Here is a 114,190-nt window from a genome sequence, read left to right on the forward strand (position 1 = left end):
CAGCGACGCCGACGTGGTGGAGTTCCTGCGCCGCGCGGGGCTCCCGGACGCGTGGGAGTTCCTGGACGATCCGCGCTGGGTGGAATGGCAGGACGGCCGGCCCCACGCATACGACACCACCCCTCCCGGTCACGGGGATCACGGTGAGGTGATCGGGTGACCGGAAGGGGTGGTGTCGTGTGCGTGCGTCGTAGATGTGTGCGGAAAAACGATCAGCCGGATCCGACAAAGAGCACGAGCAGCAGCCAGACGACCGGAGCCGTCGGGAGCAGGGAGTCCAGCCGGTCCATGATGCCGCCGTGGCCCGGCAGCAAGGTGCCCATGTCCTTGATGCCGAGGTCCCGCTTGATCATGGACTCGCCGAGGTCACCGAGCGTGGCGCTGGCCGCGACCGCGAGGCCGAGGATCAGACCCTGCCACCAGGTGCCGTCGTCGATCAGGAACTGCATGCACAGCGCACCCGCCACCATCGCGAAGCTGACCGCTCCGAGCAGACCTTCACGGGTCTTTCCGGGGCTGATCCGCGGCGCCAGCTTGTGCTTGCCGAAGCGCCAGCCGACGGCGTACGCGCCCGTGTCGCTGACGACCGTCAGGAGCAGGAAGGTCAGAACGCGGCGCGGACCGTCGTCGGCCGTGAGCATCATGGCCACGAAGGTCGCCAGGAACGGCACGTAGAAGGCCGCGAAGACCCCCGCCGTGACGTCCTTGAGGTAACCCTCGGGCGGTTCCGTCATCCGCCAGACCAGGACGGCCAGCGCGGTGAGTGCCATGGCCACCCAGGCGCCCTCGGCCCCGCGCACGTATCCGGCGACGACCATGGCGGCCCCGCCGAGCGCGAGCGGCACGAGAGGCGCCTTGATGCCCTTGCGCTCCTCCAGCCGTGAGGTGAGCTCCCAGAGCCCCACCACCACGGCGACCGCTATCACTCCCACGAAGACGGCCTTGACGACGAACAACGACGCGACGATCACCGCACCCAGCCCGACGCCCACTCCTATGGCCGCGCCCAAGTCGCGTCCCGCACTCTTCTTCTGAGGTGCGGGGGCGGGCTCGGGGGCGGCGCTGGGCATGGGCTCCTGCGGGATCTGCGGGTTGTGCGACGGATCCCCGTAGGGCGCCGTCGGCGGTGTGTCGTTGCGGACCGAGGGGCCGCTCGGCCGAGCGGCCCCCCTGTCGTCATCCTGGTCTCCGCCATGTCCGGGTACGTCGGGCGCGGTGGGCATGGGCCGAGTGTGCTGCGCGTCATGCGCATCGTACGTGGGACCCGCCGGGGCTGCCCCCTGGACAGGCCCCTGCTCGGACGGCCCCCAGTACCCGGCTTGTGGCGGCGCCCCCCAGGAAGAGTCGTTCATCAGACCTCGAGCAGCTCCGCTTCCTTGTGCTTCAGGAGCTCGTCCACCTGGGCGACGTACTTCGCCGTGGTGTCGTCGAGCTCCTTCTCCGCGCGGCGGACCTCGTCCTCGCCGGACTCCTTGTCCTTGACGAGCTTGTCGAGAGCGTCCTTGGCCTTGCGGCGCACGGCGCGGATCGAGACCTTGGCGTCCTCGCCCTTGGTCCGCGCGACCTTGATGTAGTCCTTGCGACGCTCTTCCGTCAGCTCGGGGAACGTCACCCGGATGATGTTGCCGTCGTTGCTGGGGTTGACGCCCAGGTCGGAGTCGCGAATCGCCTGCTCGATGTTGCGCAGCGCGCTCTTGTCGAACGGGGTCACCACGGCCATGCGCGGCTCCGGAACGGAGAACGAGGCCAGCTGGTTGATCGGCGTCAGCGCGCCGTAGTAGTCGGCCACGATCTTGTTGAACATCGCCGGGTGCGCACGGCCGGTGCGGATCGCGGCGAAGTCCTCCTTGGCGACCACGACGGCCTTCTCCATCTTCTCCTCGGCCTCGAGGAGGGTCTCTTCGATCACCACTTGCTCCTGCGTGTCTTGAGTGGCCCGGCAGCTGTTTCCTCGTCGGGGTTCGGCGGCCGGCTGCGTCGCGTCTTATTCCTGCACGGTTCCGGACCGGCAGGACATTGTCCATCCCCCGGTCGGGGTCCGTCCTGGACCGGGAGTCGTACCCCGTCCAAGCGTTCCCCGTCAGGCTCGGCCGCTCTGGTCGCCCACGAGTGTGCCGATCTTCTCACCCTTGACGGCCCGCGCGATATTGCCCTCCGCCAGGAGCTCGAAGACCAGGATCGGCAGCTTGTTGTCCCGGCACAGCGTGATGGCGGTCATGTCGGCGACCTTGAGGTCCCGGGTGATGACCTCGCCGTAGCTGAGCGAGTCGAACTTGACCGCCTCGGGGTTGGTCTTCGGATCGGAGTCGTAGACACCGTCCACGCCGTTCTTGCCCATGAGGAGCGCCTCGGCGTCGATCTCCAGGGCCCGCTGGGCGGCAGTGGTGTCGGTGGAGAAGTACGGCATACCCATACCGGCGCCGAAGATGACCACACGGCCCTTCTCCAGGTGCCGTACGCCACGCAGCGGGATGTACGGCTCCGCGACCTGGCCCATGGTGATGGCGGTCTGGACACGGCTGTCGATGCCTTCCTTCTCCAGGAAGTCCTGGAGGGCGAGGCAGTTCATGACCGTGCCGAGCATGCCCATGTAGTCGGAGCGCGCCCGGTCCATGCCGCGCTGCTGGAGTTCGGCCCCGCGGAAGAAGTTGCCGCCGCCGATGACGACGGCGATCTGGGCACCGTCGCGCACGACGGCCGCGATCTCGCGGGCGATCTTGTGCACCACGTCGGGGTCGACGCCCAGTCCGCCGCCGCCGGCGAACGCCTCGCCGGAAAGCTTCAGCAGAAAGCGGCCCGCGCCTTTGCCGTCGTCGCTCTTCTCGCCCTTGTCGGCCTGGGTGGTGGTCATGGAGATCTCCTCATGGTGCACATACGAAGAAGGCCATTGCCGGTGGGGTGTTGTTCGCAACCCATACTCGGCAATGGCCTCCTCGTCAGATCTGCTGTCGTCCGGCACACACGCGTGGGTGCCGGCGCACGCGGACGACTGCTGTCGACCCTATAGGGGTCGAGCGTCGATCGCGGTACGGACTCAGATGCCGACCTTGATGCGCGAGAAGCGCTTCAGGGTGACACCGGCCTCGTCCAGAACCTTCTGGACGGACTTCTTGTTGTCGAGCGCGTACGGCTGACCGAGGAGGGTGGCCTCCTTGAAGAAGCCGTTGACGCGACCCTCGACGATCTTCGGGAGGGCGGCCTCGGGCTTGCCCTCGGCGCGGGTGGTCTCCTCGGCGACGCGACGCTCGGTCTCGACGACCTCGGCCGGAACGTCCTCACGGGAGAGGTACTTCGGCGCGAAGGCGGCGATGTGCTGCGCGATGCCCTTGGCGAGGTCGGCGTCGGCCTTGTCCAGCTCGACCAGAACACCGATCTGCGGGGGCAGGTCGGGCATGGTGCGGTGCATGTACGCGGCCACGAAGGCGCCGGAGAACTGGGCGAAGCGGTCCAGGACGATCTTCTCGCCCAGGTTGGCGTTGGCCTCGTCGACGAACGCCTGAACCGTCTTGCCGGGCTCGATCTCGGAGCCGAGGAGCGCCTCGATGTCGGCCGGCGACGTCTTGACGACGTGCTGGGCGATCTCGTTGGCGACGGCCTGGAACTTCTCGCCCTTGGCGACGAAGTCCGTCTCGCACTTCAGCTCGACCAGGACACCGGAGGTGTTGTCGTCAGCGATGATGGAGACCACGGCGCCGTTCTCGGCGGAGCGGCCCTCGCGCTTGGCGACGCCCTTCTGGCCCTTGATCCGCAGCGCCTCGACGGCCTTGTCGACGTTGCCGTCGGCCCCGTCCAGCGCCTTCTTGCAGTCCATCATGCCGGCGCCGGTGAGCTCACGGAGCTTCTTGACGTCGGCGGCGGTGTAGTTCGCCATGATTCCTGGAATCTCTCTCGAAGTCTGAAGATCTACGGGACGAACGGCGGGGGCTTTGTGGGCCCCCGCCGTTCACAAACCCGAAGGGGTGAGGGGTCAGGCCTGCTCGGCGTCCGCGGCGGGGGCCTCGGCGGCGGGCGCCTCGGCAACCTCGACCTCGGCCTCAGCCTCGGCCTCGGCGGCCGGAACCTCGGCCTGCTCGGCGTCGGCGACCTTCTCCGTCTCGGCGGAGGTCTGGACCTCGGCGTCGTCGGCCTTCTTCTCGCCCTCGAGCAGGTCGCGCTCCCACGCGGCGAGCGGCTCGCCCGCAGCCTTGTCACCCGCGGCCTTACCGGCGCCCGAGCGGGAGATGAGGCCCTCGGCGACGGCGTCGGCGATCACGCGGGTGAGCAGGGTGACGGAGCGGATCGCGTCGTCGTTGCCCGGGATCTTGTAGTCGACCTCGTCGGGGTCACAGTTGGTGTCGAGGATGGCGACGACCGGGATGTTGAGCTTCCGGGCCTCGCCGACCGCGATGTGCTCCTTCTTGGTGTCCACGATCCAGACGGCGCTGGGCACCTTCTGCATCTCGCGGATACCACCGAGGGTCTTCTCCAGCTTGGCCTTCTCGCGCGAGAGCACGAGAAGCTCCTTCTTGGTGAGACCCGAGGCCGCGACGTCCTCGAAGTCGATCTGCTCGAGCTCCTTGAGGCGCTGCAGACGCTTGTAGACGGTGGAGAAGTTGGTGAGCATGCCGCCCAGCCAGCGCTGGTTGACGTAGGGCATGCCGACGCGGGTGGCCTGCTCGGCGATGGCCTCCTGCGCCTGCTTCTTCGTGCCGACGAACATGACCGTGCCGCCGTGGGCGACGGTCTCCTTGACGAACTCGTAGGCGCGGTCGATGTACGACAGCGACTGGAGCAGGTCGATGATGTAGATGCCGTTGCGCTCCGTGAAGATGAAGCGCTTCATCTTCGGGTTCCAACGACGGGTCTGGTGACCGAAGTGGACGCCGCTTTCCAGCAGCTCCCGCATCGTGACGACGGCCATGGCCGTTCTCCTCGGTTTTCTCGGTTGTACCGCGTGTGCCGGACGGCTCACGCGCCTGACGCCCGCGGTGCGCCTTGCCACAAAGGACCGAGAGGCGCTGACACCGATCTGTGATGACCAGGTGCCGGGGCGTGCGAAGTCGACTCGGTGACCCGAATCGCCATCAGAAGTGTACGGGACCCGAGAGGGGGCAGGTGACGCCGCTGTCCACAACCGGCCGGTACTCCACAGATCCCGGCCATGATCCGCTCGATGCGGGACGGTTCCCGCATGCGAGTGAACCGAAGTACGCGTCCCTGGCCGGCACTCCTCCTGGGCCTGACAGTGACCGTCCTGGGCGCACCGGTCCCGGTGGCGCTGGCCCACGGGACCGGCCCCGCGCCACCGGCCCCCGGGTCACCGGCCCCGGTCGCCCCGCCGACGGCCGACCCCTCCGTACCGGCGCTCGCCCGTGTCTGGCCCGTGGGTGTCCGGCCGTTCGTCGTACGAGGCTGGGAACCGCCGGCGACGGTCTACTCACGGGGTCATCGAGGTGTCGACCTCGCGGCCGCCCCCGGCGCCCCGGTGCGGGCCGTCGCACCCGGCCGGGTGTCCTTCGCGGGCCGGGTCGCGGGCCGCGGGGTCGTCTCGGTGGAGCTGTCGGGCACGGGGGCGCCCCCGCTGCGGACGACATACGGTCCGGTGCGGGCATCGGTGCACAAGGGCGAAGAGGTCCTCGCGGGCGAGGTTCTGGGCACCCTGGAAGCGGCGGACGCGCACTGCGGGCCTACGGCGTGTCTGCACTGGGGGCTGCTCAGGGGCACGACCTACCTGAACCCGCTGTCCCTGCTGCCCCCATGGCTCCTGAACACGGGCCCGTCCCGCCTGCTACCGCTCAACGGCACGGACACCCGACCCTGACCAGCCACAAGCCGACGAGGCACGGCCGCGGACCAGAAGCCGAGGATCCCGCGGGCACGGGCGAAAGGCGAGGAACCCGCGGGCACGGACCGAAAGGCGAGGGACTCGCAGGCACGGGGGAAAAGGCGAGGAACCTGCGGGCACAGGGCAAATGGCGAAGGGGACGGGCCGCGGACCATGAACCGGGAGGCACGCGTCCCCGGCCGACGGCGGAGCCGCCCACACCGGGGACCAAGAGCCGAGGAAGTCGTTGCCGCGGACCAGAAACCGAGAGGCCGCGCCACAGGCCGGCAGCCGAGCGGCCCGCGCCACGAGCCGGGAGCCGACGGCCCCTGCCAACGGCCACCGGGGCTCAGCCTCGGACGCCTCTCAGGGCCATCGACACGGCCGCCTCGGTGATCGCGGAGGGGTCCTCGGCGGCGCCCAGTTCGATGCGCCGCACCGCGGCGTCGACCACGCCCTGCAGGAGCATCGCGGCCAGCCGCGGCTCGGCGTGCCCCATCTCGGCGAGAGCCTCACCGATCATCGTGACCAGCCCGCCGTGCGCCGCCCGGATCTTTTCCCGGGCACCCGCGTCGAGTTCGCTGGCGGAGATGGCGACCACGGCCCGGTGCCGCCGGTCCCCGACCAGGGCCAGCTGACGGCGGACGTACGCCTCCACCGTCCCCTCGGGGCCGTCCGCCGCCGCCATCGCGGCCGAGACCTCGGCCGCCCAGACGGGAAAGTCGACCTCGCACAGTTCCTCGACGACGGCGGCCCTGGACCGGAAGTACTCGTACACGGAGGAACGCGCGAGCCCCGTGCGCTCGGCGAGGGCCGGGAAGGTCAGCGCCTCCGTACCGCCCTCGGACAACAGGGACCGCGCAGCGTCCAGCAGGGCGGCTCGCTGCATCGACCGGTGCTCGGCCACGGAGGCCGCTCGAATCCTTGGCACGTCAACCACTGTACGGACGCACCGCCGCCGACGGGAACCACTCCACCGAGCCGACCGCAGTGGCGTCCGCAGCAGTGCTCCCGGCGCCAGGACGGCGCGGCGGCACGGCGCGGCGCCACGGCACCGCCCGGCTCAGCGTCCGAAACTGGCCAGCTTGGCACGCAGCTGAAGCACCGACTTGGTGTGGATCTGGCTCACCCGGCTCTCGGTCACCCCGAGCACATTGCCGATCTCCGCGAGCGTGAGCCCTTCGTAGTAGTAGAGCGTGACCACGGTCTTCTCCCGGTCGGGCAACGTGTTGATCGCCCGTGCCAGAAGCCTGCGCAGCTCCCGGTCCTCGGCCACCTCGACCGGATTGTCGGCGGCGGTGTCCTCCAGCGTGTCCATCAGGCTCAGCCGGTCGCCGCCCTCGCCGCCGACGTGCAGCAGCTCCTCCAGAGCGACCACATTGGCCAGCGACAACTGGCTGAACACCGCGTGGAGTTCCTCCACACCGATGCCCATCTCGGCGGCCACCTCACCCTCCGAGGGGGTGCGCCGCAGCCGCGCCTCCAGCGTCGCGTAGGCGCGCTCCACGTTGCGCGCCTTCTGCCGCACCGACCGCGGGATCCAGTCCAGCGCCCGCAGTTCGTCGATCATCGCGCCGCGGATGCGGGTGATCGCGTACGTCTCGAACTTGATCTCCCGTTCGATGTCGAACTTCTCGATCGCGTCGATCAGCCCGAACACCCCCGACGAGACGAAGTCCGCCTGCTCCACATTGGCCGGCAGACCGACGCTGACCCGGCCCGCGACGTACTTCACCAGCGGTGAGTAGTGCAGGATCAGCTGCTCCCGCAGCCGCTCGTCACCGGTCGACTTGTACGACCGCCACAGCTCGTCGAGCGTCGAGGGCGCGGGCGGGCGCACGCTGCCGCCGTCGCGGGCGGCTGGCGGAATCGCCGTCCGGTCGGACCCGGAGGTGTGCTGGGGCATTCGTCGCCTTGTGCCGTTCTGCCGTGAACTGGGAGTGCCTGGGTGTCCTGTCGGCCTCATGCCGAGATCGCGTGCCTGCTTCGGATTCTTGTGAGCGTAGCGTGACTGAGCTGTCGCAGTGCGCGAAGAGCGGGCTGTCACCCGCACGCGAAAACTTTCGCCGGGGCGTCTCCCGGAGTCACGACGGTTGCCCTGTGTGACCGTCGAGGGGCGCCAACTGCAAGGAATCCCAGGCGTGTCGGCGTTCCCCCGGACGGCCGAACACGCTCGGTCAGCATCCCTCCCGATCACCTCGGACGGAGGCCATCGCCTGGCGTGTCAACTTCCAGCCGTCGCCGTGTCGTTCGACGAATCCAAGTGCTCGGAGTTCGTACAGTCTCCCGACCGCGTCGTCCGTGCTGGTCGCCGCTCTCCGGGCGATCTCCTCGGCCTCCGCCGGATCCCGCGCCGGCACAGCGTCCAGAACGCGTCCCACACCCGGTTGCAGCAGGTCGCGCGGCAGTACGGGCCCGCGCCGGTCCGGGGCCAGCTCGCCCATGTCACCGACCAGTTCGGCTACTTCCGCGGCGTCGGAGACCAGGACGGCTTCCCCGCGCAGCAGTTCGTGCACCCCGGCGGACAGTCCGCTGGTGGCGGGTCCCGGAACGCCCATCGTGAACCGGCCCAGCCGCTGTGCCGCACGGGCCGTGACGAGCGCTCCGCTGCGGTACGCCGCCTCGACGACCACGGTGCCCCTGGTGAGCGCCGCGATGACCCGGTTCCTGAGGATGAATCTGCTCGGCGTCGGGTGCTCTCCGGGCGGCAACTCCCCCACCACGAGACCCTGTTCCGCGATTCTGGTGATCAACTGGGTGTGTCCGCGCGGATAGGGCCGGTCGACACCGCAGGCGAGCACGGCGACGGTGGCGCCGCTCGCCCCGAGGGCGCCACGGTGCGCGGCACCGTCGATGCCGTAGGCGCCGCCGGACACCACCACCCAGCCCCGCTCCGCGAGCCCGGCGCCGAGGGTGGCGGCCATGTGCGCGCCGTACTCGGTGCAGGCCCGGGCACCGACGACGGCGACGGACCGCAGCGCCCACAACCGCAGGCCGACCCGCCCCCGCACCCACAGTCCGACGGGCCGGGCATCCCCCAGGTCGTCGAGCTGTGCGGGCCATTCGGATTCACCGGGACAGACGAACCGGACCCCGGCGTCCCGCGCGAGGGCGAGGTCCCGCTCCGGGTCGGCCCGCCCGGCCCTGGCCCTCAGGCCCGACCACCGCTTGTCGGTCATTCCCCGCGGCTGCCCCAGGTCCCCGTACAGCCACAGAACCGCCTCCCTGGCCCCGACTTCTCGAATCCAGCGCCCGCAGACCTCGTCGCCCGGTTCGACGACCCGGGAGAGCGTGACGCGGGCCCTGCGCTCGTCGTCCGTCATGCCGGCGAACCGATCGCCATCGGTACCCCGCGCGGGATTCCGGTGCGCAGCTGGAGAGCCAGGGCGACGTCCCCGGCGTCCGGCCTGTCGTGTCCCGAGAGGTCCGCGACCGTCCATGCGACACGCAGCACCCGGTCCAGCCCGCGGGCCGTCAGCAGCCCGCGCTCCAGGCCCCGCTCGGCCTCGTCCATCGCTCCCGCCCGGGCCTGCCAGCGACCGCGCAGCTCGCGTCCCGGCACCTCGCTGTTGGTGTGCCAGGGGGTTCCCGTCAGGCGCTCGGCGGCCCGCTCACGGGCGGCGAGCACCCGGTCCGCGACCGTCTTCGTCGACTCGCCCCGAGCGCCGCGCGCGGTGAGTTCGGCCCGGGTGACCGGCTCGACCTCCACCCGCAGATCGACCCGGTCGAGCAGCGGCCCCGAGAGCCTCGCCTGATAGCGGCGGATGACGGAGGGCGGGCACTCGCAGAAGTCGTTCGTCGTGCTGAAGCGTCCGCAGGGGCACGGATTGGCGGCCAGCACCATCAGAAACTTGGCGGGGAACCGTACGACACCGGCGCTGCGCGCGATCACCACGTGCCCCGCCTCCAGCGGCTGCCGCAGGGCGTCCAGCACGAAGCCGCTGAACTCGGGCGCTTCGTCGAGGAAGAGAACGCCCCGATGCGACAGGGACACCGCGCCGGGCCGTGCGAGGCCCTTGCCGCCGCCGACGAGCGATTGCATGGTCGCGGAATGGTGGGGTGCGCAGTACGGCGCGACGTCCACCATCGGTTTGCCCGGCGGCAGCAGGCCGGCGACGGAGTGGATCGCCGTCACCTCCAGGGATTCCTGCCGGGAGAGACGCGGCATGATCGACGGCATCCGCTCGGCCAGCATCGTCTTGCCCGCGCCGGGCGGTCCCTGGAGGAAGACGTGGTGGCCGCCGGCCGCCGCCACCTCCATCGCGGTGCGTGCCGACTGCTGGCCCACGACGTCGCCCAGGTCGTGGTCCCGGTCGTGTTCCGGCACGGCGATGCCGCACAGCCCGGTGGCCTCGCCCGTACCGGGCACGCGCAGGCCGGCCAGCAGCGGGTCCGGCCGGCCCTGCTCGTCCGGATCCTCCTCGGGCACCGGTTCGTCCGCCAGTACCGCGATCAGCTGGCGCAGGCTGCGCACCCCGAGCACCGAGACCCCCGGTACCAGTGCGGCCTCGGCCGCCGCGCACTCCGGCACCACCACCTGCTCGTATCCGGCGTCCGCGGCGGCGAGGACGGCCGGCAGGATGCCCCGGACCGGCCGCACCCTGCCGTCGAGCCCCAGCTCCCCGATCATCACGATGTCGGCGAGCACGCGGGGATCGATCCGCTCGGCGGCGCCGAGCACCGCGCAGGCCACGGCGAGATCGAAGCCCGAACCGCCCTTGGGCACGGAGGCCGGACTCAGCCCCACCGTCAGCTTCTTCTGCGGCCAGGACGCACCGGAATTGACCACCGCGGCCCTGACCCGGTCCCGGCTCTCCGTCAGGCTCTTGTCGGGGAGCCCCACCAGCGTGAAGGCCGCGATGCCCGGCTCCAGGTCCGCCTGGACCTCGACGACGACGCCCTCCACACCCACCAGGGCGACCGAACACGTACGCGCGAATCCCATCAGGCCACCCCCCGCGCGTGCTCGACCACGGGGGCGCCGCGTTCGGGGATCAGGACGCCGATCAGGTCGATGCGGACGCCGCCGGGTGGGGCTCCGCCGTGTTCCTGGAGCCAGCGTTCGGCCAGGCCGCGCAGTCGCAGGGCCTTCGCCGGTGTGACGGCCGCCATCGGATGCTGGAACGCGCCCGCCCTGCGGGTCTTGACCTCGCAGACGACCAGCGCGTCGCCGTCCCGGGCCACGATGTCGATCTCGCCGGTCCTGCCGCAGCGCCAGTTGCGTGCCAGGACGGTCATGCCGGTCCCGGTCAGCCGGCGTGCGGCCAGCTCCTCGCCGTACGCGCCCAGTGCGTTGCGTGCCTCGGATGTCTTCATGTCGGCACCACCTCCGGCACCAACACTGAGGCCGTGTCACCCAGCTATTGGATCTTGGTGGACGAGCGGGTGACTGTGGAAATCTCCGTCACCCGCACGAGCCATCACCGCGATCACCACCGTCATCGGCCGGCCGGGGAAGCGGGCGGCCCGGGTCTTCTGCCCCTCCCCCAGCCCTCATGCCTGAGCCCTGAGCCGCCCTCAATCTTTCAGCCCACGGTCCGGCCGCCCAGGAGCTCAGCCGCCCGGAGTTCAGCCGCCCGGCAGCTCCAGATCACTCTTGTTCAGTTCCTCGATATTCACGTCCTTGAATGTAAGGACGCGTACCTGTTTCACGAAGCGGGCGGGCCGGTACATGTCCCACACCCAGGCATCCGCCATGGACACCTCGAAAAACACCTCACCCTGGACCGAGTGCACCTGCATCTCGTAGTCGTTGGTGAGGTAGAAGCGCCGTTCGGTCTCGATCACATATTTGAACAGACCGACGACATCGCGGTACTCCCGATAGAGCTTCAGCTCCATCTCGGTCTCGTACTTCTCGAGGTCCTCGGCGCTCATGGCATGTTCCCCTTCAGCCGTGCGTCCCCCTATTGTGCGCCAGCCCCGAGAGCCCCTAGACGATTTGCGTGTCGAGGACCTCGGGCGTGGCCGGGGGACCCTCGTCGAGCACCCTGCGCAGCAGCCCGGCGAGCTTGGTCGGATACACCGTCTCATGTGCCTCGGTCAGTTCCTGGCACGTCCACCAGCGCGATCCGGCGACGCTGCGCCGCTCCAGGTCCGTCAGCCCCGTGGCCGCCGTGGCGGTCTGGGTCGTACGGGCCAGGAAGTACCACTCGTCCTGGTCCCAGCGCCGCCCCGCGAACGGGAACGAGCAGATCCGCCGCCACAGCACCGGGCCCAGTTCGACCTCTGTGATACCGGTCTCCTCCACGAGTTCCCGCAGGGCCGCCTGCTCCCGGGTCTCGTCGCCCTCCAGGCCGCCGCCCGGCGTGAACCACCAGTCGTCGGAGGGATCGTCCGGCTCGTGGCCGTGCAGCAGCAGTACGCGGTCCTGCGGGTCGAGCAGGACGACCCTGGCGACCTTGCGCAACCCGCCTGGGGACGGGCCCTCTTCCCGGTCCGCCGCCTCAGCGGGCACCGGCGGACTCCGTGCGCGCGCGGGAACGGCCCGCCAGCTTGGCGACGGGCCCGTACGCCCCGCCGCCCAGCACGAGCACAGCGCCGGCGATCACCAGGACGACCATCGTGGGGAGCGGTCCCGGCTGGGACAGACCGCCGAGCGCCTTGAAACCGGTGGGCCGTTCGAGCATCCCGTTCATCGGCCAGGCGATGGCGTCGACCCGGGCCGTCACGGCGCTGCGCGCCACGGTGCCGCTGGCCGCGTCCGTCAGATGTGCGGTGGAGTCGAGTGAGCCCTGCCGCTCGTCGCCGAGCAGGAACAGCCGTCCCTTCGGGACCTTCACGGTCGGGAAGTCGGTGATCTCGGCGAGGCTTCCCGGGGCCAGATACGGTTCGTCGATCTGCTTGCCGTTGACGGTCAGCTTGCCCTTGGTGCAGCAGGAGACGGTGTCCCCGCCGACGGCGACCACGCGCTTGACCACGGACGAGCCGGTGACCCAGGTCTTGTCCTTGAAGACGACGACGTCACCTCGGCGGACGTCGTTTCCGTCGACGCGCTGCGCCAGCACCCGGTCGCCCATTTTGATCGTCGGCGCCATCGAGCTCGTGGGGACGGTGTACGGCAGATAGACCACCGCCGCCCAGGCGAATCCGCCGAGGAACAGTGCCAGGCCCAGCGCGACAGCCAGCCCGGACAACCGCTGTCCGGTCCTGCTGCCCACTGGGGCCTTGCCTGCGCCGCCGCTGCGCGGGGCCGTACGTGTTGCGCTCTCGCCACCCATGGGCCCGCACCTTACCCGGGGGTACGGTCCGGGGTCAGCCCCCGTCCGGATCACGATCACCGGCACGAACCGGATCCGTGGGGCTCGTGCCGTCGCCCGCCGTCCGCGCCCCCGGTCCGCTGTCCGGCTTCGGCCGGAAACGAACGGGGCCGGCCGCCCCGGAGAATCCGGAGGGGCCGGCCCCGAAGGCCGAGAGGTGTCTCAGTCGTCCTCGGACGCCTTGCGCTTGCGTCGCACCAGCACGAGCGGTGCCGCGCCCAGAAGGGCCACGGTACCCGGCGAGGTGACCGCCGCGGCCGCCTGGTCGCTCAGACCGGGCTGGTCGAACGTGTCCGGGACCGGAAGGGTGCCCCACCGGTTGATGGGCCAGGCCTTGACGATGGCACGGCCGACGACATCGTTCACGGGCACCATGCCGTGGTGCTTGTCCGCCTGGTTGTAGCGCGAGTCCCGCGAGTTCTGGCGGTGGTCACCCATCACCCAGATCATGCCCTTGGGAACCTTGACCTTGAACTGGCCGCCGTCCTCGTCCTGGCTGCACGGGGTGTTCCCGGCGTACACGTACGACGACTCGTTCAGGGCCTTGCCGTTGACCATCAGCGGGCCGGTGTTCTTGCACTCGATCGTGTCGCCGCCGACACCGATGACCCGCTTGATGAGGTCCTTCTCCTCGGCGGACGGCATCAGGCCGATCCAGCTGAGGACCGTCTGCAGGGCGTTCGGGTTGGCCGTGGGCTCGCCCGCCAACCAGTTGTCCGGGTCGTGGAAGACGACGACCTCCCCGCGCTGCGGCTCGGAGCCGAACCACGGAGTCAGCTTGTCGACCAGAACGCGGTCACCCTGCTGGAGGGTGTTCTGCATCGAGTCCGAAGGGATCGAGAACGCCTGCACCAGGAAGGTCTTGATGATCAGCGCGAGTACCAGAGCGATGCCGATCAGGATCGGCAGCTCCTTCCAGAAGGAGCGCTGCTTGGTGGACTTCGGGTCCCGCTCGGCGCGCCCGGTCGAGTCGTCCCCGTCCTCGGAGCCGCTCCCGGAGTCCGAACCGTCCTCTACGGCAGGGGCAGCCGCATCCTCGGGCCGCTCCGGCTGCCCTTCGGGACCTTCGTGCCCAGAACGCGCGCCGACCGCCACATCCCCCACATCCACTCCTCACTCCGTGCCGCCGCCCGCGCCGTATTCGGCGCAGGCCCACCACTCCCATAACGAGCGGGAGTTCCGCAGGGCTCGGGAGCGGGATCAATCCATCTGGATCCGCAGAGGCCACCCTATGCGACAGAGATAGAGCGGAGGCCGACCCTCCAGGCGCGTCGGCCACCGTCGAGAACGTGTTCGGCTCCTGCAGCCGGGTCCAGTGGCCGATGGGCCACCCGATGACCATCGCCCGGCCCACGATCGACTTCTCGGAGACGGTACCGCTGAACTTGTCGGTGCGGTGGTAACGGGAGTCCGCGGAGTTGCCCCGGTGGTCGCCCAGCACGAACAGTCGGCCCGCGGGCACCTTCACCTCGAAGGCGAACTCCGACGGTTTGTCTCCGGCGTAGATGTACGGCTCGGTCAGGGGGGTGCCGTTCACGGTCACCCGCCCTTGCGCGTCGCAGCACTTGACGGTGTCCCCGCCGAGCCCGACGACCCGCTTGATGAGGTCCTTCTCGTTGTCGGACGGCAGCAGACCGATGAAGGTCAGCCCCTCCTTGAACTGCTTGACGACCACGGGGTCGTTCTTCTTCTGGGCGTCCTCGGCGGTGAGCCAGCCACCGGGGTCCTTGAAGACGACGACGTCACCGCGCTTGGGCTGGGAGCCGAACCAGGGGGTGAACTTGTCCACCAGGACGCGGTCGCCGATCTGGATCGTGTTCTCCATCGAGCCCGACGGGATCACGAAGGCCTGCACCAGGAACGTCTTGAGGACCAGGGCTATCAGCACGGCGACGCCGACGAGGAGGGGTATCTCCTTGACCGCCGAGCGCCGCCTGCGCCGCTTGATCTTGCGCGCGAGCTTGCGGCGCTCGACCCGGCTGGGCCGGGCGGCACCTCCGGAGGCGCGCCGGGCCCCGGTGGGCAGCAGGTTCTCGGCGGCGCTGGCGGAGACCCCGCGCGCCCGTCCACGGTTACCCATGAGCACCCCCGGCGGCAGGCACACCGGCGTAGGCGTCGGGACGCGTCAGACGGGTCCAGTGGCCCGCGGGCCAGGCGATCCAGTCGGCCCTGCCGATGACATCGCCGACGGGGACCATGCCACCGCCGGGCGAGCCCAGATGATCACGGGAGTCGCGGGAGCGGCTGCGGTGATCACCGAGGAGGAACAGGGACCGCTCGGGCACGACGAGGTCGAAGGGCACCTCGGACGGACTGTCGCCCCGATAGAGAAATGTCGACTCGTCGACCGACTGGCCGTTCACCTCGAGTCTCCCCTCCTTGTCGCAGCAGACCACGTGGTCTCCCCCTACCCCGACGACGCGTTTGACGTAGTCCGCGTTCCCGAAATAACCGGTGCCGTCGAACACGACGACATCGCCCCGCTGCGGCTCGGAACCGAAACGGTACGCCAACTTGTTTACGAGAACGCGGTCCCCGATCCTCAATCCGGACTCCATGGAGCCGCTGGGAATTTCGAACGGCTGCATCACGAAGCGGCTGACCAGCAGCAGAAATACCAGACAGATCAGCGCGGTCAGGGTGATCCGGCCCCCCGGGAGCCAGTCGGCGAGCCTGTCGACGAACGCAGAACGCGACCGGTCCTCCGGCCCCGCTGTGTCCGAGATCTCCTCGGAAGCGGAAGGGCGGGAGGAGCGGTCGCGCTCCACAGGCTGTGCTTCGGTGTCCATCGGGGCCAGATGCTATCCGGCCTCCCTGAGACACCTTCTTACCGGCTCGGTCGCCGACGGATCACCGCGGCGGCGCGGGCTCAGTTGTCGCGCTTCTCCTTGATCTTCGCGGCCTTGCCGCGCAGCTCACGGAGGTAGTACAGCTTGGCGCGACGGACGTCACCGCGGGTGACGAGCTCGATCTTCTCGACGATCGGGGTGTGCACCGGGAAGGTGCGCTCGACGCCGACGGAGAACGAGACCTTACGGACCGAGAAGGTCTCGCGGACACCGGCGCCCTGGCGGCGGATGACTACGCCCTTGAACTGCTGCACACGGGAGCGGTTGCCCTCGATGACGCGGACGTGGACGTTGACGGTGTCACCCGGGCGGAAGGCCGGGATGTCGGTGCGCAGCGACGCGCCGTCGACGGAGTCGAGCAGGTGAGACATTTTGTCTGCTTTCTTCGCTGATGCCACAGGTCATCAACGGGAGAGAGGTTCGAAGATGGTGCTGCCTCGTCGGGACGGGCGTCGTGTCCCCCTGTGGCAGGGGCGCACGCCGGACGACGTAGAGCAGCGGCCTATTCTTCCACGGCCTCCGGCCTGTGCCAAAATCGGCCGCCGGGATCCGGCTGCCAGCCCAGGATGGAGAGCATCTCGCGGTCCTTCTTGTCGAAGGCGGAGGCGTCGCAGCGCTCGATGAGGTCGGGCCGGTTCGCCGCGGTGCGGCGCAGTGCCTCGTCGCGGCGCCAGCGGGCGATCTTCCCGTGGTGGCCGCTGACCAGCACATCGGGGATCTCACGGCCGCGCCACTGCGGGGGCTTGGTGTAGACCGGGCCCTCCAGGAGGTTGGCCATGGCCCCGGGTGCGAAGGAGTCGTCCCGGTGGGACTCGGCGTTGCCGAGGACACCCGGCAGCAGCCGTGCCACGGCCTCGGTGACGACCAGGACGGCCGCCTCGCCGCCGGCGAGGACGTAGTCGCCGATGGACACCTCGTAGACGGGCATCCTCGTCGCGTACTCGTCGATGACACGGCGGTCGATGCCCTCGTAGCGCGCGGGCGCGAAGACCAGCCAGGGGCGCTCGGAGAGCTCGACGGCGAGCTGCTGGGTGAACGGGCGCCCGCTGGGGGTGGGGACGACGAGGACGGGCCCGTGGGCGCCGGTCTCGTAACCGTCCGCCAGGGCGGAGTCCAGGGCGTCGCCCCAGGGCTCGGTCTTCATGACCATGCCCGGGCCGCCGCCGTAGGGGGTGTCGTCGACCGTGTTGTGACGGTCGTACGTCCACTCCCGGAGATCGTGCACGTGCACGTTCAGCTGCCCGCGCGCGCGGGCCTTGCCGACGAGCGAGACGTTCAGGGGTTCCAGGTACTCGGGGAAGATCGTGACCACGTCGAGCCGCATCAGGCGTCGGCCCCCGCGGCGTCCTCGTCGCCCCCGGAGGAGCCGTTCTCGGCGTCCCTGGAGGAGACGACCTCCGCCTGGTCGTCGATCAGTCCGGGCGGCGGGTCGATGACGGCCCGCTGCTCCTCGAGGTCGATCTCGACGACGATCTCCTCCACGAACGGGATCAGCACCTCGGTCCCGTCCGGGCGCTCCACCACGAACAGGTCCTGCGAGGGCAGATGCGAGATCTCGGTGATCCGTCCGACCTCCTCGCCGTCCTTCGTGACCACGTCCAGGTCCATCAGCTGGTGGTCGTAGTACTCGTCCGGGTCCTCCGGCACCTCGTTCGGGTCGACCTCGGCGATCAGCAGGGTGTTGCGCAGCGCCTCGGCGGCGTTGCGGTCCCGTACGCCCGCGAAGCGCAGCAGAAGGCGGCCGCTGTGGACGCGGCCCGTCTCGATGGTCAATGGTCCGGTGGAGGCCGGATCGGTGAGCAGGACGGCACCGGGCCCGAGCCTGAGCTCCGGCTCGTCGGTGCGGACCTCCACGGTGACCTCGCCCTTGATGCCGTGGGCACGGCCGACGCGAGCGACTACCAGCTGCACTTGCTTGATCTCCTGTCGTGTGCCGACGGCAATGCTTCATGGACGACTGCGGATGCGCGGACGCCCGGGGTGCGTGGGCGTCCACGCGGTCCGGGGCCGCCTGCGAGGGTTCGCAGACGACTACGGGCCGGGGACGGCTCGTAAGCCCTCCCCGGCCCGAGCCGGTGCTGCCTGATACGTCAGCGGACGTGATCCACGTCGACGAGGTCGACGCGGACACCGCGGCCGCCGATGGCGCCCACGACGGTGCGCAGAGCGCGCGCGGTGCGGCCGTTGCGGCCGATCACCTTGCCGAGGTCGTCGGGGTGGACCCGGACCTCGAGAACGCGTCCGCGGCGCAGGTTGCGCGAGGCGACCTGCACATCGTCCGGGTTGTCGACGATGCCCTTCACGAGGTGCTCGAGAGCCTCCTCGAGCATGCTCAGGCCTCGGTCGACTCGGACTCGGCCGGAGCCTCGTCCTTCTTCTCAGCCTTCTTCTTCTGGGTGATGGCCTCACCCTTGCCCGTGTCGTCGCCACCGAGGGCGTCGAACAGCGGGCGCGCGGCCTTCGGCTCGGCCACGAGCAGCGGAGCCGGGGCCGGCAGGCCCTTGAACTTCTGCCAGTCGCCGGTCAGCTTCAGGATGGCGAGCACGGGCTCGGTCGGCTGCGCGCCGACACCCAGCCAGTACTGCGCACGGTCCGAGTCGACCTCGATGCGCGAAGGGTTCTGCACCGGGTGGTACAGACCGATCTCCTCGATGGCCCGGCCATCACGGCGGGTACGGGAGTCGGCGACGACGATGCGGTAGTGAGGCGAACGGATCTTGCCCAGACGCTTCAGCTTGATCTTGACTGCCACGGAAGTGGTGTCTCCTGGTCTTGACGGGGTTGGACACGACGAGATGGCCGCGTGGGGTTGCGGTACCCGAGTGCCCGATGGACGCGTCAGCCGGAGGAGAGAGGGGTCCTATGCGGCTGTCGAGTACAGCTGGCCATTCTGCCACATCCTGCGGTCCGCCCGGACCGAGGGTGTGCGGGCCCATGCCTGACGGGCACCCGGCGTTCCGGGTGCCCGTCAGGCATGGGCCGACGTGGATCGGCTGTCGGCGGGGTCGGCGAGATGCAGCCCGCGCGCACTCGTGCCTCCTGAATTCCCCCACTCCCCAAGGGCAGCGGGGGAAGGCACGACTGCTCACGGGCCGCGCGTACTCGTCCGGCACCCACGAGACGCCGGTGTCGCACGCGCCTCAGGCGACGGCAGCCCCGACCACCTCCGGAATCCGGAACGGTTTGCCGCATCCTCCGCACACGATCGGCGCCTGCGCCAGGACCGAAGGGACCACGCGCACATTGCGCCCGCAGTCGCAGACGGCCTTGACGCGGACGCCGCCCCCGGAGGAGCCGTGGCGGGCGGCGGGACCGCGGAACGAGCGGGCGGTGTCGGCGGACGTGGCGGCCGTGTGGGCCTTCAGCGCGCGCTGGAGCCGCTCGATGGTCGGGCGGTAGCGGCGCTTCGCCTCGGGGTTGAGCGTGACCAGCGAGAAGCCACTGCTTGGATGCGGCTCCTCGGGGTGGTCGAGGCCCAGCTCCTCGGCGATCGCGAGGAATCTGCGGTTGTGATACCGGCCGGCGCGCGAGGTGTCGCGGACACCGCGGGCGGCGGCGATGCCGTGGACTGCTTCGTGAAGCAGTCGTTCGAAGGAGAGCTCGTGTCCGCAGGCGGACGACGATTCTCCGATCAGGGACTCTGGCGCGGCAAGATCGGGCAGTTCGGGGTGGTGCCGCTGAATGTCGGCCCACGCCCCTGCCAGCTCTGCGGCGAGAACAGGTGGTGTCGTGCTCACGTAATGAGAACGAGCGGGGGTGCCTCTGTGTTCCTATTCCGGGGCATCCCAAATAATTTGCACGTACCCGTCAGTTGCCGCTGATGCGTCCTGACGAGGGCGGGTGCGCTGATCTGCGGAGAAGCATCACAGCTCATACCAAGGCGGTACGTAGTCACACGTACGCCCCGGCGCGTAGACGGTATCCGCACGCCGGGGCACCTGTGGTCGGCAGATGCGCAAGAGGTGTTTCGGCCGCCCTCGCGTCCCACTCAGTAAGCGCGCGCGACGACGGCGACGTTACCGGGTGTGTCGTCGGCGTCCGGCACCGACCCGTCCTCGGCGACCAGACACCGTACGGTCACCGCGTGCTCGGCGAGCCTGGCCTCGCCCTCTTCGCCGAGGTCGGCCCAGGGAATGCGCGCCCAGCCGCCCGCCTCGGCGGCCTCCACGGCCGCGCCGATCGTTGACACGTCCGAGGTACGGGACTCGCGGCGCTCGCGGGACTGCCTCAGGAGCAGCGCCTGGTCCTCTTCGAGAAGGGCGGGAAGCAGGGCCGCCAGTGCGTCGAGGGCCACGGGCTCCTTGCCTCCGGGAATGCGGCGGGCCAGCATCGCCGTGCCGTTCTCCAGGTCACGGGGGCCGACCTCGACCCGTACGGGGACACCCTTGAGCTCCCAGTCGACGGCACGGCGCCCGAACGGGGTGTCCGTACGGTCGTCGACCTGGACTCTTACACCCGCCGCCTTCAGCCGGTCGCCGATTTCGCGGACCTTGGCCAGAACCGCCTCATCCCCCTTGATCGCGAGGACGACGACCTGTACTGGGGCGAGCCTGGGCGGCACTCGCAACCCACTGTCATCACCGTGCGACATGATCAGGCCACCCACCATGCGGGTCGAGGACCCCCAGGAGGTCTGCCAGACGAGTTCCTGCTTCCCGTCCTTGGACAGGTACTGGGTATGGAACGCCTTCGCGAAGTTCTGCCCCAGCTCATGGCTGGTGCCCATCTGGAGCGCCTTGCCGTCGCCCATCATGCCTTCGAGCGTGAGGGTGTTGATGGCGCCCGCGAACCGCTCGCTCGCCGTCTTCCGGCCAAGGACGACATCGATACCGAGGACGTTGACCATGAAGTCGGCGTACACCTCCTTGTGGATGTGCGCCGCGTAGTCCCGGGCGTCCTCGTAGGTGGCGTGCGCGGTGTGGCCCTCCTGCCAGAGGAATTCGGTCGTACGGAGGAACACCCGCGGGCGCATCTCCCAACGGACCACGTTCGCCCACTGGTTGATCAGCAGCGGCAGATCGCGGTAGCTCTGCACCCACTTGGAGAAGGAGGCGTTGATGATCGTCTCGGAGGTGGGACGGACGACGACCGGCTCCTCCAGCTCCTTGCCGCCGCCGTGCGTGACGACCGCGAGCTCGGGGGCGAAGCCCTCGACGTGCTCCGCCTCCCGGGTCAGGTACGACTGCGGGATGAACAGCGGGAAGTACGCGTTCTGGGCACCCGCTTCCTTGATGCGGGCGTCCATCTCCTGCTGCATCCGCTCCCACAGCCCGTACCCGTACGGCCGGATGACCATGGTGCCGCGCACCGGACCGTTGTCCGCCAGCTCGGCCTTGTTGATCAAGTCCTGGTACCAGCGCGGGAAATCGTCCGCCTGGGGCGTGAGAACGGGTGCCTTTGCCATGCGGGTGATGGTACGGGCCCACGTTGCCGGTATGTGAATTCTCGCGCCCTTTGCGGCTGGGGCACAAACGGGCCCCCGCAACCCCTGGACGGCACGTCGAGGGCGGAGTTACCTGACATACGGGGGGAGTGCGGGCCTCGTGCGCGGGGGCGAAGGACGAGGGGGCCCGGCAGCAACTCTCGGCGGATTGGGGCACTTTCGATGACACCTACGCTCGTGCGGCAGCACCTTCCTCATGCGGGCCCATCGCCCCGCGCGGACCGGGGTGCACGCGCGCGTGACTGGGCCGAGATCCAGGAGCGGATGCTGGTGCCGCTCTACGAGGCCGTCTACGAGCGACTCGAAGTGGGCGGCGGGGCACGGCTGCTCGGGCTCGGCTGCGGGGCGGGGCTCGCCCTGCTGATGGCGGCCTCCCGCGGCGCCGCGGTCACGGGTGTCGACTCCTCGTCACCCGAACGGCTGGCCCTCGCACGGGAACGTCTGCTGCCACAGGCATGGGACACGCCGCCGCGCGCCGAGGCCCAGCTCGTGGCCGGCTCTCCCGGGGACGCGGCAGTCGCCGGGTCGCCGGCGTACAACCTGGTGACCGCCTTCGAGCCGATCGGGTGCGTGGCCGGCGACTCCGAAGGGCTCGGTTCGCTGCTCGCGGAGGCGTCACCGCTCACCGGCCGGGGCACTCCCGTGGTCCTGGTCGGCTGGGGACCACCGGAGCGGTGCAGCACCTCGGCCGTGCTGCGAGTCGCCACCAAGCTGGCCGATCCCCTGCGCGGTGCGGCGAGCTGGCGCGCCGCCTGCCGGGACGATCTGGAGGAAGTCGCCCAGCGGGCCGGGCTGCGGCCGGACGGCTCGGGGCGGGTGGCCTGCCCGTTCGGCTACGCCGACGTGGACAGCGCCGTGCGCGGGCTGCTCTCCACGGGGCTCTTCGACGCCGCGGTCGACGCCACCGACCAGGCGCAGGTCGACAAGGAAGTGGCCGAGGCGCTGCATCCTCATGTTCGGCGGGACGGGACCGTCTGGATGCCGAACGTGTTCCGGTATCTGATCGCCCGGACGGTCTGAGTCGGTCCGAGGGCGGTCTCAGGCCGGTCCGAAGTCGGTCCGAGGGGGTCTGAGGTAGGCCCGAAGTCGGTTTGAAGTCGGTCCGAGGGCGGTCTCAGGCCGGTCCGAAATCCGGTCTGAGGTCGGCCCGAGGGCGGTCTCAGGTCGGTCTGAGGTCGGTCCGAGGGCGGTCTGAGGCGGCCCTCAGGGCGGTCCGAGGACGGTCTGTCGAGGTCGATGGAGGTCTGCCGAGGTCGGTCCCGGGCGGTCACGCCTCCTTCGCCGCCCGCGGCACCCCGGCGATCCGGTACGCCTCCGCCTCCTCAAGCGTCTCGTTCGCGAGGAGCGCCTCCGCCAGGGCATCCAGTTGCCCTCTGTGCTCGCGGAGTTTCTGGCAGGCCTCGTCGTAGCACTCGTCGACGATGCGGCGCATCTCGTGGTCGATCGAGTCGAGGGTGCCCGGGGCCGCCGCGAGGCCGTAGGCCTGCTGGGCGTCGTTGGGCAGCGCGGACAGCCGGCCGACCCGGTCGCTCATGCCCCAGCGGGCCACCATGCCGCGGGCGAGGTTCGTGACCTGTTCCAGGTCGTTCTCCGAGCCCGTGGTGATGACGTCGTAGACGACGTGCTCGGCGGCCATGCCGCCGAGGGCGCCGATGATCCGGCCGCGCAGGTACTCCTCGGTGTACGCGTACCGGTCCGCGTCCGGCGTCGAGAGGGTGACACCGAGGGCGCGGCCGCGCGGGACGATGGTGATCTTGCGGACCGGGTCGGCACCGGGCCGCAGCATCCCGAGAAGGGCGTGGCCGCTCTCGTGGTACGCGGTGCGCCGGCGTTCCTCGTAAGGCATGACCAGCGAGCGTTCGGCGCCGAGCTGGACCTTTTCCAGCGCTTCGGAGAGGTCGCCCTGTGTCACCTCCTCCTGCTTGCGCTTCACGGCGAGGAGAGCCGCCTCGTTGGCAAGGTTGGCGAGGTCGGCGCCGGTCATGCCCGGGGTCGAACGGGCCACCTGGGTCAGGTCCACGCCGGGGGCGAGCGGGATGTCGCGGGTGTGGATCTCCAGGATCGCCTCGCGGCCGCCGCGGTCGGGGGGCGAGACGTTGACGACGCGGTCGAACCGGCCGGGGCGGGTGAGCGCCGGGTCCAGGATGTCCGCACGGTTGGTGGCGGCGATGACGATGACGCCCTCCGAGCCGGAGAAGCCGTCCATCTCGGTGAGGATCTGGTTCAGCGTCTGCTCGCGCTCGTCGTGGCCGCCCATCGCGGAGCCGCCCGACCGTGCCCGTCCGATGGTGTCGATCTCGTCGATGAAGATGATGGACGGGGCCACTTTGCGGGCCTCGGAGAACAGCTCGCGGACGCGCGAGGCGCCGACGCCCACGATCATCTCGATGAACTCGGAGGCGGAGGCCGAGAAGAACGGGACACCCGCCTCTCCCGCGACCGCCCGTGCGAGCAGGGTCTTTCCGGTGCCGGGCGCGCCCGCCAGCAGCACACCGCGCGGCATCTTCGCGCCCATCCTGCGGTACGCGTCGGGGTTCTTGAGGAAGTCCACGACGTCGTTGAGCTCACCGGCGACCTCGTCGATGCCGGCCACGTCCGCGAACGTCGTGCGCTTGCCGCCGGGCACGAGTTCGACCGGCTTGGGGGGCGTCTTGCGGCCGAGCATGCCGCCGGCGCCGCCCATGCCGGTGCCCATCCGCCGGGCGATGAAGATCCACAGGACGACGAGCAGGGCCATCGGGGCGAGCGAGATCAGCAGGTTGAAGAGGACGCTGCGCTCCTGGACCACCGGCGAGGCGGTCACCGTGACGTCGTGCTTCTCCAGGTTCTGCCAGAGTTTGTCGTCCGCGAAGACCGGGCGCTGGGTCTTGAACTTCGTGTATTTCCCGTCGCCCTCGGGGTTCTCCTGGGAGTTCTTGAGCTGCCCCTGGATCGCGTCGCCCTTGGAGTAGATCTTGGAGACGTTGCCGTCGCTCACCTGCCTGCTGAACTCCGTGTACGAGATCGTCGGCTCGTTGCCCTTGTTGTAGAAGGACAGCACCAGGTTGGCGATCAGGAACACGAGGAGCGCGGCCAGGGCCAGGCTCCACCAGCCGCCGGGCAGCTTCCGCCGGCCGCCCGACGGCGGGGTCGGCTCGGGCGGCGTGCCCTCGGTACGCCACGGCTTGTCAGGTTCCTTGCGCGGCGGCACGGGGTTGCTCATAACTGGACGTTACGACAGATGGTGGACACTGGCACCCGCGCTCTTGAACCCGGAGCCGCCGTTCATGCACCCGGCACCCGCCCTCATGCCACTGGGGGCGCCCCTCGTGGCGAGGGGCGCCCCCAGTGGGCGTCACGAAAGGCTCCCGTACGGGACGGGAGGTCAGCCCATGAACTTCTTGAACTCGTCCGGCAGCTCGAAGTCTTCCTGGGCGCCCTGCTGCGGGAGGCCGAAGGCGTTGCCGCCCTGTGCGCCGGCCTCGCGGCGAGCGGCCTCCTCTTCCTCCTGCTGCTTGCGCTTCATCGGGTTGCCGGAGCGCTGCTTGCCCTTGGCCTGCTTCTGCTTCTTCTTGGCTCGGCCGGGGCCGCCGCCCATGCCCGGCATCCCGGGCATGCCCGGCATCCCGCCGCCCTGGGCCATGCGGGACATCATCTTGCGGGCCTCGAAGAAGCGCTCGACCAGGCCCTTGACCGCGCTGACCTCGACGCCGGAGCCCTTGGCGATACGGGCACGGCGCGAGCCGTTGATGATCGTCGGCTCCTGGCGCTCGGCCGGAGTCATCGACTTGATGATGGCGGCCGTACGGTCGACGTCGCGCTCGTCGAGGTTGTTGATCTGGTCCTTGATCTGGCCCATGCCCGGGAGCATGCCGAGCAGCTTGCTGATGCTGCCCATCTTGCGGACCTGCTCCATCTGGGACAGGAAGTCGTCCAGGGTGAAGTCCTGGCCCTTCTTGGACGCCAGCTTGGAGGCCATCTTCTCGGCCTCTTCTTGGCTGAACGTCTTCTCCGCCTGCTCGATCAGGGTGAGGAGGTCACCCATGTCGAGGATGCGGGAGGCCATCCGGTCCGGGTGGAACGCGTCGAAGTCGTCGAGCTTCTCGCCGTTCGACGCGAACATGATCGGCTTGCCGGTGACCGAGGCGATCGACAGGGCCGCACCACCGCGGGCGTCACCGTCGAGCTTGGAGAGCACCACGCCGTCGAAGCCGACGCCGTCGCGGAACGACTCGGCCGTGTTGACCGCGTCCTGGCCGATCATCGCGTCGACGACGAAGAGGATCTCGTCGGGGCTGACGGCGTCGCGGATGTCCGCGGCCTGCTGCATCAGCTCCTGGTCGATACCGAGACGGCCGGCGGTGTCCACGATCACAATGTCGTGGACCTTGGTCTTCGCGAACTCCATCGAGTCCTTGGCGACCTTGACCGGGTCACCGACGCCATTGCCCGGCTCGGGGGCGTAGACGGCGACGCCCGCGCGCTCGGCGACCACGCTGAGCTGGTTCACCGCGTTCGGGCGCTGGAGGTCGGCGGCGACGAGGAGCGGGGAGTGGCCCTGGTCCTTGAGCCACTTGCCGAGCTTTCCGGCGAGCGTGGTCTTGCCCGCGCCCTGGAGACCCGCGAGCATGATCACGGTGGGCGGGTTCTTGGCGAACCGGAGGCGGCGGGTCTCGCCACCGAGGATCGTGACGAGCTCGTCGTTCACGATCTTCAGGACCTGCTGGGCGGGGTTGAGCGCCTTGGAGACCTCGCTCCCGAGCGCCCTCTCCTTGACGTTCTTGATGAACGTCCGGACGACGGGCAGGGCGACGTCGGCTTCGAGAAGCGCGATGCGGATTTCCCGGGCCGTGGCGTCGATGTCCGCCTCACTGAGGCGCCCCTTGCCGCGGAGGTTTTTGAACGTCGCGCTGAGGCGGTCGGAGAGGGTATCGAACACGGTGGCTTCGGTCCTCGGAGTCGGGGGCGTTTTGGGCTGCCCTCCAGGGTATCCGGCCCCGCAAGCGAATCGTCCCCGCCCGCTGCATTCAGCGTGCGGGGACGGAAACCCCGAGGGCCCGCAGCGGCGGGGAGCAGGCCCGGAAACTCTCCCGGATCGGCTTTCGGCGACCGGACCGCCCCCGCAGTGCGGGGATCACCTGTCCGCTCAACGCGCAAAACGACCGCGAGGTCACCCTCGCAGCGTCTCCTCCAGGGCGCGGGCCAGTGAGGCCGCCTCCGCCCCCGGCAGGGGCGCTCCCTTCGTTCCCGTCACGTAGAAGGCGTCCACGGCGTTCGCGCCGAGTGTGGAGACGTGCATGCTCCGCACCCGGACGTGCGCGTTCTCCAGGGCCCGCCCGATGCGGTGTAGCAGGCCCGGAGCGTCGTGGGCGCGGACCTCTATGACCGTGGCGTGGCGCGAGGCGGCCGGGGCGACCGTCACACGGGGCGGCGGCGCGACCGTGCCGCGGCGGCGCGGGTAGGCGGCGTCGCGTTCGGCGAGGCGCGCGGTGATGTCGAGGGAGCCGTCCAGGGCGCGTACGAGGTCGGCGCGCAGGCGGGCGGCCTGCGGCAGGGAGCCGTACTCCGCGGCGACCCGCCAGTTGAGCAGCAGGACCGAGCCCTCGACACCGTCGGGCAGGTCCAGGGCGCGCAGCTCGGCGGTGCGGACGGTCAGCCGGTGCATGGCGAGGACGCCGGCCACCGAGGGGAGCACGCCGGGCTGGTCCGGGACCGCGATGAGCAGTTCCACACCGAGCGGTTCCGGGTCGTCCGGGACGGTGGTGGGTTCGGCGTCGGTGTCGACCGGTTCCGTCTGTGCGCGCAGCGCCAGGACGGGCCCGCCGGTGCGGCACGCCTCGACCGCGAGGCGTTCCTGCTCGGCGGTCGGCGCGGCGGCCTCGGGCTCCTCCGGCGCGTCCCCGGCGAGGACGGCCGAGACCCGCTTGACCAGGTCGGCGACGAGGGAGCCGCGCCAGGAGGACCAGGCCGCGGGCCCGGTGGCCAGCGCGTCCGCCTCCGTGAGCGCGTGCAGCAGTTCCAGGGTGCCCTGCGATCCGACGGCCTCGGCGACCGAGCGGACGGTGGCCGGATCCTCCAGGTCACGCCGGGTCGCGGTGTCGACGAGCAGCAGATGGTGGCGTACGAGGGTGGCGAGCACCGCCACGTCCGTGCGGTCGAAGCCGATGCGGGCGGCCACGTCGCGGGCGATGATCTCGCCCGCCACGGAGTGGTCGCCGGGCCAGCCCTTGCCGATGTCGTGCAGGAGGGCGGAGACGAGCAGGAGGTCGGGGCGGCCGACGCGGCGGGTCAGTTCGGAGGCCCGGACGGCGGTCTCGATGAGGTGGCGGTCGACGGTCCAGATGTGGACGGCGTTGCGCTGCGGGCGGCAGCGCACCCGCTCCCAGTCGGGCAGCAGCCGGGTGATCAGCCCTTCCGCCTCCAGTGCCTCCCAGACCTCGATGGTCGGGCGGCCCGAGCCGAGGAGCGTGACGAGGTGTTGGCGCGCCTCGGCGGGCCAGGGCGCGGGAAGGGGACGCGCGACGGCGGCCATGCGCCGTACGGCGTGCAGGGACAGCGGGAGATCCGCCTGCGCGGCCGCGGCGGCCGCACGGAGCGGGAGCACGGGGTCGCGTTCGGGACGCGCGGTGCGGGCGAGCCCCACCTCGCCGTCCTGCTCGACCACGCCCTCGGCGAGGGGGGACCGCTCGGCGGCCGGCTTGCCGCCACCCAGCATGGCGCGCAGCCGCGGACGCACGGCACGCGACCGCAGTACGCGCCCGACCTCACGCCAGGTGACGTCACTGGCGTACGACACGACGCGCGCGGCTTCGTAGACCTGGCGCAGCAGCGTGTCGGCGTCCAGCAGACCGAGTTCGGCGGCGACCTGGTCCTGTTCCTGGAGCGCGAGACGGTCGGTGGCACGCCCGGTGGCGAGGTGCAGGGCGTCACGGACGTCCAGCAGTCTGCGGCGGGCGTCGGAGAGGCCTTCGCGGGGTGCGTCGGCGAGCCAGGACGCGGCGACGGCGCGCAGTGCGGTGGCGTCGCGCAGTCCGCCGCGGGCTTCCTTCAGGTCCGGTTCGAGGAGGTACTGGAGTTCGCCCTGGCGTTCGGCGCGCTCCGCGCACAGCTCCTGGAGTTCGGGCAGCCGCTTGGGCGCCTGGTTGCGCCAGTCGGCGAGGACGGCCGTACGCAATCCGGCGGTGAGACCGAGGTCACCCGCGATATGGCGGGCGTCGAGGAGGCCGAGCTGGACCTTGAGGTCGTCGGCGGCGGTCTTGCGGGCCTCGGCCGGCGTACGGACCGAGTGGTCGAGGTCGAGGCCCAGGTCCCAGACGGGGTACCAGATGCGGTCGGCGAGCGCGGCGACGGCTCCTGAGTCGGCGCCGTCGTGCAGGAGGAGCAGGTCCAGGTCGCTGCGGGGGGAGAGCTCACCGCGGCCGTAGCCGCCGACGGCGACGAGCGAGACTCCGCGCAGGCTCTCGGATCCGGCGGTGAACAGGCCGGTCAGCCAGTCGTCCGTCAGTTCGGCGAGGGCGGCACGGCGCGGCGGCCCGGACCGCGCCCCCTCTTGGAGGAGGCGCAGCCGGGCCGCCGCATAGCCGCTGGGTCCCGAGTCCTCTGCTTCCACTCGCGTGTCCGTACTCGTCACCCAGCGACTCCTGTCTTTCTTCTGGCGGGCCGGTCCCGTCAGAGCGCGTCCGGGCCGCGCTCGCCGGTCCGGACCCGTACGGCCGTATCGACCGGGATGGACCACACCTTGCCGTCACCGATCTTGCCGGTACGGGCCGCCTTCACGACGATGTCGATGAGCTGTTCGGCGTCGTCGTCCTCGACCAGCACCTCTATGCGGATCTTGGGGACGAGGTCGACGGTGTACTCGGCACCGCGGTAGACCTCGGTGTGTCCCCGCTGCCGACCGTAGCCGCTCGCTTCGGTGACCGTCAGTCCGTGAACCCCGAAGGCCTGCAGGGCCTCCTTGATCTCGTCGAGCCGGTGAGGCTTCACGACGGCGGTGATGAGCTTCATGCGTCCACCTTCTTGGCATCCGCGTCGGCCGGGGCGGGCGCGGCGGTCCGGGCGGTGCCGCCGCCGGCACCGCTGAAGTCGTATGCGGTCTCGGCGTGCTGGGCCTGGTCGATGCCGGAGATCTCCTCGTCCTCGGTGACCCGCATACCCATGGTCTTGTCGAGGATGAAGGCGAGGATCGCGGAGACGACCAGCGAGTAGCCGAGGACGGCGAAGACCGCGGCGCACTGCTTCCAGAACTGGGTCAGGCCGCCGCCGTAGAAGAGGCCCTGGGCCGCGGACTGGCCCTTGCCGCTGGCGAAGAAGCCGATGAGCAGGGAACCGATGACACCGCCGACCAGGTGAACACCGACGACGTCCAGGGAGTCGTCGTAGCCGAACCGGTACTTCAGGCCCACGGCCATGGCGCACAGGACACCGGCGATCGCGCCGACGGCGATCGCGCCGAGCGGGGAGACACAGCCACCGGACGGGGTGATGGCGACCAGACCGGCGACCGCGCCGGAGGCGGCGCCCAGCGTGGTGAACGCGCCGTGCCGGATCTTCTCGTAGATGAGCCAGGCCAGCATGGCGGCCGCCGTGGCGACCTGCGTGTTGACGAACATCAGCGCGCCGACGCCGTCGTCGTTGCCGAGCCACGAGCCGGCGTTGAATCCGAACCAGCCGAACCACAGCAGACCGGAGCCGAGCATCACCAGCGGAAGGCTGTGCGGGCGCATCGGGTCCTTCTTGAAGCCGACGCGCTTGCCGATGACCAGGATCACACCGAGCGCCGCGGCGCCCGCGTTGATGTGGACCGCCGTACCACCGGCGAAGTCGATCACGCCGAGGTCGAAGGCCCAGCCGCCGGTCCCCCACACCCAGTGGGCGACCGGGAAGTAGACGAGCGTGGCCCAGAGCGTGATGAACAGCGACCACGCCGTGAACTTCACGCGGTCCGCGAGCGCACCGCTTATCAGCGCGGGCGTGATGATCGCGAACATCATCTGGAAGACCATGAAGACGAACACCGGGATGGTGTAGCCGGGCCAGAGCTGCGTCAGGCCGATGTCGCTGAGGCCGACCCAGTCCGAGGTCCAGCCGATGAACGATCCCTTGTCGGTGCCGAAGGCGAGGGAGAAGCCGTACAGCACCCACAGGATGGTGACGATCCCCATGCTGATGAAACTCATCATCAGCATGTTGAGGGTGCTCTTGACGCGGACCATGCCTCCGTAGAAGAAGGCGAGTCCGGGCGTCATGATGAGCACCAGGGCGGAACAGATGAGCATGAACCCTGTGTTTGCAGCAGACAGCTTGGGTGCCTCTGCGGCAAGGGTGATGGCTGGTGCCATCGGCGTCTCCTCGTCGTTGGTACGGCCCCGTGCGGGCGAAGCCTGAGTGGTCGTGAGGGGTGGGCCGGTTATGCGCCATGAGATTGACGCAGCGCCGTTTCCGTGGAAGCCCCTCGATGTTTCGCACCAGTGACGAAGGCGCTCTGCGTGTTACGCATTCATGAACTGCCGGATTGTGGTCGAACCGATCGTTATCGTGACGCAACCTCCGACAGGGCGCTCGCGACCTGTCCGACGAGGACGGCCGCGACCGCCGTGTGAGGCATCCCCACGGTGACCAGCCACATCCGCGAGAGCCAGGCCGGCCGGGGCCGCATACAGCAGAACCGGCCACGGTCGGCCGTCCGATGACCTGGCATGGGGGAGCCGAGTCGGGCAGTTCGGGACGACCGGCCGCAGCCGGGGTACTGGGCAAGGCCGCTCGGGCGGCCCGGTGTCAGACCGCCTCGGCGGTCTCGGGCAGGTCAACGGCCAGCTGGTCGGTGAGGTCGATGACCTCGGCGAGGTCCCCGAAATCGCGGACCGCGGTGTCGACCGTCTTTCGGATACGAGTGTTGACGCGCTCCGAGCGCACCTTCTTGCCGATCCTCAGGGCTTCCTTGGCCAGGACCGCACTCCGCTCGGGCTCACGCTGCAGAAGGTGCACGGTGGCCATGCCGATGAGGTTGAGTGCGTACGAACGCTGGTGCTCGGAATCCTTGCCGAAGCGGTCGACCGCCTCCTGCATCAGGGGCTCGGCCATGGAGGCGTACGTGGGGCTGCGCCCGGCGACATAGGCGAGGTCGCGGTAGGAGTGCGAATTCTCGCCGTACAGCTCGGCCTTGGAGAAGAAGCGGATCCAGTCGGGGTCCGGGTCGTCCCACTCGTGCACGTCGGCGAAGGTGTCCTCGGCCATCCGGACGGCCCGCTTGCACTTTCCGGGCTGGCCCATGTTCGCGTAGGCGCGGGCCTCCATCGCATACAGCATCGACTGGGTGCGCGGGCTCGCGCAGTCGCGGCTGCCGTACTGCGCGAGATGGATCAGTTCCAGCGCGTCCTCGGGCCGCCCGAGGTGAATCATCTGGCGGCTCATGCTGGAGAGGATGTACGAGCCGAGCGGTTTGTCGCCCGCCTCCTTCGAGGCGTGCAGGGCGAGCACGAAGTACTTCTGCGCGGTGGGCTGGAGGCCCACGTCGTAGCTCATCCAGCCCGCCAGCTCGGCCAGTTCGGCGGCGACCTTGAACAGGCGCTTGCCGGTGGCGGCGGGCTGCGGCTCCTGGAGGAGGTCCGTCACCTCGTGCAACTGGCCGACGACCGCCTTGCGGCGCAGTCCGCCGCCGCACTGGGCGTCCCACTGACGGAACATCACGGTGGTGGACTCCAGGAGGTCCAGCTCCGGTTGGGAGAGCCGGCCGCCGCGGCGCGTCGAGGCCTGCGGCTCCGGCTCCTCGTACGACGCCATGGGTGTGGGGACGAGCCAGCGCTGCATGGGCTCGATGAGGGCCGGGCCCGCGGAGAGCGCCAGCGAGCTGCCGAGGAAGCCGCGCCGCGCCAACATCAGGTCGCTGCGCGAGTATTCACTGATCAGCGCGACGGTCTGGGGGCCCGTCCACGGCAGGTCGATGCCGGACACGGAGGGTGCCTGGTGGGCCGCGCGCAGACCGAGGTCCTCCACGGCGACGACACAGCCGAACCGCTCGGAGAACAGCTCCGACAGGATCCGCGGGATCGGCTCGCGCGGGTTCTCCCCGTCCAGCCAGCGGCGCACCCGCGAGGTGTCCGTCGAAATGTGGTTGGCCCCCAACTGGCGTGCCCTGCGGTTCACTTGACGAGCGAGCTCGCCCTTCGACCAGCCACTGCGCACAAACCACGAGCCGAGCAGCTCGTTGGGGCGCTTGTCAGCGTTCGTCCCGCCTCCGCCGTTGCCGCCCACTGGAACGCCCCCACTCCCCGAGACCACTTGTCGCCGCTCTGCGCCAAGCCCTATCAGAATGCCGGTAAATACGGCCGCGCGTCCGGCGGTTCTCACCCTTCGAACGGCAAACCGGCTTGCCCTTGGCATACCCACGAGTACAGGCAACCCCAGGACTCGTGCACACAAAGTAATCCTACGATCACGCGTCCAACCATGGCGATCCATGAAACGCCACCATTCGCCACCCCTTCGAATGAACTCCGCGCGCGCTGCTCGCGATTCACTTGACACGGAACGACCACGGGTGGACAGAGAGGTGCACTCCAGGGCGCACGGAACTGAGCGCACCACCCCGCACACCACAAGGCGCCGCCTGGATCGCGCGAAACCGGGCAGCCAGGAACAGAGGGTGACAATCCGGTTCCATCACGTAACCACCGGCGCATCGGACCCGTTGGAGGGGGCATGGGCTTCACGATCGGCAGTAGTCGGGCGATGCGCGACATCCGGACCGGCGCTCGTCGCCGCGGCCGCTCGTCGGAGGGCACCGCCGTCGCCGCGTTCACCGGACTGTGGGGATGGGACGTGGTCCCTGGTGCCCGAGCCGCCGCGGGGGCGTGCTCGTGCGGCAGGGCCGACTGCGCCGCGCCGGGTGCGCACCCCCTGGGCTTCGCACCGACGATCCCGGCCGGCGCGACACTGAACGAGGCGACCGGTATCTGGTCCGAGTTCCCGGGTGCCGCGGTGATGCTGCCGGTCGGCCGGGCGTTCGACGTGATCGAGGTGGCCGAGCCGGCCGGGCGCCGCGCGCTCGTCCGCCTGGAACGCATGGGCCTCCCCCTCGGCCCGGTCACGGCCACCGCGGACGGCCGCGCCCAGTTCTTCGTCTCCCCCGGTTCCGCCGCCGAGCTTCCCGAGCTCCTCTACCGGATGGGCTGGGACGACGCCTCTCTGGACCTGCACGGCCTGGGTCCGGGCACGTTCATCACCGCCCCGCCCTCCGACCGCGCGGGACTCGGCCCGGTCTGCTGGCTGCGCTCCCCCGCCCTCGACTCGGCCACGAAGCCACCCCCGGCCCGGCTGCTGCTCGGCACGCTCGCCTACGTGGCACACCGTTCGCGGGCCTGAATCACTCCACGGAGGACCAGCCGCCGCCTCGCCGCACGGCGGCCGACTCCGTCGACGGCGCCACCCGGACAGGACGAAGCGCCCGTCCCCCGACAGTGCTGTGGGGGCGGGCGCTTCTTCGGGCACCTACGCGTTCGCGCGGGTGGTCACTCTCCGATAAGGGCGTCAACGAACGCCTCCGGCTCGAACGGCGCCAGGTCGTCCGCGCCCTCGCCGAGCCCCACCAGCTTGACCGGGACGCCCAGCTCGCGCTGCACCGCGATGACGATGCCGCCCTTCGCCGTGCCGTCGAGCTTGGTCAGCACGATGCCGGTGATCTCCACGACCTCGGCGAACACGCGCGCCTGGACCAGACCGTTCTGGCCGGTGGTCGCGTCGAGGACCAGCAGCACCTCGTCGAGCGGCGCGTGCTTCTCGACGACGCGCTTGACCTTGCCGAGCTCGTCCATGAGACCGGTCTTGGTGTGGAGCCGGCCTGCGGTGTCGATGAGGACGACGTCGGCGCCCTCCGCAATGCCCTCCTTGACCGCGTCGAACGCGATCGAGGCGGGGTCGCCGCCCTCGGGGCCGCGGACGGTGCGGGCGCCCACGCGCTCGCCCCAGGTCTGGAGCTGGTCGGCCGCGGCGGCGCGGAAGGTGTCGGCCGCGCCCAGCACGACGTTCTTGCCGTCGGCGACGAGCACGCGCGCGAGCTTGCCGGTGGTGGTGGTCTTACCGGTGCCGTTCACGCCGACGACCATCACGATGCCCGGGGTGTCGAGGTTCGAGTCGGTCTTGACCTCGCGGTCGAATTCCGGGACGAGCAGCGTGAGCAGCTCCTCGCGCAGCAGGCCGCGCAGTTCGACCGGCGTCCGGGTGCCGAGCACCTTCACGCGCTCGCGCAGCCGCTCGACCAGCTCCTGGGTGGGCTGCACACCGACGTCGGCGACGAGCAGCGTGTCCTCGATCTCCTCCCAGGTCTCCTCGTCGAGGTGCTCGCGCGAGAGCAGCGTGAGCAGCCCCTTGCCGAGCGCGTTCTGCGAGCGGGAGAGCCGGGTGCGCAGGCGCACCAGACGGCCGGCGGTCGGTTCCGGGATCTCGATCGCGGGGACGGCCGGAGGTTCCTCGACGGCGACCGGCGCGGCGGCCGAGCCCTCGGGGAGATCCACCTCCTCTATCGTGCGGCGCGGTTCGTCGTGCGGCGCTTCGGCCTCGTCGCCGACGTGCGGTTCGGCCGGAGGCGCGGTGATGTCGGGGGCGGCGGGGGGCGGCGGGGGCAGCTGCTTCCGCTTGCGACTGCCGACGACGAGCCCACCGAGCGCGCCGATCACCACCACGGCGATGACTACAGCAAGGATGATGGTTTCCATAACAGCCCCAGTATCAGCCATCCCCCGCGCGGGAGGCTTTTCCCCCCACGCAGGGGAACTCTTGTAGTTTTGTACGAACACTTGGCGCTCCGGGGCGAACCCGGGCGCCCCCGCGCAGCTCCGGGAGCGCGCGGTACGCGCCGGTGGGCGCGGGCCACGAACGGCACCCCCTCCGAGCCCTTCGATCCGACCGGCGCTCCGGCCCGGCCCCGGCGTCCGCCGCTATGGCAACCTGACGCACCGTCAGCTACCGTCCCCCCTCCACACACGAAGGGGGGCCTCCCATGCCCGTAACGGTCGTGCGCTTCAACCTCGTCGAACCCGACGCCACCCCCGCCTCGCTCAGTGCCCGGTACCAGGCGGCCGTCGAGATGGCCACGTACGCCGACGACCGCGGGATCACCACGGTGCAGACCGAGGAGCACCACGGAGTCACCAACAACTGGCTGCCCTCGCCGTTCGCGTTCGCGGGCGCGGTCTTCGGGGCGACCCGGCGCCTCGCGGTCACCGTCTCGGCGGTCATCGGCCCGCTGCACGACCCGCTGCGTCTCGCCGAGGACATCGCCGTACTGGATCTGCTCAGCGGTGGTCGCCTGGTGACCGTGGCCGGCATCGGCTACCGGCCCGAGGAGTACGCGCTCTTCGACGTCGACTGGAAGCGGCGCGGTGAGCTCCAGGACGAGCTCCTGGAGACGGTGCTGAAGGCGTGGACCGGCGAGGAGTTCACCTATCGGGGCCGCACGGTACGGGTCACCCCGCGTCCGTTCTCGGATCCGCACCCCCTGCTGCTGGTGGGCGGTTCCTCCAGGGCGGCGGCCCAGCGCGCCGCCCGGCTCGGGCTGCCGTTCTTCCCGAGCGCGCACCTGCCCGAGCTGGAGGCCTACTACAAGGAGCGGCTCATCGAGTACGGCACCGAGGGCTGGACCATGATGCCCGGCGCCGAGACGCCACTGCTGCACATCGCCGAGGATCCGGACCGGGCCTGGGCCGCGTACGGCTCCCACTTCCTGCACGAGGCGCGGACGTACGCCTCCTGGCAGTCCGGCGACATCCGCTCGGCGGTGAAGTCGGCGGCCACGACGGTCGAGGAGCTGCGCGCCGAGGGCGTCTACCGCATCCTGACGCCCGACCAGTGCGTGGCGCAGGGCCTCGACAGTCTCGTGCTGCATCCGCTGTCCGGCGGGATGCCCGTGGACGAGGGCTGGCGCAGTCTGCAGCTGTTCTGCGAAGGCGTGCTGCCCCGGCTCGATTGACCTGACGGTCCGAGCCGGGGCGGCACGCCCTCTTCACGAGTACGAGGAGAGGGGCAGCGGGGACTTGGCCCTTCTCCCCGAGTTCCGGGGAGTCACCGGGGCTCGCGAGGGGCCGCCGGTGACGCGGGCTGCTAGCCCATCTCCTCCAGCGTCTTGCCCTTCGTCTCCTTGACGAACTTGAGCACGAAGGGGATGGAGAGCACGGCGAAGAACGTGTAGATCACATAGGTGCCGGACAGGTTCCAGTCGGCCAGCGACGGGAAGCTCGCGGTGATGGCCCAGTTGGCCATCCACTGCGCGGAGGCGGCGACACCGAGCGCGGCGGCGCGGATGTGGTTCGGGAACATCTCGCCCAGGAAGACCCAGACCACGACACCCCAGGAGAGGGCGAAGAAGAGGACGAAGACGTGGGCGGCGATCAGGGCGACCCAGCCCTGGGTGGCCGGCAGCTTGCCGTCGACCAGGTCGTAGGAGAAGGCCCAGGCCTCCGCGCCGAGACCGATGGCCATACCCACCGAGCCGATGAGGGCGAGCGGCTTACGGCCGATGCGGTCCACGAAGATCATGGCGATCACGGTGCCGATGATGTTGATGATCGACGTGGTGAACGAGTAGAAGAACGAGTCCGTCGGGTCGACGCCGACCGACTGCCACAGCGTCGCGGAGTAGTAGAACGCGATGTTGATGCCGACGAACTGCTGGAAGACCGAGAGGCCGATACCGACCCAGACGATCGGCTTGAAGAAGACGGTCCCGCCAAGCAGGTCCTTGAAGGTCGACTTGTGTTCGCGCTTCATGGCGTGCTCGATCTCGGCGACACGGGCGTCCAGATCGATCTTGTCGCCCTCGACCTCCTTGAGCACCTCACGGGCACGGTCCCTGCGGCCGACCTCGAGCAGGAAGCGCGGCGACTCGGGGATGGCGAAGGAGAGCAGACCGTAGAGGACGGCCGGGATGACCATGACGCCGAGCATGACCTGCCAGGCTTCCAGGCCCATGAGCTCGCCCCGCTGTTCGCCTCCGGCGGCGTTCAGGATCGCGTAGTTGACGAGCTGCGAGATGGCGATGCCGACGACGATCGCGGCCTGCTGGAACGAGCCGAGCCGTCCGCGGTACGCGGCCGGGGAGACCTCGGCGATGTAGGCGGGGCCGATGACGGAGGCCATGCCGATGGCGAAACCGCCCACGATGCGCCAGAAGGCGAGGTCCCACAGCGCGAAGGGCAGCGCCGAGCCGATGGCGCTGATGGTGAAGAGCGTCGCGGAGATCTGCATGCAGCGGATGCGGCCGATGCGGTCGGCCATGCGGCCGGCGGTCGCGGCGCCGATGGCGCAGCCGATCAGGGCGATGGCGATGACCTGGGCCAGGGCGGCGGAGCCGATGTCGTAGCGGCTCCGGATGGCCTCGACGGCGCCGTTGATCACGGCACTGTCGTAGCCGAACAGGAAGCCGCCCATGGCGGCCGCCGCCGCGATGAAGATGACATGCCCGAGATGTTCGGGGTGAGCCAACTTGGCTTCTGACTTAGGTGCCTGCGATGCGCTGGTCACGTAAAACTCCTCGGGCCACCGGCCTCGCTGCCGGGGGTGGGGGGCGAAACCCTTCGCTGGTGGTACCAGTGGCGCACATGTTCACGTGGGCCACCACCTGAAGGTAAAAGCAACGTCGGAGAGACTATGCCTTCAAGTTTCGAAGTCAAACTTGACTACTTGTGAAATTACGAGCCCGATGTGACGAAGTTGTATTCAAGACTTGAACATCGAGTGCCCGAATGGTCCACCACGGTCACCGTGCGCACCGGGTCGCGCCGTCATTCCGCCGTGTCGAATCAGTGGAATCCGCAGCGTGTCGGCTTGCCCGTGGCCGACCCCGCGGGCGATCGAGCCCGTCAGGCCCCCGGCTCGGGCGGTGTCCGCGAGGGCTGTTCCGGCGGACCGATCCTGAGCGCGGCGCCCGGCTGTGACGCGCGGAACACCGCGGGCGGCCCCAGGGGTACACCCGCGCGAACCCCCTCCGTGCCGTGTTCGCGTTGCCCGTGACGGCCCGAGCGGCGAGGATCCGGTCATGCCGCCCACGACGGTCGTCAACCTCAAGGGTCACCGCGACGATCCCGCGTACGCCGATGTGGTGTACGTCGGCCGCCCCATGCACCGGGGCGGCTGGCACCTGACCGGGTCCCCGCTGGCGAGTCCGTTCCGCCCGGGGCACGACGGCAGCCGGGAGGAGGTCGTCGAGATGTACCGCGCCTATCTGCTGGCGCGTCCGGAGCTGCTGGCCCGGCTGCCCGCCCTGCGCGGCCACCGGCTCGGCTGCTGGTGCGTCCCCGAGCGCTGCCACGCGGAGGTGCTCGCCGAACTCGCCGACGAGGGCGTCGGCGCGGACCTGCCGGAGCCGGACGGGCCGTAGACCCACGGCATCGGGTGGGTACGGGGTACGGGCACGGGCGCACGGGGCGTGCGGTGGGCGTCAACCGGCCCGGGCGCCGAGCGCACGGAGCGCGCGTGGGCGTCAGCCGGCACGGGCGCCGAGCGCACGGAGCAGGCATCGGGGCGTCAGCCGGCACGGACTCCGGGCGCACAGGGTGCGCGCCCGGGCGTCAGCGCAGTCGCTGGCTGATGACCTTCGAGACGCCGTCGCCCTGCATGGAGACGCCGTACAGGGCGTCGGCGACCTCCATCGTGCGCTTCTGGTGCGTGATCACGATCAGCTGGGAAGCCTCCTGCAGCTCCTGCATGATCCTGATCAGCCGCTGGAGGTTGGTGTCGTCAAGCGCCGCCTCGACCTCGTCCATCACATAGAACGGACTGGGGCGCGCCTTGAAGATCGACACGAGGAGCGCGACGGCGGTCAGCGACCGCTCGCCGCCGGAGAGCAGGCTGAGCCGCTTCACCTTCTTGCCCGGCGGTCTGGCCTCCACGTCGACACCCGTGGTGAGCATGTTGTCGGGGTCGGTCAGGATGAGCCGTCCGTCCCCGCCCGGGAACAGCCGGCTGAAGACGCCCTCGAACTCCCGGGCGGTGTCCCGGTATGCCTCGGTGAAGACCTGCTCGACGCGCTCGTCGACCTCCTTCACCACCTGGAGAAGATCGGCGCGTGTCTTCTTGAGGTCCTCCAGCTGCTCGCTGAGGAACTTGTGGCGCTCCTCCAGCGCGGCGAACTCCTCCAGGGCGAGCGGATTGACCTTGCCGAGCTGCTGGTACGCCCGTTCGGCCGACTTGAGCCGCTTCTCCTGCTCGGCACGGTGGAACTGCCGGGGCTGGTTGCGCGGGTGTTCCGGGTCCTCGGGCAGTTCCTCGCCCTCGGCGGGCAGCGACGGCGGTACGAGCTGATCGGGGCCGTAGTCCGCGACCAGTCCCGCCGGCTCGACGCCGAGTTCGTCCAGCGCCTTCGCCTCCAGCTGCTCTATGCGCATCCGCTTCTCCGCGCCGAGCACCTCGCCCCGGTGCACCGAGTCGGTGAGCTTGTCGAGCTCCGCCTTGAGGTCGCGGCCCTGGCTCCGCGCGGTCACGAGCTCCTGCTCGCGGCGGGCCTTGGCGCTGTCGGCGGCGGTGCGCTCCTCCTCCGCCCGGGCGAGCGAGACCTCGACGTGCGCGAGCAGCTGCCGCGCACCGGAGGCGACGGCCTCGGCGACGGCCGCCTCGTGGCGCAGCCGGGCACGGCGCTGCTCGGCACGCGCGCGTGCCTCGCGTTCGGCACGGGCGGCCCGGTCGAGCGAGTCGGCCCGTCCGGCCAGTCCCTTGACCCGCTCCTCGTGCGTACGCACCTGGAGCCGGGCCTCCATCTCCGTCTGCCGCGCGTTGGCGCCGTCGGCGGCGAGCCGGTCCCGTACCGAGGTGTCGGGTTCCTCCTCGACCGGCATCTCCTCGGCCACGGCGAGCCGTTCGGCCAGTTCCTCGGCCTCCTCAACGGCCCGGTCGAGCGCCTCCTGCGCGCGGGCTGCGGCCGCGGTGCTCCGCTCCGCCTCCCCCGCGGCGCCCCGCGCCTGCCCGGCCAGCCGTCCGAGCTGCTGCGCGACCGACGACTTCTCCCGCTCGGCGGCCCGCCGCCGCTCCCCCAGCTCCTCGACGAGCGCGGCCCGCTCCGTGCGCAGTTCGGTCGCCAGGCGCTGCGCCTCGGTCAACTCGTCGCAGCGGACGGCCAGTTCCTCGAGCTCGGCCGCAGCCTCGTCCACCGAGGCCTGCACTTCGAGCAGACTGGGCGCCCCGGCGGACCCGCCGTGCGCGAAGTGCGCCCCGAGCAGGTCGCCCTCGGCGGTCACCGCGGTGAGTGCGGGCCGCGCGTAGACCAGATCCTCGGCCTCTTCGAGGGTCCCGACGACGACGATCCCGCGCAGCAGCCGCCGTACGGCGGGCATCAGCTCGGCGGGACCCCGGACGAGATCGGCGGCGTACGGAGGCCTGTCGCTCCGCTCCCCGTGCAGGTCCTGGTCCTGGTCGCGGTCCTTGTCCTGGTCCCCGTCATGAAGGCGTACGTCCATGGAGGCGCCGTTCGCCGGTCCGGCGGCGGCGTGGGGTTCCTCGGGCGCTCCGGCGAGCAGCAGCGCAGCCCGTCCCGCGTCCTGCTTGCGCAGCAGACGGATGGCCTCGGCCGCCGAGGCGGGAGTGGTGACCGCGATGGCGTCCGCGGCCGCGCCGAACGCGGCGGCGAGCGGGACCTCGAAGCCGGGGGTGACCGACAGCAGTCCGGCGGCGGGACCCAGCACCCCGGTGAGCCGGTCCGTGGCACCGAGGAGGACTCCCGTGCCGTCCTTGCGCCGCAGGCCGAGGGCCAGCGCCTCGCGGCGGGCCTGGGTGGCGGCCCGCTTGCGTTCGGCCGAGGTGGCCGCCTCGCGGGCCGCGGTCAGCGCGGCCTCGGCGTCGGACAGGGCCCGCCTGGCCGCCTCGTGCTGTTCCGTGAGGTCGGCGTCGTCCGCGTCGAGGCCGTCGACCTCGGCCTTCAGCTGCTCGTACTCCTCCTGGGCCATGACCGCGCGCTCCTGGGCCTCGTCGCGGGCGGCGGCGAGGCGTTCGATCTCGGCCTGCGCGGAGGCGGCGCGTGAACGGGCGGCGTTGACCTGTCCATTGAGGCGGGCGAGGCCCTCGCGGCGGTCGGCGATGGCGCGGGCCACGTCCTTGAGACGGCGTTCCTCGACGGTGAGTTCGCGCTCCAGTTCGGCGCGGTGCGCGACGGTGTCCTCCAGGGCCCGCTCGGCCGCCTCCAGGGCCGCTTCGAGTTCGGCCTCCTGCTCACGGATCCGCGCGGCCTCGCGCTCCATGTCCTCGGGGTCGCGTCCGCGCCGTTCCTCGGCGGGCACCGAGGTGGCGCTCTTCACGCGCGCGTCGGCCAGCGAGATCGTGCCGCGCACCCGCTCGGCGAGCTGGGAGAGTTCGTACCAGGTCTGCTGTGCGCGCTGGAGGCGCGGCGTCAGCTGCCGTACCTCGTCCTCCAGCAGGGCCTCCCGCTGGAGCGCCTTCTTCAGCTCGGCCTCGGCTGTTTCCTTGCGCTGCTTGAGCGCTGCCTCGTCGGCGATCTCGGACTGGAGCGCCCCCCGCAGGCGCACGAGGTCGTCGGCGAGGAGGCGCAGCCGGGCGTCGCGCAGGTCGGCCTGGATGACGGCGGCGCGGCGTGCCACGGCGGCCTGCCTGCCGAGCGGCTTCAACTGGCGCCGCAGCTCGTCCGTGAGGTCCTGGACGCGCGCCATGTTCGCCTTCATGGCGTCCAGCTTCCGTAGCGCCTTCTCCTTGCGCTTGCGGTGCTTGAGGACGCCCGCCGCCTCCTCGATGAAGGCGCGGCGGCCCATCGGATCGGCGTGCAGGACGGAGTCGAGCTGGCCCTGTCCGACGATGACGTGCATCTCACGGCCGATGCCGGAGTCGGACAACAGCTCCTGGATGTCGAGCAGTCGGCAGGTGTCGCCGTTGATCTGGTACTCGCTGCCGCCGTTGCGGAACATGATCCGCGTGATGGTGACCTCGGCGTACTCGATGGGCAGGGCCCCGTCGGAGTTGTCGATGGTGAGGGAGACCTCGGCACGGCCGAGCGGCGGACGCCCGGTGGTGCCGGCGAAGATGACGTCCTCCATCTTGCCGCCGCGCAGCGACTTGGCCCCCTGCTCGCCCATGACCCAGCTGAGCGCGTCCACGACGTTGGACTTGCCCGAACCGTTGGGGCCCACGACACAGGTGATGCCCGGCTCGAACCGCAGCGTTGTCGCGGAGGCGAACGACTTGAACCCGCGCAGGGTCAGGGCCTTGAGGTGCACGCCGCTGGACTCTACCTTTCGGGCCGGTCTCACTCCATGAACGCGCGGTTTCGCCCATGAACGCGCAGGGCACACCAGACGTTAAAGAGGGGGAAGGGTGTTCGGGGGAAAGAAAGAAGGGACGCCTAAGGGCGTCCCTTGCAAATCTGACAACTTAGCGGTTGATTCGGGCTGCCCAACCACTGCTGTCGTGGTGCGGTGCAGTGGTCAGGTGAGCGCAGGCTCCGCCTGGGGTACGTCGATGCTCTCGAGAAGCGAATCGTGAGAAGCGGCAGCCGCGAGCGCGTCGTTCTCGGCCTGGATCCGTACAAGCTCGGATTCGAGGTCCTGGACGCGCTGCTGGAGCCGTCGCATCTCGGCAATGAGTCGCGGGTCGGAACCGCCGACGTAACCGAGAAGCGCCTTTGCCATGATGGATGGTCCTCCACACTGAGTGACCGACCGAAGCGGTGTGGGTCGTGAGGGAATCGCACCCGCGATGCTTGACACTGCTGATGTCGTGCTGCCGTTCCACATGCCAAACAGCTAAGGTGCGCGGGGCTTTCAGCGTCTCACCAAAAAGTTTGACGGTCAACACGATCACGCCCCGTATCGGCGGGCAACCCACTGTCGCGCGGCTTCTGAAACGGCGGCGCGGCGACTCCTGCGGGGCCCTCAGGGCGTCGAGATCATCGTTACCTCGGGAGCCTGCCACTTCGAGCCGTTCTTGGCAACCACCAGGCCGTTTCCGCTACTGACGGGTGCCGGTGGCATACGCCGTGACATCTTTTCGGGGCTTTCGAGGCCGTCATCGTCACCGGATGGCGAAGCCGTCGTAGATCCCCCGGGGCGTGTCCCAGATCTCAGTGACTCCGTCGACCCGGCCGGGCGTGTCGTCTCCCTGGAGCCAGTCGAGCAGACTCTGACAGCCGGCCCGGGAGCCCTCCGCGACGACCTGGACGCGTCCGTCGTCGAGATTGAGAGCAAAACCACTCAGCCCGCCGATCTCCAGCGCCTCGGCCCGCGTAAACCAGCGGAAACCCACACCTTGGACCCGTCCGCGCACCCAGACGACCAGCCGTACAACCTCGTTCATGGCTGCACGCTAACCGGACAATGTCTCGCGGAGCACATCCTCCCCTTGCGCCATGGGGTACCGTCCCGACCCAATGAGTCTCATTAGAAACTCACTCTTTCGGGTGAGGTTCGGGTGAGGATCGCTGACTCAAGATCGAGGAAGGCCCAAGAGATGGGACGCCACCGACGCTCCGACGCCGGCCGCGCCGCCACAGGGCGCGCCACCGGAGTCACAGATACGAGCGGTGCCCACACGGAAAGCTACGGCCCGGAGAACCTGTACGGCTACGCCGCCGTCGCCGATCTCCCGTCCGCGGCCTCCGCCCGCTCGCACCGCAAGAGGAAGGGCGCGACGCCGGTCCGTACGGGGCTGCTCGGCGTCTCCGCAGCCGTGGCCCTCGGCACCGTGGCCGTCGCGGCCGGTGTCCTGCCCGGCAGCGACAACTACGCGCTCGGCGGTGGCAGCAACAACTCCGACAGCGTTCAGGCCGCGAGCTCGCCGTCCAGCATCGACACCCAGCAGGGCGGCACCTCGGGCAGCGCGGACTCCCGCGACGACACGTCGACGAGCCGTGGCGCCAATCGCGCGACCACGCCCTCGACCGCCCCCTCGGCCCCCTCTTCTTCCGCCTCGTCGCCGGCGGCCGCTCCGACCACGGCGCAGCCGTCGACGGTGCCGACCGCCGAGCCCAGCGGGAAGACGAAGGCCCCCAAGGTCCCGAAGCCCTCCAAGACCGCCACCAAGGCGCCGGTCACCAAGGTCCCGGTGCACGTGTCCGCGGAGGCCGCTGCCGAGGCCGAGGTGATCAAGCTCGTCAACGACGAGCGGGCCAAGGTCGGCTGCAGCCCGGTGGCCGCTAACAGCGCCCTGTCGGACCTGGCCCAGACCTTCAGCGAGGACATGGCGGCGCGGGACTTCTTCGACCACACCGACCCGAGCGGGCTCACCCCCTGGGACCGTGCGGCGAAGACCGGGATCAGCAGCCTCGGCGGCGAGAACATAGCCCGCGGCCAGGCCGACGCGGCCGCCGTCATGGACGCCTGGATGAACAGCCCCGGCCACAAGGCCAACATCCTGAACTGCGACTTCAAGACCCTCGGCGTCGGAGTCCACTTCGCCACGGGCGGCCCTTGGTGGACGCAGGACTTCGGCTACTGAGGTAGCCGCGGATCACATGGCCGGCCCGCTCGGGGGGTCGGCCGTGGCAGTGTCTCCGGCTCGTTGTCCGGGCCGTGTCCGGGCCGTCGTCCGTCCTGACCGGTCCCGGCGCGCGACTCGAAGGGCGGCCCACTCCGGCGCTCCGTGCCCACCGCCGTTCCGTCCCCGGTGGCCAGGACGCCCAGCGCACAACGGCTAACCGGAAGTTAGTGCAACCCCCTGGGCGGCGCTGTGGCTGAGTATGCTGGTCGTATGGAATCGTCCGCGCAGATCACGGAGCGCGCCGGGAGTGACGAGGGCACCGTGTGCGCCGACGGCAAGGACCTCGCGTACAACGTGTTCGCCCGTGGTTGCCCGTCCCGGGGCACGCTGGAGCATGTCACCGGCCGCTGGGGCTCGCTCACGCTGGGAGCGCTGTACGACGGCACGTTCCGGTTCAACGAGCTGCGCCGCCGGGTCGACGGGGTCAGCGAGAAGATGCTCTCGCAGACCCTGCAGGCGCTGGAGCGCGACGGTCTGGTGCACCGCGACGCGCGTCCCACGAACCCGCCGCGCGTCGACTACACCCTCACGCCGCTGGGCCGCGAGGTCGCCGGGCGGCTGCTGACCCTCATCACGTTCGTCGAGGGCCGCATGGACGACGTCCTGGAGGCCCGCGGGCGCTACGACGAGACGCGCGCGGCCCGGCGCGAGGCGTAAGGGTCAGGCCGCAGGCGGAAGTCAGGCGCCGGGGCGGGGTGCCCGCTGGCAGCGCGGGCAGAAGTAGCTCGAGCGGTTCATCCAGGCCCGCCGGCGAATCGGCGTCCCGCAGCGGTGGCAGGGCTCCCCCTCGCGCCCGTACGCGTCGAGCGAGCGGTCGAAGTAGCCCGACTCGCCGTTGACGTTGACGTACAGGCTGTCGAAGCTGGTGCCGCCGACCGCGAGGGCGTCGTTCATGACGTCGCGGATGTGGCCGAGGAGTTCGGCGGTGCGCGGCCGGGTCATGGTCCCCGTCGGGCGTTCGTAGTGCAGCTTGGAGCGCCAGAGCGCCTCGTCCGCGTAGATGTTCCCGACGCCGCTGATCAGCGACTGGTCGAGCAGGGCGCGTTTGATCGTCGTACGGCGGGCCCGCAGCGCGGTGTGGAACGCGGCGTCGTCGAAGAGGGGGTCGAGCGGGTCGCGGGCGATGTGCGCGATGACGTCGGGAAGGCCGTCCGGAGTGTTCTCGTGCAGCGACAGCCCGCCGAACGTGCGCTGGTCGACGAAGCGCAGCTCGGTGCCCTGGGTGTCCTCGAAGCGGATGCGGATGCGCAGGTGCTTCTCCTCGGTGGCGTCCTCCGGCTGCACGAGGAGCTGGCCGCTCATACCGAGGTGCGCGAGCACGGAGTACGGCGAGTCGTCGAGCGGCAGCCACAGGTACTTGCCGCGGCGCATCGCCTCACCCACCCGGTGCCCGGCGAGTGCCTTCGCGAAGCCGTCGGGCCCCGCCAGATGCCGCCGCACGGCCCGCGGATGCCGTACGTCCACCGATTTCACGACCCGCCCGGTGACCCAGCGCTCCAACCCCCGCCGCACGACTTCGACTTCGGGCAGTTCGGGCACGGGACTCCTCCTGAGGGGCGGTCTGAGCGGTGATGCCGGAAGGGTACATCGCGCCCGACGGCGGCCGTCGACGAGCAGTCCGTCCCGGCCCAGCGGCACGCGGCCGCCGAGGAGTTGGGGCCGGCCGCGGCCCGCGGCCGGGGCCGTACAACGCGCGGACCCCGCCGCGGCGCGAGTGCGCTGCGACGGGGTCCGGTACTGCGGGTTACTACGGGTGCTGCGGGTACTTCAGTTGTGCTCGTACTGCCGGTACTTCAGTTGGATGAAGGATTCAGGCCGTGGCCGTGTCGGTGCTCGGCGTCGAGGAGGTGTCGGCGGTCTCCTCGACGTCCTGAGCCGCCTGCTGGGCGGCACGAGCCGCCTGTTCGGCGGCCTGGGCCGACTTCGCGCGTTCGTCCGCGGCGGAGTGGATGGCACGCCACGCGGACTCCGCGGCCTGCTGTTCCGCCTCCTTCTTGCTGCGGCCGGTGCCGGTGCCGTACGAGACGCCTCCGACGCGGGCGGCAGCAGTAAAGACCTTCTCGTGGTCCGGGCCGGTCTCCGAGACCAGGTACTCGGGAACTCCGAGCCCCTCGGTCGCCGTGAGCTCCTGGAGACTGGTCTTCCAGTCCAGGCCTGCACCCAGATTCGAGGACTTCTCGATCAGCGGGTCGAAGAGCCGGTGGACGAGTTCGCCCGCCGCTTCCAGACCCTGGTCGAGATAGACAGCGCCGATCACCGCTTCAAGGGTGTCGGCGAGGATGGACGCCTTGTCCCGGCCTCCCGTGCCTTCCTCGCCCCGGCCGAGCCGGATGAAGGAGCCGAGTTCGAGGCCGCGGCCCACTTCCGCCAGCGCACGAGAATTGACCACCGCGGCCCGCAACTTGGCCAGCTGGCCTTCGGGCAGGTCGGGGTGGGTGCGGTACAGCGTGTCCGTGACCACGAGGCCCAGTACGGAGTCCCCGAGGAACTCCAGACGCTCGTTGGTCGGCAGACCGCCGTTCTCGTACGCGTAGGAACGATGGGTCAGCGCACGCACCAGAAGGGCGGACTCGAGCTTGTAGCCGAGCCGCCCTTCCAGAAGCGTGTGGGACGAGGCTGTGTTGTCCGCCTTTTTCTTGGCGATTGGATCCGCCTTGGCGTCAGACATCAGACCTCTCACCAGCCGCTCAGACCTCGAGGACCTGGCGCTTGTTATAGGTGCCGCAAGCCGGGCACGCGATGTGCTGCAGCTTGGGCTCGTGGCAGCGCTCGCACGCAACCAGGGTGGGGACCGCAGCCTTCCACTGCGACCGGCGGTGGCGCGTGTTGCTGCGCGACATCTTCCGCTTCGGAACAGCCACGGCTACTTCTCCTGCTTCTCGTCGACGCCAGGTTCGGCGCCGCTCAACTCGTCCTTCTCGCCATCTTCGAGTGAACCGGCGAGTCCCTGCAGTGCCGCCCAACGGATGTCGACGGCTTCATGGTGGTGCTCCGGGTCGTCCGCGAGCCGCGCTCCACACTCGGAGCACAGGCCGGGGCAGTCGTCCTGGCACACCGGCTGCATCGGCAGTGCGAGCACCACCGCATCACGCAGCACGGGTTCGAGGTCGAACAGGCCGTCCTCGAGGAAGAGCGTGTCCTCGTCGTCCTCGGCGTCGTCGACCGGTTCCGCCTTGGGGCGGCCCCGGTCATCGGCGTCAGGGTACGAGAACATCTCCTGGAAATCCGCTGCGAGCACCTGCTCGAGCGGCTCCAGACACCTTACGCACTCCCCCTTGGCCGATGCACGGGCGGTGCCTGTGACAAGCACCCCTTCCATGACCGACTCGAGGCGGAGTCGGAGCTCCATCGGGGCACCTTCCGGCACTCCGATGACACCCTGGATCCCCAGATCCTTGGGAGCGTCGATCGTGCGGGTCAGGCGCTGGAGCGCGCCAGGACGCCGCCCCAGCTCGTGCGTATCGAACACGAGAGGATTGCGGTGGTCGAGGCGGGCGTTCAGAGCCATTCCTGCTTTCGATCTTCGAACTCAAGGGAACGCCACCCTTGGTGTCCCGCGGGCAGCGTGGATCGCGGACGTACACGCGACCGAAGAGCCAGGATACTGGACCTTTCGCTCTCGGCCCAATCCGGTGCGCGCCCCCGGCCTCGGCCGGCGGTGCGCGCCTCTCCTGACCCCGTGGTCAGTGGCCGCCGCGCCCCTGCTCGTACGCCCTCAGCTGCTCCGCGCTGATCATGCTGGTGTCGAAGAGGCTGGCCTCGTCGAGGGCGTGGTTCTGCTGGTCCATGGCATGGGCCTGCTGCTGGGCGTAGACCTGCTGCTGGTTCTGGTCGTACGCCTGCTGCTGGTCGTAGCCCTGCTGCTGGTAGGCGGCGTACGGGTCCGCCTGCTGGTAGCCGTACGCGTCCTGCTGCTGGGCGTACTGCTGCTGGTAGCCGTACGGGTCGGCCTGCTGCTGGTAGGCGTACGCCTCCTGCTGCTGCCCGTAGGACGGCTGGGCGGCCGGCTCCGGGGCCTGCGTCTGGGCGGGCTGGTCGGGCACGTCGGCGAGCTCCGCGAGGCCGGCCAGGTAGTCGGCGTCGCTGGTGTGCGCGCCGGGCGTTCCGTCGTCCCCGAAGTCGCTCAGATCGCCGAGGTCGTCGCTGGCGATCCGGCCGTGCAGCTTCTGCCGGCCGTGGCCGACGGCCTCCAGGGTCTTGGCGAGGACGGCCTCGAAGGCGCCGAGCTTGACGTCGACGTATTCGTCGGCGTTGCGGCGCAGGGTCTCCGGGTCGTAACTGCGCTCCGGGGCGTCCTCGTCCTCGTACCCCTGCTCGTCGACGCCCGGGCCGGTGCCGAGGAGCTTCTCGCGGCCGCGGCCGACGGAGCCGAGGGTCTTGGTGAGGACGACCTCGAAGTTGGCGAGCTTGGAGTCGACGTAGTCGTCGGCCTCGGCGCGGACCTCCTCGGCCTCCTGGCGGGCCTCTGCGAGGATGCGGTCCGCCTCGTTCTGCGAGCGGCGGGCGACCTCGGTGTCGGAGATCAGGGAGCCCCGCTCGGCGTGCGCGGTCTCGATGATCCGCTCGGCCTCCTGACGGGCCCGCTCGACCATCTCCTCGCGGCCGCCGATCAGCTCCTGCGCCTGGGCGAGGGAGCCGGGCAGTGCCTGGCGCACCTCTTCCAGCATCGACAGCAGGTCGGCGCGGTTGACCACGCACGAGGCCGACATGGGCATGGAACGGGCACTGCCGACCGCCGCGACGATCTCATCGAGCTTCTTCTGCACGTCCACCGTGTGCTCGCCACTCTCTACAGCTGTGATGGAGACGGACGGGTCGACTGTACGACCACTGCTGCCCCGCCCGACACCGGGTGACGGGCTGTCAGGCCCTCAGTCCTGGCCCAGCCGCTCCTTGAGCGCCGCGAGGACCACCGGCGGCACCAGATGGGAGATGTCGCCGCCCCAGTTCGCGACTTCCTTGACCAGTGAGGAGGAGAGGAAGCTGTAGGTGGGGCTGGTCGGGATGAACAGGGTCTCGACGCCCGAGAGGCCGTAGTTCATCTGGGCCATCTGGAGTTCGTAGTCGAAGTCGCTCACCGCGCGCAGGCCCTTGACGATGGCCGGGATGTCCCGCTGCTTGCAGTAGTCGACGAGGAGGCCGTGGTAGGCCTCGACCTGGACATTGCCGAACTCGGCCGTGACCTCGCGGATCAGCTCGATCCGCTCGTCGACCGTGAACAGGCCCTTCTTCGACTGATTGATCATCACCACGACGTGCACGACGTCGTACAGCGGGGAGGCGCGGGCGATGATGTCGAGGTGTCCATTGGTGATGGGGTCGAATGACCCCGGACAGACGGCGCGGCGCAACAGTGGTCCCTCGCTCTCCGGTCCGGTCATCGTGCGTCTTCGCACGTAGAGGCGGCGCGACCGTACCAAAACGTGCCCTCGCCGTAACGACGGGCCCTGACGGCGTCGAAACCGTCCGGCCATCCGAATTCGCCGCCTCTGGTGCTGCGCTCCACGGTGACGAGCGCATCCTCCGTGAGCCAGCCCCCGGCCCGGAGTGTGAGCAGAATCTCCCGAAGATCGTCGTCCGAGACGGCGTACGGAGGGTCGAGGAAGACCAGGTCGTACGGTGCTTCCGGCGTCGCCGTCCGGACGATCTGCTCCGCTTTGCCCGCTCTGACCTCGGCGCCCGGCAGACCGAGCGACTTCACGTTGTCGCGGATGACCTTGGCCGCGCGGGCGTCCGCCTCGACGAGCAGGGTGTGTCCGGCGCCGCGGCTGAGCGCCTCCAGGCCGACGGCGCCCGAGCCGGCGTACAGGTCGAGCACGCGCTCGCCCTCCAGCGGGCCGCCGAGCAGGGACTGCCAGGTGGAGAAGAGGCCCTCGCGCGCCCGGTCGGAGGTGGGGCGGGTGCCGGTGCCCGGCGGGACGGCCAGACGGCGTCCGCCGGCCCGGCCGGCGATCACGCGGGTCATGAGGGTCCTTTGCGCTGGGGGTGGGTCGGTTCCTCCCAGTCTCTCAGCCGTCGGCCGGCCGCCGCCGCTCAGCCCTTGTCCAGGTACTGCTCCCGTTCCTCGTCCAGCAGGGCGTCCAGGGCGGTGCGCAGGCCCGGGAGTCCCTGGAGATCCGGGTCGGCCGCGACGACCGAGGTCGCCTCCTCACGGGCCTCCGCGATGATCTCCTCGTCGTCGATGACGGCGAGCATGCGCAGGGAGGATCGGACGCCGGACTGGGCCTGGCCGAGGACGTCGCCCTCGCGGCGCTGTTCGAGGTCGATGCGGGAGAGCTCGAAGCCGTCCAGGGTCGAGGCCACCGCGTTCAGCCGCTGCCGGGCCGGGCTCGCCTCCGGCATCTCGGAGACCAGGAGGCAGAGCGCGGCGGCCGAGCCACGGCCGACGCGGCCGCGCAGCTGGTGGAGCTGGGAGACACCGAACCGGTCGGCGTCCATGATGACCATGGCGGTGGCGTTCGGGACGTTCACGCCGACCTCGATCACGGTCGTGGCGACCAGGACGTCCGTCTCGCCCGCGGCGAACCGGCGCATGACGGCGTCCTTGTCGTCGGGATGCATCCGGCCGTGCAGGACTTCGACCCTGAGTCCCTGGAGGGGGCCCTTGGCGAGCTGGGCGGCGACGTCGAGGACGGCCAGCGGCGGACGCTTCTCCGCCTCGTCCTCGGGGGACTTCTTCTTGCCGCTCTTCTTGGGGTCGTCCTCCTCGTCACCGATGCGGGGGCAGACGACGTACGCCTGATGGCCGTTCTCCACTTCCTCGCGCACGCGCTCCCACGCGCGCGTGAGGAAATGCGGCTTGTCCGCGGCCGGGACGACATGGCTGGCGATCGGGGAGCGCCCGGCGGGGAGCTGGTCGAGCACGGAGGTCTCCAGGTCGCCGAAGACCGTCATCGCGACCGTGCGCGGGATGGGCGTGGCGGTCATCACCAGGAGGTGCGGGGGCTGCTTGCCCTTGCCGCGCAGGGCGTCGCGCTGCTCGACGCCGAAGCGGTGCTGCTCGTCGACCACGACCAGGCCCAGGTCGTGGAACTGCACCTTGTCCTCGATCAGCGCGTGCGTGCCGATCACGATCCCGGCCTCGCCGGTGACCAGGTCGAGCAGCGCCTGCCGCCGGCCGGCGGCCCCCATGGAACCGGTGAGCAGCACGACCTTCGTGGAGTGCTCCGCCCCGCCGAGCATGCCGCCCTCGGCGAGCTCCCCCATCATCTCGGTGATCGACCGGTGGTGCTGCTGGGCGAGCACCTCGGTGGGCGCGAGCATCGCGGCCTGCCCACCCGCGTCGACCACGGCGAGCATGGCGCGCAGGGCCACCATCGTCTTTCCCGATCCGACCTCCCCCTGCAGCAGCCGGTGCATCGGGTGTTCGGTGGCGAGGCCGTCGAAGATCTCCTTGGAGACCTTCCGCTGGCCCTCGGTGAGGGTGAAGGGCAGTTTGGCGTCGAAGGCGGTCAGCAGGCCGTCGGGCCGGGGGGTGCGGGCGACGGCGGGGAGCTGGGCGTCGGCGTGGCGGCGGCGGGCCAGGGCGACCTGGAGGACGAAGGCCTCGTCCCACTTGAGGCGGGCGCGGGCGTCGTGGATGTCCGCCTTGGTGTGCGGGCGGTGGACCTTGAGGAGGGCCTCGGGGAGGGTGACAAGACCGCGGCCGTCCCGCAGCGAGTCCGGGAGGGGATCGACCGCTTCCTGCGCGCTCGGCAGCACCGTCTGGACGGATTTGGCGATCTTCCAGGACTCCAGCTTGGCGGTGGCCGGGTAGATCGGGATGAGGGCGCCCGCCCAGCTGTCGACGCTCTCCACGGCCTCGTCGCCCTCGCCGCGCAGCAGTTCGTACGCCGGATGGGCCAGCTGGAGGCGGCGGTTGAAGACGGAGACCTTGCCGGAGAACATCGCGCGGGTGCCCGGCAGCAGGTCCTTGTGGGGCTTGTGCACGCCGTGCCCGAAGAAGACCAGCTGGAGGCGGCCGCTGCCGTCCGTGATGGTCACTTCGAGGCGCTGGCCCTTGCCGCGGGGCGCCTTGGACGAGGCGAAGGTGGCCAGGCGCGCGTCGGCGACCTGGGCGACCACGGTCACGTGTTCGTCCAGCGGCAGGTCGGCGAGGTGGGTGAGCTGCCCGCGCTCCTCGTATCTGCGGGGGTAGTGGTGCAGCAGGTCGCCGACGGTGTGCAGGCCGAGGTGCTCGGCCATCACCTTCGCGGTGGCGGGACCGAGCGCCTTCTTCAATGGTTCTTCGAGCACGGGCACGAGATCCATTGCACACCACCGCACTGACATTGCCGTATACGTCCCGGAAATCCGCTGGTCAGACGGCTCGTTCCGGGCCTAGGATGACGCGCTCCGGCCCTCTTCGCGGTCACCGTCCCCCGGGACCGCCCGACCCCGCGCCGTCGCACGTCCCCCCACCCACCGGCGCAGCGACGATGGACTCCCAGACCTCACAGCCGTCCCAGGCCTCCCCGTCACCTCATACGTTCCAGGTCGACCTGCGCGGTCTGGTCGACCTCCTCTCCCATCATCTCTACTCCAGTCCCAAGGTCTATCTGCGCGAACTGCTGCAGAACGCCGTCGACGCGATCACCGCGCGGCGCGCCGAGCAGCCGGACGCCCCGGCCACGGTGCGGCTGTACGCCGAGGACGGCGCCCTGCGGGTGGAGGACTCCGGCATCGGGCTCACCGAGTCCGACGTGCACAGCCTGCTGGCGACCATCGGCCGCAGCTCCAAGCGGAACGACGGCCTGGAGTCGGCGCGTTCGGACTTCCTCGGCCAGTTCGGCATCGGGTTGCTGGCGTGTTTCGTCGTCGCCGAGCGCATCCGGGTGGTCAGCCGCAGCGCCCGGACGCCCGACGCGGCGCCCGTCGAGTGGACGGCGGCCGACGACGGCTCGTACACCGTGCGCACCCTGCCGCACGAGGCGCGCACCGAACCGGGCACCACCGTGCACCTGGTGGCGCGCGCCGGGGCCGGCGAGTGGCTGAGCGAGGAGCGGGTCCGCTCGCTGGCACGTGACTTCGGGGCGCTGCTGCCGTACGACGTGCGCGTCGGCGACGAGCCGATCGCGGACCTTCCCGCGCCCTGGGACCGGCCCTATCCGAGTCCCGCCGGCCGAAGGATCGCCCTGGCGCGGCACTGCCACGACCTGTTCGGGTTCACTCCGCTGGACTCGATCGACCTGGACGTGCCGCTCGCCGGGATCCGGGGCGTGGCCTACGTCCTGCCGTCGGCGGTCAGCCCCGCCCAGCGCGCGACCCACCGCGTGCACCTGAAGGGCATGCTGCTCACCGAGCGGGCCGAACAGCTGCTGCCCGACTGGGCGTTCTTCGTGCGCTGTGTCCTCGACACGGACAGTCTGCGGCCCACCGCGTCGCGCGAGTCGCTGTACGAGGACGAGACCCTGGCCGCCGTGCGGGAGGCGCTGGGCGAGCGCATCCGGTCCTGGCTGACCGGACTCGCGGCGGGCGATCCGGAGCGGCTGGCCGCGTTCTTGTCGGTGCACCACCTGGGTGTGAAGTCGCTGGCCCGGCACGACGCGGAGATGCTGCGCACGATGCTGCCGTGGCTGCCCTTCGAGACGACCGACGGACGGCTGTCCCTGGAGGAGGTCGCGCAGCGGCACCCGGTGGTGCACTTCACGCGGACCGTCGAGGAGTACCGGCAGGTCGCGCCGATCGCCTCCGCCCAGGGTGTCGGGGTCGTCAACGGCGGCTACACGTACGACAGCGAGTTGATCGAGGCGTTGCCTGCGGTGCGCCCCGGGACGGTCGTCTCGGAGCTGGACGCGGACACCGTGACGGCTCATCTGGACGCGGTGGACCCGGCCGAGGAGCTGGCCCTGTCTGCCTTCCTGGGGGTCGCGCGGGCCAGGCTCGACCCGCTGAACTGCGATGTCGTCCTGCGCGCCTTCCACCCCATGTCGGTGCCCGCCCTGCATCTGGACGACCGGGCGGCCCGCCACGAGCAGGCACGTGCGGAGGCCGAGGAGCAGGCCGACGATCTGTGGGCGGGCATTCTCGGCTCGCTGCGCGGCAGCACCCCCCGCGCGCGTCTGGTCCTCAATCACCTCAACCCGCTGATCCGCAAGATCAGTTCGCTCGGTGATCCGGACCTGATGGGCACCGCAACGGAGTCTCTCTACGGACAGGCCCTGCTGATGGCCCAGCGCCCGCTGCGGCCCGCGGACTCGGCGCTCCTCAACCGCGCCTTCATCGGCCTCCTGGAGTGGGCCACCCACCCCGACCCCGGAAAGGACGACCGCCGATGAACCCGGCCATGGACTTCGACACGCTGCGCCGGGCGATGGCGGACAACTACGAGCAGCCGGAGGGGCCGGGCCGCAACGCGCGCGCGGAGCAGCTGCTCGTGGAGGCGGAGAAGCTGAACATCCCGCTCGCCGTCATCGAGGCGCTCGGGCACCAGCTGAAGGTCTACAACTACAGCTCCGAGAAGGGGAAGATGTTCGTCCCCTTCGCTCGGCTGCTGCGCATGTGGGACGAGCGGCCCGAGGACTTCGACGAGTTCGAGATCCACTCCCTGCACTGGGTCTTCAAGTGGATGTCGGCGGGCATGCTCGACCAGCCGCACGTTCCGCTCGCCTCCATAGAGAAGTGGCTCGGCGAGATGGAGCACCGCTACCGTCTGGCCGGCCACTCCGAACGGGCCGTGCGCAGCGCCGAGTTCAGTGTCGCCGCCCACCTGGGCGATGTGGAGCGCGCCGAGCGCGCGTACGCCGCCTGGATGGCCGCGGACCGCGACTCCATGGCCGACTGCCACGGGTGCGAGCTGCACGGGCAGGGGTGGTGGCGGGCTGTGCGCGGCGCGGACCCGGAGGCGCTGGAGCTGTGGGCGCCGGTGCTGGAGGGCGAGTACACCTGCGCCCACGAGCCGCACACCGTCCTCGCGTCCTCCCTGCTGCCGCTGCTGCGCCTGGGGCGCGTCGACGAGGCGCGCGCCCATCATCTGCGCGGTTTCCGGCTGGTGCGGGCCATGGAGAGCATGCGGGGCGCGTACGCGGACCACGTGGAGTTCTGCGCGCTCACCGGCAACGAGGCCCGCGCCCTGGAACTGCTCGCGGAGCGCCCGGCCTACTTCACGGACTCCGGGGACCCGCGCAGCAAGCTCGACTTCATGGCCGTGGTGGCGCTCACCATGGACCGCCTGACCTCCCGCGGACTCGGCGGGCAGCCGGTTCCCGGGCCCGCGGGGCGCGGGTGGACGGCGGCGGAACTCGCCGTGCACGCGCGCGGGGAGGCGCTCGACCTGGCCGCGCGGTTCGACGCCCGCAACGGCACGTCGTACGTCAGCGAGCGCGCCCGTGCCCGCATGGATCAGCCGGCGCTCGTCGACCGGCTGCCGCTGGGCGTGCGCTCCGCGCGCCCGGCACGCACCGGCCACCACGTGCCGGCGACGGCCCCCGCTCCCGTGCCGCGGGCCGGGGCCGAGGCCGCCGAACCCGGCCTGGACGCGCTGCTCGCCGAGGCCCGGCGGCTCTCGGCGCTGCGCAACCCGGACGCGGTGGAGGCGTGGGCGGCGGTCTCGCGCGCCTCCGAGGGCCACGAGCTGCGGGTCCGCGACCGCGCGGAGATCGCCGATCACGCGGCGATGGGCCGCGGGCCGCAGGGCGCCGACCTCTTCCACCGGGCCGCCGAGCTGTACGCCGAGGCGGGCGACCCCGGCGAGGCGCTGGCGGCCCGTTCCCGCGCCGCGTACGTCCAGGCGCTGTCCGGCGGGGCGGCGGAGGCCCTGGACATCGTCGCGGAGCTGCGCGAGCAGGTGCTGGCCCTCTTCGCGGCGGGCGGGACGGAGGTGTCGCAGACGGCGTCCGTGCTGGTGGGGCGGGCGCGGACGCTGATGCATCGGGTGGACGAGCTGGAGGCCGGTCCGCAGGGCGGGCAGCCGCTCGCCGGCACCGACACCGAGGGCGATGTCATGGTCGCCGCCGAGGAGGCCGCGCGGGAGTTGCTGGCCCTCACGGAGCCGCACGCCGGGGAGGACGTGGCGCTGGCGTCACGGGCCGCCGAGGCGTACGCGATGCTCGGGGAGCTCGCGGCCCGCGCCGACGACGCCGAAGGAGCCGCCGAGTTCCTCTCGCGCGCCGTCGAGGGGTTCGTGGCGGCGGGGCTGCCGTGGTTCGCCGTCGAGTACGACTCCCGGCTCGCCGGAATCGCGATGCACCTCGGCGACACGGAGGCGGCGGAGCGGGCGACGCGCGCGGCGCTGGAACACGGAGATTCCCACCTGGAGCCGACCGGCCATGCCCAGCTGCATCTCCGGCTCGCCGAGATACTGGCCGCCACCGGGCAGTTCGGCCCAGCCTCTGAGCATGCCCTGGAGGCCGCGCACTGGGCCGACGAAGCGGGCGAGGCCGCCACGTTGGGGGCCTGGGCCCGCCACCAGCTCGGTGGTTTCCTGCTCCGCCGGGGCCGGTGGGCGGAGGCCGCCGAGATCCTGGAGTCGGCGCTGCCGGATCTGACCGGCGACATGCACGGAGACGGCGCGATCGTGCAGACGCGCTGGTGGCTCGGCGACTGCCTCACCGAGCTCGGTGAACACCGCGAGGCCGCCGAACACTGGCTGCGCGCCGCGGACATCGCCCGGCACTGGCCCGAACAGCGCGACCACGCGATGCTCGCGCATCTCGCCGCCGAGGCCCTCGGGCACGCCGGAATGACCGCCCAGGCGGATCAGGCGTACGCCCGTGCGGGCGACCTCTGGCGCGAGCTGGGCAACGTCCACGGGCTGGTCCGGGCGCTCCGGGCCCGCGCGTGGGGCGCGGCCCGGCTGGACGGGGGGCTCGACGGTGCGCGGGAGCTGATGGGAGCGGCGGTCCAGGAGTGCGAGTCGGCGCTGGAGAGCTGGGCGGCTGCCCCGGGCTCGCCGGAGACGGAGCACTCGGGCATGCCGGACGACTCAACCGAGGCCGGAGCCGGAGACGGGGGCGAGCCCGGGAGCGGCGGCGCGGACGGAACGGGAACCACCGCCGGGACCGGTGCCGGGGCCGGGGCCTGGGCCCGCCTCACAACAACCACGGACGGAACCGGGGCCCACCTCACGACCGAAACCACAGACGGAACCGGGGCCCATCTCACGGCCGGGACCATAGACGGGACCGGGGCCCACCTCACGACCGAGACCACAGACGGGACTGGGGCCCGCCTCGCGGCCGGGACCATAGACGGGACCGGGGCCCACCTCGCGACCGAGACCACAGACGGGACCGGGGCCCGCCTCGCGGCCGGGACCGAAACCGGACCCGCAGCCGGAGCAGGGCCCGAAACCGGAGCAGAAACCGATTCCGGAATCGCCTCCGGAATCGGCGATGGGGTCGAGGACGAGGAGGCACGGCGCCGTGTCGTCGCCGAACTCGGGCACACCCACCGTCAGTTCGGGGATCTGGTGGCCCGTTCCGTGCCGAACGACGCGGAGGAGGCTGCCACGCGGGACGCGTTCGAGGAGGCCCTCGGGCACATCACCCGGGCGATCCTCGTGTTCGCCTCCCTCGGGGACTCCCTTCTCGACGCCCGGACGGGCGCCGAACTGACGGCCGGCCGACTGGAGGCCGACCTGGGACGGCACGAGGCCGCCACGGCACGCGCGCGCGGGGTCCTTGCCGCGTGCACGCGGCTGGACGGGGACGTCGCCGAGGCCCGGCGGGCCGAGGCCGAGCAGATGCTCACGCTCATGGAAAAGGCCGGCAGGGCCTGATCGGTGCCGAGGCGCGGCGTCCCCGCGTCTCGGCATCAGCTCTCCACGCCTCGGTACCCGCTCTCCGTCCCTCGGCATCAGCTCTCCACGCCTCGGCACCGGCTCTCCGTCCCTCGGGATCAGGGGGCATGGCGCGGAGGTCCCAGCGCCCCGTCGAGATCGGCGTCGAGATCGCCGTCCAGATCCCGTCGCCGCCCGTCTCACGGTGGACCGGCAGCGTCGGAATCCGCGTCGTCGCCGCCCCGGATCGCCTCGGCCGCACGGCGCAGTTCGTCGAGCACCGTCCGTACGGCCCTGCGTGCCACGCGTTCGGGACGGTGGAGCACGTCGATGCGCCGTACGGCGTGGACCCCGCTGAGCGGTCTGAGGACCAGGGCGGGATGCCGGCGCGTGGTCCAGCGGGGCATCAGGGCGAGCCCGCCTCCCGCGGCGACGGTCTCCGCGACGACCGCGAATTCGTTGATGCGGTGGACGATGTCGAGCCGCCGGTTCGCGGCGGTCGCGATGGCGTCGATGGTCGCCATCAGCGGGAATCCGTCGTGCACGGTGATCCAGGGCTGATCGGCGACATCACGCGGGGTCAGACGCTCCTCGCGGGCCAGCGGGTGGTCGGCCGGCATGGCGACGTCGAGCGGTTCACGCAGCAGCGTGGTGGCGGTGACGGTGCGCGGCCAGGGCGGCGCGTGCGCGAGGTGATGAGCGAGTACGAGGTCGTAGTCCCGGGTCAGCCGGGGAAAGTGGTCCTGCGCCACGTCCTCGTCGGCGAGCGAGAGCCGCGGGGCCCGCGGGTCCCGGCCGCGCAGCAGGATCGGGAAGAACGTGGCGCCCGCGCTGTGGAAGCCGGCCACCGACACGTCTCCGGCCGGCTCGTCGACGAACTCGTCCACGGAGTGCCGCGCCCGGGCGAGGGCGCTCTCCACCTCGATCGCCGCGCCGGCCAGCGCCCGCCCCGCGTCGGTCAGCACCAGCCGGCGTCCGTCGCGTTCGGTGAGCGGGACGGGAATCGAGCGCTGCAGCAGGCGCAGGTGCTGCGAGATCGCCGAGGGGGTCATCAGCAGCGCCTCCGCCACGGCGGTGACACTCCCCAGCTCACCGAGTTCGCGCAAGATCCGCAGCTGCCGTTCGTTCACCCGCTCATTGTAGTGATGCTTAAAAGACGCTGAAGAACTTCGCCCTGGGCTTCAGAGTCGGTGTGGGGGAACGTGTGGGGCGTGTCCAGAGTCCGCAGCACCGACGCGGTGCTTCTCCTTGTCGCCGCCGTCTGGGGTTCCAGCTATCTGGCCGCCAAGACAGCCACTTCGGCGCTCCCCGTCCTGCTCGTCCTGTTCGCCCGGTACGGGATCTCGGCCGTCGCCTGCGTCGCCCTCGTCGCCGCCCGGCGCCGGACAGGGCGCTGCACGCGCGACGAGCTCCGCGTCGGGGCGGCGCTGGGGGTCACTCAGGCAGCGGTCCTGGTCCTGGAGACGTACGGGGTCGCGCACACCAGCGCGGCCAACGCGGGCCTGATCATCAGCCTCACCGTCGTCCTCACCCCGCTGCTGGACCGCACGTCCGGCGCGGCGGGGCTGCCGCTTCGCTACTTCGCCGCCACCGGTCTGTGTCTGCTGGCCGTCGGGCTCCTGGTGTCCGGCAGCGGTTTCCATTCACCCCGGAGCGGTGACCTGCTGATCCTCGCCGCCGCGCTGGTTCGCGCCGCCCACGTGGCGCTCGTGGGGCGGCTCACGGCCCGTCGCTCCGTACGGCCGCTGCATGTCACGGCCGTCCAGACGGTCGTCGGCTCCGCCCTGTTCGCGGTGCCCGTCGCCGGCACCCTGCCGACGCTGGGCAGGGTGGATGCCGCGGGCTGGACGCAGCTTCTCTATCTCGCGCTGTTCTGCAGCGTGTTCGCCTTCCTCGCCCAGACCTGGGCGGTGCAGCGCAGTTCCGCCAGCCGGGCCAGTCTGCTGCTGGGCACCGAGCCGGTCTGGGCCGTCGCGGTCGGCATCGGCCTGGGCGGCGAACACCTCACGGCCCTCACCGCCCTCGGTGCCGTGCTCATGGTCGCCGGAACCTACTGGGGGCAGTCCGTCGAACGCGCCCACCGGGCGGTCGTACCCGGGGAGCATCCCCGGCGGGACACGGTTCCCGCGAGCGTCTGAAGGCCACCACGGGCCGCGGGCCGCGGTCGCTACTCGACCCCGATCAGCAGCAGCGCGCCCTGGCGCCCGCCCCGGTACACCACGGTGTCCACCGCCAGGTACGACTCCCGTACCCGGGACTCCAGGTGGGCGGCGATGGTCTCGGGTGCCTCGTCGCCCAGGACGAGGGTGACCATCTCACCGCCCGCCGAGAGCATCCGGTCGAGGACGGTCTCCGCCGTGGTGGTGAGGTCGGCGCCGATGACGGCGACGTCGCCGTCGATGAGGCCGAGGACGTCCCCGGCCTGGCAGATGCCGGCCATGGTCCAGGACTGCCGCTCGGCGACGGTGACCTCGGCGTAGCGGGTGGCGCCGGCCGCTGAGGTCATCGCGACCACGTCCTCGTCGAAGCGGCGCTCCGGTTCGTGCACGGCCAGCGCCGCGATGCCCTGTACGGCGGAACGGGTCGGGATCAGCGCGACCCGGACGCCCTCCGCGCGGGCCTGTTCGGCGGCCGCCGCCGCGGTGTGCCGCAGGTCGGCGTCGTTGGGCAGCAGCACCACCTCGCGCGCGTGGGCCCTTCGTACGGCCTCCACGAGCTCCCCGCTGGCGGGCGGCTCCCCCGGCCGCGCCAGCACGGTGGTCGCCCCGGCCTCCGTGTAGAGCCCGGCCAGGCCCTCGCCGGGCACGACGGCCACGACGGCTCGCTGCGCCCGCTCCCGGGGCGGACGCCCGGCCCCGGCTCCGGTGTGCACGTCTCCGAGCCCGAAGTGGGTGATTCGGATACGGTACGGCCGCCCCGCCTCGACGCCCGCCTCGACGGCCGCGCCCGCGTCGTCCACATGCACATGGACGTTCCACAGGCCGTCGCCGCCGACCACGACGAGGGAGTCGCCGAGGCCGTCGAGCCGGTCCCGCAGTCGGTCCACGGCAGCGTCCTCGGCTTCGAGGAGGTAGATCACCTCGAAGGCGGGATGGCCGTCCTCCGCGGCCCCGTCCACGCAGGCGTCCACCGCGTCGGCCGGGTCGCCGTCCCGCACATCCGGTCCGTCGGCCCCGTGCCTGACCGGGCCTGGACGTCCACTCGCGCCCCCTCCGGTGGCTCCGGTGGCTCCGGGATGAGCGTCCCGGCTGTCGGCGGTTCCGGACGCCGGGATGTCGGCCGTACCGGCCCCGCCCGTGGCATCGGGAACGGTCTCCTCCCCCGGCCCGTGGAGGCCGGCGGACCCCGCGGGCGTCCTCGGCGCCTCCCCGGTGAACGTCTGCACCAGGGCCGCGAGCACCGCCACCAGTCCCCGCCCGCCCGCGTCGACCACACCGGCGCGCTCCAGGACGGCGAGCTGCCCGGTGGTCGCGGCGAGCGCGGCGCTCGCTCCCTCGTAGGCCGCGAGGGCGACCGTTCCGCAGTCCCCTTCGGCGCCGGAAACCGCGTCGGCGGCGGCCGAGGCGACAGTGAGGACCGTGCCCTCGACCGGGTGCGCGACGGCCTTGCGTGCGGAATCGGCGGCGTTCCGCAGGGCGAGGCCCATGCCCTGGCCGTCGGTGTGAGCGGTCTCACCGTCGGCGGCGAGCACCTGGGCCATGCCCCGCAGCAGCTGCGCGAGGATGGTTCCGGAGTTGCCGCGGGCCCCGATCAGCGCCCCGTGCGCCATCGCTCGCACGGCGTCGGCGAGGGAGACACCGCCCCCTCCGGCGGTCCCGGAACCTTCGACGGTCCCTGATCCTTCGGGGGGCCCGTTCCCTTCGGCGGTCCCGTTCCCTTCGGCGGCCTCATGCGGCGCCGGGGCGGCCATCGCCTCGTACCCCGCGAACACCGCCTCGACCGCGGCCGCCGCCGACTCCAAAGTCAGATACAGGTTCGTCCCGGTGTCGCCGTCCGCAACCGGGTAGACATTGATCGCGTCGATCTCCTCGCGCGCGCGGCCCAGGGCCTCCAGCGCGAGGCCGCACCAGGTGCGCACCGCGAGAGCATCGAATGTCTGCGGCACCTGCGGCACCTGCGCCTCCTTGAGCTGCTGGACGTGGGACGCAGCGTAGACCCAGAAAGGGTTACTGCCGGTAGAGGGCCCTGAGGAGGGCGGAGTGGCAACCGGCCGGTCATGGTAGTTTCGTTCTCCGGACGCAGTCGTTGTATGCTGCTCCAGTTGCCCGATCCGATCGGGCCATCCCCCTGGCACCGCCACTCAGATCCTAGATCTTGATTCTCGGCATGCCGGGATCAACCGTAAGTGCATCTGAAGTCTTTGGAGTGACCCGTGGCTGCCAACTGCGATGTCTGCGGCAAGGGGCCGGGCTTCGGCAATAACATCTCGTTTTCGCACCGCCGTACGCCGCGCCGTTGGAACCCCAACATCCAGCGCGTCCGTACCGTGGTGAGCGGGACGCCGAAGCGCGTGAACGCTTGCACCTCGTGCATCAAGGCCGGCAAGGTCACGCGCTGACAACCGCTAGCGCGCGGCCACTGCTGGTACGTCTGCACTGAGCCCGTCCACCTCACGGTGGGCGGGTTTTTTGCTGCCCTGATTCGTCCCTCACGAGCGCGGCCACCGTGCTCCTCCACGCGGGGCGGACGCGGTCCCGGCGGGCTTCGTCAAGAAACTCACCGAGAAGGTCGCGACCGGCATCGAGCTGCGGGACCGTCCGCGCCCGTGAGCGACGGGCCGACCCTTCGCGGACCGGGCCCCCACGGGCGCGGGCCCCGCTCCCCACGCGCGAGCCACCGGACGCGGACAACTCGGCCCCGGCCCGGCGGATTTCCGCCGCGATCCGCCCACCGGGCCGACGGGTGGCCCCGTCTCGCCTTCCGGACCCCGAAGTCCGCCCCCTGGACAGCATGTTGGGCGCCGGAGGCGCGCCCCGGCGCCGCGGCCTCAGGACTCGATGTCCCCGAAGTGGTCCCAGCCGCCCTTGCTCGTCCAGGGGGCGCCGTCCACGGTGACCTGGGGCAGGGCCGACGGGTTGAGGACCTCGCCGATCACCTTCCAGCGCGCGGGCAGCTTCACGTCCGGCGGGAAGGTCGCGACGATCGCGTGGTCCTCGCCGCCGGTGAGCACCCACTGGATGGGGTCGACGCCGACGGCCTGACCGATGTCGTTCATCTGGGAGGGGATGTCGATGTCCCCGGAGCGGACGTCGATGCGCACCTTGCTCGCCTCGGCGATGTGTCCGAGGTCGGCGATCAGGCCGTCGCTGACGTCCGTCATCGAGGTCGCGCCGAGTCCGGCGGCCGCCGGACCCGCGTGGTACGGCGGTTCGGGCCGGCGGTGGGCCTCGACGAAGGCGCGCGGCGAGCGGAAGCCCCGCGACAGCACCGCGAACCCCGCCGCGGACCAGCCCAGCCAGCCGGTCACGGCGACGACGTCACCGGGCTGCGCGCCGGCCCGGGTGACCGGCTCGTGGTTGCGCAGATCGCCGAGCGCGGTGATCGCGATGGTGATGGTCTCACCCCGTACGACATCCCCGCCGACCACGGCCGCGCCCGCGACCTGGCACTCGTCGCGCAGCCCGTCCATCAGCTCGGAGGGCCAGGTGGCCGGGAGCTCGGCGGGCACGACCAGGCCGAGCAGCAGCGCGGTCGGTACGGCGCCCATCGCGGCGATGTCCGCGAGGTTCTGCGCGGCCGCCTTGCGGCCGACGTCGTACGCGGTGGACCAGTCGCGGCGGAAGTGCCGTCCTTCGAGGAGGATGTCGGTGCTCGCCACGACCCTGCGGTCCGGCGCTGCCACCACCGCGGCGTCGTCGCCGGGGCCGACCCGGACCGCCGGGGTGGTGGTGAGACGCGAGGTGAGCTCTCGGATGAGCCCGAACTCCCCCAACTCGCCCACGGTGCCCTTCATGATCGTCGTGCTCCCTCTGTCGCTGCTCGTGCCCGGTCGCGAGCCGTCTCCGTACTCGGTACGGTCGAGTTGACCGTCAACTTGCGCAGTCCCTCCACCCCGGCGCGCGAGCCCCAGTCACCGCGGGTCTCCCCGCGGCGAGCGGCAACGCGATACCGTGGCGTTCCTTTTCCCCACATGATCCTCGTGGCCGCCCTGGAGGTTCCGTGGTACAGGCGTACATCCTGATCCAGACGGAGGTCGGCAAAGCGTCGACCGTCGCCGAGACGATCAGCAAGATCCCGGGGGTGATCACGGCCGAGGACGTGACAGGACCGTACGACGTGATCGTGCGCGCCCAGGCCGACACCGTCGACGAACTGGGTCGCATGGTGGTCGCCAAGGTCCAGCAAGTGGACGGCATCACCCGCACCCTGACCTGCCCGGTCGTGCACCTGTAGCCCCCGTCTACCCTTGGCCGGTGAACTTCTTCCGTCACCGGCACACCGCTCTGCTCGGGCCGCCCGCTCTCGCAACGCTGATCGCGATCGCGGGCTGCTCCTCAGCAGACGACAGCGCGTCCGTCGCGGTTCCGAGCGCGGACACGAAGGTCACCGAGCTGTGCCAGAACCTGGACAAGGTGCTGCCGCGGACAGTGGACGGCCGGAGCCGCGAGGACCCGGAGCCCCGGTCCGCGTTGACCGCGGGCTGGGGAAGCCCGGCGATCATACTGCGCTGCGGTGTCGAGCGGCCTCCGAAGATGGTCGATCCGAAGGTCGCGACGGGCGACGACCCGAAGGCGGTCGGCGGCGGTGTGAACGGCGTCGACTGGCTGATGGAGAAGCAGGACGACGGGACGACCCGCCTCACCACCGCGTCGCGTCTGGCGTACGTCCAGGTCACGGTGCCCGGAGGTGCCGATGTCTCCGGTGTGCTCGTGGACCTGGCCGCCTCCGTCAAGAAGGCGATCCCCAAGGGGATCGCCGACTGACACCGTGGTCCCGCGGGATGCTCAGCGCAGCCCGGTGGACCGCCGCAGTGCCGCCTGGATCAGGCGGTCGACGAGCTCCGAGTAGCCGATGCCCGTCTCGCGCCACATCCGCGGGTACATGGAGATCGGCGTGAAGCCCGGCATCGTGTTGATCTCGTTGATCACGAACTCGCCGTCCTCGGTGAGGAAGAAGTCCGCGCGGACCAGGCCCTCGCAGGACGCCGCTTCGAAGGCCTCGACGGCCAGGCGGCGGACCTCGGCGGTCTGCTCCTCGGTGAGCGGCGCGGGCACGATCCCGTCGGCCGCGTCGATGTACTTGGCCTCGAAGTCGTAGAAGGCGTGCGACTGCACGGGCGGGATCTCCGCGGGGACCGAGGCGCGCGGTCCGTCCTCGAACTCCAGGACCCCGCACTCGATCTCGCGGCCGCGCAGCAGCGCCTCCACGATGATCTTCGGGTCGTGCCGCTGGGCCTCCTCGATGGCCTCGTCGAGGCCCGAGAGGTCGTCGACCTTCGTGATGCCGAACGACGAGCCCGCGCGCGCGGGCTTCACGAAGAGCGGCCAGCCGTGCTCACCCGCGAAGTCGACGATCTTCTTGCGGGCGGCGGACTCGTCCTGCTGCCACTCGCGCGGCCGGATCACCACGTACGGGCCCACCTTCAGGCCGAACGAGGTGAACACCCGCTTCATGTAGTCCTTGTCCTGGCCGACGGCCGAGGCGAGCACGCCCGAGCCGACGTAGGGGACCCCGGACAGTTCCAGGAGGCCCTGGAGGGTGCCGTCCTCGCCGTACGGGCCGTGCAGCATCGGGAAGACGACGTCGACCTCGCCGAGCGCCTTGGGGACCGAACCGGGTTCGTTGTAGACGACCTCGCGGTTGGCCGGGTCGACGGGGAGCACCACGCCGCCCTCGCTGGACTCGGCGAGCTGCTCGACGCTGGGCTGCTTGCGGTCGATGATCGCCATGCGTTCCGGCTCGTCCGCGGTGAGCGCCCAACGGCCGTCCTGGGTGATGCCGATCGGCAGTACGTCGTACTTCGTACGGTCGATGGCGCTGAGGACGGCGCCGGCCGTGACCACGGAGATCCCGTGTTCGGAGCTGCGGCCGCCGAAGACGACGGCCACGCGCGGCTTGCGAGGCGGCTGCTCAGGGTTCTGGGAGAGGTTCTCGGTGCTCATATCGCGTTGAGAGTACCCGGTGGTACGGCGGTGAGTCAGCGCCCCACGGCGGCCGTTGCTCAGCGTCGTGCCCACCGTTGCGGAGCGTCGCCCACCTGGCCGTTCGGCGAAGCCGGTTCAGCGGCGTTCGGACTTCGCGCTGCGCGACATCAGCTCCTTGAGGGCGACCACCGGGGGCTTGCCCTCGTGGACGATGCTGACGACGGTCTCCGTGATCGGCATGTCGACGCCGTGCCTGCGGGCCAGATCCAGCACGGACTCACAGGACTTGACGCCCTCGGCGGTCTGCCGGGTGACCGCGATGGTCTCCTGGAGGGTCATGCCCCTGCCGAGGTTGATGCCGAAGGTGTGGTTGCGGGAGAGCGGCGAGGAGCAGGTCGCGGCGAGGTCGCCGAGGCCCGCGAGGCCGGAGAACGTCATCGGGTCCGCGCCCATGACGAGTCCGAGCCGGGTGGTCTCGGCGAGGCCGCGGGTGATGAGCGAGCCCTTGGCGTTGTCGCCCAGGCCCATGCCGTCGGCGATGCCGACGGCGAGACCGATCACGTTCTTGACGGCGCCGCCGAGTTCGCAGCCCACCACGTCGGTGTTCGTGTACGGGCGGAAGTACGGCGTGTGGCTGGCGGTCTGGATGCGCCGGGCCACCGCCTCGTCGCGGCAGGCGACGACCGCGGCCGCGGGCATCCGCTGGGCGATCTCCTTGGCGAGGTTGGGTCCGGTGACGACGGCGACGCGGTCCGCGGAGACCTTGGCGACCTCCTCGATGACCTCGCTCATCCGCTTCACGGTGCCGAGTTCGACGCCCTTCATGAGCGAGACGAGCACGGTGTCCGGGGCGAGCAGCGGCACCCATTCCGCGAGGTTCCCGCGCAGGGTCTGGGAGGGCACGGCGAGCACGGTGAAGTCGGCGTCGCGCGCGGCCTCGGCCGGGTCGGCGGTGGCCCGCAGGTTCTCGGGCAGTTCGATGCCCGGGAGGTAGTCCGGGTTCATCCGCGTGGAGTTGACCGCGTCGGCGAGTTCGGGGCGGCGCGCCCACAGGGTGACGTCGCACCCCGCGTCGGCCAGCACCATGCCGAAGGCCGTACCCCACGATCCGGTCCCGAAGACGGCCGCCCTGACCGGCTTGCTCACGTGCCCTGCCCTTCTTCCTGCTGTGCTTTCGACTTGGCCGTGGCCCTGCGGCGCTGCGCGATGCGCACCTCGCGCGGGTCGTACACGTTCTCGGGCGCCTTCTCGCCGCGGATCAGCTCCAGCTGCGCGGTGACGGCGGCCATGATGACCTCCGTGGCCTCCTTCAGGAGGTCCGGGTTCATCTCCCTGTCGTAGAAGCGCGAGAGGTCCACCGGCGGGCCCGCGAGCACGTGGTGGGTCTTGCGCGGAAGGACGTTGGGCTTCTTGGCATACGGGGGCAGCAGTTCGTTGGCGCCCCACTGGGCGACCGGAATCACCGGGCACTTGGTCTGCAGGGCGACCCTGGCCGCACCGGTCTTGCCAGTCATCGGCCAGCCGTCGGGGTCACGGGTGAGCGTGCCCTCGGGATAGAACGCCACGCACTCACCGCGTTCCACCGCGTCGATCGCGGCCCGGAAGGCGCTCAGCGCGTCGGTGCTCTCGCGGTAGACGGGAATCTGTCCGGTGCCACGCATCGCGGCGCCGACGAATCCCTTCTTGAAAAGGCCTGCCTTCGCCAGGAAGCGCGGAACACGCCCGGTGTTGTACTGGTAGTGCGCATACGCGAAGGGGTCCACGTGGGAATTGTGGTTCACCGCGGTGATAAATCCGCCCTCGGCCGGAATGTTCTCCATTCCTCGCCAGTCCCGCTTGATCAGAACCACCAGCGGCGGTTTGCAGAGAACCGCTGCGAAGCGGTACCAGAAGCCGATTCTGCGGCGGGGCACGCGGACACCTTCCTCTAGAGCCTGGGGGGCCGCACAAGTGTCGCTCCAGGCCGCCTGTCTGTCGAGAACACCGTACGCCCCGGCGCCCGGACCGCCAGGGTGACCGGGTCACAATAGGGCGTGACTGGAGAGGGCGGAGCGCTCGTGCGGTGGACCTTGGTCGTACCCCTCAAATCCTTGGCGCGGGCCAAGAGCAGGCTGGCGGACACCGCCTCCGACGTACTGCGCCCCGGCCTCGCCCTCGCGTTCGCGCAGGACACCGTGGCGGCGGCGCTGGCCTGCGCCGCGGTCCGGGATGTGGCGGTCGTCACGGGCGACGTGCTGGCCGGGCGGGAGCTGTCCGCGCTGGGCGCGCGCATCGTCGCGGACGAACCGGGAGGGGGCCTCAACGCGGCGCTGACGCACGGAGCAAGGGTCGTACGGTCCCGGGATCCCCAAAGCGCCGTTGCGGCCCTGAACGCCGACCTGCCCGCTCTGCGCCCTTTGGAATTGGCCCGGGTACTGGCCGCCGCCGGTGAATTCCCCCGCGCTTTTCTGGCCGATGCTGCCGCAATCGGCACCACTCTCCTGGCCGCTTCCCCGGGCCTGGAATTGGTCCCCGCTTTCGGCGGCGATTCCCGGGCCCGCCATCGCGCCTCGGGAGCCGCGGAACTCCGTCTCGACGCGGTGGATTCGGTACGCCAGGACGTGGACACCCGGGACGATCTGCGGGCGGCGCTGACGCTCGGCGTGGGCCCTCGCACGGCCGCCGCGGCGGCACGGTTGCTGATTCCCGGGCAGTAGGCGGCGGTAGGCCGGTTCGCCCGCGGCGGGCCGCTCCCCCGCCGGTCCAGCGCCGCTCCCCCGCCGGTCCACCGGCCGCCCGGTTCGTCGCCGACGGGAGAGTCTCCGGTACGGGCCGAACCGGGGTCCGTACGGGCCGAACCGGGTCCGTACGGGCCGAGCCGGGGTCCGCGCGGCCGGGCGATACCGGCGGGCCTCGCGCGGCGCTCCGCGCGGTGCGGTCAGTAGGCTGCCCCCATGCAGGCGACCTCGTACACGTACGACCCCGAGACCCGCAGCGGACAGGTGCTGCTCGACGACGGCACTCCGGTGCCCTTCGACGGGCCGGCGTTCGACGCCGGCGGGCTGCGGTTGCTGCGGCCGGGTCAGCGCGTGCGGATCGAGACCGAGGGCGAGGGTGCGGAGCGCCGGATCACCCTGATCACGCTGCAGACGTTCTGAACATGCCGCGGGCCGGGCTCCCGGTGGGAGCCCGGCCCGGCGCGTGAGGTGCCCGTGCGCCCGGCTTCTAGCGGGCGGTGGCCTTCTTGGCGGTGGTCTTGCGAGCCGTCGACTTCTTGGCGGGGGCCTTCTTGGCCGTGGCCTTCTTCGCCGGAGCCTTCTTGGCCGCGGTCGTCTTGGCGGTGGTCGTCTTGGCCGCGGTCTTCTTGGCGGCGGCCGTCTTCGCCGTCGTCTTCTTCGCCGCGGTCTTCTTCACGGCGGCCGTGGTCTTCTTCGCGACCGTCTTCTTCGCCGCGGTCTTCCTGACCGCCGCCTTCTTGGCGGTGGTGGCCTTCTTGGCCGCGGCCTTCTTCACCGTCGCGGAAGCTCCGCCGGAGAGGCTGCCCTTCGGGGCCTTCTTGACCGCGACATCGTTCTTCGGGAGCTTCTTCGAGCCGCTCACCAGGTCCTTGAAGCCCTGGCCGGCACGGAAGCGCGGCACGGAGGTCTTCTTGACCCGAACACGCTCACCCGTCTGCGGGTTGCGGGCGTAACGAGCCGGACGGTCAACCTTCTCGAAGGAACCGAAGCCGGTGACCGAGACCCGGTCTCCGCCGACAACCGCACGGACGATGGCGTCCAGTACCGCGTCGACCGCGTCGGCGGCCTGCTGACGCCCGCCGACCTTGTCGGCAATCGCTTCTACGAGCTGCGCCTTGTTCACGTCTTCCCCTTCGGAGACATTGCCCGAACGAATGCGTTCAAGCTTTTTCGCACGTTAGGCAGATATATACCGCAAATCAAACACGAAACGGGCTAATCACCCTTGTGCCGCAACGAACTCGGGCCGCAGCGGAGTTCCTCAGCGTTCCCCTTCGAGGAATCGACCCTCGTCGAGGTCGGTGGTGAACCGCTCCAGTCGCCTTGTCGCATCGGCGAGATCGTGCTTGGCCGCGGCCGTAATGACCAGCAGCTTCCGGGTCAGCGCCATCCGTACGCCCTCCGGGACTTGCAGTGCGCGCACTCTTGTGTGCGCTTCCTTGAGTTGGGCCGCGACTGCCATGTAGAGCTCGAGTTGGCCGTCACGTTCCATGCACAGATTGTGCCATCTGGGGCGAGTTGTCGCCTGCGCAGGGGGTAACTGCCGCCCCCCGGAAGCCTCCTGACCACCCTGGCCGGAAGTCGCCCCTCCTTGCGCGTACCCAGGCAACGCCCCTTGTAACTAGGGGAGTTGGCATGCTTCTCGGGGGCACGCGGGAGCCGTTCGGGAGCAGAAACAGCTGTACCCCCAACCGTCCACGATTGGGGGTACAGCGGGATGTTGCGGTGGCTGAAATCAGTCTTGACCGGGCCGCGATCCGGCCCTGGCCGTCAGACCTGCAGCGTCTTCGGCTTGTGCGACGGCCGCTTGGCCTCGTACTCCGCGATGTCGCCCTCGTTCTGGAGGGTGATGGAGATGTCGTCCAGTCCGTTCAGCAGCCGCCAGCGGGCGTTCTCGTCGAGCTCGAAGGCGGCGGTGATGCCCTCGGCGCGCACCTCACGGGCCTGCAGGTCGACCGTGATCTCGGCCTGCGGGTCGTTCTCCGACAGCTCCTGGAGCGCGTCCACGATCTTCTGCTCCAGAACCACCGTGAGCAGGCCGTTCTTGAGCGAGTTGCCGCGGAAGATGTCGGCGAACCGGGACGAGATGACGGCCTTGAAGCCGTAGTTCTGGAGAGCCCAGACGGCGTGCTCGCGGGAGGAGCCCGTACCGAAGTCGGGACCCGCCACCAGAACCGTGGCGCCCTTGCGCTCGGGCTGGTTGAGGATGAAGGACGCGTCCTTGCGCCAGGCCTCGAAGAGACCGTCCTCGAAACCGTCCCTGGTCACCTTCTTGAGCCAGTGGGCGGGGATGATCTGGTCCGTGTCGACGTTGCTGCGGCGCAGCGGGACGGCCCGGCCGGTGTGCGTGGTGAATGCTTCCATGACTCTCAGACTCCAGCGGGCACAGGGGCGTCGGACAGGTCGGCCGGGGAGGCCAGGTGGCCGGCGACCGCCGAGGCGGCGGCGACCTGCGGCGAGACCAGGTGCGTACGGCCGCCCTTGCCCTGCCTGCCCTCGAAGTTGCGGTTGGAGGTGGACGCGGAGCGCTCACCGGGCGCCAGCTGGTCGGGGTTCATGCCCAGACACATCGAGCAGCCCGCGTGCCGCCATTCGGCGCCGGCCTCCTTGAAGACCACGTCCAGGCCCTCGGAAACGGCCTGCAGACCGACCCGCGCGGAGCCGGGGACGACGAGCATCCGTACACCGTCGGCGACTTTGCGGCCCTCGACGATCGCGGCGGCCGCACGCAGGTCCTCGATACGGCCGTTGGTGCACGAACCTACGAAGACGGTGTCGACCTTGATGTCACGCAGCGGCTGTCCGGCGGTCAACCCCATGTATTCCAGGGCCTTTTCGGCGGCGTGGCGCTCCGAAGCGTCTTCGTACGAAGCCGGGTCGGGGACGTTCGCCGAAAGCGGCGCTCCCTGGCCGGGGTTGGTGCCCCAGGTGACGAACGGCGACAGGGAGGCGGCGTCGATGACGACCTCCGCGTCGAATTCGGCGTCGTCGTCGGACTTCAGGGTCTTCCAGTATTCGACCGCGGCGTCCCAGTCCTCGCCCTCGGGGGCGTGCGCACGGCCCTTGAGGTACGCGAAGGTCGTCTCGTCGGGGGCGATCATGCCCGCGCGGGCGCCGGCCTCGATCGACATGTTGCAGATGGTCATCCGGGCCTCCATCGAGAGCTTCTCGATGGCGGAGCCGCGGTATTCCAGGATGTAGCCCTGGCCGCCGCCGGTACCGATCTTGGCGATGATCGCCAGGATCAGGTCCTTCGCGGTGACGCCGTCGGGCAGTTCGCCGTCGATCGTGATGGCCATGGTCTTCGGGCGGGCCAGCGGCAGCGTCTGGGTGGCCAGCACATGCTCGACCTGCGAGGTGCCGATGCCGAACGCCAGGGCGCCGAAGGCACCGTGCGTGGAGGTGTGGGAGTCACCGCAGACCACCGTGGTGCCCGGCTGGGTCAGACCCAGCTGCGGTCCCACCACGTGCACCACGCCCTGCTCGACGTCGCCCAGCGAGTGCAGCCGTACGCCGAACTCGGCGGCGTTCTTGCGCAGCGTCTCCAGCTGGACCCGGGAGACCGGGTCCGCGATGGGCTTGTCGATGTCGAGAGTCGGGGTGTTGTGGTCCTCGGTGGCGATGGTGAGGTCGAGGCGGCGCACCGGGCGCCCCGCCTGACGCAGGCCGTCGAAGGCCTGCGGGCTGGTCACCTCGTGCAGCAGGTGCAGATCGATGAAGAGGAGGTCGGGTTCGCCATCGGCGCGCCGGACGACATGGTCGTCCCAGACCTTCTCCGCGAGTGTCCTACCCATCGCTTTCCCTCCGGCCGGCTTGTGTGGCGCCGGCCCAACTAGAGATTTCCCGGGGCGGTGAACGTCCGTACCCCTTGTTCCGGACGTCGTCCGCCGGACCCGTTGGTTCGCGGGCCGCTGTGTCTACAAGGGTGGCGCTTTCCACCGGAAATTGAACTTGCGTTTCACAGAGTGAGACGCGAGTATCGTTTCATGGACAACAGTAGCGGCGTCGGCGTTCTGGACAAGGCAGCCCTTGTCCTGAGCGCTCTGGAGTCCGGTCCGGCCACCCTCGCGGGCCTGGTCGCGGCGACCGGACTGGCACGACCCACGGCACATCGCCTCGCCGTGGCACTTGAACACCACCGCATGGTGGCGCGCGACATGCAGGGCCGTTTCATTCTCGGACCCCGGCTCGCCGAACTGGCCGCGGCCGCGGGTGAGGATCGTCTCCTCGCGACGGCGGGCCCGGTGCTCACACACCTGAGGGACATCACGGGCGAGAGCGCGCAGCTCTACCGCCGCCAGGGCGACATGCGCATCTGCGTCGCCGCGGCCGAGCGGCTGTCCGGTCTGCGGGACACCGTCCCGGTCGGCTCCACCCTCACCATGAAGGCCGGCTCCTCCGCCCAGATCCTGATGGCCTGGGAAGAGCCCGAGCGGCTGCACCGCGGTCTGCAGGGCGCCCGCTTCACCGCCACCGCCCTGTCGGGAGTACGGCGCCGGGGCTGGGCCCAGTCGATCGGTGAGCGCGAGCCGGGCGTGGCGTCCGTCTCCGCGCCGGTCCGCGGTCCCTCGAACCGTGTCGTGGCCGCCGTCTCGGTCTCCGGACCGATCGAGCGCCTGACCCGTCACCCGGGCCGTATGCACGCCCAGGCGGTCATCGACGCCGCCGGCCGTCTCTCCGAGGCCCTGCGCCGCACGGGCTGACCCTCGCTCCACTCCCCGCGCGCGACGGGACGGGCCGGCCTCAACGCCGCGGCAGGCCCTCCACGAAGCGCATCGTCCCGTACGCGGGGTGTGCCGGCCCCCGAGGCCCGGCGCACCCCGCGCTCTCTTTTCCGGCGTGATCGAACTCATGGCGATGTACGCCGAGTTGATCACGGCCGGCGCACAAGAAGTCGATCACCGGCCCGGCGAACGAGAATGCGTCGGGAACGCCGAAAGGGCCCCCACCGAAGTGGAGACCCTTTCGTTTCGTGTACCCCCGACCGGATTCGAACCGGCGCTACCGCCTTGAGAGGGCGGCGTGCTAGGCCGCTACACAACGGGGGCCTCGATCTTGCGTTTCCGCAGATCAGGAGCTGGGCTACCAGGACTCGAACCTAGAATGACGGTACCAGAAACCGTAGTGTTGCCAATTACACCATAGCCCATGGTGGTTTAGACCGTACCCCCGACCGGATTCGAACCGGCGCTACTGCCGTGAGAGGGCAGCGTGCTAGGCCGCTACACAACGGGGGCCCTAGCGATCCTGCATGAGGGGCAGCGGGTGCGACCCGAACTGCCTCCCTGGGAAGGATCTGTACCCCCGACCGGATTCGAACCGGCGCTACTGCCGTGAGAGGGCAGCGTGCTAGGCCGCTACACAACGGGGGCGTTGCGGATCTGGATCTCCGCGTGTGCAGATGAGCTCTGCGAGCTGGCCTACCAGGACTCGAACCTAGAATGACGGTACCAGAAACCGTAGTGTTGCCAATTACACCATAGGCCATTAAAACGCAACCCCGTACGGGGATCTTGTTTTAGTCAGCTCCTCCGGGCTCCGGCCTTTCGGCCCGCTCCCGGCGGCGCAGAAAGAACATTACCCGAAGGTGGACCGCGCTCCAAAACGGGTATCCGCGCCGAGGAGCGCCGGCAACTCGGCCAGCGAGCCGATGCGATGCGGACCCGTCCGCCCGACGGCGCCGACCGGGTGAGCGCCGTCACGGTCGATCCAGACCGAGAGCAGACCCGCGTCGGCGGCGCCCTGTCCGTCGATCTCCGGGTGGTCCCCGACATAGGCGACCCGGTGCGGCGGCAGGCCCAGGGCGTCGCAGGCCGCGTGGAAGGCGGCCGCGGCGGGTTTGGAGACGCCGAGTTCGGCGGCGCACAGGATCGCCTCGAAGCGGTCGTGCACGCCGAGGACGCGCAGCTTGCGGTCCTGCACGAGGAGGCTGGAGTTGGACAGGACCGCGTGCCGGTGGCTGGCGCCGAGGGTGTCCAGGGCGGGCAGGACGTCCGGGAAGAGGCTCCAGGCGCATTCGTAGTGCGTGATGTACCGGTCGAACCACGCGTCGGCCTCGGTGTCGCTCAGCCGCTCCCCCAGGAACACCCTGACGCGCTCCCGGCGCTGGCCCGGCCAGTCCGTCTCGCCCGCCGAGAACCTCGCCCACTGCTCGTCGGTGACCTCCCGCCAGCGCGTGAGGGCCTGCTCGACGGTCGCGCTGCCGTCGAGCAGGCCCTCGGCCGCGAGGTGGCCCCGCATCCCGGCCCGGTCCGCGGCCGTGTAGTCGAAGAGCGTGTCGTCGATGTCCCAGACCACGGCGTCGATGCTCATGCACCGACCGTAGCCCCGGATGCGGGCCGCTGTCCCTCAGGGGGTCGTGGTCGTGCCGGTCAGCGTGAGCGCGGGGCCCTGGCCGTCGCGCGGGTTCGCGGTGACCGTCCAGGTGTAGGTGCCTCGGGGCACGGTGGCGCCGGCATCGGTCCTGCCGTCCCAGGAGGCGCGGACCGCCGCGGCGTCGGTGGCTCCGGTCAGCGTGCGGACGACCGTTCCGGAGGCGCTGCTCAGCGTCAGGGTCCAGTCGGCGGGCTTGTTCAGCTGCCACACGGGCCGCCACGGGGACAAGGTGCTGGGCCCACCGGGCTGCGGGTCGGTCTGGGCCTCCTCCATCTGCGCGAGCGGCGAGGCCGGCACGCCCGCCGTGACGATCGCCACCTGACTCCGGTCCGTGAGATACGCGACGTTCCCGCCGAACCGGTCGACCGCCCAGCGGCCGGTGCTGCCGCCGGTGTTCTGGTCCCCGGCGGGCAGCACGGCCACGGTCCGGGTGGTGGCCGTACCGGTGTGGAAGTCGGTGAGCAGCAGCTCGTGCGTGGTGCGGTTCTCGCGGACCAGATAGCCGTCGGCGAGGCGGGCCCGGCCGACCGGGACCGTGATGGCGCGGCCCGCCGCACGGTCGTAGACGCCCGCGGGGCCGGCGGAACCGCAGCTCCAGTACAGCCAGGTGTCGACGGCCTGGATCTCGCTGGGTGTGCAGGGGGCGCCGGTGTCGACGGTGGCGACGTTCTTCTTGGCCTTCAGGTCGTACGCCACGACGGTGCCCTGCGTACTGCCGGGGGTCCACAGTCGCTGGCCCCAGACCGCGGCGGCGGTGCGGGGACGGTCGAGCGCGGTCTCGCCGGCGGTGGCGCCGCGCGGGAAGTCGGTGACCCGCCGGCTGCCGGGGGTACCGCCGTTGTAGAGGACATAGCGGCCGGTGCCGGTGCCGATACGGCCGGCGGCGTCGGCGGTCGGCACGCTGACCAGCGTCGTGGCGTCGGGTCCGACGACCAGGACGTGCTCCCCGCCCTGCGCGTCGGTCCACAGGGAGGCCACCCGGCCGTCGCCGAGGGCTTCGAGCTGCGGGCAGTCGGCGTCGCCGCCCAGGCAGGTCGTGGGCGCGAGCGCCGGGCCACGACGGGACTGCAGGCCGGTGGGCCGGCCGGCGGTGTCCAGCGGGACGGCGTAGAAGCCGTGGACGCCGCCGACGCGCGTCGTGTTGCCGTACATCAGCAGCTCGCCCCCGGCGAGCGCGATGCCGTCGGGGACGGTCTGCCAGGCGGGTACGTCGAACACCTTCGCGGCGGTGGCCGTGCCGTCCTCGGCGGGGGTGACCCGGTAGACGTGCCAGTCGACACTCGACGGGCCCGCCGTGGCGAGGGCGCCGCCGTCCGGGGTGGGCAGGTAGGCGCCCTTGGAGTGGGCGAGCAGGTGCGGGCCGTGTCGTCCGTGAGCGAGACGGCCGTGAGTTCGGGGGTGGCGCCGCCGGGCAGGAACATCGCGTTGGCGGTCAGGAGTTGATCGCCAACCACGGCCTGGGCCTCGCCGAGATAGGGGGCCGTGATGGTGTCCGGGGCGGTACCGGGGGCGGAGTCCACCCGGATCGCCTTGTTGCCGTTGACGACCCAGCGGTCGTTGAACACTATCTTCGGGGAGCTGCCGACGGCGGTGAGATAGGTGCGGAAGCTGCCGTCCGCGAGGTCCACGAGTCCCGCGGCGGTGCCGCCGTCCACGGTGTAGACGACGGCGAGGCGGCGGACCGAGCCGCCGGTGACGAAGGTGCCGGTGAGCTGGGCGCCGCTGGGAAGCCCGGTCACCGGGAGGGTCTCGTGTGCTCACGAAGCGCCAGTGCGCCGTGTCCGGTGCGCTGTGTTTCAGGGGGAGGGGACCATGATCCGTTCACGAAGAATCGCCGCGGTGGTCCTCGGTGGGGCCGTGGCCCTGTCGAGTGCCGTGCTCGCCGGGCCCGCGCAGGCCACGCCCGCCGCCGACACACCCGTGGCCACCGTACCGCTCAGCCATACAACTGCCCCATCGGGAGCGGGAGTTGACAGGAAGAGTGAACTCCGGGCGACCAATGGGTGCACGCCGAGGGGGCGGTGTCCGAAGTGGACACCGCCCCCTGTGGATACGTCGTACGGCTGCCGGCTACGCGGTGAGCCGCTCCAGTGCGGCGTCGACGCGGGCCAGCGTCTTCTCCTTGCCCAGGATCTCCAGCGACTCGAAGAGCGGCAGGCCGACCGTGCGGCCGGTGACGGCGACACGGACCGGGGCCTGCGCCTTGCCGAGCTTGAGGCCGTGCTCCTCACCGGCAGCCAGGACGGCCTCCTTGAGGGACTCCGGGGAGGACCAGTCGGCCGCGTCGAGCTTCTCGCGGGCCGTGCGGAGCAGGGCGTCGCTGCCCTCCTTCATGGCCTTCGTCCAGGAGGCCTCGTCGACGGCCGGCTCCGGCAGGAACAGGAAGTCGACGTTGTCCGTGATCTCGGAGAGGACCTTCATGCGCGACTGGGCGTGCGGGGCGATCGCCTGCCACTTCGCCTCGTCGAAGTCCTCCGGCGCCCAGGGCGCGAAGGGGGCGTGCAGCCAAGGGGCACAGCGCTCGGTGAAGTCCTTCACGTCGAGCAGGCGGATGTGGTCGGCGTTGATCGCCTCGCACTTCTTCAGGTCGAAGCGGGCCGGGTTCGGGTTCACGTCCGTGACCTCGAACGCGGCGACCATCTCGTCGATGGAGAAGATGTCTCGGTCCGCCGAGAGCGACCAGCCGAGCAGGGAGAGGTAGTTCAGCAGGCCCTCGGGGAGGAAACCGCGCTCCCTGTAGAGGTTGAGCGAGGACTCCGGGTCGCGCTTGGAGAGCTTCTTGTTGCCCTCGCCCATCACGTACGGGAGATGGCCGAAGGCCGGGGTCTCCTTGGCGATGCCCAGCTCGGTCAGCGCCTTGTAGAGGGCGATCTGCCGCGGGGTGGAGGAGAGCAGGTCCTCGCCGCGCAGGACGTGGGTGATCTCCATCAGGGCGTCGTCGACGGGGTTGACCAGCGTGTACAGCGGCGCGCCGTTCGCGCGGACGATGCCGTAGTCCGGAACGTTCTCCGGGAGGTACGTGATCTCGCCGCGGACCAGGTCCTCGAACGTGATCGCCTCGTCGGGCATCCGGAAGCGGACGATGGGCTCGCGGCCCTCGGCCTCGTACGCGGCCTTCTGCTCGGCGGAGAGGTCGCGGCAGTGGCCGTCGTAGCCGGAGGGCTTGCCGGCGGCCCGCGCCGCGTCGCGGCGGCTGTCCAGCTCCTCGGTCGAGCAGTAGCAGTGGTACGCGTGGCCCGCGTCCTGCAGCTTGCGGGCGACATCCTGGTAGATGTCCATGCGCTGCGACTGGCGGTACGGCGCGTGCGGGCCGCCGATCTCGGGGCCCTCGTCCCAGTCGAAGCCCAGCCAGCGCATCGAGTCGAGCAGCTGGTCGTACGACTCCTCGGAGTCGCGGGCCGCGTCGGTGTCCTCGATGCGGAAGACCAGGGTGCCTTCGTTGTGCCGGGCGAACGCCCAGTTGAAGAGGGCGGTGCGGACCAGGCCCACGTGGGGGTTGCCGGTGGGAGAGGGACAGAAACGTACGCGGACGTTCGCGTTAGCCACGCTTGATCACCTTGTTGGTGAGAGAGCCGATGCCTTCGATGGTGACGGCGACCTCGTCGCCGACGTTCAGGGGGCCGACCCCTGCCGGGGTGCCGGTGAGGATCACGTCGCCGGGGAGCAGCGTCATGGCCTCGGTGATGTTGACGATCAGATCCTCGATGGAGTGGATCATCTCGCTGGTGCGGCCGAGCTGCCGCTGCTGCCCGTTGACCGTGCACTGGATGGTGAGGTCGGTGGGGTCCAGGTCCGTCTCCACCCAGGGGCCGAGCGGGCAGGAGCTGTCGAAGCCCTTGGCGCGGGCCCACTGCTTCTCGCGCTTCTGGACGTCGCGGGCGGTGACGTCGTTGGCGCAGGTGTAGCCGAGGATGACGTCCTTGACCCGCTCGCGCGGGACCTCGCGGCACATACGGCCGATGACGACCGCGAGCTCGGCCTCGTGGTGCAGCTCGCTGGAGAAGGAGGGGTACTGGATCGGGTCACCCGGACCGATCACCGAGGTCGACGGCTTGAAGAAGGCGAACGGGGCGTCGGGCACCTCGTTGCCGAGCTCCTTGGCGTGCTCCGCGTAGTTGCGGCCGAAGGCCACGACCTTGTTCGGGAGCACCGGCGGCAGCAGCCGGACCTTGCTCAGCGGGACCTTCGTACCGGAGAGCTCGAAGTCCGCGAACGGGATGCCCTTGATGATGTCGAGGACGAGCTCGTCCGGCTTGTCGCCCTCGACCGCGCCGAAAGCGACGTTGCCGTCGATGGAGAATCTGGCGATGCGCACGGGATCCTTGCGCCCCTCACTGAGCTGGCTGGAGTCTGACGCTCCAGGCTAACGCGGCAAGGGCTGCGGACTTCGCGTATATCCGCCGGGACGGTGAGCGGCGGCCCCCGTCCGGGCGCTGAACGACCCGAGGGGGCCACGCGCCGCGCGCGGGCCCCCTCGGTCACACCGTGCTCGCTCCGCTCACTCCGCGGCGGAGGCAGCGACCGGGATGTCCATGAGGACGGTACGGCGGGGGTTGGCCGTCTGCAGGGGAAGGTCGACCGAGTGCTCCGGCCGCTCCGGCGTCCGCAGGCCATCGGCGTCCTCGAGGTGCGCCAGCGTCGTGCGTCGCGGATTGGCTATGTTGCGGAACATCATCGTCGTCTTCACCGTTTTGCTCGACCTTGTCGTCCTGGGCGCCGGTCGGGGTCAAAGAGCCCCACATAGGCGCGGGTTGTCGGATTCGCCATCCCTGTAAAGCGTCAGGCTAAACATTCAATTCCCGGGCGATGCCGTGAAGACGCCATGATCGCCGTGTGAGTTTCCTCACTCACCGATGGACAAACCGGTCAATCACGGCCCTCAACCCAGGCCGACCAAACGGACATTACTCCACTGAACCAATCATTCCGCTCCTGATCATCGCGACTGGGACACGGTATATAGCCCAACGGCTCGTAGGCATACGCCCGGTATGTACGAGATCCCCTTGCACACCTCGTGACGTGACCCTCACATGCTGTCACGGAGGTCACAGCCTGGTACTCGGGCCTTGTTGGAGATCCTGCACTGTGCTGGAATTCCTCGGACCGCCGCGGAATCACGAATCCGGCGCGCAGGGGCGCTACGCAGCGCCGAGTGGCGGCGGGATAGGGGGAGCCTGCGCCGGTCACTCAGACCACATACGAGAGGCGCATCTGTGCCTCCCGTAACAACGCCGACACCGTCCCGCCGTTCCAGCGGAGGGGCGCCTGGTCCAGAGGTTGCGACGCTAGTGCAGGGACGTTTCAAGAGGGATGGCAGCGCTTCGGCGGAGCCGGAGCCGCGCGGCGGGACCGACCGCGGTTCCTCGCCCCAGCACGCCCAGAACCCGGGACCGGCAGAGGTCGGCGGCAGCGGCGAACACTCCGCTCGCGCCGGCGCGAAGCCCAAGGCTCCCGCCACCACGACGGCCGCCACACCGAAGAGCACACCGGGCCCCGGCTCGCGCGTAGCTCTGCGGAACTGGCGCATCTCGACACGACTGGTCTCGCTGCTCGCGCTCCCCGTGGTCGCCGCGACCTCGCTCGGTGCGCTCCGCATCAACGAGTCGATGGACAACATCCAGCAGCTCGACAACATGCGGCTGCTGACCGAGATGACCAAGCAGGCCACCGAGCTCGCCGCCGCCCTCCAGAAGGAGCGCGACGAGTCGGCCGGTCCGCTGGCGCACGGTGCCCTGGCCAACGACTACACCGTCAAGGGAGTGCGTGACGCCACCGACGTCGCGAAGAAGCACTTCCTCCAAGGCACGCAGCAGGTCGACGACGCCACGGCCAACGGTCAGTTGTCCGGTGTGCACGACAGCCTCGTCGGTGTCGTCAGTGAGCTGTACAAGCTCAACCAGATCCGCAGCGACGCCTACAGCGACCCCCAGAACTCGACCCAGACGGTGGACGCGTACCACCGCCTGGTGACCGAGCTCCTCGCCCTCTCGCAGGACATGGCCGAGGCGACCAGCAACCCGGAGATGATCCAGCGCACCCGTGCGCTGGCGTCCTTCTCCGCCGCCAAGGAGTACGCCTCCGTCCAGCGCGCCGTCATCGCCGCCGCGCTTCCCGAGCAGCCGAAGACCTTCGGTGTCCTCTCGAAGAACGACCAGCAGTACGCGCTCTCCGCACAGGAGAGCCAGGAGTCCGAGAACGAGAGCTTCAAGAACATCTACGGCTCGGGCAGCGCTGACCTGCTCCTGCCGATCGAGGGCGACAACCCGACGATCAAGTCCGCCGACCAGTACGCCAAGCGCGTACTGAGCGGCCCGGACGGTCTGAAGACGCAGAACAAGCGCTCGTACAAGGACTGGGTCGACGACGACTCCGCCAAGATCGATCAGATGTCGAAGATCGAGACCACGCTGCTCGGCGAGATGGAGCAGAAGGCCCGTGAGCTGCGCAACCAGTCCCAGAGCGAAGCGATCGTCTCCGGTGTCCTGATCCTGCTCGTCCTCGGTGTCTCGCTCGTCGGCGCCTTCGTCGTGGCCCGCTCCATGATCCGCTCGCTGCGCCGCCTCCAGGACACCGCGACCAGGGTCGCCCAGAACCGCCTGCCCGAGCTCGTCAAGCAGCTCTCGGAGTCGGACCCGCAGGACGTCGACACCTCCGTCGAGTCGGTCGGTGTGCACTCCCGGGACGAGATCGGCCAGGTGGCCGCGGCCTTCGACGACGTGCACCGCGAGGCCGTCCGCCTCGCCGCCGAGCAGGCCCTTCTGCGAGGCAACGTCAACGCGATGTTCACCAACCTCTCGCGCCGCTCCCAAGGTCTTATCCAGCGTCAGCTCTCGCTCATATCCGAGCTGGAGTCCCGCGAGGCCGACCCCGACCAGCTCTCCTCGCTGTTCAAGCTCGACCACCTCGCGACCCGCATGCGCCGTAACGGTGAAAACCTTCTCGTTCTCGCCGGTGAAGAGCCCGGTCGCCGCTGGACCCGTCCGGTCCCGCTGGTCGACGTGCTCCGCGCCGCCGCCTCCGAGGTGGAGCAGTACGAGCGCATCGAACTCGCCTCGGTCCCGACCACCGAAGTCGCCGGCCGGGTCGTCAACGACCTCGTGCACCTGCTCGCAGAGCTGCTGGAGAACGCCACGTCGTTCTCCTCCCCGCAGACCAAGGTCAAGGTCACCGGTCACGCCCTGCCCGACGGCCGGGTGCTGATCGAGATCCACGACACCGGTATCGGTCTGTCCCCCGAGGACCTGGCCGCGATCAACGAGCGGCTCGCCGCTCCGCCCACGGTGGACGTCTCCGTCTCCCGCCGCATGGGTCTGTTCGTGGTCGGTCGTCTGTCGCAGCGTCACGGCATCCGCATCCAGCTGCGTCCGTCCGACTCCGGTGGTACGACCGCGCTGGTCATGCTGCCGGTGGACGTCGCGCAGGGCGGCAAGAAGCCCATGCCGAACAAGCCGGGCCAGGGTGCCTCCGGCGGCGGCCCTGCAGCGGCGCAGGCTTCGGCCGGTGTGGCCGCGGCCCGTCGCTCGAACGGCTCGCAGAGCGGTCCCTCGCTCGGTGCCGGTGCCCCCGCCGCTCCCGGTGGCCCCCTCGGGGCCCCGCCGCAGCGCGGGCAGGTCGGCGCAGGCCAGGGTCCGCGGGCCGCACTCCCCACGAGCAACCAGGGCGGTCGCCCGGGTGCTCCCGGCGGAGCGCGTGGTCCGCAGGGTCAGGGTGCCGGTCAGGGCAGGCAGGCGCCGGCCGGCGCGAACGCCTTCGGGCAGAGCCCGCAGGGCTACCAGGCCGGGAACGGCATGCCGCAGCAGGGATACGGCGGCGGATCGGGCTCCCCGAACGCCTTCGGTGACACCTCCGGCGGCCAGAACTCGTTCGGCAACGGATCCGGCGCCGGCCAGAACGCCTTCGGCGACAGCAACCCCGCGGCCGCCGCTCCGGCGCCCGCGCAGGCACCGGCCAATGGCAAGGGCAGCCGTCGTCGGCCGCAGCTCCCGGGTCGCGGTGGCGCGCGTGCCGAGCTGCCCGGTGGCAACACGGGTTCCCGCACGCCGAGCTGGAGCGACGACAACGCGCAGCCGCCGGTTCCGCGTACGTCTCTCGACACCCCGCGTGGCCACGAGGACCCCGAGTCCACTTCGCGCATGCCGCGGATCGACGATCGCCAGGGCCCCGCCTCCACCGCGGAGTTCGCCCGTCCCGACTTCGACGCCCCGCGCCCCGGCGCGAGTGCGCCGCAGAACAACGGCCAGAGCAACGGCCAGTACGGCTACAGTTCCGGCAACCAGTCCTCCGTCGGCCAGAACCCGGCCGGCACGGGACAGTTCGCCACCCAGGGCTACGGTGCCTCCCAGGACCCGTCGTCCACCGGCCAGTTCGCCCAGCCGGGCTACGGAGCTTCCCAGGACCCCTCGTCCACCGGGCAGTACGCGACGCCCGGTTACGGCAACGGTCAGGGCTCGTCGTCCACCGGGCAGTACGAGCGGCCGACCACCCCCCAGCCGCCCGTCCGCCAGGAGCCCGAGGCGCTTCCGCCGGCCTCGAACCCCGGTGACGGCCGTACCCCGCTGTACGACACGCTGGAGACCAACTGGTTCCACGGTCAGGCGAACGGCTCGGACGGCGCTCCCACCAACGGCACCCCCCAGAACAACGGTTCCCAGGGATTCACGCAGGTTGCCCCCCAACAGCCGCAGACTCCCCCGGCTCCGCAGCGACCGGCCGCCGCACCGGCCGCTACCACGTGGCGCAGCTCTCCGAACGACGATCTCGTCAAGCAGGCAGAGCGCGCCCGTAAACCGTCGGCAGGCGGGGTCACCACCTCAGGCCTGCCGCGCCGCGTCCCGCGAGCCAACCTCGTCGCGGGCACGGCACAGCAGCAACAGCACCAAAGCGGTCCGCAGGTCTCGCGTGCGCCTGATGACGTACGCGGCCGGCTGACCAATCTCCGTAGGGGCATTCAGCAAGGTCGACAGGCCGCTCCCAACGGCCAGACCGGCAGCTTCCCCAGCCCCACTCACCAGCAGGAGCGTTAGTTGAGCCCGATGAGCCAGGCGGCACAGAACCTCAACTGGTTGATCACCAACTTTGTGGACAACACCCCCGGGGTGTCCCACACCGTCGTCGTGTCCGCCGACGGACTCCTTCTGGCAATGTCCGAAGGCTTCCCCCGCGACCGCGCGGACCAACTGGCGGCCGTCGCCTCCGGACTCACCTCGCTGACTGCCGGGGCTTCCCGGATCTTCGAAGGTGGAGCGGTGGCCCAGACGGTCGTGGAGATGGAGCGCGGCTTCCTCTTCCTGATGTCGGTTTCGGACGGATCGTCCCTCGCGGTCCTCTCCCACCCGGAGTGCGACATCGGTCTCGTCGGCTACGAGATGGCACTGCTCGTCGATCGTGCGGGCGCTGTCCTCACGCCGGACCTGCGTGCCGAACTACAAGGCAGTCTGCTTCACTGACCGCCCCCGGATCCAGACACCGCACGAAATCACCGTCCGGCCGCCACAATCCCCCCACCGGCCCCAACAGACGGCACGACTGACCGACTTGCTGTCCCGCCCGGAGGATTCATGACCCCGCCCACCGCCTCTCATGATCCGTACGCTGAGCCGTACGGGGACGAGGGCGACCAGCCGCTGGTACGTCCGTACGCGATGACCGGCGGCCGGACCCGGCCGCGGTACCAACTCGCCATAGAGGCCCTGATCAGCACCACGGCCGATCCGGCCCAGCTGATGGGACTGCTTCCCGAACACCAGCGCATCTGCCACCTGTGCCGGGAAGTGAAGTCGGTGGCCGAGGTGTCGGCCCTCCTGTCCATGCCTCTCGGCGTGGCCAGGATCCTCGTCGCGGACCTCGCGGAGGCCGGACTCGTCGCCATTCACCAGCCTGGCGGCGATGAGAACAACGGCGGCGCGCCGGACGTGACTTTGCTCGAAAGGGTGCTCAGTGGACTTCGCAAGCTCTGACGGAGGCCGGGCGACCACCTCCGCGAAGATCGTCGTAGCGGGTGGCTTCGGTGTCGGCAAAACCACGTTCGTGGGTGCCGTTTCCGAGATCAACCCGCTGCGCACCGAGGCCGTCATGACCTCCGCCTCGGCGGGCATCGACGACCTCACCCACACCGGGGACAAGACCACCACCACGGTGGCCATGGACTTCGGCCGTATCACCCTCGACCAGGACCTGATCCTGTACCTCTTCGGTACGCCGGGCCAGGACCGCTTCTGGTTCATGTGGGACGACCTGGTCCGCGGTGCCATCGGCGCCGTGGTCTTGGTGGACACCCGGCGTCTCGCCGACTGCTTCCCGGCGGTCGACTACTTCGAGAACAGCGGTCTGCCGTTCGTCATCGCCCTCAACGGCTTCGACGGTCACCAGCCGTACAACCCGGAGGAAGTGCGCGAGGCTCTTCAGATCGGCCCGGACGCTCCGATCATCACGACGGACGCGCGACACCGTGCAGATGCGAAGAGCGCTCTGATCACCCTGGTCGAGCACGCCCTCATGGCACGGCTGCGGTAGCAGCCAAGTAGACAGCTCCGTATGGAAGTTGTCGTAGACGCATTGGAGCCGACTGTGTCGTTTGACACGGTCGGCCACAGTGTTCATAACGTTTCGACAGAGAATTTCACCGACCCCGACACGCATCGCGGTCACCCGGTGCCACTGCGCTCATGAAAGCCCCGCCTTTTGGCGGGGCTCGCTCTTTATGACCGTTTTATCTGTGGCCGGTGCCACTCGGAATCATCGATTCCGAGTGTTTGGAAGGGCGCCGCTTGACGTGCTGGAATGCGCTGAACTGCCCAGTAGTAGTCAAGGGCGCTGGTAGATACCGCGGCACAACGTAGGTGCCGACGCCGAGAGGTTGTTGGTCGAGTGAGGCGAAGCATGAACGGTCCCGAGCCGTCGGCACGGGGCAACTTCACCCCGCCGCCGCGCGGAGCGGCGCCCGCACAAATGCCCGGCCCGGAGCCCACGCCGGCGCCCGCGCCGAGCGGGAGCCGTTTCTCCCCGCGCAACTGGCGGGTGCCGACCAGGCTGAACGCGATCCTGCTCATACCCGTGGTGGTCGGCCTGGTCATGGGCGGCTTCCAGGTGAAGAGCTCGATCGACACCTGGCAGGAGGCCCAGGACGCCGAGAAGACGGCGCGCCTGGTGCAGGCGGCACTGAACTACGGCGACAAGCTGTTCGTCGAGCGTGACCTCAGCGCCTACCCGCTGCTGAAGGGCGCCGGCCAGAAGGACCCCACGGTCGTCAAGGTCCGCAAGCAGACGGACCTGGCCGCCGACGCCTTCGACCAGGCCGCCCAGAACATGCCGAAGACGCCCGGCCTGGAGCGCCGCCTCGCCGTCTTCCGCAATGTCGAGCCCGGTCTCGAGCAGCTGCGGAAGCTCGCATACACCACCAAGCTTCCCGGCGTGAAGACCGAAGAGGGTTACCTCCAGATCCAGCACCCGCTGATGGAGTTCGCCAACGAGCTCGGTCTGGGCACCGGAAACATCACCAGCTACGGCCGTACGGTCTACGCGATCTCGCTGTCCAAGGCCGCGCTGTCGCTGGAGCGGTCCATCGGCATGCACATGCTGATCAAGCCGGGTCCCGGTCTGAGCAGCCTCGCCAGCCAGCGCGTCGCCCTCTCCTCGTACGCCTACCTCGAAGGCATCGCGGTCGAGGAGTACATCGGTGGTGGCACCGAGGACGACGCGGCCAAGCTCGAAGCGGCACAGGCGAACATCAAGTCGGACCTGACGGCGAAGGCGCGGGAAGCCGCGGCCGCCGACCCGAACTACGTGAAGCCGCCGTCGAACCCGACCGACATGGTCACGGCTCTGGCGACGCTCAAGTCCCCGCTGGACAGCGACCGCGCCACGCTGGCCGCGGGAGGCGTCACCGCGCAGAACTGGATGGCGGTCAACACCGCCAAGTACAACGCCTACCGGCAGATCGAGTCGGACCTCGCCGACAAGGCGGTGGCCGAGGCCGCCGACATCTCCGACACGGCCAAGACCGACGCCTTCATCACCGGCGCCATCGTCGTGATCGCCCTGCTCGCCGCGTTCATCCTGGCCGGCATGGTGGCCCGCCAGATGAGCCGTGCGATGCGCCAGCTGCGCAACGCCGCCTTCAATGTCGCCGAGCAGCGCCTGCCGATGCTGGTCGACCAGCTCTCGCGCACCGACCCCGGCCGGGTCGACACCCGCGTGCAGCCGATCCCGATCACCACCACGGACGAGATCGGCGAAGTCGCCCGCGCCTTCGACCAGGTCCACCGCGAGGCCGTACGACTGGCCGCCGAGCAGGCCCTCCTGCGAGGCAACATCAACGCGATCTTCACCAACCTCTCGCGCCGCAACCAGTCCCTGATCGAGGGCCAGCTGACGCTGATCACCGACCTGGAGAACAACGAGGCCGACCCGGACCAGCTGGAGAACCTCTTCCGCCTGGACCACCTCGCGACCCGTATGCGCCGCAACGGCGAGAACCTCCTGGTCCTCGCCGGCGAGGAGCCCGGCCGCCGCTGGGACCAGCCGGTCCCGCTGGTCGACGTGCTGCGCGCCGCCTCCTCCGAGGTGGAGCAGTACGAGCGCATCGAGCTCTCCGGCGTCCCGGAGGCCGAGATCCACGGCCGCGCCGTGACCGACCTCGTGCACCTGCTCGCCGAGCTCCTGGAGAACGCGACCACGTTCTCCTCCCCGCAGACCAAGGTCCGCGTCACCGCGACCCGTCTCCCCGACGGCCGCATCATGGTCGAGATCCACGACAAGGGCATCGGCCTCACCGCCGAGGACTTCGCGGACATCAACCACAAGCTGGCCAACCCGCCGACCGTGGACGCCGCGATCTCGCAGCGCATGGGCCTGTTCGTGGTCGGCCGGCTGTCCGACCGCCACGGCATCCGCGTCCAGCTGCGCCCCTCGGGCGAGCAGGCCGGTACCACCTCGCTGGTCATGCTCCCCGACGCCATCACCCACGGTGGCGGCGGTGACTACCAGCCGATGCGCGACGAGTTCACCGTGTCCCAGATCATTCCCGAGCAGCAGTCGTTCCAGGGCGAGAGCTTCGGCGGCCAGCAGCAGAAGCCCGTGCTGACCGCCGCGGACCTCGGTTTCGACGACAGCCGCTACGAGGTCCCGGACGACGCCCGTGACCTGGACCCCGTGGGCCGCTCCCTGATGCGCGAGGAGCGCCGTGCGGCCCTGGAGGCCCAGGCGCAGGGCGTGGACGCCATCGAGAGCCCCCAGGCCTACACCGACGGCTTCGAGGCCCAGCCCGCGTACGACAACGGCCAGCCGTCCTTCGACGGTGCCCCGGCGTACGACGGCGGCCAGGGTGTGCACGAGGAGCAGCAGACCACGTACGACCAGCAGACGTCGTACGAGGAGCCGCAGCAGGCTGCGTACGACGAGGCGTACTTCCCGTCCAACGGCGGCTACCCTGAGCCGTCGTACACGGAGCCGGTCCAGCCGGAGCAGCCCGTGGCAATGGGCGGCGCCGCCCCGGAATCGCTGTCGGCCTTCGGCGAGCCGTCCTACCAGGACGACTGGCCGCAGCAGGACGCGTACCAGGGTGGGTACCGGCCCGACTACGCTCCGGAAGCGGGATCTCCGCAGGTCGCTGACGCGGCCGCGCAGGACAGCGTAGGCTTCGGTCGTCCGGGACCGGCCCCTTCGGCCGCCCACGCGATGACCGACGCGGGACTGCCCCGTCGCGGAGGCCCCACCGGCGGCAACGGTCGGCGCCCCGCCGAACCGGCGAGGGAGCAGGCGGTGCCCGCTTCCTCCGGGAACACGGGCGACGACTGGCGATCGTCCAACGACGATCGGTGGCAGCGCGCCGAGCAGCTCAAGAAGCCCAAGGCGGGCGGGGTCACCTCGTCCGGTCTGCCGCGGCGGGTGCCCAAGGCCAACCTGGTCGAGGGAACCGCGGAATCGACCCCCCAGGGCGGCCCCCAGGTCTCCCGCGCTCCTGAGGATGTCCGGGGCAGGCTGAGCAACCTGCGTCGCGGCGTGGAGCGGGGACGCAATGCAGGTAGTGAGACGAACGGTCAGGGCCTCGGTCCTGACAGCACCTACAACCAGGAGCGTTAGTGTGAGCCCGATGAGCCAGGCGGCACAGAACCTGAACTGGTTGATCACCAACTTCGTGGACAACACCCCTGGGGTGTCCCACACAGTGGTGGTCTCCGCCGACGGACTCCTTCTGGCTATGTCCGAAGGCTTTCCCCGTGACCGGGCCGACCAGTTGGCGGCCGTCGCGTCCGGTCTGACCTCATTGACCGCGGGTGCTTCCCGTATCTTCGAGGGTGGCCACGTGAACCAGACTGTTGTGGAGATGGAGCGAGGATTCCTCTTCCTCATGTCCGTTTCGGATGGTTCTTCACTCGCAGTACTTGCACACCCTGAGGCGGACATCGGTCTCATTGGGTACGAGATGGCGCTTCTGGTGGACCGTGCGGGCACGGTTCTCACTCCGGACCTTCGTGCGGAGCTCCAGGGCAGCCTTCTCAACTAATAGACAGACGGTGCGAATTGGCGTCCCGGGGCCGTAAGGTTTCGGGACGCGGTCCCACAGCGATGGGTGCCCGGCACAGTCGGAGGAGGAGAGAAAGTGGTAACACCCCCAGGCGGTTCGTCTTCGGGCAATTGGTCGTACGGCCCCGGCCAGGGGCAGGGCGGCCACGGTGACGGTTCACAGAACCCGAACCGGTACAACTTTCCCTCCGCACCCAGCCAGCGACGGCAGCCGTACCCGCCCCAGGGTCCGCAGGGCCCGGGGCCGTCTCCCTACGACCAGCCGTCGGCACCGCGTATTCAGCCCGTGCAACCGCAGCGACGCTCACCCGAGCCGTCGCCCGCCGGGTCGTCGAGCAACCCCCTGGTGCGTCCTTACGCCATGACGGGTGGCCGCACCAGGCCCCGCTACCAGCTCGCCATAGAGGCACTGGTGCACACCACCGCGCAGCCGCACCAGATGCAGGGCCAGTTGCCCGAGCATCAGCGGATCTGCAACCTCTGCCGGGAGATCAAGTCGGTGGCCGAAATCTCGGCCCTGCTGACCATCCCTCTCGGTGTTGCCAGGATCCTCGTCGCCGACTTGGCGGAGGCGGGCCTGGTCGCCATTCATCAGCCGGGCGGCGACGAGAGCGCCGGCGGCCAGCCAGCCGTGACATTGCTCGAAAGGGTGCTCAGTGGACTTCGCAAGCTCTAGCGGAGGGCCTTCCCGCTCCACCACGTCCGCGAAGATCGTGGTGGCGGGCGGCTTCGGCGTGGGCAAGACCACGTTCGTCGGCGCCGTCTCGGAGATCAACCCGCTGCGCACCGAGGCCGTCATGACGTCCGCTTCGGCGGGCATCGACGACCTCACGCACACCGGAGACAAGACGACGACGACCGTCGCCATGGACTTCGGCCGTATCACCCTCGACCAGGACCTGATCCTGTACCTCTTCGGTACGCCGGGCCAGGACCGCTTCTGGTTCATGTGGGACGACCTGGTCCGTGGCGCCATCGGCGCGATCGTCCTGGTGGACACCCGGCGTCTCGCCGACTGCTTCCCCGCGGTCGACTACTTCGAGAACAGCGGCCTGCCGTTCGTCATCGCCCTCAACGGCTTCGACGGCAACCAGCCGTACAACCCGGAGGAAGTCCGCGAGGCTCTCCAGATCGGCCCGGACGCCCCGATCATCACGACGGACGCCCGCCACCGCGCGGACGCGAAGTCGGCGCTGATCACGCTGGTCGAGCACGCCCTCATGGCGCGCCTCCGCTAGCACATCCCGCTTCCGCGACAACGGCCCCTGCTTCTCCGCCCGGAGAAGCAGGGGCCGTTGCCTGTTGCCGCCTGTTGCCTGTTGTCTGTTGCCTGTTGCCTGTTGCGGCGGGCTGCGGCCGAACTCCTGGCCCGTACAGCCCCGTTGAACGGCGAGACGGCCGGGGGTGCCGAACGCCCGCCGGAACGCTGCCTGTTGGCCCTGGAGGGCTTCTGTGGCCTCCGGGACACACCACAGCCCCGCCCTCCATCGGGAGGACGGGGCTGTCGGCGTCAGACCTCAGTGCCAGCTGTGCGGTGCCCGGAAGCCGGGCTCCCGCTCCAGACGGCGCCAGCCCGCCTTGCGGTGGGCGCGGTGGGCAGGAGCGGCATCAGTGGGAGCGGCGGCGGCACGGGCCAGGAGGATCGCCGTGATGGCGGCGACTTCCTCGGGCTCGGCGTGGCCCTTCTCGACGCGGATGTCAGCGTTGCTCATAGGTTTCAGTCTCCATGAGAGAGGTTTCCGCGGGGGTACCGCGGAGAATCCGCAGGGTTACTGCGGGGGGTTGCCGTGCTTGCGGGAGGGCAGGTCCGCGTGCTTGGTGTGCAGCATCGCGAGGGACTTGATCAGGACCTCGCGGGTCTCGGCGGGGTCGATGACGTCGTCGACCAGACCGCGCTCCGCCGCGTAGTACGGGTGCATCAGCTCGGCCTTGTACTCCTTGACCATGCGGACACGCATCGCCTCGGGATCGACGGCATCGGCGATCTGACGGCGGAAGATGACGTTGGCGGCACCCTCGGCGCCCATCACGGCGATCTCGTTCGTCGGCCAGGCGTAGGTGAGGTCCGCCCCGATGGACTGGCTGTCCATGACGATGTAGGCACCTCCGTACGCCTTGCGCAGGATGAGAGAGATCCGCGGCACCGTCGCGTTGCAGTACGCGTAGAGCAGCTTCGCGCCGTGCCGGATGATCCCGCCGTGCTCCTGGTCGACACCCGGGAGGAACCCAGGCACGTCCAGCAACGTGATGATCGGGATATTGAAAGCGTCACACATCTGGACAAAGCGCGCAGCTTTTTCGGATGCCTCGATGTCGAGGACACCGGCGAGGCTCTGCGGCTGGTTGGCGACGATGCCGACGACCATGCCGTCGAGGCGGGCCAGCGCGCAGATGATGTTGCGGGCCCAGCGCTCGTGGATCTCCAGGTAGTCGCCGTCGTCGACGAGCTCCTCGATGACCTTGGTCATGTCGTACGGGCGGTTGCCGTCGGCCGGGACCAGGTCCAGCAGCACCTCGCTGCGGCGGTCGGCCGGGTCCGCGGAGGCGGCCCGCGGCGGGTTCTCGCGGTTGTTCTGCGGGAGCATCGACAGGAGGTAGCGCACCTCGGCGATGCAGGTCTCCTCGTCGTCGTACGCGAAGTGGCAGACGCCGGAGGTCTCCGCGTGGACGTCGGCGCCGCCCAGGCCGTTCTGGGTGATCTCCTCGCCCGTCACCGCCTTGACCACGTCCGGGCCGGTGATGAACATCTGCGAGGTCTCGCGGACCATGAAGACGAAGTCCGTGAGCGCGGGCGAGTAGGCCGCGCCGCCGGCGCACGGGCCGAGCATCACGGAGATCTGCGGGATGACGCCGGAGGCCCTGGTGTTGCGCTGGAAGATGCCGCCGTAGCCGGCGAGGGCGGAGACGCCCTCCTGGATACGGGCGCCCGCGCCGTCGTTCAGGGACACCAGCGGCGCACCCGCCGCGATCGCCATGTCCATGATCTTGTGGATCTTCGTGGCGTGGGCCTCGCCCAGCGCGCCGCCGAAGATGCGGAAGTCATGGGCGTACACGAAGACCGTGCGGCCCTCGACCGTGCCCCAGCCCGTGATCACACCGTCCGTGTACGGCTTCTTCGCCTCCAGGCCGAAACCGGTCGCCCGGTGCCGACGCAGCTGCTCGACCTCCTGGAACGAGCCCGCGTCCAGCAGCAGCTCGATGCGCTCCCGGGCGGTCAGCTTGCCCTTGGCATGCTGCGCCTCGGTCGCCTTCTCACTGGGGCCGCGCAGCGCCTCCGCACGGATCGCGTGCAGTTCCGCCACACGTCCGCGCGCGTCCGTCGGTTCATCTGTGGAGCTCGTGGAGCTGGCGGTGTCGGCCTCGTCCAAAACGGTCATGTAGCGACCATACGAAGTCCACCAAGGAAACAGGCCCGTCGACTCTGCACAGTCTCCGGACCGTTTTCCTGGTGCCCCTGAACAGAACCGCCATCAGATGCAGGCGATCCGACTGCCCAGAGGGGCTTGGGCTTGTTGAGATCACACAAACCGTTCCATCGAGAGCCACCTCACATTCATGAGTGGCACATGCCATCAGCGGGGTGACGCGGACCCCCGTTCGGCGGTCCGCGTCACCCCGGGGCGCCGGCTCAGCAGCCGCCGCAGTTGTAGTAGAGGACGTCCCAGTGGCTGCCCTCATCGGCATAGATGTTGCCGGCACCGGACTGGTACTGCGGGGCGCCGTCGCCGCGCAGGCCTATGTAGGTGAAGTTGTTCTTGATGTAGGCGGTGACGCAGGTGTTCTTGCCGTAGTCGAGCTTGTAGCCGTTCCAGTGCGAGTACGTGCCGCTGGCGTGACCGGTCTCGGTGCCGCCGGTGATGTTGAGCGCGCAGCCGCTGGACCCCTTGAGCGTCTGGGCACCCTGCGCGGTGGCGAGGTTGAGCTGCTCGAACGACGTGCAGGTGGAGTTGTTGCGGTCGGAGCAGCCACCGGAGGAGGACCAGGTGATGCCGACCTGGCGGAACATCGAGGTGGCGGTGGCGTGACTGATCTTGGTGACGGCGAAGGCGTCGGTGGCGGTGCCGACGACGGCGACACCGGGGGCCACGACGAGGGCGAGAGCGGTCAGCACGGACCTGAACTTCATAGAGGGGGGACCTTTCCTGCGGAGGACCGTCGGGCGGCCGTACGGACGTACGGCCGTGCTTCCTGTGGGGCGACTGTGCAGGGGGTGCACGCAGATGGTGCCCGAGTTCTACGCGCGTTCGCCAGAGGCCGGACACGTGTAACCCACCGTGACGCGACGACCACTCTCCGGATGATGTTGAAAGTTGAACGGAATAGGTCTACGGTTGCCCTTGTTGACCTCGTTGAACGTTAAACAGAATGACGCCGCGGCTCCGCCCGGAACCGCGGCCCGTCCCCCAAGGAGCACCTCATGGGCATCTTCGGCCGCAAGACCACCGACACCGCCGAGTCCGCGGGCACCGCGACGGCCACCGCAGTGAGCCCGGACCTGGCCGCACTGACCGGCGAGTACACCATCGACCCGGCCCACTCGACGATCGGCTTCGTCGCCCGTCACGCGATGGTGACCAACGTCAAGGGCAAGTTCAACGACTTCGAGGGCACGCTGCACCTGGACGGCAGCGACCCGGCCAAGTCGACGGCGTCCCTCGACGTCAAGATGGACAGCATCGACACCGGGTCCGCGGACCGCGACGGCCACCTCAAGAGCGCCGACTTCTTCAAGACCGACGCGTTCCCGGCGATGACCTTCCGCTCCACCAAGGCGGAGGCCCTGGGCGGCGACGACTACCGGATCACCGGCGACCTGGAGATCCTCGGCACCACCCGGGAGCTGACCATCGACCTGGAGTTCAACGGCTCCGCGAAGGACCCGTTCGGCAACGAGCGTGTGGGCTTCGAGGGCAAGGCCGAGATCCTGCGCTCCGAGTGGGGCCTCACCTGGAACGCGGCTCTGGAGACCGGTGGCGTCCTCGTCTCCGACAAGATCAAGCTGAACTTCGACATCTCGGCGATCAAGAACGCCGCCTGAGTCACCGGCCCGCAGCGAGCCCTGTCGTCCCACGTCGGCCGACCCGTTCGCTCCGGCGACATCCCGAGCGCGCCCGCCCGCCCTCCCCGTACGGAGAGGGCGGGCGCTCTCATGTCCGCACCAAGGACACCGACACCTCGCTGACGGTCTCCGCGAACCTCGCGGCCGCCGCGCGGATCCTGGGCGACGAGATCGACCACTTCCGCTGCCGGGAGGAGGGCCACGGCGCGAACATCGACCCGGGCGCCTTCCTCGGCAGGATCGCCGAGGTGACGGCCACACGACGTGCCGCACGACGGGCCGCAAGCAGCGCGCCGTCGGGGAACGCCCCCGCGCCGTCGAGAGCCCTTTCCCGACGCCGGGTTCCCGCACACGGGCGCTCGGCGTCATGGCGGGTGGCATCTCAGGGCCGGGGGCAGGTGGCGTCAAGGCGGGTGGCGTCAGGGCGGGTGGCGTCAGGGCGGGGGTGGCGGGCGGCGTCACGGCGGGTGACGGGGGTGGGCGGCTTCACGGCCGACGCCGGGCGGCAGGCGACGAGCGGCGGGCACGGGCGGCGACGAGCGGCGGGCGACGGACGACGTGGAGCGGCGGGCGGCGGGCGACGAGGAGCCGGGGGACGGGCGGCAGGCGACGGGCGGCGGGCGGCGGGCGGCGGGCGGCGGGCACGAGCGGCGAGGAGCGGCGGGCGGCGGGCAAGCCCGTGTGCGGGGCCGCTCAGAACCCGCCGCCGAAGTCGCCGCCGCCACCGAAGTCGCCTCCCCCGCCGTCCCCGAAGCCGCCGCCGAAGTCGCCGGGGTCGAAGTCGGCACCGGAGACGTCGCCGCCGCCGTAACCGCCGCCGAAGTCGCCGTAACCGGTGCCGTAGGCGGCCCCGTACCCGGGGCTCGCCATCATGCTGCCGAGCACGGTCCCGACGAGGAGGCCCGGCAGCAAACCGCCGCCGAAGTAGCCGCCCGCCCAGGGGCCGTACGCCGGGCCCGCGTCCCAGTACGGACGGCGGCCGTGGTCGGTCTCGACCTCGCGGATCGCCGGGTCCTCGCCGCCGGCGAGGCGGATCCAGTCGGCTTTGCAGACCGGGACCTCGCGGGGTGCGCCGCCGGCGGGAGTCCAGGCCGCGTCGGCGACGGACGGACCGTGCCGGGGGTCGAAGAAGCAGGGCGCCCGGCGTTCGGGGACCGGGCGGCCCTCGCGGCGCGCGGCGAGCACGGCGAGCGAGAAGCGGCCCTCCTCCAGGGACTGGGTGACGGCGCGTACGTCCTCGGGGCGCTGGGCCTTGGCCATGAAGGACTTCGCCTGCTCGTAGGCGTCCAGCCCGCGTTCGTAGTCCGCGCGCATCGCGTCGTCGGCGCCCGCCTCCGCGGGGTGGAAGTCGAGCCGGTCCAGCTCCTCGCCGAAGGCGGTGATGTCCTCGTCCACGACCACGCGGAGCCTGTCGAGCGCCGCCCGCTGTTCCTCCTCCTTGCGGCGCCGGTTGCGGCGCACGACCGTGTACGCGCCCGCGCCGCCGACGACGGCCACGGCGCCGACCGCGATGAGCGCTCCCGTCGAGACACCTGCGCCGTTCGTGCCGCCGCCCCAGCTCGCGGGGGCCGAACCGTGGATGTTGGCGAGCGCGCGGTCGGTGAACTCGTTGAGCTGGGTGTTCGCGTCCGATACGCCCTGAACGCTGGTGACGAGGTTCTGCACGGCCGAGCGGGACATCACCGAGGAGTCGGCGCGGGCGTCGAAGCGGTCGCCGAGCCTGATCTCGTAGAGGCCGGTGATACCGGTGGCGGTGCGCAGGTTCTGGAAGAGGTTCTGGGTGGGGAAGTCCGCGGGGAGCACGGCTACGAAGACCGGCTTGTCCGCCTTCTTGATCTTGGCGGCGAGGGCGTTCGCCTCCGAGCCGGAGAGCTGGGCGGACGCGGCCGGGTCCACATAGACGGGGCCCTTTCGCAGGGCCGCCGCGACGGTGGAGACGTCGGTCGCCGCGTGGGCCCGGGGCGCCGGGAACCACACCATCGCCAGGGCCGCGAGTGTCAGTGCGACCAACAGGCCTGGAAGTCCTCGGGTGCGTGCGGCCCTCATGCCTTGAAGCTACCCGAACCAGAGCAAAACTGGACATCGGGAAGGCGGCGTCCCGCTACGCCCGGGGCCCGGCCGAACTCCTCGGCGCCGAGCCCGCCCGCCGTGGGGCGCACCATCGGGCCGGCGCCCCGCAACGATCCGATTCCGCCTACCGGAACTATGGCCTCCGTCACAGCGATTTCTGGCATGGACCTGATGAAGTGACCCGCATGGTCGGACTCATCCTTCGCGTTCTCCCGTTCTGGGTTCGCGAGCCGCTGCTCATCGCCGTCGGCATCCCCTTCAGCGGCGCTCTCTTCTATGCCGCGGCGCGGGACGGGTCGGCCTTCGGCGCGCTCCTCGGTGCCGCGGTGCTCCTGTTCACCGCGATCCGCGTGTACACCGTGGTCAAGGCCCTGCAGGCGCGCAAGCTGGCCAAGGAACTCCGGAGCGCCGCGGCGACGGCGGCGACCGCACCGGCCGCACCGACCGTGCCGACCGTGCCGTAAAGAGCAGGGACCGGAACGCGGGCCGGCCGGGGCTGGTGCTCAGCCCCGGCCGGCCCTCCACGCCTTTCCTCTTTCCTCAGCCCGCTCGGTACGCCTCCGTCAGCTTGGCCACCGCCTCCGCGTAGTGGCCGGTCAGCAGAAGGTGGTCCGCGTCCGCGAAGGGCCCCGCGCTCGCCGCGGTGATCGACGAGCCGATCTTCCGCTGGACGAGCAGGCGGGCCTTCGTCACGGCCGTGCGGGCGATCTCGTCGGCACCGGACCGTTCGGCCGCCGAGGCCACCAGGGCGAGCGTCCGGAGGGTGGCGGTGGCGGTGCCGCCACCCGGTACGTTCGTGAGCGTCGTGAGACCCCATCCGTACGGGAACTGCGGGTCGTAGGACGTGTCACCGACGTTGATCGGCACCTGGGCCGCCGACTTCGGCCAGGTGACCGGGAGCTGCCCGGTGAAGGCGCGCTTCCCGTAGAGGACGTCCGCGACACCGTCGCCCTCGGTGCCCGGCAGCCAGGAGGCGACGAGGGCGTCGACGGCGCCGAGCCGGTCGCCGATGAGCTGCGGGCGGCCCGAGACGATCAGCACCGCGCACTTCATGGCCGCGCACACCTTGTCGACGGCGGCCTTGTCGGCCGCGGTCAGCTCCAGGTCGTTGCCGTTGCCGACATCGCCGACGCCCTCCGCATACGGGGTCTCGCCGACGACGACCACACCGACGTCGTAACCGCCGGTCGGTGCCGAGGCGTCCTTGGAGAAGGTGACGTCACCGCCGGCGTTCCGCATGCCCTGGAGGATCGTGGTGCCCTTGGTGATGTTGCCGGACGAGCCCTGCCAGGTGAGGGTCCAGCCGCCCGTCTGGTTGCCGATGTCGTCGGCGTTCGAACCGGCGACGTACACCTTCTGGGACTTCTTCAGCGGCAGTACGCCGTCCGTGTTCTTCAGCAGGACCTGGGACTCGGCGGCCGCCTGCCGGGCCACGGCCCGGTGCGCGGCCGAGCCGATCTTCGACGCGCCGCTCGTGTCCGCGTAAGGCTTCTCGAAGAGGCCCAGCTTGAACTTCTGGGTGAGGATGCGCGACACGGCGTCGTCGATCCGCCGCTCGCTGACGCGGCCGGCGTTCGCCTCGTCCATGAGCGTCGTGCGGAAGTCCTTGTACGAGTACGGCACCATCATCATGTCGACGCCCGCGTTGACCGACGTGCGGACGTGCGAGGCGTAGTCGCCGGGGAGCTGGTCGATGGCGTTCCAGTCGCTGATGACGAAGCCGTCGAAGCCCATCCGGCCCTTGAGTACGCCGTTGATCATGTCGGCGCGGGCGTGCATCTTCACCGGGCCCTGGCCGTCGCCGATGATGTCGAGCGAGGAGTAGGACGGCATGACCGAGCCGATACCGCGGTCGACCGCTGTCTGGAAGGGCGCCAGGTGCACGGCCTCCAGCTGCTGCCGGGTGACCTTGGTGACGCCCTGGTCGAGGGTGTACGAGCCCGTCGTGGACGTGCCGTACCCGGTGCCGCCGTCGCCGACGAAGTGCTTGGCGGTGGCGAGGACCTTGTCGTCGTCCTTCAAGTCCTTGCCGCTGCGGGCGCCTTGGAGGCCCTGGACGATCGTCTCCATGGACTGGACGAGCGCCGGGTCCTCGCCGAAGGACTCGTAGGAGCGGCCCCAGCGTTCGTCGCGGGACACGCACAGGCAGGGGGCGAAGTCCCAGGGGATGCCGGTGGCGCGGACCTCGGACGCGGTCACCGCGCCTGTCCGCTCCGCCAGTCGAGGATCACGGGTGGCGCCGATGCCGATGTTGTGGGGCATGACCGTCGCGCCGGCGAGGTTGTTGTGGCCGTGCACCGCGTCCACGCCGTAGATCAGCGGGATCTGGAACCGCGTTGCCTGCGCCCGGAGTTGGTAGCCGTCGACCATCTTCGCCCAGGCCTCGGGGGTGTTGGGGGTCGGCGTGGAGCCGCCGCCGGAGAGCAGCGACCCGAGGTCGTAGGCGGCGATGTCGCCGCCCGCGCCGATCGCGCCGCGCTCGGCCTGGGTCATCTGTCCGGCTTTCTCCTCCAGGGACATCCGGGAGACGAGGTCGGCGACCCGCTTCTTCACGGGCAGCTTCGGGTCCAGGTACGGGAGTCCGTGGGCGTCGATGACGACCTGCGGGGTCTCTGCGGGGGCCTTGGCGCCGGTCACCGTGAGCTTGAGGGGGATCGTCTCGGCCGATTCGGCGGACCGGTCGCGCAGGGTCGGGACCTTGACGGTGCGGCTCGTGCCGGACGTCGTGCCCGCCGGGAAGGTGATCTCGCCCTTGACCGGGGTGTAGTCCTTGCCCGGCTCGGCGGTGCCGCCCGCACTCTCGTATCCGACGGTCACGGGCTCGTCGATCGGGGCGGAGCCGGTGGTGGCGACGGAGACCCGCACGGCGGCGGTCCCGCCCTCCCGTACCGGGTAGACGGCGGCGTCGGTGGTGACGGAGGCGCGCAGGGACTGGTCGGCCTTGCCGTACAGCTCGACGTCGTCCATGGCGAACTGCCCCTGGACGCCGACCGGAAGGGTGACGGCGTAGCCCCACATCTGCGTCAGGCCGAGGACCTGGTCGATACCGCCGACGGGCTGGTAGTCCGTGCGATAAGTGAAGTCGGTGAAGGGGATCTCGATCTGTTTCCAGCCGGTGAAGTCATCGGTGAAGGAGGTCGTCCACAGCTCCGAGGCCTCGCCGTTCGCGCCGCCGTCCTTGATCTCGAAGGCGATCTTCTTGGCGTTGTCGTGGCCGTCCCACCAGAAGCGGACGCCCTTGTGCGCGGACCAGTCGTGGGCCGGCCGGCCGGCGGCGAAGTCGTGGGTGAAGCCGCCGTAGCCGCTGATGTCGTAGTCGCCGGTGAGGACCTTGGCGCCCTCGGGCGCGTCGGACCGCGCGGTCAGGGCGAGTTTGGGCGGGTCGTCGCTGTCGCTGCCCCAGGTGAAGATGCCGTCGGCGGGCTGGCTTGCGAAGGGCACCTCGCCCTCGAAGCGGTCGACGGGGACGGGCGCGGGATCATCGGCCGCCGCCGTTCCCGCCGAAGCGAGCGGAAGCAGTCCGGCGATGAGCGCGGCACCGGCCAGCAGAGCGGTTCTTCGTACGGAATTCCGATCGAGCCCGGTCAATGGGTTCCCCCTCGACTCTCACGTTCTTCGGACGACGTGCTTCATGTGATGACGTGCTTCTTGACGACGTGCTTCTTGTGATCACTTGCTCTTCTTACGACTTAGATCACGGCGTGAGTTAACTGACGTCACGGCAACCAGTCAAGACTTCACGTCAGAACCGGTACACACTCAAGTCACGTCTGGATCGGGGCAGTTGTTCCTTCAAACTATGAACGCGCAACCCCTTGACGCGGGTCCCCAGTCGTCATTTACTCACGCCTCGCACGCCTCCCACCCCCACCTCCAGAAGGGCGGCGCTCCATGAGGAGATCCACCAGGAGATCCACACGGGCGGTCCGGCTGATCGTCGCCGGACTGCTCGCCACCGCGGGATTCACGGCGGCCGCGCCCGCGCACGCCGCGGGCGAACAGGTCACCGCCTATCTGACGACGACGGACGACGACGGCGGGCGCCATGTCGTACGCGGGCTCCAGGCCCAGGCGCCGTTCGCCTTCCAGTCGGGCAGCGGCGGCAGCGGCGAGAACATCACCGTCGACGAGAACACCCGGTACCAGACCTTCACCGGCGGGGGTGCCTCCTTCACCGACACCGCGGCCTGGCTGATGAACAGCAGCGGCGCGCTGTCGCAGAGCACCCGCGACGCGACGATGCGCAAACTGTTCTCGCCGACGGACGGGATCGGGCTCTCCTTCCTGCGCAATCCGATGGGCGCCTCGGACCTCGCGCGCTACGGCTACACGTACGACGACGTGCCGGCCGGGCAGAGCGACCCGAATCTGGCGCAGTTCTCCATCGCGCACGACCTGGCCGACGTGGTACCGCTGACCAAGCAGGCGCTCCAGCTCAATCCCGCCTTGACGGTGATGGCCTCGCCGTGGACGGCACCGGCCTGGATGAAGGACAGCGGGCAGCTCAACGGCGGCTGGCTGAAGTCCGAGGACTACGGCGCGTACGCCTCGTACTTCGTCAAGTACCTTCAGGCGTACAAGGATCAGGGCGTTCCGGTGTCGTACGTGACCGCCCAGAACGAGCCGACGTGCTGCTCCGGCTATCCGTCGATGAGCTGGAACGCCTCTGGCCTCGCCTACTTCACGAAGAGCGAGCTGCTGCCGAAGCTCAATGCGTCCGGTCTGTCGACGAAGGTGCTGGCGCACGACTGGAACTGGGACGTGTACGACTCCTACGCCGCACAGACCGTCGCCGACTCGGCGGTCCGCTCGAACCCCAACTTCGGCGGGATCGCCTGGCACGGGTACGGCGGTGACGTCACCAAGCAGACGAGCGTGCACAACCAGTACCCGGGACTCGACGCCTTCGGGACCGAGCACTCCGGCGGCACCTGGATCGCCAACCAGCAGCGCGAGGACATGCTCAACATCGTCGACTACACCCGGAATTGGGCGAAGTCGGTCACCAAGTGGTCGCTCGCCGTGGACCAGAACCGGGGTCCGCACAACGGCGGCTGCGGCACCTGCTCCGGGCTCATCACCGTGCACAACGGGGACGGGGCGAGCGGGACGGTCGACTACACGGTCGAGTACTACACGATGGGGCATCTGACGAAGTTCGTGCGGCCCGGGGCGCAGCGGATCTCCTCCACGGCGTCCTCGGCCGTCCCCAACGTCGCCTGGCGCAACCCGGACGGGTCGAAGGCGCTGATCGCCTACAACGACGGCTCGGCCGCGAAGACCGTCACCATCAACTGGGGCTCCCAGCACGCGACCTATTCACTGCCGGGCAAGACGTCGGCGACGTTCACCTGGTCCGGAACACAGTCGGGCGGGGGCAGCCAGTCGGGAGCGTTCGTCGGGCTGGCCGGAAAGTGCCTGGATGTGGCGGGCGGTTCGAGCGCCAACGGCACGGCGGTGCAGCTCTACGACTGCAACGGGTCCGCCGCGCAGTCCTGGACGGTCCAGACCGACGGATCGGTGCGCTCGCTCGGCAAGTGCCTCGACGTCACATCGGGGTCGACGGCCGACGGCGCCAAGGTCCAGCTCTACGACTGCAACGGTTCGGGCGCTCAGCAGTGGTCGTACAACTCCTCGACGGGTGACGTGGTCAACACCGCGGCGAACAAGTGCCTCGACGTGACGGACAACTCGTCGGCGAACGGAGCGCGGACGCAGATCTGGTCGTGCACGGGGGCCGCCAATCAGAAGTGGCATCTCCAGTAACCGTCCGGCACGCCCGGTACGCCCGGCACGCCGGAGGGGCTGAAGCGCGGTGAACGCCGGAGGGGTGCGGTTCTGGGCCCCTCCGGCGTTCGAGCACGCGCCCCTCCGGCGTCCGAGGAGGGTTACGACGCGGGTTCCACCCCGGCGCGCAGCAGTCCGTAGGTGTACGCGTCCTCCAGGGCCTGCCAGGACGCGGCGATGACGTTCTCCGCGACGCCGACCGTCGACCACTCCCCCGTGCCGTCGGAGGTGGAGATGAGGACGCGGGTGGTGGAGGACGTGCCGTGCTTGCCCTCCAGGATGCGGACCTTGTAGTCGACCAGCTCCAGCTTGGCGAGCTGGGGGTAGAGCGTCTCCAGGGCCACCCGCAGGGCGCGGTCGAGGGCGTTGACCGGGCCGTTGCCCTCGGCGGTGGCGACGATGCGCTCGCCCTTGGCGAAGAGCTTGACCGTGGCCTCGTTGGCGTGGCTGCCGTCGGGGCGGTCCTCGACGATGGCCCGCCAGGACTCGACCTCGAAGTACGTGCGGGCCCTGCCCTCGGCCTCGGCGCGCAGCAGGAGTTCGAAGCTCGCGTCGGCCGCCTCGTACGTGTAGCCCTTGAGCTCGCGCTCCTTGACCCGCTCGACGACCCGGCCGACCAGTTCGCGGTCGTCGCTGATGTCGACGCCGAGTTCCTTGCCCTTGAGCTCGATGGAGGCGCGGCCCGCCATGTCGGAGACGAGCATCCGCATGGTGTTGCCGACCTGCTCGGGGTCGATGTGCTGGTACAGGTCCGGGTCGACCTTGATGGCGGAGGCGTGCAGGCCCGCCTTGTGGGCGAACGCAGAGACACCCACGTACGGCTGATGGGTGGAGGGCGTGAGGTTGACGACCTCGGCGATGGCGTGCGAGATCCGGGTCATCTCGCGCAGGGCGCCCTCGGGGAGCACCTTCTTGCCGTACTTGAGTTCCAGGGCGGCGACGACCGGGAACAGGTTGGAGTTGCCGACACGCTCGCCGTAGCCGTTGGCGGTGCACTGGACGTGGGTGGCGCCCGCGTCGACGGCGGCCAGGGTGTTGGCGACGGCGCAGCCGGTGTCGTCCTGGGCGTGGATGCCGAGCCGGGCGCCGGTGTCGGCGAGGACGGTGGCGACCACGGCCTGGATCTGCGCCGGGAGCATGCCGCCGTTGGTGTCGCACAGCACCACGACGTCGGCGCCGGCCTCGGCGGCGGCACCGACGACCGCCTTGGCGTAACCGGGGTTGGCGCGGTAGCCGTCGAAGAAGTGCTCGCAGTCGACGAACACGCGGCGGCCCTGGGCGACCAGGTGGGAGACGGTGTCACGGACCATCTCCAGGTTCTCCTCCAGCGTGGTGCGCAGCGCGAGCTCCACATGCCGGTCGTGGGACTTGGCGACCAGGGTGATCACCGGGGCCCCCGAGTCCAGGAGTGCCTTGACCTGGGGGTCCTCCGAGGCCTTGCCGCCGGCCCGGCGGGTCGCTCCGAAGGCCACGAGCTGGGCGTGCTTGAAGTCGATCTCCTGCTGGGCGCGGGCGAAGAACTCGGTGTCGCGGGGGTTGGCGCCGGGCCAGCCGCCCTCGATGAAGCCCACCCCGAAGTCGTCCAGGTGCCGCGTGATGGCCAGCTTGTCCGCCACGGTGAGGTTGATGCCCTCGCGCTGCGCGCCGTCGCGCAGCGTCGTGTCGAAGACGTGGAACGCATCGTCGAGCTCGCTGGTTTCCGTCATGGTCTCAAGGCTCCTGTATTGAACTCGGTCTACCGGAATGACCGGCTCCACCGTCCCCCAATGATCCCTCGCGCTGCGCTCCCGGCTGAAGGTGGGCCAGAAATGCGAAAAACCCCTCGCGGGTGCGAGAGGTCTGCGCGCGGGTCGAGAACGACGGTGTCCGCCCGTACCTGGTCGTACGTGGCGGTCACTGCGGACCGGCGCGCCTGCTGCCAATAATCGTGGCGAACGAGAGCACGGGGGCAGTCTGGCACATACCGCCCCCGTGCTCACAGGGTGTCTCAGGATGCGAGCACTGGGCTACATCACGGGGCCGCAACTCGGCGCGGACGCACGACGAACACGTCCGAGACGCCGTTGGTGTCGCCGGGCACCAGATCCCCGGCGGCGGAGGTGAGGACGACGGCACGGCCGTGCCGGGTCACCGCGCCGGGCAGGGCGGTCGCCCCCGCCGGTCCCGCGGTGTGGCGTGCGCCGGTGCGCCGGTCGAGCAGCACCGGGCCGGTGTCCTCGGTCAGCAGGACGTACCGCAGGGTGCCGTCGGCGGCCGCTGCTTCCGTGTCGGCGATCCGCCGGACGGCGCCGGTGCGCGTATCACCGACGTACGCGCCCGAAGTGCCGTCCGGCGCGGTGGCGTCGAACAGGACGCGGCGGCCGTCGGCGGAGAGCTGGACGAGCCGGGCCGGGGAGCCCGTGCCCACCGGGCGCGTCCGGCCGGTGTCCCGGTTCTCGACATGGATCTGGACGGTGGCGCCCTGGTCGCCGCGCACAAGGAGCCCGTAGGCGACGGTGCGGCCGTCGGCACTGAGCGAGGCGCCGGTGATCATGCCCGCGGGCGGTACCGGCGAGATCCGCTCGTCGGTGCCGGTGGCCAGGTCGCGGACGTAGAGGACCCGCGCGTACTCGTCGCCGTGGCGATTGCCGATCGTGTAGGCGACATGGCGTCCGTCGGCGCTGATCGCGGCGGCCTCGCCCAGTTCGTACAGGCTGTCGTCTGGCAGCTGCGCGGGCCACAGCAGCTGGGTCTCTCCGGTCGCCCGGTCGTAGACGTACGGCTTCGGATAGCGGTTGCCGTCGGAGTACGCGACGCGCCGGCCGTTCGCGCTGATCACCGCGTGCGTGGTGTAGAGCAGGTCCTCGGGCACCTGGCTCAGCGCGCCGGTGCGCAGGTCCTTCACGTACAGACGGGTGTCGTAGCCGCCCGTGGGGTCCGCGGAGAGGAAGGCGGCGTACCGGCCGTCGGCGCTGACCGTGGCGCCGCTCGACGCGCCCGCCAGCTGGCCGCCCCCGGTGTCGGTGCTGACCCGCACGATTCCGGCCGGCGCGGCCTGCGCGGTCGTGCCGGTCAGCGTGAACACTGCGGCCAGCGCGACGGCGCTCCACAACGTCGTTTTCCTCACTTCGCCCCCCGAGACGGTGTCCGCCCCCGGTCCCGCACCAGGGGCGCACCTGGATGCAACCGCACCGCGAACCCCGGGTCAATGCGTTCGATTACGTACAACCCGGATGTCTGATCGACCGTCCGCGAACGCCGTTCAGCCCAGCGACTCGTCGAGGAACTCCCGTACATGGGAGAGGACTTGGTCACGGCCGGTGCCGCGCAGGCCGATCGCCACATGGATGGAGAAGCCGTCGAGCAGGGCGCGCAGCCGGGTGCCGAAGCGGTCCGGGTCGACGGCGCGGAACTCGCCGCGCGAGACACCCTCGGCGAGCAGCGCGACGAGGTCCCGGTGCCAGGCGCCCTCGATGGCGACCTGCCGTTCGCGGGCGTCGTCGTCCGCGTTCTGGGAGTGGTTCCAGACCTCCAGCCAGAGCGTCCAGTGCGGGTCGCGGTGGCCGTCGGGGACGTACAGGTCGACGTAGGCGTCCAGGCGCTGACGGGCGGTTCCGCGCGCGGCGAGCAGTCGGCCCCGCTCGGCGCCGAGGCGGCCCTCGCTCCACTCCAGGGTGCGCAGCAGCAGCTCGTCCTTGGAGCGGAAGTAGTAGAGCAGATGGCCGCTGCTCATGCCGACCTCACGGCCGAGCGCCGCCATGGTGAGCTTCTCCAGACCGCGCTCGGCGATCATCTCCATGGCGACGGCGAGGACCTCCTCGCGCGGTGGCGCGTTCTTCCGCGCACCGGCCATCCGTGACTCCCGTTTTCAGACCTTCGGCTGCTGCTGGGTGATGCAGTGAATGCCACCGCCACCCGCGAAGATCGTACGTGCGTCCACCAGCGTCACGGTCCGCTCGGGGAAGAGCCGCCGGAAGATGCCCGCCGCGATCTCGTCGCGCGGGTCGTCGAAGCCGCACAGGACGACGCCGTCGTTGCAGAGGTAGTGGTTGATGTACGAGTAGTCGGCCCAGTGGCCGTCGGCCTCCAGAACCGTCGGGGCCGGGACCTCGACGACCTCGATACGGCGTCCGCGGGCGTCGGTCTGCGCCTTGAGCAGCCCGACGACCTCCTTGCTGACCTCGTGGTCGGGGTGCGCGGGGTCCTGCTGGGAGTGCGCGACGATCACACCGGGCCGGGCGAAGGCGGCGACGATGTCGACGTGGCCGAGCGTGCCGAAGCCGTACGGGGGGTAGTCGCCGGTCAGGCCGCGCGGCAGCCAGATCGCCTTGCGGGTGCCGAGCTGCGCGTGGATCTCCGCCTCGACCTGCTCGCGGGTCCAGCCGGGGTTGCGCTCCGGGCCGAGCTGCACGGTCTCGGTGAGCAGCACGGTGCCCTCGCCGTCGACGTGGATCGCGCCGCCCTCGTTGACCAGGCGCGAGGCGTACGTCTTCGCCCCCGCCAGGGCCGCGACCTCGGCGCCGATCTTGGAGTCGTGCTCCCAGCGGGCCCATGCCTGGGCGCCCCAGCCGTTGAACGTCCAGTCCACGGCGGCGAGTTCGCCGTGTCCGTCGGTGAGGAAGGTGGGGCCGATGTCGCGCATCCAGGCATCGTCGAGTTCCCGCTCGACGGTGTCGATGCCGGGGCCGAGGAGTTCGGCGGCCGCCTCGGACTGGCCCGGACCGCACACCACGGTGACCGGTTCGAAGCGGCGGACCGCGCGGGCCACCGCGGCCCAGGCCGCACGGGACTCGGCGAGGTCCTCCGGGTTGTCGAAGGTGGGGTTGGGGCCCGGCCACGCCATCCAGGTGCGCTCGTGCGGGGTCCACTCGGCGGGCATACGGAAACCGTCGGCTGCAGCAGACATGGGTGATCCTTAAAGGCTGTGTCGATTACAGGAAATACAGACGGTTGAGGGAGACCGAGTCGGCGGGCCCGGAGCGCAGCGGGTCGCCGTCGAGGGTGACCAGGCCGGTGCGCTGGTCCACGTCGACCGATCCGGTACGGGAGTTGAGCCGCAGGTCGGCGGGACCGATGCCGCGGGTGCCGCGAACCGCCACGCGGCGACGGCGGGTCGGCATGGTGTCGTTGCCCTGGTCGAGCGCCGCCTGGGCGACGAAGGCCACCGAGATCTCGGCGGGGGTCGCGCCGTGTGCCCCGAATTGCGGCCCGAGGACAAGGGGTTCACAGGTGTCGGTGGCGGCGTTGGGGTCGCCGACGACTCCGTAGGCGGGGAAGCCGGACTTCAGGACGAGCTGCGGCTTGGCGCCGAAGTACTCGGGCCGCCACAGCACGATGTCGGCGAGTTTGCCGGTCTCGATGGAGCCGACCTCGTGGGCGAGGCCGTGTGCGATGGCCGGGTTGATGGTCAGTTTGGCCATGTAGCGCAGGACGCGTTCGTTGTCGTGGTCCTCGGGCGCCCCGAACTGGGCCTTCATCTTCCCGGCCATGGCGAAGGTGCGGCGCACGGTCTCGCCGGCGCGGCCCATGCCCTGCGCGTCCGAGGAGGTGATGCCGATGGCGCCCAGGTCGTGCAGCACGTCCTCGGCGCCCATGGTTCCGGCGCGGATGCGGTCGCGCGCCATGGCGGCGTCGCCGGGCAGGTCGGTCTTCAGGTCGTGGACGGAGACGATCATGCCGTAGTGCTCGGCGACCGCGTCCCGGCCGAAGGGCAGGGTCGGGTTGGTGGAGGAGCCGATGACGTTCGGGACGCCCGCCATCTTCAGTACGTTCGGGACGTGGCCGCCGCCGCAGCCCTCGATGTGGAAGGCGTGGATGGTGCGTCCTTCGAGGACCCCGAGGGTGTCCTCGACCGACAGGCACTCGTTCAACCCGTCGCTGTGCAGGGCGACTTGGACGTCGTGCTCCTCGGCGACCCGCAGGGCCGTGTCCAGCGCCCGGGTGTGGGCGCCCATGTCCTCGTGGACCTTGAAGCCGCTCGCACCACCCTCGGCGAGCGCCTCGATCAGCGGCGCGCTGTCGGAGGACGAACCCCGGCCCAGGAAGCCGATGTTGACCGGCCAGGCGTCGAAGGCGCCGAAGGCATGGCGCAGCGCCCAGGGCGAGTTGACGCCGACGCCCCACACCGGGCCGAACTCCTGGCCGATGATCGTGGTGACGCCGGAGGCGAGCGAGGCCTCCATGATGCGCGGCGAGAGCAGATGGACGTGCGTGTCGACGGCTCCGGCGGTGGCGATGAGCCCCTCGCCGGAGACGATGGACGTGCCGGTGCCGACCACGACGTCGACGCCGTCGAGGGTGTCGGGGTTGCCGGCCCGCCCGATCGAGCAGATCCGGCCCTCACGGATGCCGATGGACACCTTCCGGATGCCCTGGACGGCGTCGATCACCACCACGTTGCTGATGACGACGTCGCAGGTGTCCCGGACGGCGGCGGCCTTGAGATGCAGTCCGTCGCGCGCGGTCTTGCCGAATCCGGCGAGGAACTCGTCGCCGTGCTGCTGGGAGTCGGACTCGACGCGGACGACCAGCCCCGAGTCGCCGAGGCGGACCCGGTCACCGGCGCGGGGGCCGTGGGTGGCGGCGTAGGCGTGGGGATCGATGCTCATCGGCCGGCTCCTTCGGCTCCGGGGTGTCCGCCGGGCCCTTCGGCTCCGAGGTATCCGCAGGCGGCGGCCCTGCGCAAGGCCTCCTCCTTCGCTCCGGGGGCGTCCAGCGGGCCGTCGACCAGACCGGCGAAGCCGATGGCGATCCGCCGGCCGCCGATCGGCACGAAGCCGACCTCGGCGCTCTCGCCGGGGCCGAAGCGGACGGAGGACCCGGCGGGCACGGCGAGCCGCATCCCGTAGACGGCCGCCCGGTCGAAGGCGAGCCGCGGGTTGGCCTCGAAGAAGTGGAAGTGGGAGGTGACGGAGACCGGCACGCTCGCGGTGTTGGTGACCGTCAGCCGCAGGACCGCCGCGGGCTCGGTGTGCGCGGGCGCCGGCAGCAGAGCGCCCGGGGCCCGGTCGCCGAGTCCGCCGCCGATGGGGTCCGAGACGACCGCGAGCCGGGAGCCGTCGTCGAAGACGGCCTCGACGTGCACCTCGGTGACGACGTCCGCGACGCCGGGCAGGACGTCGTCGGGGCCGAGGACGGACCGGGCCGCCTCGATGGCCTCGGCCAGCCGCCTCCCGTCGCGGGCGGCCTCGCAGACCGTGTCCGCGATCAGCGCGGTGGCCTCCGGCACGTTGAGCCGCAGTCCCCGCGCCTTCCGGGCGCGGGCCAGCTCGGCGGCCGAGAACAGCAGCAGTCGGTCACGTTCCGTGGGGGTCAGTCTCACGCCACGACACCTCCTCGCCTTCCTCCAGTTAGAGCACCACTCTAAACGTCGGATTCATGGAAGGGAAACATTGACGGACCAGCATCGGAGACGCCACATTGAACGTCGCTCTAACTCTTGGTGCTTCCCGCACCACGCCAGGCGGCCGTCAAAGGAGACCAGCCATGCCGATCGAACAGCGCGGAGTCGACACCATCCCCGACGAGGAACGCACCAGCGGACCTCGCGACCTCGTGTCGATCCTGCTCGGTTCCAACCTCTGCCTCGGGGTGATCATCTTCGGCTGGCTGCCACCCTCGTTCGGGCTCGACTGGTGGTCCTCCGTGAGCTCGATCGTGGCAGGCACGGTCGTCGGGACGGCGCTCACCGCGCCGCTGGCCCTGGTCTCGCTGCGGACCGGCACGAACCTCTCCACCTCCTCCGGCGCGCAGTTCGGCGTACGCGGCCGGCTGGTCGGCTCGGTCGTCGGCCTGCTGCTCGCGCTCGGCTACACCGCGCTGACCGTGTGGATCGGCGGCGACGTGATGGTGGGCGTCCTCGGCCGCCTCTTCGGCCTGGAGCCGAACGGCCTGGCCTACGCCGTCGTGTACGCGCTGCTGGCCGCCGCCACCGTCGCGGGCGCCGTCTACGGCTACCGCGTGCTGCTCGCCATGTCCCGCGCCCTCGCGATCGGCATGACGGCCCTGCTGGTGGTCGGCGTGATCGCGTACGCCCCGCACTTCACCACCGCGGCGATCCCGGAGACCGGCGGCTATCTGCTCGGCTCGTTCTGGCCCACCTGGTTGCTCGCGGCGGTCGCGGCCGGCCTGTCGGGCCCGATCGCGTTCATCACGCTGCTCGGCGACTACACCCGCTACATCTCCCCCGAGCGCCACTCCTCCCGTACGGTCCTGCACGGCACCTGGCTCGGCCTGATCGCCGGTCTTCTGGTCCCCCAGCTCTTCGGCACCTTCACGGCGTACGGGGCCCGCGCGGCCCTCGACTACGCGGGCCCGCTGGTGTCCGCCTCCCCCGGCTGGTACCTGGTCCCGCTGCTGCTGGCCGCCTCCGCGGGCTCGGTGGGCAACGCCGGTCTGATGCTCTACTCGATGGGCCTCGACCTCGACGCGATCCTGCCCCGCGCCTCGCGCGCCCGCGCCACCTGCGCGGTCGCCGTCGTCGCCATGCTCTGCGTGTTCGTCGGCCACTACGCTTGGAACGCCCAGTCCGCGATGACGTCCTTCGTCCTGCTGCTGACCGCGATCGGCACCCCGTGGGCGGTCATCACGCTGATCGGCTTCGTCCGCTGCCGCGGCGTCTACGACCCCGACGCCCTCCAGGTCTTCAACCGCCGCTCCCGCGGCGGCGTCTACTGGTACAAGGCCGGTTGGAACCTCCGGGCCACGGCGGCCTGGGCGCTGGGCGCCTTCGTCGGCCTCCTGGCCGTGTCCCTGCCGTCGTACGAGGGTCCGCTGCTGTCCCTGACGGGCGGGGTGGACTGCAGCTTCGTCCTCTCCGGCCTGGTCGGCGGCATCGTCTACCTGGCCCTCTCGCCGAAGCCGGAGTCACACCGCGTCGAGGCCGGGCAGGAACCGGCTCGCGCCGAAAGCAGGCTTTAGGTCGCTGAACCAGGTGGCGCGCTCGTCGTACGCCGCGAAGAACGGCCGCCCCACCAGGTCCGGATCGCGGGCCTGGATGAGGTGCAGCACGAAGACCTTCTCGCCGGCCACCTCCGCCGTCCCGTCCACGCAGACCTTGCCCGGCATCGCCGACATGACCGGGCCGCGCACGGTCCGCGCGAGGCCGGACACCTGGGCGTAGGCGTCACGGAAGATCTGGTGGCAGCGGGCGAGCGGCACCCCGAAGTAGCCCTGCGGGCCGGTGTCCCGCTCGACGAACTGGTAGTAGGGCACCGCGCCCAGCGCGGTCGTCTCGTTCCACAGCTCGGCCCACGCCGCGGCGCTGTCGTTGATTCCCCTGACCAGCGGTCCCTGGCAGCGGATCACGGCTCCCGTGTCGCGCACCCGGCTCATCGCCGCGCGCACGGCCGGGGGCCGCAGCTCCTGGGGATGCGTGAAGTGGGCCATCAGCGCGAGGTGACGGCCGCTCGCCACCACCTTCTCCAGCAGCCGCAGCAGTTCGTCGGCGTCCCGGTCGGTGAGGAAGCGGTACGGCCAGAAGGCCAGCGCCTTGCTGCCGATGCGGATCGAGCGGATCGTGTCGATCTCCAGGAGCGGTTCGACGTACCGGCGCAGCACCTCGGTGCTCATCACCATCGGGTCGCCGCCCGTGATGAGCGCGCTGGTGACGTCCGGGTGGGCGCGCAGATAGGCGGAGGTGGTGGCGACGTCGTCGGTGGCGATGCGCAGGTCGGACTCGCCGACGAACTGGGGCCAGCGGAAGCAGTACGTGCAGTAGGCGTGGCAGGTCTGGCCCTGGCGCGGGAAGATCAGCACCGTTTCCGGGTACTTGTGCTGGAGACCGGGGAGGCGACGGCCCTCGTGCACGGGGACGTTGGCGTCGAGCTGGCCGGAGGGATGCGGGTTGAGCTTCATCCGGATCTCGTGGGCCGCGCGCAGCACGTCGGCCTTCGGGGCCTCCTGGGCGAGCAGGTCCGCCATCTGCTTGAGGTCGGGCTCGGGCAACATCTCGGCCTGCGGGAACGTCAGCCGGAAGATCGGGTCGTCGGGCACGGCGGCCCAGTCGATCAACTCGTCGACCACGTAGGAGTTCGTACGGAACGGCAGGACGGCCGCCACGGCCCGCAGGGCGAGTCGCTCGTCGGGCGGCAGCGACACGCGCTGGAGCAGGCCGTCCAGGTCACGAGGAGTGAAGGCACGGAAGCGGGGGCTCGTGTCGGAGGATCGGGGGCTCGCGTACGGAGCCGGGTGGAGCGCTGAACTCATTGGTGCCGGAGCCTCTATTCCGCTATTCCGTGAACGAAGCCGCTGGCCGCAATTCAACGAAGGCGGTCGCCCGCGCATCGTACTTCTCCGCGAAGTGCTGGGTGAGCAGCACATGGAGGTGGCTTTCGTCGTCCACCACGACCAGTTCGTGCGCTCCGGGGGCGCTCAAGGCCTCGCTGTGCGCCGACAGTTGGTCCAATCGATGACGGGCCATGTAGGACACGAGGTCGTGCCCGGCGACGTACAGGGCGTCGTCCGCGTAGACGAAGCGACAGCTGAACTCCCGGCGCCCGTCGGTCGCGTCGATCAGGGTCACCGGCAGATGGGTGAACCGGTCCATCGGCTTGCTCTGCTGCCACAGTTCGTCGAAGCGCTGTTCGACGAAGGTGCCGAGCGGGGAACGGACGGCGACTTCGAGCTGGACGCCTTCGCCGGAGAGGCGGCCGACCGTGAGGAAGGAGACCAGGGAGCGGTCGTCCCAGCGGTAGAGGGTCACACCGGGGGACGTGGAACACAGGCGTACTTCGAGGAGTTGACGGCAGTCCTCGTCGAGCCGGAGCGCGAACCGGTCCAGGGTGCGCAGGTTGCGCATGATGTCGCGGCGGATGTCGGCGCTCTGCTCGCCCAGTTCACGGCCGCGCAGGATGACCGCCAGGGAGTCGGGGTCCAGCAGCAGGATCTGCACGCGGGCGCCGTGCCCGGTGGCCGCCTTGATGCCGCGGAACAGACGCTCGGAGAACTGCGGGCCGAAGACGCTGGAGAAGGTGTCGAGGACCTTGACGTTCGAGGTCGAGCCGTAGACCTGGGCGCTGAACCATTCGTAGTCCAGCCGGGTGTGCTCGCGGACCCGGCCCTCCTGGGCGCGGCTGATCAGCGGGCCGATCACGAAGACGGT

Annotated in this window: 99 protein-coding genes, 5 tRNA genes and 1 pseudogene (2 of these 105 only partly in view); 29 read left to right on the forward strand and 76 right to left on the reverse strand. The window is 70.4% G+C overall.

Annotated elements, in window-relative coordinates; genetic code table 11:
* A protein-coding gene (locus tag ACZ4N5_RS26105; protein WP_467759585.1) for a hypothetical protein crosses the window boundary here: on the forward strand, positions 1 to 160 show its 3' portion. 89 nt of this gene lie to the left of the window's left edge; the window shows 160 of its 249 coding nt (coding positions 90-249); its start codon lies off the left edge, out of view; its stop codon occupies positions 158 to 160.
* Positions 161 to 212: 52 nt separating this feature from the next.
* Here ACZ4N5_RS26105 and ACZ4N5_RS26110 read toward each other — a convergent pair whose 3' ends face one another.
* The 5 genes from ACZ4N5_RS26110 to rpsB form a co-directional block, all read right to left on the reverse strand.
* On the reverse strand, positions 213 to 1,352 hold the full coding sequence (locus ACZ4N5_RS26110; RefSeq protein WP_467759483.1) for a phosphatidate cytidylyltransferase: 1,140 nt from the start codon (positions 1,350 to 1,352) through the stop codon (positions 213 to 215).
* Entirely contained in the window at positions 1,352 to 1,909 is a 558-nt protein-coding gene (gene frr, locus ACZ4N5_RS26115; RefSeq protein ID WP_037625129.1) for a ribosome recycling factor, read from the reverse strand. Before frr ends, ACZ4N5_RS26110 begins: the two co-directional genes overlap by 1 nt.
* Before the next feature lie 171 nt (positions 1,910 to 2,080).
* Positions 2,081 to 2,851, reverse strand: coding sequence for a UMP kinase (pyrH, locus tag ACZ4N5_RS26120; protein WP_355842288.1), 771 nt, complete (start codon positions 2,849 to 2,851; stop codon positions 2,081 to 2,083).
* Positions 2,852 to 3,034: 183 nt separating this feature from the next.
* Entirely contained in the window at positions 3,035 to 3,871 is an 837-nt protein-coding gene (gene tsf / locus ACZ4N5_RS26125; protein ID WP_467759484.1) for a translation elongation factor Ts, read from the reverse strand.
* A gap of 96 nt (positions 3,872 to 3,967) precedes the next feature.
* On the reverse strand, positions 3,968 to 4,900 hold the full coding sequence (rpsB, locus tag ACZ4N5_RS26130) for a 30S ribosomal protein S2 (RefSeq protein WP_467759485.1): 933 nt from the start codon (positions 4,898 to 4,900) through the stop codon (positions 3,968 to 3,970).
* 270 nt (positions 4,901 to 5,170) lie between these two features.
* On the opposite strand from rpsB, the gene ACZ4N5_RS26135 reads away from it, so the two are divergent.
* Complete coding sequence (locus tag ACZ4N5_RS26135) at positions 5,171 to 5,800, forward strand: murein hydrolase activator EnvC family protein (RefSeq protein ID WP_467759486.1); 630 nt, start codon at positions 5,171 to 5,173, stop codon at positions 5,798 to 5,800.
* A gap of 352 nt (positions 5,801 to 6,152) precedes the next feature.
* Here ACZ4N5_RS26135 and ACZ4N5_RS26140 read toward each other — a convergent pair whose 3' ends face one another.
* The 18 genes and pseudogenes from ACZ4N5_RS26140 to proS form a co-directional block, all read right to left on the reverse strand.
* A complete protein-coding gene (locus tag ACZ4N5_RS26140) occupies positions 6,153 to 6,710 on the reverse strand; it encodes a TetR/AcrR family transcriptional regulator (RefSeq protein WP_467759586.1) in 558 nt (185 codons plus the stop codon).
* 156 nt (positions 6,711 to 6,866) lie between these two features.
* Positions 6,867 to 7,709, reverse strand: a complete 843-nt coding sequence (gene whiG / locus ACZ4N5_RS26145; protein WP_261708294.1) for an RNA polymerase sigma factor WhiG — start codon at positions 7,707 to 7,709, stop codon at positions 6,867 to 6,869.
* A gap of 271 nt (positions 7,710 to 7,980) precedes the next feature.
* Positions 7,981 to 9,126, reverse strand: a complete 1,146-nt coding sequence (gene dprA, locus ACZ4N5_RS26150; RefSeq protein ID WP_467759487.1) for a DNA-processing protein DprA — start codon at positions 9,124 to 9,126, stop codon at positions 7,981 to 7,983.
* Complete coding sequence (locus ACZ4N5_RS26155) at positions 9,123 to 10,748, reverse strand: YifB family Mg chelatase-like AAA ATPase (protein ID WP_467759488.1); 1,626 nt, start codon at positions 10,746 to 10,748, stop codon at positions 9,123 to 9,125. The genes dprA and ACZ4N5_RS26155 overlap by 4 nt, the downstream gene beginning before the upstream one ends.
* Positions 10,748 to 11,119 (reverse strand): YraN family protein, encoded by a 372-nt coding sequence (locus ACZ4N5_RS26160; protein ID WP_467759489.1) that lies wholly within the window; start codon positions 11,117 to 11,119, stop codon positions 10,748 to 10,750. Before ACZ4N5_RS26160 ends, ACZ4N5_RS26155 begins: the two co-directional genes overlap by 1 nt.
* 252 nt (positions 11,120 to 11,371) lie before the next feature.
* A complete protein-coding gene (locus ACZ4N5_RS26165; protein ID WP_003965949.1) occupies positions 11,372 to 11,680 on the reverse strand; it encodes a DUF2469 domain-containing protein in 309 nt (102 codons plus the stop codon).
* Positions 11,681 to 11,735: 55 nt separating this feature from the next.
* On the reverse strand, positions 11,736 to 12,260 hold the full coding sequence (locus ACZ4N5_RS26170; protein WP_467759490.1) for an NUDIX hydrolase: 525 nt from the start codon (positions 12,258 to 12,260) through the stop codon (positions 11,736 to 11,738).
* Positions 12,250 to 13,023: a signal peptidase I gene (gene lepB / locus ACZ4N5_RS26175; RefSeq protein WP_467759491.1), complete on the reverse strand. Its 774-nt coding sequence runs from the start codon at positions 13,021 to 13,023 to the stop codon at positions 12,250 to 12,252. The genes ACZ4N5_RS26170 and lepB (ACZ4N5_RS26175) overlap by 11 nt, the downstream gene beginning before the upstream one ends.
* 201 nt (positions 13,024 to 13,224) lie before the next feature.
* On the reverse strand, positions 13,225 to 14,166 hold the full coding sequence (gene lepB / locus ACZ4N5_RS26180; RefSeq protein ID WP_467759492.1) for a signal peptidase I: 942 nt from the start codon (positions 14,164 to 14,166) through the stop codon (positions 13,225 to 13,227).
* Positions 14,054 to 15,142: pseudogene (gene lepB, locus ACZ4N5_RS26185) on the reverse strand (signal peptidase I); the annotation flags it as partial. The gene lepB (ACZ4N5_RS26180) and the pseudogene lepB (ACZ4N5_RS26185), both read right to left, overlap by 113 nt.
* Entirely contained in the window at positions 15,135 to 15,851 is a 717-nt protein-coding gene (lepB, locus tag ACZ4N5_RS26190) for a signal peptidase I (protein WP_467759493.1), read from the reverse strand. The pseudogene lepB (ACZ4N5_RS26185) and the gene lepB (ACZ4N5_RS26190), both read right to left, overlap by 8 nt.
* Positions 15,852 to 15,931: 80 nt before the next feature.
* Positions 15,932 to 16,282: a 50S ribosomal protein L19 gene (gene rplS, locus ACZ4N5_RS26195; protein WP_467759494.1), complete on the reverse strand. Its 351-nt coding sequence runs from the start codon at positions 16,280 to 16,282 to the stop codon at positions 15,932 to 15,934.
* Positions 16,283 to 16,413: 131 nt separating this feature from the next.
* The gene (trmD, locus tag ACZ4N5_RS26200) at positions 16,414 to 17,235 is read right to left on the reverse strand and encodes a tRNA (guanosine(37)-N1)-methyltransferase TrmD (protein WP_467759495.1); all 822 of its coding nucleotides are present in this window, start codon (positions 17,233 to 17,235) and stop codon (positions 16,414 to 16,416) included.
* Positions 17,235 to 17,822, reverse strand: coding sequence for a ribosome maturation factor RimM (gene rimM / locus ACZ4N5_RS26205; protein WP_467759496.1), 588 nt, complete (start codon positions 17,820 to 17,822; stop codon positions 17,235 to 17,237). Before rimM ends, trmD begins: the two co-directional genes overlap by 1 nt.
* 179 nt (positions 17,823 to 18,001) lie before the next feature.
* Positions 18,002 to 18,241, reverse strand: coding sequence for an RNA-binding protein (locus tag ACZ4N5_RS26210; RefSeq protein ID WP_003973401.1), 240 nt, complete (start codon positions 18,239 to 18,241; stop codon positions 18,002 to 18,004).
* A 2-nt stretch (positions 18,242 to 18,243) separates the two neighbouring features.
* A complete protein-coding gene (gene rpsP, locus ACZ4N5_RS26215) occupies positions 18,244 to 18,663 on the reverse strand; it encodes a 30S ribosomal protein S16 (protein WP_351123659.1) in 420 nt (139 codons plus the stop codon).
* Positions 18,664 to 19,051: 388 nt separating this feature from the next.
* Positions 19,052 to 19,648 carry a hypothetical protein gene (locus ACZ4N5_RS26220; RefSeq protein ID WP_467759497.1) on the reverse strand — a complete coding sequence of 199 codons (597 nt, stop codon included), beginning with the start codon at positions 19,646 to 19,648 and terminating at the stop codon, positions 19,052 to 19,054.
* Positions 19,649 to 19,899: 251 nt separating this feature from the next.
* Positions 19,900 to 21,315, reverse strand: a complete 1,416-nt coding sequence (proS, locus tag ACZ4N5_RS26225) for a proline--tRNA ligase (protein WP_467759498.1) — start codon at positions 21,313 to 21,315, stop codon at positions 19,900 to 19,902.
* Between the two features lie 201 nt (positions 21,316 to 21,516).
* On the opposite strand from proS, the gene ACZ4N5_RS26230 reads away from it, so the two are divergent.
* Positions 21,517 to 22,374 carry an SAM-dependent methyltransferase gene (locus tag ACZ4N5_RS26230; protein ID WP_467759499.1) on the forward strand — a complete coding sequence of 286 codons (858 nt, stop codon included), beginning with the start codon at positions 21,517 to 21,519 and terminating at the stop codon, positions 22,372 to 22,374.
* Positions 22,375 to 22,621: 247 nt separating this feature from the next.
* Here the strand turns inward: ACZ4N5_RS26230 and ftsH are convergent, their stop codons facing one another.
* From ftsH to nsdA, 6 genes are all read right to left on the reverse strand, one after another.
* A complete protein-coding gene (gene ftsH / locus ACZ4N5_RS26235; protein ID WP_467759500.1) occupies positions 22,622 to 24,556 on the reverse strand; it encodes an ATP-dependent zinc metalloprotease FtsH in 1,935 nt (644 codons plus the stop codon).
* Positions 24,557 to 24,718: 162 nt separating this feature from the next.
* The gene (ffh, locus tag ACZ4N5_RS26240; protein ID WP_467759501.1) at positions 24,719 to 26,272 is read right to left on the reverse strand and encodes a signal recognition particle protein; all 1,554 of its coding nucleotides are present in this window, start codon (positions 26,270 to 26,272) and stop codon (positions 24,719 to 24,721) included.
* A 231-nt stretch (positions 26,273 to 26,503) separates the two neighbouring features.
* A complete protein-coding gene (locus ACZ4N5_RS26245; protein ID WP_467759502.1) occupies positions 26,504 to 28,963 on the reverse strand; it encodes a [protein-PII] uridylyltransferase in 2,460 nt (819 codons plus the stop codon).
* 38 nt (positions 28,964 to 29,001) lie between these two features.
* Positions 29,002 to 29,340 carry a P-II family nitrogen regulator gene (locus tag ACZ4N5_RS26250; protein ID WP_261708276.1) on the reverse strand — a complete coding sequence of 113 codons (339 nt, stop codon included), beginning with the start codon at positions 29,338 to 29,340 and terminating at the stop codon, positions 29,002 to 29,004.
* Positions 29,337 to 30,674 (reverse strand): ammonium transporter, encoded by a 1,338-nt coding sequence (locus ACZ4N5_RS26255; protein ID WP_467759503.1) that lies wholly within the window; start codon positions 30,672 to 30,674, stop codon positions 29,337 to 29,339. Before ACZ4N5_RS26255 ends, ACZ4N5_RS26250 begins: the two co-directional genes overlap by 4 nt.
* A gap of 436 nt (positions 30,675 to 31,110) precedes the next feature.
* Positions 31,111 to 32,586: a transcriptional repressor NsdA gene (nsdA, locus tag ACZ4N5_RS26260; RefSeq protein WP_467759504.1), complete on the reverse strand. Its 1,476-nt coding sequence runs from the start codon at positions 32,584 to 32,586 to the stop codon at positions 31,111 to 31,113.
* Positions 32,587 to 33,033: 447 nt separating this feature from the next.
* Here nsdA and ACZ4N5_RS26265 point away from each other — a divergent pair, with 447 nt between their 5' ends.
* On the forward strand, positions 33,034 to 33,696 hold the full coding sequence (locus ACZ4N5_RS26265; protein WP_467759505.1) for a bifunctional DNA primase/polymerase: 663 nt from the start codon (positions 33,034 to 33,036) through the stop codon (positions 33,694 to 33,696).
* A 146-nt stretch (positions 33,697 to 33,842) separates the two neighbouring features.
* Here ACZ4N5_RS26265 and ftsY read toward each other — a convergent pair whose 3' ends face one another.
* Positions 33,843 to 35,045 carry a signal recognition particle-docking protein FtsY gene (gene ftsY, locus ACZ4N5_RS26270; protein WP_467759506.1) on the reverse strand — a complete coding sequence of 401 codons (1,203 nt, stop codon included), beginning with the start codon at positions 35,043 to 35,045 and terminating at the stop codon, positions 33,843 to 33,845.
* 284 nt (positions 35,046 to 35,329) lie between these two features.
* Between ftsY and ACZ4N5_RS26275 the strand changes: the two genes are divergently transcribed.
* A complete protein-coding gene (locus ACZ4N5_RS26275; RefSeq protein WP_467759507.1) occupies positions 35,330 to 36,298 on the forward strand; it encodes an LLM class flavin-dependent oxidoreductase in 969 nt (322 codons plus the stop codon).
* Positions 36,299 to 36,429: 131 nt separating this feature from the next.
* Here the strand turns inward: ACZ4N5_RS26275 and ACZ4N5_RS26280 are convergent, their stop codons facing one another.
* The gene (locus tag ACZ4N5_RS26280; RefSeq protein ID WP_467759508.1) at positions 36,430 to 37,848 is read right to left on the reverse strand and encodes a sugar porter family MFS transporter; all 1,419 of its coding nucleotides are present in this window, start codon (positions 37,846 to 37,848) and stop codon (positions 36,430 to 36,432) included.
* 514 nt (positions 37,849 to 38,362) lie between these two features.
* Between ACZ4N5_RS26280 and ACZ4N5_RS26285 the strand changes: the two genes are divergently transcribed.
* Positions 38,363 to 38,704 (forward strand): DUF4326 domain-containing protein, encoded by a 342-nt coding sequence (locus tag ACZ4N5_RS26285; protein ID WP_467759509.1) that lies wholly within the window; start codon positions 38,363 to 38,365, stop codon positions 38,702 to 38,704.
* 190 nt (positions 38,705 to 38,894) lie between these two features.
* Here the strand turns inward: ACZ4N5_RS26285 and ACZ4N5_RS26290 are convergent, their stop codons facing one another.
* From ACZ4N5_RS26290 to ACZ4N5_RS26300, 3 genes are all read right to left on the reverse strand, one after another.
* Positions 38,895 to 42,539: a chromosome segregation SMC family protein gene (locus tag ACZ4N5_RS26290; protein ID WP_467759510.1), complete on the reverse strand. Its 3,645-nt coding sequence runs from the start codon at positions 42,537 to 42,539 to the stop codon at positions 38,895 to 38,897.
* A gap of 207 nt (positions 42,540 to 42,746) precedes the next feature.
* Complete coding sequence (locus ACZ4N5_RS26295; protein ID WP_028802434.1) at positions 42,747 to 42,950, reverse strand: hypothetical protein; 204 nt, start codon at positions 42,948 to 42,950, stop codon at positions 42,747 to 42,749.
* A 382-nt stretch (positions 42,951 to 43,332) separates the two neighbouring features.
* On the reverse strand, positions 43,333 to 43,614 hold the full coding sequence (locus ACZ4N5_RS26300) for an acylphosphatase (protein ID WP_467759511.1): 282 nt from the start codon (positions 43,612 to 43,614) through the stop codon (positions 43,333 to 43,335).
* Between the two features lie 153 nt (positions 43,615 to 43,767).
* On the opposite strand from ACZ4N5_RS26300, the gene ACZ4N5_RS26305 reads away from it, so the two are divergent.
* A complete protein-coding gene (locus tag ACZ4N5_RS26305) occupies positions 43,768 to 44,754 on the forward strand; it encodes a CAP domain-containing protein (RefSeq protein ID WP_467759512.1) in 987 nt (328 codons plus the stop codon).
* Positions 44,755 to 45,006: 252 nt separating this feature from the next.
* On the forward strand, positions 45,007 to 45,453 hold the full coding sequence (locus ACZ4N5_RS26310; protein WP_467759513.1) for a winged helix-turn-helix transcriptional regulator: 447 nt from the start codon (positions 45,007 to 45,009) through the stop codon (positions 45,451 to 45,453).
* Between the two features lie 21 nt (positions 45,454 to 45,474).
* On the opposite strand, the gene mutM is transcribed toward ACZ4N5_RS26310, so the two are convergent.
* From mutM to recG, 8 genes are all read right to left on the reverse strand, one after another.
* Positions 45,475 to 46,335, reverse strand: a complete 861-nt coding sequence (gene mutM / locus ACZ4N5_RS26315; RefSeq protein WP_467759514.1) for a bifunctional DNA-formamidopyrimidine glycosylase/DNA-(apurinic or apyrimidinic site) lyase — start codon at positions 46,333 to 46,335, stop codon at positions 45,475 to 45,477.
* 271 nt (positions 46,336 to 46,606) lie between these two features.
* The gene (gene rnc, locus ACZ4N5_RS26320) at positions 46,607 to 47,464 is read right to left on the reverse strand and encodes a ribonuclease III (RefSeq protein ID WP_467759515.1); all 858 of its coding nucleotides are present in this window, start codon (positions 47,462 to 47,464) and stop codon (positions 46,607 to 46,609) included.
* Between the two features lie 19 nt (positions 47,465 to 47,483).
* Positions 47,484 to 47,657, reverse strand: a complete 174-nt coding sequence (gene rpmF / locus ACZ4N5_RS26325) for a 50S ribosomal protein L32 (protein ID WP_006139588.1) — start codon at positions 47,655 to 47,657, stop codon at positions 47,484 to 47,486.
* Between the two features lie 2 nt (positions 47,658 to 47,659).
* Positions 47,660 to 48,304 carry a YceD family protein gene (locus tag ACZ4N5_RS26330; protein ID WP_467759516.1) on the reverse strand — a complete coding sequence of 215 codons (645 nt, stop codon included), beginning with the start codon at positions 48,302 to 48,304 and terminating at the stop codon, positions 47,660 to 47,662.
* Positions 48,305 to 48,479: 175 nt separating this feature from the next.
* Entirely contained in the window at positions 48,480 to 49,568 is a 1,089-nt protein-coding gene (locus ACZ4N5_RS26335) for an ATP synthase F0 subunit B (RefSeq protein WP_467759517.1), read from the reverse strand.
* A gap of 99 nt (positions 49,569 to 49,667) precedes the next feature.
* Positions 49,668 to 50,147 (reverse strand): pantetheine-phosphate adenylyltransferase, encoded by a 480-nt coding sequence (gene coaD, locus ACZ4N5_RS26340; protein ID WP_261708304.1) that lies wholly within the window; start codon positions 50,145 to 50,147, stop codon positions 49,668 to 49,670.
* 26 nt (positions 50,148 to 50,173) lie between these two features.
* Positions 50,174 to 50,761 (reverse strand): 16S rRNA (guanine(966)-N(2))-methyltransferase RsmD, encoded by a 588-nt coding sequence (gene rsmD / locus ACZ4N5_RS26345; RefSeq protein WP_467759518.1) that lies wholly within the window; start codon positions 50,759 to 50,761, stop codon positions 50,174 to 50,176.
* 68 nt (positions 50,762 to 50,829) lie between these two features.
* Entirely contained in the window at positions 50,830 to 53,046 is a 2,217-nt protein-coding gene (gene recG, locus ACZ4N5_RS26350) for an ATP-dependent DNA helicase RecG (RefSeq protein WP_467759519.1), read from the reverse strand.
* Positions 53,047 to 53,213: 167 nt separating this feature from the next.
* Between recG and ACZ4N5_RS26355 the strand changes: the two genes are divergently transcribed.
* Both ACZ4N5_RS26355 and ACZ4N5_RS26360 read left to right on the forward strand, forming a co-directional pair.
* On the forward strand, positions 53,214 to 55,052 hold the full coding sequence (locus ACZ4N5_RS26355; RefSeq protein ID WP_467759520.1) for an HSP90 family protein: 1,839 nt from the start codon (positions 53,214 to 53,216) through the stop codon (positions 55,050 to 55,052).
* Positions 55,049 to 58,492 (forward strand): tetratricopeptide repeat protein, encoded by a 3,444-nt coding sequence (locus tag ACZ4N5_RS26360; protein WP_467759521.1) that lies wholly within the window; start codon positions 55,049 to 55,051, stop codon positions 58,490 to 58,492. Before ACZ4N5_RS26355 ends, ACZ4N5_RS26360 begins: the two co-directional genes overlap by 4 nt.
* 200 nt (positions 58,493 to 58,692) lie before the next feature.
* Here the strand turns inward: ACZ4N5_RS26360 and ACZ4N5_RS26365 are convergent, their stop codons facing one another.
* Positions 58,693 to 59,622: a LysR family transcriptional regulator gene (locus ACZ4N5_RS26365; RefSeq protein ID WP_467759522.1), complete on the reverse strand. Its 930-nt coding sequence runs from the start codon at positions 59,620 to 59,622 to the stop codon at positions 58,693 to 58,695.
* 81 nt (positions 59,623 to 59,703) lie between these two features.
* On the opposite strand from ACZ4N5_RS26365, the gene ACZ4N5_RS26370 reads away from it, so the two are divergent.
* On the forward strand, positions 59,704 to 60,630 hold the full coding sequence (locus ACZ4N5_RS26370; protein WP_467759523.1) for a DMT family transporter: 927 nt from the start codon (positions 59,704 to 59,706) through the stop codon (positions 60,628 to 60,630).
* Between the two features lie 29 nt (positions 60,631 to 60,659).
* On the opposite strand, the gene ACZ4N5_RS26375 is transcribed toward ACZ4N5_RS26370, so the two are convergent.
* On the reverse strand, positions 60,660 to 62,606 hold the full coding sequence (locus ACZ4N5_RS26375; protein WP_467759524.1) for a DAK2 domain-containing protein: 1,947 nt from the start codon (positions 62,604 to 62,606) through the stop codon (positions 60,660 to 60,662).
* Between the two features lie 258 nt (positions 62,607 to 62,864).
* On the opposite strand from ACZ4N5_RS26375, the gene rpmB reads away from it, so the two are divergent.
* Positions 62,865 to 63,050 carry a 50S ribosomal protein L28 gene (gene rpmB / locus ACZ4N5_RS26380; protein ID WP_467759525.1) on the forward strand — a complete coding sequence of 62 codons (186 nt, stop codon included), beginning with the start codon at positions 62,865 to 62,867 and terminating at the stop codon, positions 63,048 to 63,050.
* Positions 63,051 to 63,479: 429 nt separating this feature from the next.
* Here rpmB and ACZ4N5_RS26385 read toward each other — a convergent pair whose 3' ends face one another.
* Complete coding sequence (locus ACZ4N5_RS26385; protein WP_266763152.1) at positions 63,480 to 64,445, reverse strand: thiamine-phosphate kinase; 966 nt, start codon at positions 64,443 to 64,445, stop codon at positions 63,480 to 63,482.
* A gap of 206 nt (positions 64,446 to 64,651) precedes the next feature.
* Here ACZ4N5_RS26385 and ACZ4N5_RS26390 point away from each other — a divergent pair, with 206 nt between their 5' ends.
* Both ACZ4N5_RS26390 and ACZ4N5_RS26395 read left to right on the forward strand, forming a co-directional pair.
* Positions 64,652 to 64,885, forward strand: coding sequence for an Lrp/AsnC family transcriptional regulator (locus ACZ4N5_RS26390; protein WP_355766626.1), 234 nt, complete (start codon positions 64,652 to 64,654; stop codon positions 64,883 to 64,885).
* Between the two features lie 20 nt (positions 64,886 to 64,905).
* Entirely contained in the window at positions 64,906 to 65,415 is a 510-nt protein-coding gene (locus tag ACZ4N5_RS26395) for a DUF3515 domain-containing protein (RefSeq protein ID WP_467759526.1), read from the forward strand.
* Positions 65,416 to 65,436: 21 nt separating this feature from the next.
* Here ACZ4N5_RS26395 and ACZ4N5_RS26400 read toward each other — a convergent pair whose 3' ends face one another.
* From ACZ4N5_RS26400 to ACZ4N5_RS26410, 3 genes are all read right to left on the reverse strand, one after another.
* Positions 65,437 to 66,594, reverse strand: coding sequence for a D-alanine--D-alanine ligase family protein (locus ACZ4N5_RS26400; RefSeq protein WP_467759527.1), 1,158 nt, complete (start codon positions 66,592 to 66,594; stop codon positions 65,437 to 65,439).
* 117 nt (positions 66,595 to 66,711) lie between these two features.
* Positions 66,712 to 67,722: an NAD(P)H-dependent glycerol-3-phosphate dehydrogenase gene (locus ACZ4N5_RS26405; RefSeq protein WP_401337274.1), complete on the reverse strand. Its 1,011-nt coding sequence runs from the start codon at positions 67,720 to 67,722 to the stop codon at positions 66,712 to 66,714.
* Positions 67,719 to 68,489 (reverse strand): lysophospholipid acyltransferase family protein, encoded by a 771-nt coding sequence (locus ACZ4N5_RS26410; RefSeq protein WP_467759528.1) that lies wholly within the window; start codon positions 68,487 to 68,489, stop codon positions 67,719 to 67,721. Before ACZ4N5_RS26410 ends, ACZ4N5_RS26405 begins: the two co-directional genes overlap by 4 nt.
* Before the next feature lie 144 nt (positions 68,490 to 68,633).
* On the opposite strand from ACZ4N5_RS26410, the gene cofC reads away from it, so the two are divergent.
* Together cofC and ACZ4N5_RS26420 are read left to right on the forward strand one after the other, a co-directional pair.
* Complete coding sequence (gene cofC, locus ACZ4N5_RS26415; RefSeq protein WP_467759529.1) at positions 68,634 to 69,272, forward strand: 2-phospho-L-lactate guanylyltransferase; 639 nt, start codon at positions 68,634 to 68,636, stop codon at positions 69,270 to 69,272.
* 237 nt (positions 69,273 to 69,509) lie between these two features.
* Positions 69,510 to 69,713, forward strand: a complete 204-nt coding sequence (locus ACZ4N5_RS26420; RefSeq protein ID WP_261708243.1) for a hypothetical protein — start codon at positions 69,510 to 69,512, stop codon at positions 69,711 to 69,713.
* A gap of 67 nt (positions 69,714 to 69,780) precedes the next feature.
* On the opposite strand, the gene ACZ4N5_RS26425 is transcribed toward ACZ4N5_RS26420, so the two are convergent.
* From ACZ4N5_RS26425 to leuC, 4 genes are all read right to left on the reverse strand, one after another.
* Positions 69,781 to 70,416, reverse strand: coding sequence for an HU family DNA-binding protein (locus tag ACZ4N5_RS26425; protein WP_467759530.1), 636 nt, complete (start codon positions 70,414 to 70,416; stop codon positions 69,781 to 69,783).
* 138 nt (positions 70,417 to 70,554) lie between these two features.
* The gene (locus tag ACZ4N5_RS26430) at positions 70,555 to 70,785 is read right to left on the reverse strand and encodes an SCO5555 family protein (protein ID WP_355842458.1); all 231 of its coding nucleotides are present in this window, start codon (positions 70,783 to 70,785) and stop codon (positions 70,555 to 70,557) included.
* A gap of 278 nt (positions 70,786 to 71,063) precedes the next feature.
* Positions 71,064 to 71,657 (reverse strand): 3-isopropylmalate dehydratase small subunit, encoded by a 594-nt coding sequence (gene leuD, locus ACZ4N5_RS26435; protein ID WP_467759531.1) that lies wholly within the window; start codon positions 71,655 to 71,657, stop codon positions 71,064 to 71,066.
* A 5-nt stretch (positions 71,658 to 71,662) separates the two neighbouring features.
* The gene (gene leuC / locus ACZ4N5_RS26440) at positions 71,663 to 73,087 is read right to left on the reverse strand and encodes a 3-isopropylmalate dehydratase large subunit (protein ID WP_467759532.1); all 1,425 of its coding nucleotides are present in this window, start codon (positions 73,085 to 73,087) and stop codon (positions 71,663 to 71,665) included.
* 192 nt (positions 73,088 to 73,279) lie between these two features.
* On the opposite strand from leuC, the gene ndgR reads away from it, so the two are divergent.
* Positions 73,280 to 73,996 carry an IclR family transcriptional regulator NdgR gene (gene ndgR / locus ACZ4N5_RS26445; protein ID WP_028806673.1) on the forward strand — a complete coding sequence of 239 codons (717 nt, stop codon included), beginning with the start codon at positions 73,280 to 73,282 and terminating at the stop codon, positions 73,994 to 73,996.
* Positions 73,997 to 74,268: 272 nt separating this feature from the next.
* Here ndgR and ACZ4N5_RS26450 read toward each other — a convergent pair.
* The 11 genes from ACZ4N5_RS26450 to ACZ4N5_RS26500 form a co-directional block, all read right to left on the reverse strand.
* Positions 74,269 to 74,341 (reverse strand) — tRNA-Glu (locus ACZ4N5_RS26450).
* A gap of 29 nt (positions 74,342 to 74,370) precedes the next feature.
* Positions 74,371 to 74,442, reverse strand: a tRNA-Gln gene (locus ACZ4N5_RS26455).
* 15 nt (positions 74,443 to 74,457) lie between these two features.
* Positions 74,458 to 74,530, reverse strand: a tRNA-Glu gene (locus ACZ4N5_RS26460).
* Positions 74,531 to 74,592: 62 nt separating this feature from the next.
* Positions 74,593 to 74,665: transfer RNA gene (locus ACZ4N5_RS26465), tRNA-Glu, on the reverse strand.
* A 43-nt stretch (positions 74,666 to 74,708) separates the two neighbouring features.
* A tRNA-Gln gene (locus tag ACZ4N5_RS26470) sits at positions 74,709 to 74,780 on the reverse strand.
* A 90-nt stretch (positions 74,781 to 74,870) separates the two neighbouring features.
* On the reverse strand, positions 74,871 to 75,605 hold the full coding sequence (locus ACZ4N5_RS26475; protein ID WP_467759533.1) for an HAD family hydrolase: 735 nt from the start codon (positions 75,603 to 75,605) through the stop codon (positions 74,871 to 74,873).
* Between the two features lie 36 nt (positions 75,606 to 75,641).
* On the reverse strand, positions 75,642 to 76,886 hold the full coding sequence (locus tag ACZ4N5_RS26480; RefSeq protein ID WP_467759534.1) for a FlgD immunoglobulin-like domain containing protein: 1,245 nt from the start codon (positions 76,884 to 76,886) through the stop codon (positions 75,642 to 75,644).
* A complete protein-coding gene (locus ACZ4N5_RS26485; RefSeq protein WP_467759535.1) occupies positions 76,820 to 77,407 on the reverse strand; it encodes a hypothetical protein in 588 nt (195 codons plus the stop codon). Before ACZ4N5_RS26485 ends, ACZ4N5_RS26480 begins: the two co-directional genes overlap by 67 nt.
* Positions 77,408 to 77,738: 331 nt before the next feature.
* The gene (gene gltX, locus ACZ4N5_RS26490; RefSeq protein ID WP_467759536.1) at positions 77,739 to 79,214 is read right to left on the reverse strand and encodes a glutamate--tRNA ligase; all 1,476 of its coding nucleotides are present in this window, start codon (positions 79,212 to 79,214) and stop codon (positions 77,739 to 77,741) included.
* A complete protein-coding gene (locus tag ACZ4N5_RS26495; RefSeq protein WP_467759537.1) occupies positions 79,207 to 79,983 on the reverse strand; it encodes a fumarylacetoacetate hydrolase family protein in 777 nt (258 codons plus the stop codon). The genes gltX and ACZ4N5_RS26495 overlap by 8 nt, the downstream gene beginning before the upstream one ends.
* A gap of 183 nt (positions 79,984 to 80,166) precedes the next feature.
* On the reverse strand, positions 80,167 to 80,355 hold the full coding sequence (locus tag ACZ4N5_RS26500; RefSeq protein WP_467759538.1) for a hypothetical protein: 189 nt from the start codon (positions 80,353 to 80,355) through the stop codon (positions 80,167 to 80,169).
* A gap of 604 nt (positions 80,356 to 80,959) precedes the next feature.
* Between ACZ4N5_RS26500 and ACZ4N5_RS26505 the strand changes: the two genes are divergently transcribed.
* The 8 genes from ACZ4N5_RS26505 (at position 80,960) to ACZ4N5_RS26540 (ending at position 91,432) form a co-directional block, all read left to right on the forward strand.
* Positions 80,960 to 84,694: a sensor histidine kinase gene (locus ACZ4N5_RS26505; protein WP_467759539.1), complete on the forward strand. Its 3,735-nt coding sequence runs from the start codon at positions 80,960 to 80,962 to the stop codon at positions 84,692 to 84,694.
* Positions 84,695 to 84,703: 9 nt separating this feature from the next.
* Positions 84,704 to 85,117, forward strand: coding sequence for a roadblock/LC7 domain-containing protein (locus ACZ4N5_RS26510; protein WP_266765867.1), 414 nt, complete (start codon positions 84,704 to 84,706; stop codon positions 85,115 to 85,117).
* A gap of 111 nt (positions 85,118 to 85,228) precedes the next feature.
* On the forward strand, positions 85,229 to 85,627 hold the full coding sequence (locus ACZ4N5_RS26515) for a DUF742 domain-containing protein (protein ID WP_059131717.1): 399 nt from the start codon (positions 85,229 to 85,231) through the stop codon (positions 85,625 to 85,627).
* Positions 85,608 to 86,183, forward strand: coding sequence for a GTP-binding protein (locus ACZ4N5_RS26520; RefSeq protein ID WP_028802395.1), 576 nt, complete (start codon positions 85,608 to 85,610; stop codon positions 86,181 to 86,183). The genes ACZ4N5_RS26515 and ACZ4N5_RS26520 overlap by 20 nt, the downstream gene beginning before the upstream one ends.
* A gap of 354 nt (positions 86,184 to 86,537) precedes the next feature.
* Entirely contained in the window at positions 86,538 to 89,750 is a 3,213-nt protein-coding gene (locus tag ACZ4N5_RS26525; protein ID WP_467759540.1) for a sensor histidine kinase, read from the forward strand.
* Between the two features lie 10 nt (positions 89,751 to 89,760).
* Positions 89,761 to 90,174 (forward strand): roadblock/LC7 domain-containing protein, encoded by a 414-nt coding sequence (locus ACZ4N5_RS26530; RefSeq protein WP_261709979.1) that lies wholly within the window; start codon positions 89,761 to 89,763, stop codon positions 90,172 to 90,174.
* A 96-nt stretch (positions 90,175 to 90,270) separates the two neighbouring features.
* A complete protein-coding gene (locus tag ACZ4N5_RS26535) occupies positions 90,271 to 90,870 on the forward strand; it encodes a DUF742 domain-containing protein (RefSeq protein WP_467759541.1) in 600 nt (199 codons plus the stop codon).
* Positions 90,851 to 91,432, forward strand: a complete 582-nt coding sequence (locus ACZ4N5_RS26540; RefSeq protein WP_103554950.1) for a GTP-binding protein — start codon at positions 90,851 to 90,853, stop codon at positions 91,430 to 91,432. Before ACZ4N5_RS26535 ends, ACZ4N5_RS26540 begins: the two co-directional genes overlap by 20 nt.
* 279 nt (positions 91,433 to 91,711) lie before the next feature.
* On the opposite strand, the gene ACZ4N5_RS26545 is transcribed toward ACZ4N5_RS26540, so the two are convergent.
* The 3 genes from ACZ4N5_RS26545 to ACZ4N5_RS26555 form a co-directional block, all read right to left on the reverse strand.
* Entirely contained in the window at positions 91,712 to 91,906 is a 195-nt protein-coding gene (locus tag ACZ4N5_RS26545) for an acyl-CoA carboxylase subunit epsilon (RefSeq protein WP_261709981.1), read from the reverse strand.
* Positions 91,907 to 91,963: 57 nt separating this feature from the next.
* A complete protein-coding gene (locus ACZ4N5_RS26550; RefSeq protein WP_467759542.1) occupies positions 91,964 to 93,571 on the reverse strand; it encodes an acyl-CoA carboxylase subunit beta in 1,608 nt (535 codons plus the stop codon).
* Between the two features lie 251 nt (positions 93,572 to 93,822).
* Positions 93,823 to 94,320, reverse strand: coding sequence for a hypothetical protein (locus tag ACZ4N5_RS26555; protein WP_467759543.1), 498 nt, complete (start codon positions 94,318 to 94,320; stop codon positions 93,823 to 93,825).
* Positions 94,321 to 94,611: 291 nt separating this feature from the next.
* Between ACZ4N5_RS26555 and ACZ4N5_RS26560 the strand changes: the two genes are divergently transcribed.
* Positions 94,612 to 95,232, forward strand: a complete 621-nt coding sequence (locus tag ACZ4N5_RS26560; protein WP_467759544.1) for a YceI family protein — start codon at positions 94,612 to 94,614, stop codon at positions 95,230 to 95,232.
* A 714-nt stretch (positions 95,233 to 95,946) separates the two neighbouring features.
* Here ACZ4N5_RS26560 and ACZ4N5_RS26565 read toward each other — a convergent pair.
* Positions 95,947 to 97,299: a hypothetical protein gene (locus ACZ4N5_RS26565; protein ID WP_467759545.1), complete on the reverse strand. Its 1,353-nt coding sequence runs from the start codon at positions 97,297 to 97,299 to the stop codon at positions 95,947 to 95,949.
* A gap of 209 nt (positions 97,300 to 97,508) precedes the next feature.
* Between ACZ4N5_RS26565 and ACZ4N5_RS26570 the strand changes: the two genes are divergently transcribed.
* Positions 97,509 to 97,787: a hypothetical protein gene (locus tag ACZ4N5_RS26570; RefSeq protein WP_467759546.1), complete on the forward strand. Its 279-nt coding sequence runs from the start codon at positions 97,509 to 97,511 to the stop codon at positions 97,785 to 97,787.
* A 76-nt stretch (positions 97,788 to 97,863) separates the two neighbouring features.
* Here the strand turns inward: ACZ4N5_RS26570 and ACZ4N5_RS26575 are convergent, their stop codons facing one another.
* The gene (locus ACZ4N5_RS26575; RefSeq protein ID WP_467759547.1) at positions 97,864 to 100,911 is read right to left on the reverse strand and encodes a glycoside hydrolase family 3 protein; all 3,048 of its coding nucleotides are present in this window, start codon (positions 100,909 to 100,911) and stop codon (positions 97,864 to 97,866) included.
* 303 nt (positions 100,912 to 101,214) lie between these two features.
* Here ACZ4N5_RS26575 and ACZ4N5_RS26580 point away from each other — a divergent pair, with 303 nt between their 5' ends.
* Positions 101,215 to 103,089 carry a lectin gene (locus ACZ4N5_RS26580; protein WP_467759548.1) on the forward strand — a complete coding sequence of 625 codons (1,875 nt, stop codon included), beginning with the start codon at positions 101,215 to 101,217 and terminating at the stop codon, positions 103,087 to 103,089.
* A gap of 122 nt (positions 103,090 to 103,211) precedes the next feature.
* Here the strand turns inward: ACZ4N5_RS26580 and cimA are convergent, their stop codons facing one another.
* The 6 genes from cimA to ureA all read right to left on the reverse strand — a co-directional run bounded on the left by cimA (position 103,212) and on the right by ureA (position 110,410).
* Positions 103,212 to 104,816, reverse strand: a complete 1,605-nt coding sequence (gene cimA, locus ACZ4N5_RS26585) for a citramalate synthase (protein WP_467759549.1) — start codon at positions 104,814 to 104,816, stop codon at positions 103,212 to 103,214.
* A 305-nt stretch (positions 104,817 to 105,121) separates the two neighbouring features.
* Entirely contained in the window at positions 105,122 to 106,201 is a 1,080-nt protein-coding gene (locus tag ACZ4N5_RS26590) for a TolB family protein (protein WP_467759550.1), read from the reverse strand.
* Between the two features lie 150 nt (positions 106,202 to 106,351).
* Complete coding sequence (locus ACZ4N5_RS26595; RefSeq protein WP_467759551.1) at positions 106,352 to 106,942, reverse strand: TetR/AcrR family transcriptional regulator; 591 nt, start codon at positions 106,940 to 106,942, stop codon at positions 106,352 to 106,354.
* A gap of 15 nt (positions 106,943 to 106,957) precedes the next feature.
* Entirely contained in the window at positions 106,958 to 107,995 is a 1,038-nt protein-coding gene (locus ACZ4N5_RS26600; protein WP_467759552.1) for an agmatine deiminase family protein, read from the reverse strand.
* Positions 107,996 to 108,020: 25 nt separating this feature from the next.
* Positions 108,021 to 109,697 carry an urease subunit alpha gene (locus ACZ4N5_RS26605; protein WP_467759553.1) on the reverse strand — a complete coding sequence of 559 codons (1,677 nt, stop codon included), beginning with the start codon at positions 109,695 to 109,697 and terminating at the stop codon, positions 108,021 to 108,023.
* Positions 109,694 to 110,410 carry an urease subunit gamma gene (gene ureA, locus ACZ4N5_RS26610; protein ID WP_467759554.1) on the reverse strand — a complete coding sequence of 239 codons (717 nt, stop codon included), beginning with the start codon at positions 110,408 to 110,410 and terminating at the stop codon, positions 109,694 to 109,696. Before ureA ends, ACZ4N5_RS26605 begins: the two co-directional genes overlap by 4 nt.
* A 164-nt stretch (positions 110,411 to 110,574) precedes the next feature.
* On the opposite strand from ureA, the gene ACZ4N5_RS26615 reads away from it, so the two are divergent.
* Positions 110,575 to 112,008: a cytosine permease gene (locus tag ACZ4N5_RS26615; protein WP_467759555.1), complete on the forward strand. Its 1,434-nt coding sequence runs from the start codon at positions 110,575 to 110,577 to the stop codon at positions 112,006 to 112,008.
* Here ACZ4N5_RS26615 and ACZ4N5_RS26620 read toward each other — a convergent pair.
* Positions 111,955 to 113,295, reverse strand: a complete 1,341-nt coding sequence (locus ACZ4N5_RS26620) for a KamA family radical SAM protein (protein ID WP_467759556.1) — start codon at positions 113,293 to 113,295, stop codon at positions 111,955 to 111,957. The two genes, ACZ4N5_RS26615 and ACZ4N5_RS26620, sit on opposite strands and share 54 nt — an antisense overlap.
* Before the next feature lie 22 nt (positions 113,296 to 113,317).
* Positions 113,318 to 114,190, reverse strand: partial view of a hypothetical protein gene (locus ACZ4N5_RS26625; RefSeq protein WP_467759557.1) — the 3' portion only. Its footprint extends 198 nt past the window's final position; only the last 873 of its 1,071 coding nucleotides appear in the window; its start codon lies beyond the right edge, outside the window; the stop codon is at positions 113,318 to 113,320.

This window comes from Streptomyces sp. NPDC026500 (genome assembly GCF_055567635.1).

Bases quoted from the DNA above. Each gene is read 5' to 3' on its own strand.
- ACZ4N5_RS26110 (WP_467759483.1), bottom strand. From the start codon at position 1,352: ATGAACGACTCTTCCTGGGGGGCGCCGCCACAAGCCGGGTACTGGGGG.
- pyrH (WP_355842288.1), bottom strand. From the start codon at position 2,851: ATGACCACCACCCAGGCCGACAAGGGCGAGAAGAGCGACGACGGCAAA.
- tsf (WP_467759484.1), bottom strand. From the start codon at position 3,871: ATGGCGAACTACACCGCCGCCGACGTCAAGAAGCTCCGTGAGCTCACC.
- rpsB (WP_467759485.1), bottom strand. From the start codon at position 4,900: ATGGCCGTCGTCACGATGCGGGAGCTGCTGGAAAGCGGCGTCCACTTC.
- ACZ4N5_RS26135 (WP_467759486.1), top strand. From the start codon at position 5,171: ATGCGAGTGAACCGAAGTACGCGTCCCTGGCCGGCACTCCTCCTGGGC.
- whiG (WP_261708294.1), bottom strand. From the start codon at position 7,709: ATGCCCCAGCACACCTCCGGGTCCGACCGGACGGCGATTCCGCCAGCC.
- dprA (WP_467759487.1), bottom strand. From the start codon at position 9,126: ATGACGGACGACGAGCGCAGGGCCCGCGTCACGCTCTCCCGGGTCGTC.
- ACZ4N5_RS26155 (WP_467759488.1), bottom strand. From the start codon at position 10,748: ATGGGATTCGCGCGTACGTGTTCGGTCGCCCTGGTGGGTGTGGAGGGC.
- ACZ4N5_RS26160 (WP_467759489.1), bottom strand. From the start codon at position 11,119: ATGAAGACATCCGAGGCACGCAACGCACTGGGCGCGTACGGCGAGGAG.
- ACZ4N5_RS26165 (WP_003965949.1), bottom strand. From the start codon at position 11,680: ATGAGCGCCGAGGACCTCGAGAAGTACGAGACCGAGATGGAGCTGAAG.
- lepB (WP_467759491.1), bottom strand. From the start codon at position 13,023: ATGGGTGGCGAGAGCGCAACACGTACGGCCCCGCGCAGCGGCGGCGCA.
- lepB (WP_467759493.1), bottom strand. From the start codon at position 15,851: ATGGACACCGAAGCACAGCCTGTGGAGCGCGACCGCTCCTCCCGCCCT.
- rplS (WP_467759494.1), bottom strand. From the start codon at position 16,282: ATGTCTCACCTGCTCGACTCCGTCGACGGCGCGTCGCTGCGCACCGAC.
- trmD (WP_467759495.1), bottom strand. From the start codon at position 17,235: ATGCGGCTCGACGTGGTCACGATCTTCCCCGAGTACCTGGAACCCCTG.
- ACZ4N5_RS26210 (WP_003973401.1), bottom strand. From the start codon at position 18,241: ATGCTCGAGGAGGCTCTCGAGCACCTCGTGAAGGGCATCGTCGACAAC.
- proS (WP_467759498.1), bottom strand. From the start codon at position 21,315: ATGGCAAAGGCACCCGTTCTCACGCCCCAGGCGGACGATTTCCCGCGC.
- ACZ4N5_RS26230 (WP_467759499.1), top strand. From the start codon at position 21,517: ATGACACCTACGCTCGTGCGGCAGCACCTTCCTCATGCGGGCCCATCG.
- ftsH (WP_467759500.1), bottom strand. From the start codon at position 24,556: ATGAGCAACCCCGTGCCGCCGCGCAAGGAACCTGACAAGCCGTGGCGT.
- ACZ4N5_RS26250 (WP_261708276.1), bottom strand. From the start codon at position 29,340: ATGAAGCTCATCACCGCCGTCGTGAAGCCTCACCGGCTCGACGAGATC.
- ACZ4N5_RS26255 (WP_467759503.1), bottom strand. From the start codon at position 30,674: ATGGCACCAGCCATCACCCTTGCCGCAGAGGCACCCAAGCTGTCTGCT.
- ACZ4N5_RS26265 (WP_467759505.1), top strand. From the start codon at position 33,034: ATGGGCTTCACGATCGGCAGTAGTCGGGCGATGCGCGACATCCGGACC.
- ftsY (WP_467759506.1), bottom strand. From the start codon at position 35,045: ATGGAAACCATCATCCTTGCTGTAGTCATCGCCGTGGTGGTGATCGGC.
- ACZ4N5_RS26275 (WP_467759507.1), top strand. From the start codon at position 35,330: ATGCCCGTAACGGTCGTGCGCTTCAACCTCGTCGAACCCGACGCCACC.
- ACZ4N5_RS26285 (WP_467759509.1), top strand. From the start codon at position 38,363: ATGCCGCCCACGACGGTCGTCAACCTCAAGGGTCACCGCGACGATCCC.
- ACZ4N5_RS26295 (WP_028802434.1), bottom strand. From the start codon at position 42,950: ATGGCAAAGGCGCTTCTCGGTTACGTCGGCGGTTCCGACCCGCGACTC.
- ACZ4N5_RS26300 (WP_467759511.1), bottom strand. From the start codon at position 43,614: ATGAACGAGGTTGTACGGCTGGTCGTCTGGGTGCGCGGACGGGTCCAA.
- ACZ4N5_RS26305 (WP_467759512.1), top strand. From the start codon at position 43,768: ATGGGACGCCACCGACGCTCCGACGCCGGCCGCGCCGCCACAGGGCGC.
- ACZ4N5_RS26310 (WP_467759513.1), top strand. From the start codon at position 45,007: ATGGAATCGTCCGCGCAGATCACGGAGCGCGCCGGGAGTGACGAGGGC.
- rnc (WP_467759515.1), bottom strand. From the start codon at position 47,464: ATGTCTGACGCCAAGGCGGATCCAATCGCCAAGAAAAAGGCGGACAAC.
- ACZ4N5_RS26330 (WP_467759516.1), bottom strand. From the start codon at position 48,304: ATGGCTCTGAACGCCCGCCTCGACCACCGCAATCCTCTCGTGTTCGAT.
- rsmD (WP_467759518.1), bottom strand. From the start codon at position 50,761: ATGACCCGCGTGATCGCCGGCCGGGCCGGCGGACGCCGTCTGGCCGTC.
- recG (WP_467759519.1), bottom strand. From the start codon at position 53,046: ATGGATCTCGTGCCCGTGCTCGAAGAACCATTGAAGAAGGCGCTCGGT.
- ACZ4N5_RS26355 (WP_467759520.1), top strand. From the start codon at position 53,214: ATGGACTCCCAGACCTCACAGCCGTCCCAGGCCTCCCCGTCACCTCAT.
- ACZ4N5_RS26360 (WP_467759521.1), top strand. From the start codon at position 55,049: ATGAACCCGGCCATGGACTTCGACACGCTGCGCCGGGCGATGGCGGAC.
- ACZ4N5_RS26385 (WP_266763152.1), bottom strand. From the start codon at position 64,445: ATGAAGGGCACCGTGGGCGAGTTGGGGGAGTTCGGGCTCATCCGAGAG.
- ACZ4N5_RS26400 (WP_467759527.1), bottom strand. From the start codon at position 66,594: ATGAGCACCGAGAACCTCTCCCAGAACCCTGAGCAGCCGCCTCGCAAG.
- ACZ4N5_RS26420 (WP_261708243.1), top strand. From the start codon at position 69,510: ATGCAGGCGACCTCGTACACGTACGACCCCGAGACCCGCAGCGGACAG.
- ACZ4N5_RS26430 (WP_355842458.1), bottom strand. From the start codon at position 70,785: ATGGAACGTGACGGCCAACTCGAGCTCTACATGGCAGTCGCGGCCCAA.
- leuD (WP_467759531.1), bottom strand. From the start codon at position 71,657: ATGGAAGCATTCACCACGCACACCGGCCGGGCCGTCCCGCTGCGCCGC.
- leuC (WP_467759532.1), bottom strand. From the start codon at position 73,087: ATGGGTAGGACACTCGCGGAGAAGGTCTGGGACGACCATGTCGTCCGG.
- ndgR (WP_028806673.1), top strand. From the start codon at position 73,280: ATGGACAACAGTAGCGGCGTCGGCGTTCTGGACAAGGCAGCCCTTGTC.
- ACZ4N5_RS26475 (WP_467759533.1), bottom strand. From the start codon at position 75,605: ATGAGCATCGACGCCGTGGTCTGGGACATCGACGACACGCTCTTCGAC.
- ACZ4N5_RS26510 (WP_266765867.1), top strand. From the start codon at position 84,704: ATGAGCCAGGCGGCACAGAACCTCAACTGGTTGATCACCAACTTTGTG.
- ACZ4N5_RS26515 (WP_059131717.1), top strand. From the start codon at position 85,229: ATGACCCCGCCCACCGCCTCTCATGATCCGTACGCTGAGCCGTACGGG.
- ACZ4N5_RS26530 (WP_261709979.1), top strand. From the start codon at position 89,761: ATGAGCCAGGCGGCACAGAACCTGAACTGGTTGATCACCAACTTCGTG.
- ACZ4N5_RS26545 (WP_261709981.1), bottom strand. From the start codon at position 91,906: ATGAGCAACGCTGACATCCGCGTCGAGAAGGGCCACGCCGAGCCCGAG.
- ACZ4N5_RS26550 (WP_467759542.1), bottom strand. From the start codon at position 93,571: ATGACCGTTTTGGACGAGGCCGACACCGCCAGCTCCACGAGCTCCACA.
- ACZ4N5_RS26555 (WP_467759543.1), bottom strand. From the start codon at position 94,320: ATGAAGTTCAGGTCCGTGCTGACCGCTCTCGCCCTCGTCGTGGCCCCC.
- ACZ4N5_RS26560 (WP_467759544.1), top strand. From the start codon at position 94,612: ATGGGCATCTTCGGCCGCAAGACCACCGACACCGCCGAGTCCGCGGGC.
- ACZ4N5_RS26565 (WP_467759545.1), bottom strand. From the start codon at position 97,299: ATGAGGGCCGCACGCACCCGAGGACTTCCAGGCCTGTTGGTCGCACTG.
- ACZ4N5_RS26570 (WP_467759546.1), top strand. From the start codon at position 97,509: ATGGTCGGACTCATCCTTCGCGTTCTCCCGTTCTGGGTTCGCGAGCCG.
- ACZ4N5_RS26580 (WP_467759548.1), top strand. From the start codon at position 101,215: ATGAGGAGATCCACCAGGAGATCCACACGGGCGGTCCGGCTGATCGTC.
- cimA (WP_467759549.1), bottom strand. From the start codon at position 104,816: ATGACGGAAACCAGCGAGCTCGACGATGCGTTCCACGTCTTCGACACG.
- ACZ4N5_RS26595 (WP_467759551.1), bottom strand. From the start codon at position 106,942: ATGGCCGGTGCGCGGAAGAACGCGCCACCGCGCGAGGAGGTCCTCGCC.
- ACZ4N5_RS26600 (WP_467759552.1), bottom strand. From the start codon at position 107,995: ATGTCTGCTGCAGCCGACGGTTTCCGTATGCCCGCCGAGTGGACCCCG.
- ACZ4N5_RS26605 (WP_467759553.1), bottom strand. From the start codon at position 109,697: ATGAGCATCGATCCCCACGCCTACGCCGCCACCCACGGCCCCCGCGCC.
- ACZ4N5_RS26615 (WP_467759555.1), top strand. From the start codon at position 110,575: ATGCCGATCGAACAGCGCGGAGTCGACACCATCCCCGACGAGGAACGC.
- ACZ4N5_RS26620 (WP_467759556.1), bottom strand. From the start codon at position 113,295: ATGAGTTCAGCGCTCCACCCGGCTCCGTACGCGAGCCCCCGATCCTCC.